Source organism: Streptomyces sp. SLBN-118, assembly GCF_006715635.1.
GTDB lineage: Bacteria > Actinomycetota > Actinomycetes > Streptomycetales > Streptomycetaceae > Streptomyces.
The window spans coordinates 2,980,792-3,094,575 of record NZ_VFNP01000001.1 but is presented as its reverse complement, the minus strand read 5'-3'; the positions used below and the strand labels follow the sequence as shown (position 1 = coordinate 3,094,575).

102 protein-coding genes and 1 pseudogene (2 of these 103 cut by a window edge) are annotated in these 113,784 nt (G+C 69.8%); 60 read left to right on the top strand and 43 right to left on the bottom strand.

From position 1 onward, the window contains the following. Both sucC and sucD read left to right on the top strand, forming a co-directional pair. Window positions 1–487, top strand: partial view of an ADP-forming succinate--CoA ligase subunit beta gene (gene sucC, locus FBY35_RS13910; RefSeq protein ID WP_142214112.1) — the 3' portion only. Its footprint begins 692 nt before the window's first position; only the last 487 of its 1,179 coding nucleotides appear in the window; its start codon lies off the left edge, out of view; it ends in the stop codon at window positions 485–487. 21 nt (window positions 488–508) lie between these two features. Then, complete coding sequence (gene sucD / locus FBY35_RS13905) at window positions 509–1,393, top strand: succinate--CoA ligase subunit alpha (RefSeq protein WP_142214111.1); 885 nt, start codon at window positions 509–511, stop codon at window positions 1,391–1,393. Window positions 1,394–1,502: 109 nt separating this feature from the next. Here the strand turns inward: sucD and FBY35_RS13900 are convergent, their stop codons facing one another. Beyond that, entirely contained in the window at window positions 1,503–2,726 is a 1,224-nt protein-coding gene (locus FBY35_RS13900; protein WP_142214110.1) for a helix-turn-helix domain-containing protein, read from the bottom strand. Between the two features lie 125 nt (window positions 2,727–2,851). Between FBY35_RS13900 and FBY35_RS13895 the strand changes: the two genes are divergently transcribed. Beyond that, on the top strand, window positions 2,852–4,498 hold the full coding sequence (locus tag FBY35_RS13895) for a DUF6350 family protein (RefSeq protein ID WP_142215061.1): 1,647 nt from the start codon (window positions 2,852–2,854) through the stop codon (window positions 4,496–4,498). A gap of 95 nt (window positions 4,499–4,593) precedes the next feature. Here the strand turns inward: FBY35_RS13895 and FBY35_RS13890 are convergent, their stop codons facing one another. Then, window positions 4,594–5,370, bottom strand: a complete 777-nt coding sequence (locus tag FBY35_RS13890; protein ID WP_142214109.1) for a hypothetical protein — start codon at window positions 5,368–5,370, stop codon at window positions 4,594–4,596. Between the two features lie 256 nt (window positions 5,371–5,626). On the opposite strand from FBY35_RS13890, the gene purN reads away from it, so the two are divergent. Together purN and purH are read left to right on the top strand one after the other, a co-directional pair. Beyond that, entirely contained in the window at window positions 5,627–6,265 is a 639-nt protein-coding gene (gene purN, locus FBY35_RS13885; protein WP_142214108.1) for a phosphoribosylglycinamide formyltransferase, read from the top strand. After that, window positions 6,252–7,805: a bifunctional phosphoribosylaminoimidazolecarboxamide formyltransferase/IMP cyclohydrolase gene (purH, locus tag FBY35_RS13880; protein ID WP_142214107.1), complete on the top strand. Its 1,554-nt coding sequence runs from the start codon at window positions 6,252–6,254 to the stop codon at window positions 7,803–7,805. Before purN ends, purH begins: the two co-directional genes overlap by 14 nt. A 78-nt stretch (window positions 7,806–7,883) precedes the next feature. On the opposite strand, the gene FBY35_RS13875 is transcribed toward purH, so the two are convergent. Next, window positions 7,884–8,507: a hypothetical protein gene (locus FBY35_RS13875; RefSeq protein WP_142214106.1), complete on the bottom strand. Its 624-nt coding sequence runs from the start codon at window positions 8,505–8,507 to the stop codon at window positions 7,884–7,886. A 261-nt stretch (window positions 8,508–8,768) separates the two neighbouring features. On the opposite strand from FBY35_RS13875, the gene FBY35_RS13870 reads away from it, so the two are divergent. The 10 genes from FBY35_RS13870 to FBY35_RS13825 all read left to right on the top strand — a co-directional run bounded on the left by FBY35_RS13870 (window position 8,769) and on the right by FBY35_RS13825 (window position 20,808). Next, on the top strand, window positions 8,769–9,635 hold the full coding sequence (locus FBY35_RS13870) for a bifunctional methylenetetrahydrofolate dehydrogenase/methenyltetrahydrofolate cyclohydrolase (RefSeq protein ID WP_142214105.1): 867 nt from the start codon (window positions 8,769–8,771) through the stop codon (window positions 9,633–9,635). A 23-nt stretch (window positions 9,636–9,658) separates the two neighbouring features. After that, window positions 9,659–10,354 (top strand): DUF3017 domain-containing protein, encoded by a 696-nt coding sequence (locus FBY35_RS13865; RefSeq protein WP_260848610.1) that lies wholly within the window; start codon window positions 9,659–9,661, stop codon window positions 10,352–10,354. A 391-nt stretch (window positions 10,355–10,745) separates the two neighbouring features. Then, entirely contained in the window at window positions 10,746–11,843 is a 1,098-nt protein-coding gene (locus FBY35_RS13860) for an XRE family transcriptional regulator (protein ID WP_142214104.1), read from the top strand. 152 nt (window positions 11,844–11,995) lie between these two features. Further along, window positions 11,996–12,985: a malate dehydrogenase gene (locus FBY35_RS13855; RefSeq protein ID WP_142214103.1), complete on the top strand. Its 990-nt coding sequence runs from the start codon at window positions 11,996–11,998 to the stop codon at window positions 12,983–12,985. A gap of 239 nt (window positions 12,986–13,224) precedes the next feature. Beyond that, on the top strand, window positions 13,225–14,763 hold the full coding sequence (locus tag FBY35_RS13850) for an aldehyde dehydrogenase family protein (protein WP_142214102.1): 1,539 nt from the start codon (window positions 13,225–13,227) through the stop codon (window positions 14,761–14,763). A gap of 16 nt (window positions 14,764–14,779) precedes the next feature. Then, window positions 14,780–16,315, top strand: coding sequence for a GMC family oxidoreductase (locus FBY35_RS13845; RefSeq protein WP_142214101.1), 1,536 nt, complete (start codon window positions 14,780–14,782; stop codon window positions 16,313–16,315). After that, on the top strand, window positions 16,312–17,493 hold the full coding sequence (locus FBY35_RS13840) for a glycine betaine/L-proline ABC transporter ATP-binding protein (protein ID WP_142214100.1): 1,182 nt from the start codon (window positions 16,312–16,314) through the stop codon (window positions 17,491–17,493). The genes FBY35_RS13845 and FBY35_RS13840 overlap by 4 nt, the downstream gene beginning before the upstream one ends. Next, window positions 17,490–19,439, top strand: coding sequence for an ABC transporter permease subunit (locus tag FBY35_RS13835; protein WP_142214099.1), 1,950 nt, complete (start codon window positions 17,490–17,492; stop codon window positions 19,437–19,439). Before FBY35_RS13840 ends, FBY35_RS13835 begins: the two co-directional genes overlap by 4 nt. Window positions 19,440–19,467: 28 nt before the next feature. Further along, window positions 19,468–20,421: an ABC transporter substrate-binding protein gene (locus FBY35_RS13830; protein ID WP_142214098.1), complete on the top strand. Its 954-nt coding sequence runs from the start codon at window positions 19,468–19,470 to the stop codon at window positions 20,419–20,421. Window positions 20,422–20,484: 63 nt separating this feature from the next. Then, window positions 20,485–20,808: a hypothetical protein gene (locus FBY35_RS13825; protein WP_142214097.1), complete on the top strand. Its 324-nt coding sequence runs from the start codon at window positions 20,485–20,487 to the stop codon at window positions 20,806–20,808. 75 nt (window positions 20,809–20,883) lie between these two features. On the opposite strand, the gene FBY35_RS13820 is transcribed toward FBY35_RS13825, so the two are convergent. Together FBY35_RS13820 and FBY35_RS13815 are read right to left on the bottom strand one after the other, a co-directional pair. Continuing rightward, complete coding sequence (locus FBY35_RS13820; RefSeq protein WP_142214096.1) at window positions 20,884–21,615, bottom strand: isocitrate lyase/phosphoenolpyruvate mutase family protein; 732 nt, start codon at window positions 21,613–21,615, stop codon at window positions 20,884–20,886. Window positions 21,616–21,650: 35 nt separating this feature from the next. Next, on the bottom strand, window positions 21,651–22,151 hold the full coding sequence (locus tag FBY35_RS13815; protein WP_142214095.1) for a carboxymuconolactone decarboxylase family protein: 501 nt from the start codon (window positions 22,149–22,151) through the stop codon (window positions 21,651–21,653). Window positions 22,152–22,198: 47 nt separating this feature from the next. On the opposite strand from FBY35_RS13815, the gene FBY35_RS13810 reads away from it, so the two are divergent. Continuing rightward, entirely contained in the window at window positions 22,199–23,599 is a 1,401-nt protein-coding gene (locus tag FBY35_RS13810; protein ID WP_142214094.1) for a PLP-dependent aminotransferase family protein, read from the top strand. A 50-nt stretch (window positions 23,600–23,649) separates the two neighbouring features. Here the strand turns inward: FBY35_RS13810 and FBY35_RS13805 are convergent, their stop codons facing one another. Continuing rightward, entirely contained in the window at window positions 23,650–24,507 is an 858-nt protein-coding gene (locus FBY35_RS13805; RefSeq protein ID WP_142215059.1) for a hypothetical protein, read from the bottom strand. Window positions 24,508–24,579: 72 nt separating this feature from the next. Here FBY35_RS13805 and FBY35_RS13800 point away from each other — a divergent pair. Next, window positions 24,580–24,863, top strand: a pseudogene (locus tag FBY35_RS13800) (glutathionylspermidine synthase family protein); the annotation flags it as partial. Between the two features lie 27 nt (window positions 24,864–24,890). Here FBY35_RS13800 and rocD read toward each other — a convergent pair. Continuing rightward, complete coding sequence (gene rocD / locus FBY35_RS13795; RefSeq protein WP_399208256.1) at window positions 24,891–26,126, bottom strand: ornithine--oxo-acid transaminase; 1,236 nt, start codon at window positions 26,124–26,126, stop codon at window positions 24,891–24,893. 296 nt (window positions 26,127–26,422) lie between these two features. Here rocD and glyA point away from each other — a divergent pair, with 296 nt between their 5' ends. The 3 genes from glyA to FBY35_RS13780 all read left to right on the top strand — a co-directional run bounded on the left by glyA (window position 26,423) and on the right by FBY35_RS13780 (window position 29,563). After that, entirely contained in the window at window positions 26,423–27,694 is a 1,272-nt protein-coding gene (glyA, locus tag FBY35_RS13790) for a serine hydroxymethyltransferase (protein WP_142214092.1), read from the top strand. 147 nt (window positions 27,695–27,841) lie between these two features. After that, on the top strand, window positions 27,842–28,855 hold the full coding sequence (gene trpS / locus FBY35_RS13785) for a tryptophan--tRNA ligase (protein WP_142214091.1): 1,014 nt from the start codon (window positions 27,842–27,844) through the stop codon (window positions 28,853–28,855). 126 nt (window positions 28,856–28,981) lie between these two features. Then, window positions 28,982–29,563: a 2'-5' RNA ligase family protein gene (locus tag FBY35_RS13780; protein WP_142214090.1), complete on the top strand. Its 582-nt coding sequence runs from the start codon at window positions 28,982–28,984 to the stop codon at window positions 29,561–29,563. Between the two features lie 13 nt (window positions 29,564–29,576). On the opposite strand, the gene FBY35_RS13775 is transcribed toward FBY35_RS13780, so the two are convergent. Beyond that, window positions 29,577–30,332: a decaprenylphospho-beta-D-erythro-pentofuranosid-2-ulose 2-reductase gene (locus FBY35_RS13775; protein WP_142214089.1), complete on the bottom strand. Its 756-nt coding sequence runs from the start codon at window positions 30,330–30,332 to the stop codon at window positions 29,577–29,579. A gap of 226 nt (window positions 30,333–30,558) precedes the next feature. Between FBY35_RS13775 and FBY35_RS13770 the strand changes: the two genes are divergently transcribed. Then, entirely contained in the window at window positions 30,559–31,128 is a 570-nt protein-coding gene (locus FBY35_RS13770; RefSeq protein WP_142214088.1) for a phosphatase PAP2 family protein, read from the top strand. A 104-nt stretch (window positions 31,129–31,232) separates the two neighbouring features. Further along, window positions 31,233–32,153 carry a YihY/virulence factor BrkB family protein gene (locus FBY35_RS13765; protein WP_142214087.1) on the top strand — a complete coding sequence of 307 codons (921 nt, stop codon included), beginning with the start codon at window positions 31,233–31,235 and terminating at the stop codon, window positions 32,151–32,153. Here the strand turns inward: FBY35_RS13765 and FBY35_RS13760 are convergent. Beyond that, window positions 32,122–33,513 carry a D-alanyl-D-alanine carboxypeptidase gene (locus FBY35_RS13760; protein ID WP_260848609.1) on the bottom strand — a complete coding sequence of 464 codons (1,392 nt, stop codon included), beginning with the start codon at window positions 33,511–33,513 and terminating at the stop codon, window positions 32,122–32,124. The genes FBY35_RS13765 and FBY35_RS13760 overlap by 32 nt on opposite strands. On the opposite strand from FBY35_RS13760, the gene FBY35_RS37085 reads away from it, so the two are divergent. The 3 genes from FBY35_RS37085 (at window position 33,452) to FBY35_RS13750 (ending at window position 36,959) form a co-directional block, all read left to right on the top strand. Further along, window positions 33,452–33,712, top strand: coding sequence for an SCO4848 family membrane protein (locus tag FBY35_RS37085; protein ID WP_260848608.1), 261 nt, complete (start codon window positions 33,452–33,454; stop codon window positions 33,710–33,712). The genes FBY35_RS13760 and FBY35_RS37085 overlap by 62 nt on opposite strands. Window positions 33,713–33,723: 11 nt before the next feature. Then, the gene (locus FBY35_RS13755) at window positions 33,724–35,226 is read left to right on the top strand and encodes a metallophosphoesterase (protein WP_142214085.1); all 1,503 of its coding nucleotides are present in this window, start codon (window positions 33,724–33,726) and stop codon (window positions 35,224–35,226) included. Window positions 35,227–35,405: 179 nt separating this feature from the next. Next, a complete protein-coding gene (locus FBY35_RS13750; RefSeq protein ID WP_142214084.1) occupies window positions 35,406–36,959 on the top strand; it encodes an ABC transporter substrate-binding protein in 1,554 nt (517 codons plus the stop codon). A 76-nt stretch (window positions 36,960–37,035) separates the two neighbouring features. Here FBY35_RS13750 and FBY35_RS13745 read toward each other — a convergent pair whose 3' ends face one another. The 10 genes from FBY35_RS13745 to FBY35_RS13700 form a co-directional block, all read right to left on the bottom strand. Then, window positions 37,036–37,737, bottom strand: a complete 702-nt coding sequence (locus FBY35_RS13745; RefSeq protein ID WP_260848607.1) for a TetR/AcrR family transcriptional regulator — start codon at window positions 37,735–37,737, stop codon at window positions 37,036–37,038. Between the two features lie 11 nt (window positions 37,738–37,748). Then, a complete protein-coding gene (locus FBY35_RS13740; RefSeq protein ID WP_142214083.1) occupies window positions 37,749–38,156 on the bottom strand; it encodes a thiol-disulfide oxidoreductase DCC family protein in 408 nt (135 codons plus the stop codon). 5 nt (window positions 38,157–38,161) lie between these two features. Beyond that, on the bottom strand, window positions 38,162–38,605 hold the full coding sequence (locus FBY35_RS13735) for a hypothetical protein (protein ID WP_142214082.1): 444 nt from the start codon (window positions 38,603–38,605) through the stop codon (window positions 38,162–38,164). Window positions 38,606–38,789: 184 nt separating this feature from the next. Further along, the gene (locus FBY35_RS13730) at window positions 38,790–40,904 is read right to left on the bottom strand and encodes a DUF4132 domain-containing protein (protein ID WP_142214081.1); all 2,115 of its coding nucleotides are present in this window, start codon (window positions 40,902–40,904) and stop codon (window positions 38,790–38,792) included. 241 nt (window positions 40,905–41,145) lie between these two features. Next, window positions 41,146–41,682: a hypothetical protein gene (locus FBY35_RS13725; protein WP_142214080.1), complete on the bottom strand. Its 537-nt coding sequence runs from the start codon at window positions 41,680–41,682 to the stop codon at window positions 41,146–41,148. 134 nt (window positions 41,683–41,816) lie between these two features. Continuing rightward, window positions 41,817–42,575 (bottom strand): succinate dehydrogenase iron-sulfur subunit, encoded by a 759-nt coding sequence (locus tag FBY35_RS13720; RefSeq protein ID WP_142214079.1) that lies wholly within the window; start codon window positions 42,573–42,575, stop codon window positions 41,817–41,819. Then, window positions 42,575–44,329: a succinate dehydrogenase flavoprotein subunit gene (gene sdhA, locus FBY35_RS13715; protein ID WP_142214078.1), complete on the bottom strand. Its 1,755-nt coding sequence runs from the start codon at window positions 44,327–44,329 to the stop codon at window positions 42,575–42,577. The genes FBY35_RS13720 and sdhA overlap by 1 nt, the downstream gene beginning before the upstream one ends. A gap of 20 nt (window positions 44,330–44,349) precedes the next feature. Beyond that, window positions 44,350–44,826 carry a succinate dehydrogenase hydrophobic membrane anchor subunit gene (locus FBY35_RS13710; RefSeq protein WP_142214077.1) on the bottom strand — a complete coding sequence of 159 codons (477 nt, stop codon included), beginning with the start codon at window positions 44,824–44,826 and terminating at the stop codon, window positions 44,350–44,352. 8 nt (window positions 44,827–44,834) lie between these two features. Then, window positions 44,835–45,215 carry a succinate dehydrogenase, cytochrome b556 subunit gene (sdhC, locus tag FBY35_RS13705; RefSeq protein ID WP_142214076.1) on the bottom strand — a complete coding sequence of 127 codons (381 nt, stop codon included), beginning with the start codon at window positions 45,213–45,215 and terminating at the stop codon, window positions 44,835–44,837. A gap of 167 nt (window positions 45,216–45,382) precedes the next feature. After that, complete coding sequence (locus FBY35_RS13700; protein ID WP_399208255.1) at window positions 45,383–45,937, bottom strand: 2-oxo-4-hydroxy-4-carboxy-5-ureidoimidazoline decarboxylase; 555 nt, start codon at window positions 45,935–45,937, stop codon at window positions 45,383–45,385. 239 nt (window positions 45,938–46,176) lie between these two features. Here FBY35_RS13700 and FBY35_RS13695 point away from each other — a divergent pair, with 239 nt between their 5' ends. Continuing rightward, window positions 46,177–47,811 carry a glycoside hydrolase family 20 protein gene (locus FBY35_RS13695; RefSeq protein ID WP_142214074.1) on the top strand — a complete coding sequence of 545 codons (1,635 nt, stop codon included), beginning with the start codon at window positions 46,177–46,179 and terminating at the stop codon, window positions 47,809–47,811. A gap of 265 nt (window positions 47,812–48,076) precedes the next feature. Here FBY35_RS13695 and FBY35_RS13690 read toward each other — a convergent pair whose 3' ends face one another. After that, entirely contained in the window at window positions 48,077–50,794 is a 2,718-nt protein-coding gene (locus FBY35_RS13690) for an FG-GAP-like repeat-containing protein (RefSeq protein ID WP_142214073.1), read from the bottom strand. A gap of 804 nt (window positions 50,795–51,598) precedes the next feature. On the opposite strand from FBY35_RS13690, the gene FBY35_RS13685 reads away from it, so the two are divergent. Continuing rightward, window positions 51,599–52,183 (top strand): hypothetical protein, encoded by a 585-nt coding sequence (locus FBY35_RS13685; RefSeq protein ID WP_142214072.1) that lies wholly within the window; start codon window positions 51,599–51,601, stop codon window positions 52,181–52,183. A gap of 31 nt (window positions 52,184–52,214) precedes the next feature. Here the strand turns inward: FBY35_RS13685 and FBY35_RS13680 are convergent, their stop codons facing one another. Beyond that, window positions 52,215–52,721 (bottom strand): hypothetical protein, encoded by a 507-nt coding sequence (locus FBY35_RS13680; protein ID WP_260848606.1) that lies wholly within the window; start codon window positions 52,719–52,721, stop codon window positions 52,215–52,217. A 299-nt stretch (window positions 52,722–53,020) separates the two neighbouring features. Between FBY35_RS13680 and FBY35_RS13675 the strand changes: the two genes are divergently transcribed. The 3 genes from FBY35_RS13675 (at window position 53,021) to FBY35_RS13665 (ending at window position 63,064) form a co-directional block, all read left to right on the top strand. Beyond that, window positions 53,021–61,636: a DNRLRE domain-containing protein gene (locus FBY35_RS13675; protein ID WP_142214071.1), complete on the top strand. Its 8,616-nt coding sequence runs from the start codon at window positions 53,021–53,023 to the stop codon at window positions 61,634–61,636. 81 nt (window positions 61,637–61,717) lie between these two features. Next, window positions 61,718–62,188 carry a hypothetical protein gene (locus FBY35_RS13670; protein WP_142214070.1) on the top strand — a complete coding sequence of 157 codons (471 nt, stop codon included), beginning with the start codon at window positions 61,718–61,720 and terminating at the stop codon, window positions 62,186–62,188. Between the two features lie 339 nt (window positions 62,189–62,527). Further along, window positions 62,528–63,064, top strand: coding sequence for a hypothetical protein (locus FBY35_RS13665; protein WP_142214069.1), 537 nt, complete (start codon window positions 62,528–62,530; stop codon window positions 63,062–63,064). Between the two features lie 158 nt (window positions 63,065–63,222). Here FBY35_RS13665 and FBY35_RS13660 read toward each other — a convergent pair whose 3' ends face one another. Together FBY35_RS13660 and FBY35_RS13655 are read right to left on the bottom strand one after the other, a co-directional pair. Continuing rightward, the gene (locus tag FBY35_RS13660; protein ID WP_142214068.1) at window positions 63,223–63,522 is read right to left on the bottom strand and encodes a DUF397 domain-containing protein; all 300 of its coding nucleotides are present in this window, start codon (window positions 63,520–63,522) and stop codon (window positions 63,223–63,225) included. Further along, window positions 63,503–64,357 carry a helix-turn-helix transcriptional regulator gene (locus FBY35_RS13655; RefSeq protein WP_142214067.1) on the bottom strand — a complete coding sequence of 285 codons (855 nt, stop codon included), beginning with the start codon at window positions 64,355–64,357 and terminating at the stop codon, window positions 63,503–63,505. Before FBY35_RS13655 ends, FBY35_RS13660 begins: the two co-directional genes overlap by 20 nt. 195 nt (window positions 64,358–64,552) lie before the next feature. Here FBY35_RS13655 and FBY35_RS13650 point away from each other — a divergent pair, with 195 nt between their 5' ends. The 9 genes from FBY35_RS13650 (at window position 64,553) to FBY35_RS13610 (ending at window position 70,630) form a co-directional block, all read left to right on the top strand. After that, the gene (locus FBY35_RS13650) at window positions 64,553–64,756 is read left to right on the top strand and encodes a hypothetical protein (RefSeq protein ID WP_142214066.1); all 204 of its coding nucleotides are present in this window, start codon (window positions 64,553–64,555) and stop codon (window positions 64,754–64,756) included. After that, window positions 64,756–65,166 (top strand): ATP-binding protein, encoded by a 411-nt coding sequence (locus FBY35_RS13645; protein WP_142214065.1) that lies wholly within the window; start codon window positions 64,756–64,758, stop codon window positions 65,164–65,166. The genes FBY35_RS13650 and FBY35_RS13645 overlap by 1 nt, the downstream gene beginning before the upstream one ends. A gap of 45 nt (window positions 65,167–65,211) precedes the next feature. Then, entirely contained in the window at window positions 65,212–65,544 is a 333-nt protein-coding gene (locus FBY35_RS13640; protein WP_142214064.1) for a hypothetical protein, read from the top strand. Window positions 65,545–65,694: 150 nt separating this feature from the next. Continuing rightward, window positions 65,695–66,645 carry a L,D-transpeptidase gene (locus FBY35_RS13635; protein WP_260848605.1) on the top strand — a complete coding sequence of 317 codons (951 nt, stop codon included), beginning with the start codon at window positions 65,695–65,697 and terminating at the stop codon, window positions 66,643–66,645. Between the two features lie 95 nt (window positions 66,646–66,740). After that, a complete protein-coding gene (locus tag FBY35_RS13630) occupies window positions 66,741–67,193 on the top strand; it encodes a hypothetical protein (RefSeq protein ID WP_142214063.1) in 453 nt (150 codons plus the stop codon). A gap of 70 nt (window positions 67,194–67,263) precedes the next feature. Further along, entirely contained in the window at window positions 67,264–67,824 is a 561-nt protein-coding gene (locus tag FBY35_RS13625) for an RNA polymerase sigma factor (protein WP_142214062.1), read from the top strand. 3 nt (window positions 67,825–67,827) lie between these two features. Then, on the top strand, window positions 67,828–68,577 hold the full coding sequence (locus tag FBY35_RS13620) for a hypothetical protein (RefSeq protein WP_142214061.1): 750 nt from the start codon (window positions 67,828–67,830) through the stop codon (window positions 68,575–68,577). A gap of 314 nt (window positions 68,578–68,891) precedes the next feature. After that, window positions 68,892–69,656 (top strand): RNA polymerase sigma factor, encoded by a 765-nt coding sequence (locus tag FBY35_RS13615; protein WP_142214060.1) that lies wholly within the window; start codon window positions 68,892–68,894, stop codon window positions 69,654–69,656. Next, a complete protein-coding gene (locus FBY35_RS13610) occupies window positions 69,656–70,630 on the top strand; it encodes a hypothetical protein (RefSeq protein ID WP_142214059.1) in 975 nt (324 codons plus the stop codon). The genes FBY35_RS13615 and FBY35_RS13610 overlap by 1 nt, the downstream gene beginning before the upstream one ends. Before the next feature lie 199 nt (window positions 70,631–70,829). Here FBY35_RS13610 and FBY35_RS13605 read toward each other — a convergent pair whose 3' ends face one another. Next, on the bottom strand, window positions 70,830–71,681 hold the full coding sequence (locus FBY35_RS13605) for a L,D-transpeptidase family protein (protein ID WP_142214058.1): 852 nt from the start codon (window positions 71,679–71,681) through the stop codon (window positions 70,830–70,832). Between the two features lie 201 nt (window positions 71,682–71,882). Here FBY35_RS13605 and FBY35_RS13600 point away from each other — a divergent pair, with 201 nt between their 5' ends. Then, a complete protein-coding gene (locus tag FBY35_RS13600; RefSeq protein WP_142214057.1) occupies window positions 71,883–73,463 on the top strand; it encodes a methylmalonyl-CoA mutase in 1,581 nt (526 codons plus the stop codon). Between the two features lie 61 nt (window positions 73,464–73,524). Further along, complete coding sequence (leuE, locus tag FBY35_RS13595; RefSeq protein WP_142214056.1) at window positions 73,525–74,178, top strand: leucine efflux protein LeuE; 654 nt, start codon at window positions 73,525–73,527, stop codon at window positions 74,176–74,178. Here leuE and FBY35_RS13590 read toward each other — a convergent pair. Then, window positions 74,165–75,574: an FAD-dependent oxidoreductase gene (locus FBY35_RS13590; RefSeq protein ID WP_142214055.1), complete on the bottom strand. Its 1,410-nt coding sequence runs from the start codon at window positions 75,572–75,574 to the stop codon at window positions 74,165–74,167. The two genes, leuE and FBY35_RS13590, sit on opposite strands and share 14 nt — an antisense overlap. A 37-nt stretch (window positions 75,575–75,611) precedes the next feature. Between FBY35_RS13590 and FBY35_RS13585 the strand changes: the two genes are divergently transcribed. After that, a complete protein-coding gene (locus FBY35_RS13585; protein ID WP_160159264.1) occupies window positions 75,612–76,259 on the top strand; it encodes a TetR/AcrR family transcriptional regulator C-terminal domain-containing protein in 648 nt (215 codons plus the stop codon). Between the two features lie 448 nt (window positions 76,260–76,707). Here FBY35_RS13585 and FBY35_RS13580 read toward each other — a convergent pair whose 3' ends face one another. Both FBY35_RS13580 and FBY35_RS13575 read right to left on the bottom strand, forming a co-directional pair. Then, window positions 76,708–78,027 (bottom strand): polysialyltransferase family glycosyltransferase, encoded by a 1,320-nt coding sequence (locus FBY35_RS13580; RefSeq protein ID WP_142214054.1) that lies wholly within the window; start codon window positions 78,025–78,027, stop codon window positions 76,708–76,710. Further along, a complete protein-coding gene (locus FBY35_RS13575) occupies window positions 78,027–79,007 on the bottom strand; it encodes a glycosyltransferase family 2 protein (RefSeq protein WP_142214053.1) in 981 nt (326 codons plus the stop codon). The genes FBY35_RS13580 and FBY35_RS13575 overlap by 1 nt, the downstream gene beginning before the upstream one ends. A 187-nt stretch (window positions 79,008–79,194) precedes the next feature. Between FBY35_RS13575 and FBY35_RS13570 the strand changes: the two genes are divergently transcribed. The 12 genes from FBY35_RS13570 (at window position 79,195) to FBY35_RS13515 (ending at window position 93,313) form a co-directional block, all read left to right on the top strand. Further along, window positions 79,195–80,520 (top strand): DUF6716 putative glycosyltransferase, encoded by a 1,326-nt coding sequence (locus tag FBY35_RS13570; protein ID WP_186356930.1) that lies wholly within the window; start codon window positions 79,195–79,197, stop codon window positions 80,518–80,520. A gap of 50 nt (window positions 80,521–80,570) precedes the next feature. After that, a complete protein-coding gene (locus FBY35_RS13565; RefSeq protein WP_142214052.1) occupies window positions 80,571–81,839 on the top strand; it encodes an acylneuraminate cytidylyltransferase in 1,269 nt (422 codons plus the stop codon). 13 nt (window positions 81,840–81,852) lie between these two features. Then, window positions 81,853–82,776, top strand: a complete 924-nt coding sequence (locus FBY35_RS13560; protein WP_142214051.1) for an N-acetylneuraminate synthase family protein — start codon at window positions 81,853–81,855, stop codon at window positions 82,774–82,776. A gap of 102 nt (window positions 82,777–82,878) precedes the next feature. Beyond that, window positions 82,879–83,976 (top strand): hypothetical protein, encoded by a 1,098-nt coding sequence (locus tag FBY35_RS13555; RefSeq protein WP_142214050.1) that lies wholly within the window; start codon window positions 82,879–82,881, stop codon window positions 83,974–83,976. Between the two features lie 173 nt (window positions 83,977–84,149). Further along, window positions 84,150–85,373, top strand: a complete 1,224-nt coding sequence (locus FBY35_RS13550; RefSeq protein WP_142215053.1) for an amidohydrolase — start codon at window positions 84,150–84,152, stop codon at window positions 85,371–85,373. A 473-nt stretch (window positions 85,374–85,846) separates the two neighbouring features. Then, window positions 85,847–86,893, top strand: a complete 1,047-nt coding sequence (locus FBY35_RS13545; RefSeq protein WP_142214049.1) for a BMP family protein — start codon at window positions 85,847–85,849, stop codon at window positions 86,891–86,893. Between the two features lie 254 nt (window positions 86,894–87,147). Next, a complete protein-coding gene (locus tag FBY35_RS13540) occupies window positions 87,148–88,686 on the top strand; it encodes an ABC transporter ATP-binding protein (RefSeq protein WP_186356991.1) in 1,539 nt (512 codons plus the stop codon). Then, window positions 88,683–89,789 (top strand): ABC transporter permease, encoded by a 1,107-nt coding sequence (locus tag FBY35_RS13535; RefSeq protein ID WP_142214047.1) that lies wholly within the window; start codon window positions 88,683–88,685, stop codon window positions 89,787–89,789. Before FBY35_RS13540 ends, FBY35_RS13535 begins: the two co-directional genes overlap by 4 nt. Further along, window positions 89,786–91,057, top strand: a complete 1,272-nt coding sequence (locus FBY35_RS13530) for an ABC transporter permease (protein WP_142214046.1) — start codon at window positions 89,786–89,788, stop codon at window positions 91,055–91,057. Before FBY35_RS13535 ends, FBY35_RS13530 begins: the two co-directional genes overlap by 4 nt. Beyond that, a complete protein-coding gene (locus FBY35_RS13525; protein ID WP_142214045.1) occupies window positions 91,054–91,455 on the top strand; it encodes a cytidine deaminase in 402 nt (133 codons plus the stop codon). Before FBY35_RS13530 ends, FBY35_RS13525 begins: the two co-directional genes overlap by 4 nt. A 93-nt stretch (window positions 91,456–91,548) precedes the next feature. After that, complete coding sequence (locus tag FBY35_RS13520; protein WP_142214044.1) at window positions 91,549–92,826, top strand: thymidine phosphorylase; 1,278 nt, start codon at window positions 91,549–91,551, stop codon at window positions 92,824–92,826. A 145-nt stretch (window positions 92,827–92,971) separates the two neighbouring features. Then, window positions 92,972–93,313, top strand: coding sequence for an STAS domain-containing protein (locus tag FBY35_RS13515; RefSeq protein ID WP_260848604.1), 342 nt, complete (start codon window positions 92,972–92,974; stop codon window positions 93,311–93,313). 7 nt (window positions 93,314–93,320) lie between these two features. Here the strand turns inward: FBY35_RS13515 and FBY35_RS13510 are convergent, their stop codons facing one another. The 5 genes from FBY35_RS13510 to FBY35_RS13495 form a co-directional block, all read right to left on the bottom strand. Next, a complete protein-coding gene (locus FBY35_RS13510; protein WP_142214043.1) occupies window positions 93,321–94,319 on the bottom strand; it encodes a sigma-70 family RNA polymerase sigma factor in 999 nt (332 codons plus the stop codon). A gap of 18 nt (window positions 94,320–94,337) precedes the next feature. Continuing rightward, window positions 94,338–95,351 carry a hypothetical protein gene (locus tag FBY35_RS13505; RefSeq protein ID WP_399208254.1) on the bottom strand — a complete coding sequence of 338 codons (1,014 nt, stop codon included), beginning with the start codon at window positions 95,349–95,351 and terminating at the stop codon, window positions 94,338–94,340. A gap of 49 nt (window positions 95,352–95,400) precedes the next feature. After that, window positions 95,401–95,652, bottom strand: a complete 252-nt coding sequence (locus tag FBY35_RS38015) for a hypothetical protein (RefSeq protein WP_399208253.1) — start codon at window positions 95,650–95,652, stop codon at window positions 95,401–95,403. A gap of 328 nt (window positions 95,653–95,980) precedes the next feature. Beyond that, entirely contained in the window at window positions 95,981–96,610 is a 630-nt protein-coding gene (locus FBY35_RS13500) for a L,D-transpeptidase (protein ID WP_186356990.1), read from the bottom strand. A gap of 175 nt (window positions 96,611–96,785) precedes the next feature. After that, window positions 96,786–98,057, bottom strand: a complete 1,272-nt coding sequence (locus tag FBY35_RS13495) for an MFS transporter (protein WP_142214042.1) — start codon at window positions 98,055–98,057, stop codon at window positions 96,786–96,788. Between the two features lie 62 nt (window positions 98,058–98,119). Here FBY35_RS13495 and FBY35_RS13490 point away from each other — a divergent pair, with 62 nt between their 5' ends. Further along, window positions 98,120–99,073: a LysR family transcriptional regulator gene (locus FBY35_RS13490; protein ID WP_142214041.1), complete on the top strand. Its 954-nt coding sequence runs from the start codon at window positions 98,120–98,122 to the stop codon at window positions 99,071–99,073. A gap of 34 nt (window positions 99,074–99,107) precedes the next feature. Here FBY35_RS13490 and FBY35_RS13485 read toward each other — a convergent pair whose 3' ends face one another. Further along, a complete protein-coding gene (locus tag FBY35_RS13485) occupies window positions 99,108–99,788 on the bottom strand; it encodes an alpha/beta hydrolase (RefSeq protein ID WP_222123144.1) in 681 nt (226 codons plus the stop codon). Between the two features lie 262 nt (window positions 99,789–100,050). Here FBY35_RS13485 and FBY35_RS13480 point away from each other — a divergent pair, with 262 nt between their 5' ends. After that, window positions 100,051–101,205 carry an adenosine deaminase gene (locus tag FBY35_RS13480; RefSeq protein ID WP_142214039.1) on the top strand — a complete coding sequence of 385 codons (1,155 nt, stop codon included), beginning with the start codon at window positions 100,051–100,053 and terminating at the stop codon, window positions 101,203–101,205. A gap of 125 nt (window positions 101,206–101,330) precedes the next feature. Next, window positions 101,331–101,711 (top strand): ATP-binding protein, encoded by a 381-nt coding sequence (locus tag FBY35_RS13475; protein WP_142214038.1) that lies wholly within the window; start codon window positions 101,331–101,333, stop codon window positions 101,709–101,711. Between the two features lie 119 nt (window positions 101,712–101,830). Here FBY35_RS13475 and FBY35_RS13470 read toward each other — a convergent pair whose 3' ends face one another. The 5 genes from FBY35_RS13470 to afsQ1 all read right to left on the bottom strand — a co-directional run bounded on the left by FBY35_RS13470 (window position 101,831) and on the right by afsQ1 (window position 105,679). Continuing rightward, window positions 101,831–102,031 (bottom strand): PspC domain-containing protein, encoded by a 201-nt coding sequence (locus tag FBY35_RS13470; RefSeq protein ID WP_142214037.1) that lies wholly within the window; start codon window positions 102,029–102,031, stop codon window positions 101,831–101,833. Window positions 102,032–102,124: 93 nt separating this feature from the next. Then, window positions 102,125–102,697, bottom strand: a complete 573-nt coding sequence (locus FBY35_RS13465) for a VanZ family protein (RefSeq protein ID WP_142214036.1) — start codon at window positions 102,695–102,697, stop codon at window positions 102,125–102,127. Window positions 102,698–102,778: 81 nt separating this feature from the next. Continuing rightward, entirely contained in the window at window positions 102,779–103,408 is a 630-nt protein-coding gene (locus FBY35_RS13460) for a hypothetical protein (protein ID WP_399208252.1), read from the bottom strand. After that, complete coding sequence (locus FBY35_RS13455) at window positions 103,405–104,961, bottom strand: HAMP domain-containing sensor histidine kinase (RefSeq protein ID WP_142214035.1); 1,557 nt, start codon at window positions 104,959–104,961, stop codon at window positions 103,405–103,407. Before FBY35_RS13455 ends, FBY35_RS13460 begins: the two co-directional genes overlap by 4 nt. 40 nt (window positions 104,962–105,001) lie before the next feature. Continuing rightward, a complete protein-coding gene (gene afsQ1, locus FBY35_RS13450; RefSeq protein ID WP_175257369.1) occupies window positions 105,002–105,679 on the bottom strand; it encodes a two-component system response regulator AfsQ1 in 678 nt (225 codons plus the stop codon). A gap of 259 nt (window positions 105,680–105,938) precedes the next feature. On the opposite strand from afsQ1, the gene FBY35_RS13445 reads away from it, so the two are divergent. Continuing rightward, on the top strand, window positions 105,939–106,670 hold the full coding sequence (locus FBY35_RS13445) for a SigE family RNA polymerase sigma factor (protein ID WP_142214034.1): 732 nt from the start codon (window positions 105,939–105,941) through the stop codon (window positions 106,668–106,670). Window positions 106,671–106,939: 269 nt separating this feature from the next. On the opposite strand, the gene FBY35_RS13435 is transcribed toward FBY35_RS13445, so the two are convergent. Further along, on the bottom strand, window positions 106,940–107,644 hold the full coding sequence (locus FBY35_RS13435; RefSeq protein ID WP_142214032.1) for a uridine kinase: 705 nt from the start codon (window positions 107,642–107,644) through the stop codon (window positions 106,940–106,942). A gap of 51 nt (window positions 107,645–107,695) precedes the next feature. Here FBY35_RS13435 and FBY35_RS13430 point away from each other — a divergent pair, with 51 nt between their 5' ends. Further along, entirely contained in the window at window positions 107,696–108,088 is a 393-nt protein-coding gene (locus FBY35_RS13430) for a hypothetical protein (protein ID WP_142214031.1), read from the top strand. A 107-nt stretch (window positions 108,089–108,195) separates the two neighbouring features. On the opposite strand, the gene FBY35_RS13425 is transcribed toward FBY35_RS13430, so the two are convergent. From FBY35_RS13425 to deoC, 3 genes are read right to left on the bottom strand one after another with little or no spacing between them, the layout of a single operon-like run. Further along, the gene (locus FBY35_RS13425) at window positions 108,196–109,110 is read right to left on the bottom strand and encodes an aldehyde dehydrogenase family protein (protein ID WP_142214030.1); all 915 of its coding nucleotides are present in this window, start codon (window positions 109,108–109,110) and stop codon (window positions 108,196–108,198) included. Further along, on the bottom strand, window positions 109,103–110,545 hold the full coding sequence (locus tag FBY35_RS13420; protein ID WP_142214029.1) for an aldehyde dehydrogenase family protein: 1,443 nt from the start codon (window positions 110,543–110,545) through the stop codon (window positions 109,103–109,105). Before FBY35_RS13420 ends, FBY35_RS13425 begins: the two co-directional genes overlap by 8 nt. A gap of 5 nt (window positions 110,546–110,550) precedes the next feature. Next, complete coding sequence (gene deoC, locus FBY35_RS13415) at window positions 110,551–111,498, bottom strand: deoxyribose-phosphate aldolase (RefSeq protein WP_142215049.1); 948 nt, start codon at window positions 111,496–111,498, stop codon at window positions 110,551–110,553. Between the two features lie 160 nt (window positions 111,499–111,658). Here deoC and FBY35_RS13410 point away from each other — a divergent pair, with 160 nt between their 5' ends. Then, window positions 111,659–112,303, top strand: a complete 645-nt coding sequence (locus tag FBY35_RS13410; RefSeq protein WP_142214028.1) for a PH domain-containing protein — start codon at window positions 111,659–111,661, stop codon at window positions 112,301–112,303. 144 nt (window positions 112,304–112,447) lie between these two features. Here FBY35_RS13410 and FBY35_RS13405 read toward each other — a convergent pair whose 3' ends face one another. Beyond that, a protein-coding gene (locus FBY35_RS13405; protein WP_186356929.1) for a phospho-sugar mutase crosses the window boundary here: on the bottom strand, window positions 112,448–113,784 show its 3' portion. It continues 304 nt past the right edge of the window; the window shows 1,337 of its 1,641 coding nt (coding positions 305–1,641); its start codon lies off the right edge, out of view; it ends in the stop codon at window positions 112,448–112,450.

The following is a 113,784-nucleotide window of genomic DNA, read 5'->3' as shown; positions in this document are numbered from 1 at the left end:
CAACCCGCTCGAGGCTGCTGCCAAGGCCAAGAACCTCAACTACGTCAAGCTCGACGGCGAGGTCGGCATCATCGGCAACGGCGCCGGTCTGGTCATGTCGACCCTCGACGTCGTCGCGTACGCCGGTGAGAACCACGGCGGCGTGAAGCCCGCCAACTTCCTCGACATCGGCGGCGGCGCCTCGGCCGAGGTCATGGCGAACGGCCTCGAGATCATCCTCGGCGACCCGGACGTCCGGTCCGTGTTCGTCAACGTCTTCGGCGGCATCACCGCCTGCGACGAGGTCGCCAAGGGCATCGTCCAGGCCCTGGAGCTGCTCAAGACCAAGGGCGAGGACGTCTCCAAGCCGCTGGTCGTGCGCCTCGACGGCAACAACGCGGAGCTGGGTCGCCAGATCCTGTCCGACGCCAACCACCCGCTCGTGCAGCGCGTGGACACCATGGACGGCGCGGCCGACAAGGCCGCCGAGCTCGCGGCTGCGAAGTAAGGGACGAGGGACACCACAGTCATGGCTATCTTCCTCACCAAGGACAGCAAGGTCATCGTCCAGGGGATGACCGGCTCCACAGGCATGAAGCACACCAGGCTCATGCTGGCCGACGGCACCAACGTCGTGGGTGGCGTGAACCCCCGCAAGGCGGGCACGAGCGTCGACTTCGACGGCACCGAGGTGCCGGTCTTCGGCTCCGTCGCCGAGGCGATGGAGAAGACCGGGGCCGACGTCTCCGTCCTCTTCGTGCCGCCGGCCTTCGCCAAGGCCGCCGTGGTCGAGGCGATCGACGCCGAGATCCCGCTGGCCGTCGTCATCACCGAGGGCATCGCGGTGCACGACTCCGCCGCCTTCTGGGCGTACGCGGTCAGCAAGGGCAACAAGACCCGGATCATCGGCCCGAACTGCCCCGGCCTGATCACCCCCGGCCAGTCCAACGCCGGCATCATCCCCGGCGACATCACCAAGCCCGGCCGCATCGGTCTCGTGTCCAAGTCCGGCACGCTGACCTACCAGATGATGTACGAGCTCCGTGACATCGGCTTCTCCTCCGCCGTCGGCATCGGTGGCGACCCGGTCATCGGTACGACGCACATCGACGCCCTCGCGGCGTTCGAGGCCGACCCCGAGACCGAGCTCATCGTCATGATCGGCGAGATCGGCGGCGACGCCGAGGAGCGTGCGGCGGACTTCATCGCGAAGAACGTCACCAAGCCGGTCGTCGGCTACGTCGCGGGCTTCACCGCGCCCGAGGGCAAGACCATGGGCCACGCCGGCGCCATCGTCTCCGGCTCCTCCGGCACGGCCGCGGCGAAGAAGGAGGCCCTTGAGGCCGCGGGCGTCAAGGTCGGCAAGACGCCGACCGAGACGGCCAAGCTGGCGCGCGCCATTCTGGCCGGCTGACCTTCGCAGGACGCAGTACCGCAGTACCGCAGGACGCACGTGTGGGCCCGCACCTCGGTCGAGGTGCGGGCCCACACACGTACGCGGCGCTTCTGCCCGGCGCCCTTGCTCAGTGATCCTGCGGTACGAGCCGTCCCGGGCCGTGCACGGGCTCGGAGAGCAGCCTCGCGCGCAGCTCAATGTCCTTCCGGGTCAGCTTCTGCGGTCCGTTGTGCGGCGGTACGCCCTCGACCTCCCGGCCGGGCGAGACCGGCGGCTCGTACCGGGTCGGCGCGTTGAGCAGTGTGACGGCGGTGGCGCCGATGATCAGGGTGGTGACGGCGACGGCGACCCGTGTCCAGAACCGGGCCCGGCGCTCGCTGCCCGTCCGTACATCCTGGGAGGGCATCAGCTGGGGCGCCGGAGTGGAGTTCGCGAGTGCGGTGAGCCGGTCGTGGAGGGTCTCCGGCGCTTCGAGTTCGGGCATACGCTCGGCCAGGGCGGCGCGCGCATGCAGCACCCGGCTCGCGGCGGCCGGGGTGCTCGCCTCCGTCTCGGCGGCCGTATCGGGCAGATCGAGGCCCACGCCGTCGTAGAGCAGCAGGGTCCGGCGGTGGTGCGGGGGCAGTTCGAGCAGTGCGTCGAGGAGTAACCGGCGCTCGTCCTCGGCGAGTGGGGCGTCGGGGTGGCGGTGGACGCGCCGCATCCGCTGCCACGGGGACATGGCGTGCTCGTATGCCGCGGCCCGTACCCAGCCCGCCGGGTCACGGTCGACGGCGACCTCGGGCCAGCGCTGCCAGGCGAGGTGGAAGGCGCGCTCGACGGACTCGTGGGAGAGCCTGCGGCGGCCGGTGAGCAGGTAGGTCTGGCGTACGAGGGCAGGGGCGGCGTACGCGTAGAGGGCGTCGAAGGCCTCGGCCGGGGTGAGGGCCGGAGGTTCGGGCGGTGCCGGGAGCGAATCGGAGCGAGGTGGGCCGGAGGGCGGCGGGGCCGGACAGGCCGGGACCGTGGGCGGCTCGGCCGCGCGCCCGGCGGCGGGCCTGGGCCCGGTGGTGGCGGGGGGCTGCTTGGGCTTCGGTGCCGGGTGGGTGCGGGAGTTCAGCTCCGGGGTCGGCTCCGGGTCCGGAGTACAGGACGACTCCTCCGGTCCCGTACCCGCGAGGAGATTCGCGTACAGCCTGAGCTTGCGTCCCCGGGGGCTGCTCCGCCCGGTCTCCCAGTTCTTGACCGTCGCCCGTGTGACGCCGACCGCGGCCGCCACCTGTTCCTCGCTCAGAGACTTCGCCTCGCGCAGCCTGCGCCGTTCCTTGGGGGAGGGAAGGGCGCCGGAGGCAGGGTTGGTGCCCTGAGTCATGAGAGGCTCCCCGCGGTGCTGCACTCGGCGAAAAAGTACATAAATGTATATTGAGCGACACAGCGTGCATTCGCCCGTTACATGGATAAAGCGCGTGTCGTTGGCAGCATGGCCGCGTGACGCAGATGACTGAGCCCAGCCCGTTGCTGTCGCAGGCCCCGGCTGTGGTCCAGGGGGGTCGTGCGCCCGCGCTGGCCGGGGCCTTCGTACGCGGGGTGATCGCCGCGGGGCTCGGGCTCGGCGCGCTCGCCGCCCTCGTGATGATGCTGTGGATCAGCTCCCCCTACCCGGACAGAGGTCCTGGCGGGGCGCTGCATGTCGCCGCCGGGATGTGGCTGCTCGCGCACGGCACGGAACTCGTACGCACCGACACGCTCTCCGGGAACCCGGCGCCGATCGGCCTCGTACCGCTGCTGCTTGCGGCCTTGCCCGCGCTGCTGACACACCGGGCGGCGCGAGAGGCGCTCGAACCGGACGAGGGACGGCCGCGGGCGTCGGCGCGGGGGGTGCTGTGCGCGGTGACCGCGGGGTACTTGCTGGTCGGCTCGGCCGTCGTCGCCTATGCGGCACGCGGTCCGCTGGCCGCCGACCTGCTGAGCGCGCTCCTGCATCTGCCGGTGGTGGCCGTGGCCTCCGCGGCGGCCGGGGTGTGGACCGCGAGCGGACGGCCGCTCGGGCCGCTGCCCGCGTGGCTGCCCGAGCGGGTACGGGCCGAGCTCGCCCGTACCCGGATCCGTGTCGCCGCGCGGTCCGCGGTGGCGGGGGCGCTCGCCCTGTCGGCGGGTGGGGCATTGCTGGTCGCGGTGTCGCTGGTGTGGCACGCGGAGGCGACGCAGGACTCGTTCCTGCACCTCGCGGACGAGTGGTCGGGGCGGCTCGCGGTGCTGCTGCTGGGGCTCGTGCTGGCGCCGAACGCGGCGGTGTGGGGTGCGGCGTACGGTCTCGGCCCCGGTTTCGCGCTCGGTACGGGTGCCACGGCGACGCCGCTCGCACTCACCGGCGACGCGGCACTGCCGCCGTTCCCGCTGCTGGCCGCGGTGCCGGCGGAGGGCCCCGGGGCCGCGCTGAACTGGGCGGTGGTGGCCGTGCCGGTGGCGGCGGGGGTGGTGATCGCCTGGTTCACCGTACGGAGAGACGCGCTGTCGGGCGTCCGCGAGACCGCGCTCGCGGCGCTGCTGGGCGCGGTGGGCTGCGGGCTCCTCACCGCGCCGCTCGCGGCGGCGGCGGGCGGCCCGATGGGGACGGGCAGGCTGGCGCAGTTCGGCCCGGTGTGGTGGCTGACCGGCGGCGCGGCGGCGGTCTGGACGGCGGGGGTGGGGGTGCCGGTGGCGCTGGGGGTACGCGCGTGGCGGAGGAGGCGGGGAGCGGGTGTCCCTGCCGAGCCGGACGTCTCAGGCGTCTCGGACGTCTCGGTCTCGGAGGTCTCGGTCTCGGACGTCTTCGACGACTCGGAGGAGGCGGAGGGGTACGACTTCTTGCCGGTGGCCGCGCTGGAGGCGAGGGAGCCGCAGGAGGCGCGGTGGGCGGCGCCGAAGGAGGCGTCGGGGGGCCTGATGGCGGAGTTCGCGCCGGCGCCGTCGGCTGTAACCGAGCCGGAGGGGGAGCCACCGGCTCCGGAGGAGCCCGGGCCGTCGGCGCCGCCCTGTGTAACCGAGCCGAAGGACGATCCCCCGGCTTCGAAAGAACCCGGGCCGTCGGTGCCGCCCTGGGTGGCGAAGCCGGAGGGGGAATCACCCGCTTCGGAAGAGCCAGGGCAATCGGCGGCACCGTAGGAGGGTCTTTCCCGAGCCCCGCCCAACCCCTACGGCTTCCCGCAGGCGGATATGGGATCGCCCCGCCCGGGCCCGGGCGGGGTGGAGTGGACGGGCTACTCCTTGACGCCGATCACTCCGCGCAGCGGATCCGGCAGCAAGTCGTTGCAGGCCAGCTGGCCCGACTTCGTCAGGGCGTCGTTCACGCACGTGTAGTAGTCGCGGTACACCAGCTGCGCCGTGAACGACGCCGCGACGATCACCAGCGCGATGCTCGCCATCACCAGGCCGCTCACCGCCGCCGTCAGCTGGGGCTTGTTCGGGGGCGTCGGTGACGCGGCCGGCGGGGGAGGGGACAGCGGGTCCGCCGGGCGGCGCAGGGGCTTGGCGCGCAGGGAGCTGATGCTCCAGTACAGCGCCAGCGCACCCAGCAGCAGTGCGATCTCCGGAAGGTCGAACAGCGCGAAGAAGAACGCCCACATGCCCGACAGCAGCGCATACCGCGCCCGCCGCTGAGCCGGATCCGTCGGGTCCCACTTCAGGCCGCCGGGGGAGCCGCCCCCGTCCTGGCCCTTGCGGCCGCCGCCGTCCTGGCCGCCCTCGTCGTTCTGGCCGCCGGGGCGGCCGCCGAAGCCGCCGCCCGACGAGCGGCCCGGCTGGCGGCTGCTCCACTGACTGCCCCAGGCCGGGCGCTCGCCCTGGTCGCCCGAGGGATTCGAGGGGTCCGACGAGCCGGACGAGGGGTCGTCGGAGTTGCCGTCGTTCCCCGGGTGGCGCGGCTGCCAGGGCTGGTCCGGCCGGCCCTCCGGCGGCGGCGCGAAGGGATTGTTGTCATCCGTGGACTGGCGCTCCCGCGGCAACAGGAGGTCCGTACGGCGGCGTCGGTCCGGCATGTGGTGAACGTCTTCCCCTCAGACCCAGCGCGCATGGGGTCTTGTGTCGTCGTGCCCGTCGGGGGACGGGCCTGTCCCCAGACGCTACCTCCCGGCCACGCCCCCGTCCCGTGGGGGCCGTTCTGTGTGCCGGTATCGTTGCTGACGGTCGGCCCCTTCGTAGAGTTCCCCGTATCGCGGGGCGCGATTCGTTCGTAGGACCGCACAAACGCCGAACAGCAAGCGAAACAGCACACACGCGAGAAAGAGACCCGCCGTGGCCTCCCCGCCCCCCTCCGCCCGACCGGCCCGCCTCGTGGTTCTGGTCTCCGGATCCGGTACGAATCTGCAGGCCCTCCTCGACGCCATCGCCGAGGATCCGCGGGGCTTCGGCGCCCGCGTCGTCGCCGTCGGGGCCGACCGGGAGAAGATCGCCGGTCTTGAGCGCGCCGAGCGTGCCGGACTGCCCACGTTCGTGTGCAAGGTGAAGGACTACGAGACCCGTGAGGCGTGGGATCTCGCGCTGGCGGAGGCCACTGCCGCCTACGAACCGGACCTGGTCGTCTCGGCCGGATTCATGAAGATCGTGGGCAAGGAGTTCCTCGCCCGCTTCGGCGGACGGTTCGTCAACACGCATCCCGCCCTGCTGCCCAGCTTCCCCGGAGCCCACGGCGTGCGCGAAGCGCTCGCGTACGGCGCGAAGGTCACCGGGTGCACCGTCCACTTCGTCGACGACGGCGTCGACACGGGACCGATCATCGCGCAGGGCGTGGTGGAGGTCCGGGACGAGGACGACGAAGCCGCTCTTCACGAGCGCATCAAGGAAGTCGAGCGTCAGCTGCTCGTCGAGGTCGTGGGGCGTCTGGCCCGTAACGGCTACCGCATTGAGGGACGAAAGGTTCATGTCGGTGAATAAGCCCATCCGTCGCGCGCTGGTCAGTGTCTACGACAAAACAGGGCTGGAGGAGCTCGCCCGCGGGCTCCACGAGGCCGGCGTCGAGCTGGTCTCGACCGGCTCCACCGCCGCGAAGATCGCCGCGGCCGCCGTGCCGGTCACCAAGGTCGAGGAGCTCACCGGCTTCCCCGAGTGCCTGGACGGCCGGGTCAAGACGCTGCACCCGCGCGTGCACGCCGGCATCCTCGCCGATCTGCGCCTCGAGTCGCACCGCGAGCAGCTCGCCGAGCTGGGCGTCGAGCCCTTCGACCTCGTGGTGGTGAACCTGTACCCCTTCCGGGAGACCGTCGCTTCGGGAGCCACCCCCGACGAGTGCGTCGAGCAGATCGACATCGGCGGCCCGTCGATGGTCCGCGCCTCCGCCAAGAACCACCCGTCCGTAGCGGTCGTCACCAGCCCCGCGCGGTACAAGGACGTTCTCGCCGCGGTGCAGGAGGGCGGCTTCGACCTGGCCGCCCGCAAGCGCCTGGCCGCCGAGGCCTTCCAGCACACCGCCGCGTACGACGTGGCCGTCGCCTCCTGGTTCGCGAGCTCCTACGCGCCGGCCGACGAGTCCGGCTTCCCCGACTTCCTCGGTGCCACCTGGGAGCGCGAGAACGTCCTGCGCTACGGCGAGAACCCGCACCAGGGCGCCGCGCTCTACGTCAGCGGCAACGGCGGCCTCGCCGAGGCCGAGCAGCTGCACGGCAAGGAGATGTCGTACAACAACTACACGGACACGGACGCCGCCCGCCGTGCCGCGTACGACCACGCCGAGCCCTGCGTCGCGATCATCAAGCACGCCAACCCGTGCGGTATCGCGGTCGGCGCGGACGTCGCCGAGGCGCACCGCAAGGCGCACGCCTGCGACCCGCTGTCCGCGTTCGGCGGAGTGATCGCGGTCAACCGTCCGGTCTCCAAGGAGATGGCGGAGCAGGTCGCGGAGATCTTCACCGAGGTCATCGTCGCCCCCGGCTACGAGGACGGCGCGGTCGAGATCCTCGCCCGCAAGAAGAACATCCGGGTGCTGCGCGCCCAGGGCGCCCCGGCGAACCCGGTCGAGCTCAAGCCGATCGACGGCGGCGCGCTGCTCCAGGTCACCGATCGCCTCCAGGCCGAGGGCGACGACCCGGCCAACTGGACGCTCGCGACCGGCGAGGCGCTGACCGCCGGCGAGCTGGCCGAGCTCGCCTTCGCGTGGAGGGCCTGCCGCGCGGTGAAGTCCAATGCGATCCTGCTCGCGAAGGGCCGTGCGTCGGTCGGCGTCGGCATGGGCCAGGTCAACCGCGTCGACTCGGCGAAGCTCGCGGTCGAACGCGCCGGCGAGGAGCGGGCCCGGGGCTCGTACGCGGCCTCGGACGCGTTCTTCCCGTTCCCGGACGGCCTGGAGATCCTGACCGCGGCGGGCGTCAAGGCCGTGGTGCAGCCCGGCGGTTCGGTACGGGACGAGCTGGTGATCGAGGCGGCGAAGAAGGCGGGCGTGACGATGTACTTCACGGGGACGCGGCACTTCTTCCACTGACTCGACCCGACCTGAACGGCAGAAGGCCGTAAACCCCGCCCGTCGGCGGGGTTTACGGCCTTCTCGCTGTCAAAGGGCTCAGCGCTGTGCGCGGTTGAACCACTCGCCGCCGTCGGACTTGCCGACGAACACGGTGATGAGGATCGCGAGAGTGGTGTGCACCAGGCCCACGACGACGAACGGGTAGAGGCCCAGGACCGCCGTGATGATGCCGAAGACCATCGTGGTGACGCGGATGCCGTTGCCGCCGCTGCTGAACTTGGCGCCGAGCACAATGGCGAGGACGCCCCAGGCCAGGATCAGGAAGGCGATGGCCCACACCGCGCCGACAGACAAGTCGGCGACCTGCTGGAACTGCACGTCGTCCTTGAGGGCCGGGTCGTCCTTGGCCTTGGCGACGCCCACGGCGGCCAGCGCGCCGAAGATCGCGCCGAGCACCTGGAGGCCCGCGATGACGAAGAGCATCACGCGGGCTGCCTTCACACCGCCCGGCATCTCGGTGGGGCCGGTCGCGTAACCGCCGCCGTACGGCTGGACGGGCGGGGCCTGCGGGTAGCCGTAACCGGGCTGGCCCTGCGGCTGGCCGTAGCCCGGCTGACCACCCTGGGGCTGACCGTAAGGCTGGCCGCCCTGAGGCTGGCCGTAGCCCGGCTGGCCGCCCTGGGGCTGGCCGTAGGGGTTGTTCGGGTCGCCGAAGCTCATGGCGGGTTTCCTCCGTTGAAAGTGCGGGGACGACGCGGTCCGAGCGGAGGAACGTCACAAGTTCAGCGGTTTGCCCCCCAACACTGCCGCGGCACTGCGCGGATCATCGTGGTATTCACGTCGACATTTTGTCCAGTCGACAGCCCAAGGTGTTGTGCAAGTGCAACCTCTCCTCTGTTTGCCGGGCAGGAGGGGCGCGTGCGGCCACCGGAACGAGGGCCGAATTGGAACCGGGGCGGGTCCATCCGCGAGGATGGGTCCATGACTGCCCAGATTCTCGATGGCAAGGCCACCGCAGCCGCGATCAAGTCCGACCTGACCGCCCGCGTGGCGGCCCTCAAGGAGCGGGGCATCACGCCCGGCCTCGGGACGCTGCTGGTCGGGGACGACCCCGGCAGCCGCTGGTACGTCAACGGCAAGCACCGCGACTGCGCGCAGGTAGGCATCGCCTCCATCCAGCGCGAACTGCCGGACACCGCCTCGCAGGAGGAGATCGAGGCGGTCGTCCGTGAGCTCAACGACAACCCCGAGTGCACCGGCTACATCGTCCAGCTCCCGCTGCCCAAGCACATCGACACCAACAAGGTGCTCGAGCTGATGGACCCGGCCAAGGACGCGGACGGGCTGCACCCGATGAGCCTCGGGCGCCTCGTGCTGGGCATCGAGGGGCCGCTGCCGTGCACGCCGAACGGCATCATCCAGCTGCTCCGTCACCACGGCGTCGAGATCAAGGGCGCGCACATCGTGGTCCTGGGCCGCGGCATCACCGTGGGCCGCTCCCTGCCGCTGCTGCTGACCCGGAAGTCCGAGAACGCGACGGTGACGCAGTGCCACACCGGCACGCGCGATCTGCCCATGCATCTGCGGCAGGCCGACATCATCGTGTCGGCGGCCGGTGTGCAGCACATCATCAAGCCCGAGGACGTCAAGCCGGGGGCCGCGGTCCTCGACGTCGGCGTCAGCCGTGACGCGGAAGGCAAGATCGCCGGAGACGTGCACCCGGGCGTCGCGGAGGTCGCGGGCTGGATCTCGCCGAACCCGGGCGGAGTGGGCCCGATGACCCGCGCGCAGCTGCTGGTCAATGTCGTCGAGGCGGCCGAGCGCGCGGCTGTCGCCGTCGAGGGCTGAGCAGGATCGGGAGGGCTGGGCCCATGGGCGTACTCACGAACGACGAATCCGAGCCGGTGGGCGGGGCGGCGGGCGCGGCCCCCGGGACCGGGCGCCCCGGCGAGGGCGAGCCTGCCCCGGACCTGGCTGCCGCGGCCGTCCTGGCGGACGCGGTCCACCCGCGGCCCGCGGCTGAGGACGCCGACTCGGACGACTCCGCCGGTAGGCGCCCGGGCAGCGGCACCGGCCCCGGCGACTCCGACAGGAGGGCAGAGGCCCGGGCCACCGATGCGCCGGACGCCGAGACCCGTACGGAACCCCAGGCCGAGCCCGCCGTCAGAGCCCCCTCCCGGCGGCCGCCGGCCCTCACCCAGGACACCGCCCGGCCCGAGGGCGGCGGGCGCGCCGCGCCCGGGGACGCTTCCGCTCCCGCGCGGCAGTGGCCCCTGCTCACCGTGCTCGCCCTGGCCGGGCTGGGGCTCGTCGTCGTCGGCACCGACGCCTTCGCCGACGCCTTCCGTGTCGGCACGATCCTCATCGGTGCCGCGCTCATCACGGGCGCCGTCATGCGCCGGGTCCTGCCCTCGGTCGGGATGCTCGCCGTGCGCTCCCGCTTCACCGACATGGTCACGTACGGACTGCTCGGCACGGGGATCGTGCTGATCGCGCTCGTCACCCAGCCGAAGCCCTGGCTGGACATCCCGTTCCTGGAGGACGCGGTCCACTTCACGGTGCGTTAGGACGCCCCCTGGCAGCTCGCGTTCGGCGCACGCAAACATCGACGGCGCCCGTCCTCTCCCCCGAGGGAGGACGGGCGCCGTCGTGTTCAAGAGTCATGGACGCGCCAATCATGGACAAGGGACGCCAGTGGCCTGTGGCACGGAAGTGACCGTTCCGCCACGGTGTGATCGTTCCGCAACGGATGGGAGACTGTGTCCTGCAGCCGGGGCGAGCGCACAACGGGGCGCGCCGACCGTCCCCGATGCCCCCGTGCACGCCGATAACAGGAACTGACATCCTGGCCCTGCGCATCCCAGTGGGCAGTCCGGTACACGGACTCCCGAGGGACACCGCGGGGGGTCGGGAGCGCGGGGCACATCAAGCACGTTCGGGGGACAAGGGGGGAAGTACATGCCTCGTTGGAAGGCACTGCCGGAGGAGCTGGACCCGCAGGTCAAGGAGTTCACCAGTCAGCTGCGCCGACTGGTGGACCGCAGCGGGCTGGGCATCGCCGCGGTGGCGGACCGCACCGGGTACAGCAAGACGTCCTGGGAGCGGTACCTCAACGGGCGGCTGCTCGCGCCCAAGGGCGCGATCGTCGCGCTCGCCGAGGTGACCGGTACGAACCAGATGCATCTGACCACCATGTGGGAGCTCGCCGAGCGCGCCTGGAGCCGGGCCGAGATGCGTCACGACATGACGATGGAAGCGATACGGATCTCCCAGGCGCGGGCCGCGCTCGGGGAGTTCGGCCCTGCGCCGGCGGGCGCCGCGAGCGGCCGCGCGGGCGGCCGCACGGCCGCACCCGCGGACCCGGGAAGCGGCAATGAACCGGACGGCGTGCGCCGGGATCCGGGCGGCGTGCATTCCGGCCGTCCCGCGGCGGGCAGCCGGGACAAGGCGCCGCAGAGTCCGTCGTACGTACCGACGCAGAACGGACCGGGCTCGCCCGGCGGACCGGGCTCCCCGTCCGCGGCGGGATCCATTCCCACCGCCCCCGGCCAGCGGGGCGGCAGGCGCAAGGTGGTCATGATCCTGGCCGGTCTCGTCGGCGCGCTGCTGGTGATCGCCGCGGCCGTGCTCCTGACCGACCTGGGCGGGGACGGCGACAAGAAGCCCGTGGCCTCGCCCCCCACTGTCGCCCCGACGACGAGCAGCCCGCCGCTGCCCGCCGGAGTGAAGTGCACCGGCAAGGACTGCACCGGGCAGGACCCCGAGGCGATGGGCTGCGGTGGCCAATTGGCCAAAACCGTCTCCTCCGCGACCGTCGGCAAGGCCCTCGTCGAGGTGCGCTACAGCAAGACCTGCCAGGCGGCCTGGGCCCGTATCACCAAGGCGGCTCCCGGCGACACGGTGCAGATCAGTGCGGGCGGCGAGGGAGCGCAGAACGGCCTGGTGAACGCCGACAACGACGCGTACACCCCGATGACCGCTGTGACCGCGCCGGCCGACGCGAAGGCCTGCGCGACGCTCAAGACGGGCGTCAACGGCTGCACCAGGCCACAGTGATCCGTGCCACAAGGGGGCGTAGGTTGGCGGTGTCCGGGGTCGGATAGCCTGACCGCTGGATATCTCTTCATGTCGAGACACTGATCGATCAGGGGAGATGTCCAGCAACAGGGGCAAAGACCCCTACCGCCAGCTGTCTTACGGAGATCGCCATGACCCGCACTCCCGTCAACGTCACCGTGACCGGCGCGGCCGGCCAGATCGGCTACGCGCTGCTCTTCCGCATCGCCTCCGGCCACCTGCTCGGCGCGGATGTGCCGGTCAAGCTGCGTCTGCTCGAAATCCCGCAGGGCCTCAAGGCCGCCGAGGGCACCGCGATGGAGCTTGACGACTGCGCCTTCCCGCTGCTGCGCGGGATCGAGATCACCGACGACCCGAACGTCGCCTTCGACGGCGCCAACGTCGCGCTGCTCGTCGGCGCCCGCCCGCGCACCAAGGGCATGGAGCGCGGCGACCTTCTCTCCGCCAACGGCGGCATCTTCAAGCCGCAGGGCAAGGCCATCAACGACAACGCGGCCGACGACATCAAGGTCCTCGTCGTCGGCAACCCGGCCAACACCAACGCGCTCATCGCTCAGGCCGCGGCTCCGGACGTACCGGCCGAGCGCTTCACCGCGATGACCCGCCTGGACCACAACCGCGCCATCTCGCAGCTCGCGAAGAAGACCGGCGCCGCCGTCACCGACATCAACCGCCTCACCATCTGGGGCAACCACTCGGCGACGCAGTACCCCGACATCTTCCACGCCACGGTCGGCGGCAAGAACGCCGCCGAGGTCGTGGGTGACGAGAAGTGGCTGGCCGAGGAGTTCATCCCGACCGTCGCCAAGCGCGGCGCCGCGATCATCGAGGCCCGCGGAGCGTCCTCCGCCGCCTCGGCCGCGAACGCCGCGATCGACCACGTCCACACCTGGGTCAACGGCACCGCGGACGGCGAGTGGACCTCGATGGGCATCCCGTCGGACGGCTCGTACGGCGTCCCGGAGGGCCTGATCTCCTCGTTCCCGGTCACCACGAAGGGCGGCACGTACGAGATCGTCCAGGGCCTGGACATCAACGACTTCTCGCGTGCGCGCATCGACGCGTCGGTGAAGGAGCTCGAGGAGGAGCGCGCGGCGGTCCGCGAACTCGGCCTGATCTGATCCGTCTCCGTACGGGCTCGAACGCCCCCGGCAGCCAATCGGCTGCCGGGGGCGTTCTGCCTGCACCACCTCGCCGCCGGGCGGTGCGTGCGCACCGATGCCAAGGGCCCCGGCACGGCGCGCGCCGGCTCGTGGCGTAGGTGCTGAATAAGTGACACCCGCCACTTTCGGTTACCCGTTGCGCATGCTTCCCCCGCCCAGGGGCAGGCGCCCCGTCCGCTGGTCCACACCGGCGAGGAATGAATCGGAACGGGAAGGCAAAACGCGACGTGTCGGCACAACAGACCATCCACGTGGGCGGAGAGTGGCGTGCGGCCGCTTCCGGCGCCGCGCGCGAGATACTCGACCCCGCTGACGCGACCGTGTTCGCCTCCGTCGCGGAAGGCGGGGCGAAGGACGCTGACGCCGCGGTCGCCGCCGCGCGTACCGCGTTCGACCAGGGCGAATGGCCCCGGACGCCGGTGGCCGAACGGGCCGCCGTGCTCAGGCGCGTCGCGGATCTGCTGCAACGGAACCGGGAAGCCCTCGGGCAGCTGGAGAGCCGGGACGCCGGGAAGACCGTCGAGGAAGGCCGCATCGACGTCGACTGCGTCAGCGACGCCTTCCGCTACTTCGCCGACCTCGTCATGAATGAGAGTGGCGGCAGGGTGGTGGATGCCGGTTCGACGGACGTTCACAGCACCGTGGTGCATGAACCCGTCGGGGTCTGTGCCCTCATCACGCCGTGGAACTACCCACTCCTTCAAGCGAGTTGGAAGATTGCCCCGGCGCTGGCCGCGGGCAACACTTTTGTGATCAAGCCGAGCGAGATCACTCCGCTGACGACCGTCGAGCTGATCCAGCTGCTTGAGGAGGCGGGGCTGCCCGCCGGTGTGGCGAACATCGTGACCGGCCCGGGCGACACCGTCGGGGCCCGGCTCGCCGAGCATCCCGATGTGGATCTGGTGTCCTTCACCGGCGGGCTCACCAGCGGTACGAAGGTCATGCGCGCCGCCGCCGACAGCGTCAAGAAGGTCGCCCTCGAACTCGGCGGGAAGAACCCGAACGTCGTCTTCGCGGATGCCTGCGACAGCGACGACGGCTTCGACACCGCCGTCGACCAGGCGCTGAACGCCGCATTCATCCACAGCGGGCAGGTCTGCTCAGCCGGCTCCCGGCTCATCATCGAGGAGTCCCTGCGCGAGCGCTTCGTCGGTGAGCTCGCCCGCCGGGCCGAGGGGATCCGTCTCGGACGCGGCACCGACGAGGGTGTCGAGTGCGGTCCTCTCGTATCCGCGCGGCAGCTCGCCAGGACCGAGGACTACGTGGCCTCCGCCCTCGCCGATGGCGCGGTGCTGCGGTCCGGCGGGCTGCGGCCCGACGGGGACGAGTACGCCGGGGGGTACTTCTACCGGCCCACCGTCCTCGACCAGTGCCACCGCGGCATGCGCGTCGTCCGCGAAGAGATCTTCGGGCCCGTCCTGACTGTGGAGACCTTCCGCACCGAGGACGAGGCCGTCGCCCTCGCCAACGACACCGAGTACGGGCTGGCGGGCGCGGTGTGGACCTCCGACCCGGGGCGGGCGCGGCGCGTCGCCGGGCGGCTGCGGCACGGGACCGTCTGGATCAACGACTTTCACCCCTACCTCCCGCAGGCGGAGTGGGGCGGCTTCGGGAAGAGCGGCATCGGGCGCGAGCTGGGTCCCGCCGGTCTCGCCGAGTACCGCGAGGCCAAGCACATCTACCAGAACCTCGCCCCGCGCCCCGTGCGCTGGTTCAAGGGCATGAGCCAGGGCTGAGTTGGAGAACGAACACATGACCACGTACGACTATGTCGTCGTCGGAGGTGGCACCGCCGGTTCGGTGATCGCATCCCGGCTCACCGAGAACCCCGACGTCACCGTCGCCGTCATCGAGGGCGGGCCGAGCGACGTCGGCCGGGACGACGTGCTGACCCTGCGGCGCTGGATGGGCCTGCTCGGCGGCGAACTCGACTACGACTACCCCACCACCGAGCAGCCGCGCGGCAACTCCCACATCCGGCACAGCCGCGCCCGTGTCCTCGGCGGCTGCTCCTCCCACAACACCCTCATCGCCTTCAGGCCACTGCCGTCCGACTGGGACGAGTGGGCCGCCGCCGGGGCCGAGGGCTGGGACGCGGCCGCCATGGACCCGTACTTCGACCGGTTGCGGAACAACATCGTCACGGTCGACGAGGCGGACCGTAACGCCATCGCCCGCGACTTCGTCGACGCCGCCCACAGCGCCCTCTCCGTCCCGCGCGTCGAGGGCTTCAACAACAAGCCCTTCCACGAAGGCGTGGGTTTCTTCGACCTCGCGTACCACCCGGAGAACAACAAGCGGTCCTCCGCCTCGGTCGCGTATCTCCACCCCTTCCTCGACCGCCCGAACCTCCATATCGCCCTGGAGACCTGGGCGTACCGGCTGGAGCTCGAGGGCACCCGGGCGACCGGCGTGCATGTGCGGACCAAGGACGGCGAGGAGCGGGTCGTCCGTGCGCGGCGCGAAGTCCTCGTCTGCGCGGGCGCGGTGGACACCCCGCGGCTGCTGCTGCACTCCGGTATCGGACCGCGCGGCGACCTGGAGGCTCTCGGCATCCCGGTCGTGCACGATCTGCCCGGCGTCGGCGAGAACCTGCTCGACCATCCGGAGTCGGTGATCGTCTGGGAGACGCACGGACCGATCCCCGAGAACTCGGCGATGGACAGCGACGCCGGTCTGTTCCTGCGGCGCGATCCGGACGCTGAGGGGCCGGACCTGATGTTCCACTTCTACCAAATCCCGTTCACCGACAACCCGGAGCGGCTCGGCTACGAGCGGCCGGCGCACGGGGTGTCGATGACGCCGAACATCCCCAAGCCGCGCAGCCGCGGCCGGCTGTATCTGACCAGCGCGGATCCGGAGGTCAAGCCCGCGCTGGACTTCCGGTACTTCACGGACGAGGACGACTACGACGGCCGGACGCTGGTTGACGGGATCAAGACCGCCCGCGAGATCGCCAAGGCCCAACCGCTCGCCGGCTGGCTCAAGCGGGAGGTCTGCCCGGGGCCCGAGGTCACCTCCGACGAGGCGATCAGCGCGTACGCGCGCAAGGTCGCGCACACCGTGTACCACCCCGCCGGCACCTGCCGGATGGGGGCTCGCGGCGATGAACTCGCCGTGGTGGAGCCGGACCTGAGGATCCGGGGGCTCTACGGCATCCGCATCGCCGATGCGTCCGTCTTCCCGACCATGCCCGCCGTGAACCCGATGATCGGGGTCCTGATGGTGGGAGAGAAATGCGCCGAGCTGCTTGCGGCGGCGTCCGACGAGAGGGGTGAACTCCGATGAAGTCCGAAGCAGTGGACAAGACCGCGAACGTGACCGTGAACGAGACGGCGAACGAGACGGCGAACGAGACGGCGAACGACGACGTGGCCGCGGCCGTGACCAAGAAGGCCGCCGCCGACAGTGCGCCGCCCGTCTTCTCCGTACGTGACCTGTGGAAGGTCTTCGGCCCGAAGGCGGGGCGCATCCCCGGCGACGCCGAACTCGGCGCGCTCGGCCCGGCCGAACTGCGCGCCCGTACCGGCTGCACCGCCGCCGTGCGCGATGTCTCCTTCGATGTGCACAAGGGCGAGGTCTTCGTCGTCATGGGCCTCTCCGGCTCCGGCAAGTCGACCCTCGTACGCTGTCTGACCCGGCTCATCGAGCCGACGTCCGGGGCGATCGCCATCGACGGCGAGGACGTCCTGTCCATGGACACGGCGCGGCTGCGTGAACTGCGCCGCCGCAGGGCGTCCATGGTTTTCCAGCACTTCGGCCTGCTGCCGCACCGTTCGGTGCTCGACAACGTCGCGTACGGCCTGGAGATCCAGGGCCTCGGCAGGGCCGCGCGCCGGGCCAAGGCGGCCGAAGTCGTCGCCAAGGTCGGGCTCGAAGGACTCGAACACCGCCGGCCGGGCCAGCTGTCCGGCGGTCAGCAGCAGCGTGTCGGGCTCGCCCGCGCGCTCGCCGTCGACCCCGAAGTGCTGCTCTTCGACGAGCCGTTCAGCGCGCTCGACCCGCTGATCCGGCGCGACATGCAGGAGGAGGTCATCCGGCTGCACCGCGAGGAGGGCCGGACGATGGTCTTCATCACGCACGATCTGAGCGAGGCGCTGAAGCTGGGCGACCGTATCGCGCTGATGCGGGACGGGCGGATCGTGCAGCTGGGCACGCCGGAGGAGATCGTCGCCTCGCCCGCCGACGACTATGTACGGGACTTCGTCCGCGATGTGCCCCGCGAGCAGGTCATGACCGTGCGCACCGCGATGCGCCCGGCCGAAGGCGGCGAGGCGGACTCGGGACCGGCGATCGCTCCCGACGCGACGGTCTTCGAGGCGATCGAGGCGGTGGCCCGCACGGGTTCCCCGGCCCGGGTCATGGAGGCCGGCCGCTGCGTGGGCGTCGTGGACCACGCGGGTCTGCTGAACGTGGTCGCCGGCCTGGACCGCGGCGCGCATACCGACGCGGCGGTGGTCGCATGACGGCCGTCGCCACCGCCCCCACCAAGGAAACGCCTGCACTGCGCGCTCTCCTGAAGAACCGCGTCCAGCGCAAGCTGCTGGCGCTGTCCGTCGCCGCGCTGGTGCTCGTACCGCTCGGTATCGCCCTGTGGGGCAGCGGCAGTTGGCCCACCGGGCTGACCGTCGACGTCTCGGGTCCCCTCGATGACGCCAACCAGTGGGTCATCGACAACCGCGACACCCACCCCCTGTTCCTCTACTTCCTGCTTCACCTCTCCAACACCGCCACCGACGCGGTCGACGCCGTCTACGGCTTCCTGGACTCGATGGGCTGGCTGGGCGTCCTGGCCGCCGGGGTGCTGTTCGCCTGGCGGGCCGCCGGGCTCGGGCGGCGCGGGATCAAGGTGGCGGCGACCGCGTTCGGGGCGTTCGCCGTCTGCGGGCTGCTCGGGATGTGGGACGCCACGCTCATCACCATCGCGCTGATGGTGGTCTCCGTCGCGGTCGCCGCCCTGCTGGGCGTGCTGATCGGGCTCGCGGCCGGGCTCTTTGGGCGCGTCGACCGGGCGCTGCGGCCCGTGCTCGACACCATGCAGGTCCTGCCCGCGTTCGCGTATCTGCTGCCGTTCGTGCTGGTCTTCGGCACCGGCACGCCTGCCGCGCTGTTCTGCACCGTCATCTATGCCGCCCCGCCCATGGCCCGCCTCACCGCGCTCGGGCTGCGCGGCGCCGATCCGGCCGTGCTGGAGGCCTCCGCGTCGCTCGGTGCGAGCGGCTGGCAGCGTCTGCGGACCGCGCGGCTCCCGCTCGCCCGCAAACAGATGCTGCTGGGCCTCAACCAGACGATCATGATGGCGCTCTCGATGGTCGTCATCGCGGCTCTCGTCGGGGCCGGCGGTCTGGGCGAAGCGGTGTACTCGGCGCTGTCCACGGTCGACGTCGGCAAGGCGCTCGCCGCGGGTGTCCCGATCGTGCTGATCGCGGTCTGGCTGGACCGTACGACGGCGGCCGCGGGCGACCGTATCGGCGAAAGCACGCCCGGTGGCGGGCTGCTGCACGGCCGCTCGGCCTGGGCCCTGGTGCTCGGGGGTGTCGTGGCCGCCGCGGCCGCCGGTCTCGCCCTCGGCAGGACATGGCCTCAGGGCTGGACGTACGACATCTCCTCGCCCGTCAACAAGGCGCAGGAGTGGATCACCGAGAACCTCACCTTCACCGAGATCCTGTCCCGCGAGTTCACCCTCTGGATCCTCAACCCCCTGCGCGACGCCCTGGTCTGGCTCCCCTGGTGGTCGCTCCTGCTGCTCGTCGCGGCCGTCGCCTGGCTGGTCGGCACCTGGGCCACCGCGCTCACCGCCACTCTGTCGATGGGTGCGATCGGTGTCCTCGGGGTGTGGGGGAAGTCCCTCGACACGCTCTCGCAGGTGCTCGCGGCGCTCGTGCTCACGCTGGCGCTCGGTGTGCTGGCCGGCATCTTCTGCGCGCGGGCCGGGAGGCTCGAACGCTGGCTGCGGCCGGTACTCGACGCGATGCAGACGATGCCGCAGTTCGTGTATCTCATCCCGGTGGTGGCGCTGTTCGGTGTCACCCGCGCCTCGGCGATCATCGCGGCCGTCGTGTACGCGCTGCCCGCCGTCGTGCGCATCACGACCCAGGGCCTGCGCGAGGTCGACCCGGCCGCACTGGAGGCCTCCCGCTCGCTGGGCGCTTCGACCCGCCAGCAACTCCTCCAGGTCCAGCTGCCCCTGGCCCGCCCCGCCCTGCAACTGGCCGTCAACCAGGGCGTCGTGCTGGTGCTGGCCGTGGTCGTCGTCGGCGGCCTGGTCGGCGGCGGTGCCCTCGGCTACGACGTCGTCAAGGGCCTGTCCCGGGGCGAGATGGGCCTCGGCATGACCGCCGGAGTCGCGATCGTCTGCCTGGGACTCGTACTGGACCGGATCACGCAGCCCGCCACCCGCAAGACCGGCTGAACCTCTTTCCCTCAGTAACAGGAGCACCATGCGCATCGTTCGTACCACCACCGCTGTCATCGGCGCCCTTGGCGTCCTCACCCTCAGCGCCTGCGGCGCCGCGGAGACCGGTAAGAAGGACGCGGTCGGCGGCGACAAGACCGTGAAGCTGACCGTCCCCTCCTGGGTCGGCGCCCAGGCCAACACCGCCGTCGCCGCGCACATCCTGAAGAACGAGCTGGGCTACACCGTCAAGACCCAGCAGATGGGCGAGGTCCTCGCGTGGGACGCCCTCTCCAAGGGCGACATAGACGCGATCATGGAGGACTGGGGTCACCCGAAGGAGGAGAAGCAGTACGTCACGACGAAGAAGACCGTCGTCAAGGGCGGCGACCTCGGCGTGACCGGGCACATCGGCTGGTTCGTGCCGAAGTACTTCGCGGACAAGCACCCCGACGTCACGGACTACAAGAACCTCAACAAGTACGCCAAGGACTTCAAGACCGGCGAGAGCGGCGACAAGGGCGAGATCCTGGAGGGCTCCCCGGACTACGTCACCAATGACGACGCGCTCATCAATAATCTCAAGCTGAATCTGAAGACCAACTACTCGGGTTCCGAGGCCGCGCAGATCACCGCGATCAAGAAGTACGCGAAGGAGCAGAAGCCCTTCCTGACGTACTGGTGGACCCCGCAGTGGCTGAACGAGCAGGTCGACATGGTCGAGGTCAAGCTGCCGGAGTACAAGACGGGCTGTGACGCGGACCCGAAGAAGATCGCGTGCGCGTACCCGAACACGCCGCTGCAGAAGTACTTCAACGCGGACTTCGCCAAGAACGGCGGGAAGGCGGCGGAGTTCCTGAAGAACTTCAAGTGGACGACCGAGCAGCAGAACCAGGTCGCCCTGATGATCGCGGGCGAGAAGATGTCGCCGGAGGCGGCGGCCGAGAAGTGGGTCAAGGAGAACGAGGCGACGTGGAAGGCGTGGCTCCCGAAGAAGTGACGTGAGCTCTGTTTTCGCTCAACTCGCTTGAGTGAGCGGGGGTTCGGGACAGAGGATCCGTACATGCTCTTCGGATCCGGTAAACGCGAACTCTCCGTACTCGTTCTGCGTGACGCGGACGGCATTGCCGATGCCGTCCGCGCCGCGCTGTCCACGGCCGGCCCGGAGGAACGCCCCGGCCTGGAGCGTGCCGCGGCCATCATCGCCGAGGCCGCGGACGCCTCCGCCGCCGAACTGCGCGGCCGGTGGGTGCGTCAGCGGCTCGATGCGGCGGGCATCAAGGGCCCGGCGGACTCGGTCACCGCGATCAAGGCCCTGCGCCAGGCGGAGCCGACGCTGAGCCTGTGGGCGGCGGTGAGCCTCGCGAGGGACGCGGAGGCGGGGTAAGGGGGGCTTCGCCTCCAAGCCGTAGGGGAGGGCGGGCAGGGGAAAGGCCCGCAGCAGGCGCCCCGGGGCCTGCCACTAGCTCGCGCGACCCCCGCGCAGCTCGTCCGCGAGTTTCCGGACCGCCGCCATCGCCTGCCTCTGCAGATACGGCCCGAACGTGATCCGCGTCGCCCCCAACCGCCCAAGTTCCCCGATCCCCGGGCTGCCCGGCAGCGGCGCGACGTTGATCGGGACGTCGATCTCCTTGCGCAGCAGGGGAAGTTGCTCCGGCGGCGCCGCGAAGGGATAGACGCAGTCCGCCCCGGCCGCCGCATACAGCCGCGCCCGAGTGATCGCCTCCGCCGGGTCGCTCACTTGGCGCAGGAAAGAGTCGACCCGGGCATTGAGGAACACGCGGTCGCCCGCCTCCGCGCGGACCTCGGCGAGCCAGTCGGCGTGGCGCCGGGGGTCCTTGAGCGTCCTGGTCCGGGAGTCGGAGTCCTCCAGGTTGCAGCCGACGGCACCGGAGTCGAGGAGCCGGGCGACCAGTTCCTTCGGGGGAAGGCCGTAGCCGTCCTCGATGTCCGCGGAGACGGGGATGTTCACCACGCGGGTGATCCGGGCGACGGCCGCGAACATCTCGTCGGCCGGGGTGTGCCCGTCCTCGTAGCCGAGGGATGCCGCTACTGCGGCGCTCGGTGTCGCGAGCGCAGGGAAGCCCGCCTCCGCGAAGACCAGAGCGCCGGCCGCGTCCCACGGTCCCGGCAGGACGAGGGGATCGCCGGGCGCGCGGTCGTGGTGGAGGGAACGGAAGGTGTCAACCGTCATTTCGATACCCCGGTCTGGTCGGTTTTCGTACGCGGTCAGTGCTTGTACTGGCCGGGCGTGTAGTGCCCGGGGACCATGCGCGCGCTCACGCCGAAGCGGTTCCATGCGTTGATGACGGTGATCGCCGAGATCAGCTGCGCGAGTTCCGTCTCCTCGAAGTGCTCGGCGGCCTTCTCGTACACCTCGTCCGGCACGAAGCCGTCCGTCAGCACGGTGACGGCCTCCGTCAGCTCGATCGCCGCGATCTCCTTGGGGGTGTAGAAGTGCCGGGACTCCTCCCACGCGCCGAGCTGGATGATCCGCTCCACCGACTCGCCCGCCGCGAGCGCGTCCTTGGTGTGCATGTCCAGGCAGAACGCGCAGTGGTTGATCTGCGAGGCGCGGATCCTGACCAGTTCGAGGAGGACCGGGTCGAGGCCCTGCCGGGCGGCCGCGTCCAGCGCGACCATAGCCTTGTAGACCTCGGGGGAGAGCTTCGCCCAGGGCAGGCGGGGGGTGTGCTCGGGGGCGCGGGACGTGTTCTCGTTCGGCGTCATACGTACGACGCTAGTGCTTGTGTGGCGCAGGCGTATGGTCCATCTTCATGATGGATTCCTGGGCCACTTTCGGCGCCGACCTGCATCTCGAACTGCGGGGGTCCGGGCTGCGCGCGGGACTCATGGATGCCCTGCGGGAGGCCGTGCGCACGGGAAGGCTGGCCCCTGGGACGCGGCTGCCGTCCTCCCGTTCGCTCGCCGCCGACCTCGGGATCGCCCGTAATACGGTGGCCGACGCGTACGCCGAGCTCGTCGCCGAGGGATGGCTCACCGCGCAGCAGGGCTCGGGCACACGCGTCGCCCGGCGGGCCGCGCCGAGGAAGTCGGCGGCGGGGACGGTACGGGCCGGGCCGGCCCGAGGCGGACCGCAGTACAGCCTGATGGCCGGCAGCCCCGACCTCGCCTCCTTCCCCCGCGCCGAATGGCTGAAGGCGGCCCGCCGCGCGCTGACCGCGGCGCCGCGCGACGCCTTCGGATACGGGGAGGTCCGCGGGCGCATCGAGCTGCGGACCGTGCTGGCCGACTATCTGGCGCGGGCGCGCGGCGTGTACGCGGATCCCGAGCGGATCGTGATCTGCTCCGGCTTCGTCCACGGGCTGATGCTGATGGGAAAGGTGCTCAGACGGCGACGGGTGCGAGAGGTGGCCGTCGAGTCGTACGGGCTGGACATGCACTGGAATCTGCTGACCGAGGCGGGACTGCGCATGCCCGCGCTCCCGTACGACGAACTGGGCACCTGCACCCACGAGTTGGGTGCCCTGCGCGGAGCGGGTGCGGTGCTGCTGACACCGGCGCACCAGTTCCCGATGGGCGTCGCGCTGCACCCCGACCGGCGGGCGGCCGCCGTCGACTGGGCGCGGGGGAGCGGCGGGGTGATCCTGGAGGACGACTACGACGGGGAGTTCCGCTACGACCGCCAGCCGGTGGGCGCACTCCAGGGACTCGACCCGGACCGGGTGGTCTACCTGGGCACGACGAGCAAATCGCTCGCCCCGGGGCTGCGGCTCGCCTGGATGGTGCTGCCCGAGGCACTGGTGGGCGAGGTACTGGAGGCGAAGGGCTTTGCCGACTGGGTCTGCAGTACGCCGGACCAGCTGACGCTCGCGGAGTTCATCGCGTCCGGCGCGTACGACCGTCATGTGCGGGGGATGCGGCTGCGCTACCGCAGAAGGCGCGACCAGCTCGTCGCCGCGCTGGCCGAGCGGGCGCCGGACATCCGGGTCAGCGGGATCGCGGCGGGGCTCCACGCGGTTCTCGAACTCCCGCCGGGTACAGAACAGCCGGTGATCCGGGCGGCGGCGTGGCAGAACCTTGCGGTGGCGGGGGTCTCCCGCTTTCGCCACCAGGACGCGCCGCGGGGGAGGGATGCGCTGGTGGTGGGCTACGGCACGCCGCCGGACAGCGCCTGGACGGGCGCGCTGGACGCGCTCTGCCGCGCTCTGCCGTGACGCGCCCGCCGGGGCTCGGCCCCGGACAGCCCGGCGCGGGCGAGCCCGGCTCAGGCCTCCCGAGCCGCCGTCTCCTCCTCCGTCCGCTCCGGCGCCGGCGGCTCACCGAACCGTGCCAGTGCCAGCGCACCCACCACCGCCACCGCGAACCCCGTGATCCCCAGCCACGCCAGCCCCTCCCGGGTCCGGTCGCCCAGCCACACCACCCCCACCAGCGCCGGGCCGATCGTCTCGCCGAGCACCATGCCCGCCGTGGCGGTCGTCACGGAACCGCGCTGCAGCGCAGAGGTGAGCAGCAGAAACGCCGCACCGCCGCCCACCAGCAGCGCGTACAGCGCCGGATTGGCCAGTACGCCCGGCAGCGCGAGCGAGTCGATCAGGCGGACCGAGACCTCGACCACGCCGAAGCCGAAGCCCGCGCCGAGGCCGAGTACCAGGGCCCGGGACTTGTCGGGGAGGCGGCCCGCCGCCGCGCCGACGAGGAGCACGGCGATCGCGACGCCGAGCATCGACCAGCGCAGCGCGTCCGTCCCGGCGCGGTCGCCCTCTTCGCCTGAGGCCAGGCCCAGCATCGCCAGACCGGCGCAGACCGCCGCCACCGCCGCCCATTCGATCCCGCTGAGGCGGACGTGGAGCAGCCGGGAGGCGACGACGGCGGTGACCGCCAGGCTGGCCGCGAGCGCCGCGCCGACCGCGTAGATGGGGATGGAGAGCAGGGCGACGATCTGGAGAACGAAACCCAGACCGTCCAGGCCGAGTCCGGCGATGTACCGCCACTGGCGCAGCGAGCGCAGCAGCAGCCCCGGGTCGACCCCCGAGCCGGTGCCCGGCTCGGCGGCGCGGGCGGCCATCGCCTGGAGAACCGAGGCCGTGCCGTAGCAGACCGCTGAACCGAGCGCGCAGATCATCCCCAAGAGCACAAAAGCGACTGTAGGGGAGGACGGTCGGCGGACCGGGTTCCCGCAGGCGCGAGGCGGCCACTCGACGGGCCGCGCGAACTCGCGGCCGAGCGGGGCTGTGTGGCCGAACCGCTGCTCGGCCGCGAGGGCGCGGGGGTCACGAATCCACGAACCGGGCGCCGGTCCCGTACGGCGCGACGACCGTGCTGCTACCAGGAACTGGCCCCGCTGCCGGACTTCGACGGCAACCGCGTGGTGCTCGGCGCATGGGTCGTCGAGGACGAGGCCGCGGGGCTCGGGATCAGGGAATCGGCGGGGCCGGTCACGACGAGCGCGCCCACTTCCTGCCCCACGTCATCCTCTGACCCCGGCGGGCCCCTACGACGTACCGCCTACGCGCTCAGAACGGCCCTGAGCTGGTCCAGGCCCCAGTCCAGGTCCTCCTTGCTGATCACCAGAGGCGGCGCGATCCGGATCGTCGAGCCGTGGGTGTCCTTGACCAGGACCCCGCGGTCCATCAGCTTCTCGGAGATCTCCCGGCCGGTGCCATGACTCGGCACGATGTCGACGCCCGCCCAGAGCCCGCGGCCGCGTACGGCCTCCACCGCGCCGCCGCCCGTCAACAGGCCCAGCTCGTGGTGGAGATGCTCGCCGAGCTCGGTGGCGCGCTCCTGGAACTCGCCGGTGCGCAGCATCGCGATCACCTCGAGCGCCACCGCACAGGCCAGCGGATTGCCGCCGAACGTCGAGCCGTGCTCGCCGGGACGGTAGACGCCGAGCACCTCGCTGGAGGAGACGACCGCCGACACGGGCACGACACCCCCGCCGAGCGCCTTGCCCAGCACATACATGTCGGGCACGACGTCCTCGTGCTCGCAGGCGAAGGTCTTGCCGGTACGCCCGAGGCCCGACTGGATCTCGTCCGCGATGAAGAGCACGTTCCGCTCGCGGGTCAGCTCCCGGACCCGCGGCAGGTACCCGGCCGGCGGCACCAGCACGCCGGCCTCGCCCTGGATCGGCTCCAGCAGTACAGCCACGGTGTTCGCGCTCATCGCCCTCTCGAGCGCGGTCAGGTCCCCGTACGGAACGATCTCGAAGCCCGGCGTGTAGGGACCGAAGTCCGCGCGCGCCTCATGGTCCGTGGAGAAGCTGATGATGGTGGTCGTCCGGCCGTGGAAGTTGTTGGCGGCGACGACGATCTTCGCCTGGTTCTGCGGGACACCCTTGACCTTGTAACCCCACTTCCGGGCGGTCTTCACAGCGGTCTCCACCGCCTCCGCCCCGGTGTTCATCGGCAGCACCATCTCCATGCCGCACAACTCGGCGAGCTGCGTACAGAAGTCGGCGAACCGGTCGTGGTAGAACGCGCGGGAGGTGAGCGTGACTCGCTCCAGCTGCGCCTTGGCGGCGTCGATGAGTCGGCGGTTTCCGTGGCCGAAGTTGAGCGCCGAGTACCCGGCAAGCATGTCGAGGTAGCGGCGCCCCTCGACATCTGTCATCCACGCGCCGTCCGCCGAGGCGACGACCACGGGGAGCGGGTGGTAGTTGTGCGCGCTGTGAGCCTCCGCAGAGGCGATGGCGCTCTCCGATGCAGACACGGGATCTCCGTTCACGTTGTGACAAGGCATCCGGCGTGGGGCGGGGTGTGCCCCTGTTTCTATCGTCACTCGCATGGTGGACGAAGAAACCTTCCTGTGGGGCTCGGCCGCTAGGCTGGAGAGTACGCACGGCGACTGGCGTACGGGGAAGTGACCCCGAGGGAACCGCGCGCGGAAGATCACACGAGGTGCCGCCCGCCTGGGTGCCCCGGGACACGTTCCCGTGTGGTGCCGCACGCCCCTTGCCATGGGTGACCCGCCTCTGGCCAGGGACCCCGAGCGCACCCCGGGACCCCGACCGAAGACGGATCGCCCCGGAGGACAGCATGACTCTTCCCCTGCCGCACCCCGCACTCTCCGCCACGGACCCCGAACTGGCCGCACTCGTCGGAGCCGAGGAACAACTTCAGGCCGACACTCTCCGCCTCATTCCCAGCGAGAACTATGTGTCCCGCGCCGTCCTGGAAGCCTCCGGCACTGTCCTGCAGAACAAGTACAGCGAGGGCTACCCGGGCCGTCGCTACTACGAGGGCCAGCAGAACATCGACAAGATCGAACGGCTCGCCATCGACCGCGCCAAGGCCCTCTTCGGTGTCGAGCACGCCAACGTCCAGCCCTACTCCGGCTCCCCGGCCAACCTCGCCGTCTATCTCGCCTTCGCCGAGCCCGGTGACACCGTGATGGGCATGGCCCTGCCCATGGGCGGCCACCTCACCCACGGCTGGGGCGTCTCTGCCACCGGCCGCTGGTTCCAGGGCGTCCAGTACGGCGTACGCCAGGACACGGGCCTCATCGACTTCGACGAGGTGCGCGAACTCGCCCTCAAGGAACGCCCGAAGATCATTTTCTGTGGCGGTACCGCGCTGCCCCGCACCATCGACTTCCCGGCCTTCGCCGAGATCGCCCGGGAGTCCGGCGCCGTCCTGGTCGCCGATGTCGCCCATATCGCCGGACTGATCGCGGGCGGCGCGCACCCCTCACCCGTCCCGCACGCGGACGTGATCTCCACGACCACCCACAAGACCCTGCGCGGGCCCCGCGGCGCCATGCTGATGTCCCGCGAGGAGCACGCGAAGGCTCTCGACAAGGCGGTCTTCCCCGGCCTCCAGGGCGGCCCGCACAACCAGACCACCGCCGCCATCGCGGTCGCCCTCCACGAGGCGGCCCAGCCGTCCTTCCGCGACTACGCCCGCGCGGTCGTCGCCAACGCCAGGGCCCTCGCCGACGAACTGCTCGCCCGCGGCTTCGACCTGGTCTCCGGCGGCACCGACAACCACCTGATCCTGATGGACCTCACCCCCAAGGACGTCCCCGGCAAGGTGGCGGCCAAGGCGCTCGACCGGGCCGGGATCGTCGTCAACTACAACACCGTCCCGTACGACCCGAGGAAGCCCTTCGACCCTTCCGGCGTCCGCATCGGCACCCCCTCGCTCACCTCCCGCGGTCTCGGTACGCAGCACATGGCCGCCGTCGCCGAGTGGATCGACCGGGGTGTGACGGCGGCCGGTGCGGGGGACGAGGACGCACTGGCGGTGATCCGCGCGGAGGTGGCCGAGCTGATGGCGGCGTTCCCGGCGCCGGGGCTGATCGCCCAGTAGGTCCTTGCGTGTGCGGCCGCCCCCGACCGAACGGCGGGCGGCCGCACACCGGCGCGCTGTGTTCCTCGTCTCATCGACCGCGATCCGCAGCAGCCAGGGATACACCGGCGACCGGAGACCGGGTCCACACCTGAGAGAATGATGAGCATGGCCTCAGACCGACCCCGCGCGCTCTCCGGTATCCAGCCCACCGCAGGCTCGTTCCACCTCGGGAACTACCTCGGTGCCATCCGCCAGTACGTGGCGCTGCAAGAGACCCACGACGCGTTCTACATGGTCGTGGACCTGCACGCGATCACCGTGCCGCAGGACCCGGCCGAGCTGCGCGCCAACACCCGGCTCGCCGCCGCCCAGCTGCTGGCCGCCGGTCTCGACCCCGAGCGCTGCACGCTCTTCATCCAGAGCCATGTCCCCGAGCACGCGCAGCTCGGCTGGATCATGAACTGCCTCACCGGCTTCGGCGAGGCCTCCCGGATGACGCAGTTCAAGGACAAGTCCGCCAAGCAGGGCACCGACCGCGCCACCGTCGGCCTGTTCACGTACCCGATCCTGCAGGTTGCGGACATCCTCCTCTACCAGGCCAACGCCGTCCCGGTCGGTGAGGATCAGCGCCAGCACATCGAGCTCACCCGTGACCTCGCCGAGCGCTTCAACGCCCGCTTCGGTGAGACCTTCACCATCCCGGCGCCGCACATCGTCAAGGAGGTCGCGAAGATCTACGACCTCCAGGACCCGTCGATCAAGATGAGCAAGTCGGCCTCCACGCCCAAGGGCCTGATCAACCTGCTCGACGAGCCGAAGGCAACCGCCAAGAAGGTCAAGAGCGCGGTCACGGACACCGACACCGTCATTCGCTTCGACCCCGTCGGGAAGCCGGGCGTCTCCAACCTGCTGACCATTCACTCCACCCTCACCGGCAAGACCATCGCCGAGCTGGAGGCGGAGTACGAGGGCAAGATGTACGGGGCGCTGAAGACGGACCTCGCCGAGATCATGGTGGATTTCGTCACTCCGTTCCGTACCCGTACGCAGGAATATCTGGACGACCCCGAGACGCTGGACTCGATCCTGGCCAAGGGCGCGGAGAAGGCCCGCGCGGTGGCCGCCGAGACCCTGGCCTCGGCATTCGACAAGGTGGGGTTCCTGCCGGCGAAGCACTGAGTACGCACAGTTGCGTACCGGTTCATCACCGAATCAGCACTGTGTCCTGGGCCTCTGGCCACACCGAGGGTGCAGCCGCCACACTGGCGGCTGCACACCCAACAACCGACGACTGAGGAGAACGACGTGGGGACCGTAACGCTCGGCGTTTCGATCGCGGTCCCGGAGCCCTATGGCAGCCTGCTCCAGGAGCAGCGCGCGGGCTTCGGGGATCCCGCCGCGCACGGCATCCCCACGCACGTCACCCTCCTCCCGCCCACCGAGGTCGACGCCGAGGCGCTGCCCGCCATCGAGGCGCATCTCGCCGCGGTCGCGACGACCGGGCGCCCGTTCCCGATGCGGCTGTCCGGCACCGGAACATTCCGTCCGCTCTCGCCGGTCGTCTTCGTCCAGGTCGTCGAGGGCGCGGCCGCCTGCTCGTGGCTGCAGAAGCGGGTGCGGGACGCCTCCGGGCCGCTGGTGCGTGAGCTGCACTTTCCGTACCACCCGCATGTGACCGTGGCGCACGGCATCGCCGAGGAGGCGATGGACCGGGCCTACGAGGAGCTGTCGGAGTACGAGGCGGCGTGGACCTGCGGCTCCTTCGCGCTCTACGAGCAGGGCGCGGACGGCGTATGGCGCAAGCTGCACGAGTACGCCTTCGGGGGCGGCATCGCGGCTGTCCCTTCCCAGGGCGCCCCGGTGGACGAACCCGCCGCCACCTCCTGAGCCCTGCCGCCCCTCAGAGCGGCAGTCTGCGGAACAGCGGACGCGGCAGATGTCGCAGCCCCGACATCACCAGGCGCAGCGCTCCCGGCACCCACACCGTCTCCGACCTGCGCCGCAGACCGAGCTCAATGGCCGCGGCGACCGCCCCGGGGGTGGTGGCGAGCGGCGTTGCGGGCAGCCCGGCCGTCATTTTCGTCCGCACGAATCCGGGGCGTACGACCATCACGTGCACACCCGTCCCGTGCATCGCGTCGCCCAGGCCCTGCGCGAAGGCGTCCAGGCCGGCCTTGCTCGATCCGTAGATGAAGTCCGCGCGGCGGGCGCGTTCGCCCGCGACGGAGGAGAGCACCACCAGCGAGCCGTGCCCCTGCTGCTGCAGTGCCGCCGCGCACACCAGACCGGCCGAGAGGGCCCCGGTGTAGTTGGTCTGGGCGACGCGCACGGCTGCCGGGGGATCGGACTCGTCGTTCGCCTGGTCTCCGAGTACGCCGAAGGCGAGCAGCACCATGTCGATGTCGCCCTCCGCGAAGACCTTGCCCAGCACCTCCTCGTGGGAGCGGGGGTCCAGGGCGTCGAAGGTGACGGTACGGACGTCGGGCCCGAGCGCACGGAGCCCGGCTGCCGCGTCGTCGATGGACGGCTCGTCGCGGCCCGCAAGCCAGACCGTGCGGGTGCGGCGGGCGATGAGCCGCCGGGCGGTCGCCAGCCCGATCTCCGACGTGCCGCCGAGGACGAGCAGGGACTGCGGGGAGCCGAAGGCGTCTTTCATGGACCGGTGCTCCTAGAGGGAGAGGCGACGGAAGAGGCCGTGGCGTCGGTGCTGCGGCTGGTGTCGGCGGCCATGAGGCCGACCGTATCGCCGCGTATGCCCCAATTTGGTGCTGCCTCACTGGACTCGCCGAATGGGTGATTGAATGAGTGTCATCTAAGAATGTCGCGAAAGTCGGCCGGTCCGCCGACCAGAGTCGCCCCTGGCTCATGAGAAGGGGTGGCAGATGAGATACGTCAACTGCGCGGCCGCCGACCGGCTGCTGCTGGCGGCGTTGCGCGACTGCGGCCGGCAACCCCACATCGCCGCGGCCGCCCGAGCGCTCTCCCACGCCGGCGAGCACGGCGTGTTCTGGGTCGCCGCCGGGCTCGCGGGCGCGGCGTCCGACCACCAGCGCCGCGGGGCCTGGCTGCGCGCCATGGCCCTGGTCGCCGCGGCGCATCTGGCCAGCATGGGGCTCAAACGGGCCGTGCGCCGTCCCCGCCCCCAACTGCCCTGCGGCGAGCCCCTCGTCCGCACCCCGGCCGGCCACTCCTTCCCCAGCTCGCACGCCGCGGCGGCGGCCGCGGCAGCGGTGGCCTACGGCGCGCTGGGCCCGGCCGGACGCCGCATCGCACCGCCCATCGCCGCGGCGATGTGCGTGTCGCGGCTGGTCGTGGGCGTCCACTACCCGACGGATGTCGCGGCGGGCGCGGCACTCGGGGGGCTGGCTGCGCGGCTGGGGGCGCGGTGGTCCCTTGCCGGGAGCGGGCCGGAGCCCGTACGGCGGGTGAGGACACGGGGGCGGCATGACTGAACGCAGCACCGCGCCCCACGATGGAGTACCCGGCCGGTCACCACCCGCCTGCGATTCTGCGTGACCAGGACGCTGGTGTTCCGCGCGGAGGGTAGGCGTACGACATGGACTGGCTGACCAAGCTCCCCGTCATCGGACCGCTCGCCGTCCGGCTGATGCGCACCCATGTCTGGCGTTCCTACGAGACGCTCGACCGGGTGCACTGGACGCGGCTCGCCGCCGCGATCACCTTCATCAGTTTTCTCGCGCTCTTCCCGCTGATCACCGTGGCCGCGGCGGGCGGTGCGGCGCTGCTCGACGAGCAGCAGCTGACCAAGCTCGAGAACAGGATCACCGAGCAGGTGCCTGGCATCTCCGACCAGCTCGACATCAACTCGCTGGTCGACAACGCGGGCACGATCGGCGTGGCCGCCGGATTGGTGCTGCTCGCCATGGGCATCGGCTGGGTCGGCTCGCTGAGGGAGTGCCTGCGGGTCGTCTGGGAGGTGGACGACGAGGAGGAGGGCAATCCCGTACTGCGCAAGGTCAAGGACGGGATCGTGCTGCTCGGTCTCGGTGCGACCGCTCTCGCCTCGATCGCCGCGTCGGGCCTCGGCTCGACCGCCGTCGGCTGGACCGCCGACCGGCTCGGCATCGACAAGGGCGGAGCCGGTGGCGTACTGCTCCAGGTCGCCGGCATCGGGATCGCCGTCGTCGCCGACTTCCTCATGCTGCTGTATCTGCTGACGCTGCTGCCGGGTGTGCAGCCGCCGCGCCGCCGCCTGATGGTGGCGGCGCTGCTCGGCGCGGTCGGCTTCGAGCTGCTCAAGCTGCTGCTCGGCGGCTATATGCGGGGCGTCGCTTCCAGGAGCATGTACGGCGCCTTCGGCGTCCCCGTCGCCCTGCTGCTGTGGATCAACTTCTCGGCGAAGCTGCTGTTGTTCTGCGCCGCGTGGACGGCGACGCCCGGCAAGGAAGCCGCCGACGATATGACCGAAGAAGCGGGCGGCGACGCTACCGACGGCGCAGCGGCCACCGGCGGTTGACGAGGAAGACCCCGGCCGCGAGCACCACCAGCACCCCGCCCGTGACGGCGAGCGCGACGCCGATGCCGCCCGAACTGTCCTTCGCGGCGACCGTCTTGGCCGGTGCGCCGTTGTTGGCCGGTTCGTTGCCGTTGTTGGCCGGGGTCGTCGCGGACCTCGGTGCGACCAGCTCGCCGACCGGCTTGACCTTCCCGGCCGCCGCGAAGCCCCAGTCGAGCAGCCGTCCCGCCTCCTTGTAGACCGCATGGCTCTCGCCCGAGTCCGGGTTCATGACGGTGACGAGCAGCACCTTGCCGTTGCGTTCGGCGACGCCGGTGAAGGTCGCGCCCGCGTTGGTGGTGTTGCCGTTCTTGACGCCCGCGATGCCCTTGTACGGGGACATGCCGTAGTCGCCGGTGAGCAGGCGGTTGGTGTTCTGGATCTCGAAGGTCGCGCGCGCCTTGCCCGGCTTCAGCTCGCCCGGGAACTTGGCGGTCGCCGTCGAGCAGTACTCCCGGAAGTCCTTCTTCTGCATGCCGCTGCGGGCGATGAGGGTCAGGTCGTACGCGGACGAGACCTGGCCGGGGGCGTCGTAGCCGTCGGGCGAGACGACATGCGTGTCGAGCGCCTGGAGCTCGTCGGCGTGCGCCTGCATGTCCTGGACGGTCTTGGGAACGCCGCCGTTCATCTCGGACAGCACATGCACGGCGTCGTTGCCGGAACGCAGGAAGACGCCGAGCCACAGATCGTGGACGGAGTACGTCTGGTTCTCCTTGACCCCGACCAGGCTGCTGCCCTCACCGACGCTCGCGAGCTCCTTCGGGTTCACCTTGTGGATCTCGGTCTTGGGCAGCCGGGGCAGCACGGTGTCCGCGAACAGCATCTTGAGCGTGGACGCGGGGGGCAGCCGCCAGTGCGCGTTGTACGAGGCCAGCACCTCGCCGCTCTCCGCGTCCGCGACGATCCAGGACCGGCCGCTCAGTGCCTTCGGCAGCACGGGCGCGCCGGGGCCGAGGCTGACCTGGGCGCCCGCCTTGCCCAGTTGGGACCCGCCGACGGTGGACATGGAGGCCGGTGGGTTGGGGTGTTTTCTGCCTGCCTTGTTGTCATGGCCGTCGGCCGACGCGGGTGCGACGGCGAGTACGGGCAGCAACGTGGCGGCGGTGACCGTCAGCGCGGTCTTCTTCAGAGCAGGCACGGACCAGAACGTACAGGGCCATGAAGAAAATATGCTCATCAGCCTGGTGACCCGCCGGGAGGACCGCCGGGACAGCCCACCCCGGAGGACCCGGTCGCAGGACGGACGCGATACTGAGTTCATGAAGCTCAGCCGTCCCGCCTCCTGGTTCCTGCTCGCCTTCGGGGTGTGGAGCTGGTTCATCTGGATCACTTTCGTCAAGAACCTGTGGAAGGACGGCAGCGGGCTCGCCTTCGACGACGCGGGTGACCCGACCGGGTACTTCTGGGTCCATCTGCTGCTCGCCATTACGTCCTTTCTCCTGGGGACGGTCGTCGGCCTTATTGGGTTGCGTGGCATTCGGACGTTGCGGCGCGAAGTTCGCGACGCTCATAACGAATAGGGGAGCGGTCCGTGCTGGTGGTCGTCCTGCTTGTGGTGGTCGCGGTCGTCGCCCTGCTGGCGGGCGTGCACTGGTACGTCTGGCGACGGCTGGTCCGCGACACCACGACGCGCGGCGGCGTGGCGCGCCGGGTGGGCACGGCTGCGATGTGGGCGCTGCCACTGCTGTCGCTGGCGGCGCTGGTCTCGGGGCGGGCTGGGGAGCCGTTCTGGCTGCAGCGGGTGGTGGCGTGGCCGGGGTATCTGTGGCTGGCGGTGCTGCTGTACCTGGTGCTCGGGCTGGTGGTGGGCGAGGTTGCGCGGCCGCTGCTGCTGCGCCTGGGCGGAGCCGGGGGCCGGAGCCCCCGGTCCCCCGAGCCGTCGCCGCCGGCGGGCTCCGCCGCGAGTAGGGCTCATGGGGTCGGCGGTACGCCGGTAGGCGAGTCCGCTCCGGACGCGCCCGCGGCCACTGCCCGTGCGGACGCGGCGGAGGCGTCCGCGCAGACGGCACCCGCCGGGGCGCGTGCGGGGGCGACCGCAACGGCTGCCACCGGGGAGTTCGCGGGGGCGACCCGTACGGACGCGGCCGAGGCGCACCCTGAAACGGCCCGTACCGAACCGCTCGTGGCGCCCGTCGATGCGGCAGCCAGTGCGGACAGTACCGACGCGGGCGACGGGGCCGTCGGGACCGGTCCCAGTGGGCGACACAGCCTCTCGCGGCGGCTGTTCGTATCGCGGGTCGTCGGCGGCGCCGCCGCCTCCGTCGCCCTGGGGACCGTCGCGTACGGGACCTACGGCGTCCTCCGTGGGCCCCGCGTGAAGCGCGTCACCGTTCCGCTCGCCCGGCTTCCGCGTGCCGCCCACGGGTTCCGGATCGCCGTCGTCAGCGATATTCACCTCGGGCCGATCCTCGGGCGCGGCCACACCCAGCGGATCGTCGACACCATCAATGCCACCTCCCCCGACCTCGTCGCCGTCGTCGGGGACCTCGTCGACGGCAGCGTGGCCGACCTCGGGCCCGCCGCCGAGCCGCTCTCGCGGCTCGCCTCGCGTTACGGATCCTTCTTCGTGACCGGAAATCACGAGTACTTCTCCGGCGCCGCTCAGTGGGTCGACCACGTCCGTGAGCTGGGGCTCAGACCGCTCCAGAACGAGCGCGTCGAGATCGGCGGCTTCGATCTCGCCGGTGTCAACGACGTGGCCGGCGAGAGTGAGGGCGAGGGCCCCGACTTCGGAAAGGCGCTCGGCGACCGGGACCCCTCCCGCGCGTCCGTGCTGCTCGCGCACCAGCCGGTCGTCATCCATGACGCCGTCGAGCACGGCGTCGACCTGCAGTTGTCGGGCCACACCCACGGCGGCCAGCTCTGGCCGGGCAACTACCTGGCGGCCCTTGCCAATCCGACCGTCGCCGGGCTCGAACGCTACGGGGACACCCAGCTGTATGTGACGAGGGGAGCGGGCGCATGGGGTCCGCCCGTGCGCGTCGGGGCGCCCACGGACATCACCGTCGTACAGCTCGCCTCACGCCGCGCATAGGTCCTGTCCGCCCGCCGCATGTCCTTTACATGGCGCAGGAATGGCTTTGGCATAGCGCAGGCATAGCTGTTGTCACAGTTGTCTGTGCGCCACAAAGCGCCCCCTTCTTCCGCGGAGTCTCCTGTGGTTGGCTGGACGCCTTATCACGAACAGGGGTGGGCGTGAAGGGGAGCTTGGCGATGCAGTCGATCCGTCCGCGGATACTCGTCACTTGTGCGGTGGTCCTGGCCGCGGCCGTCGGAGGCTGGCAGTTATTACCGTCCGACGAGGAAAGCAGGGCAACCATCACGGTCGGCACCACCGATGTGGTCACATCGCTCGACCCCGCGGGTGCGTACGACGCGGGCTCGTGGGCCATGTACAGCAACGTCTACCAGTCGCTGCTGACCTTCAAGCCGAACGGCGTCACTCCGGTCCCCGACGCCGCCCGCGGCTGCGACTTCGTCGGCGTGACGCTCCAGACGTACCAGTGCGAGCTGCGCGACGACCTCACCTTCGCCAACGGCCGCAAGATCACCGGCGAGGACGTCAAGTACTCCTTCGAGCGGATGCTGCGCATCACGACGGACGTCGGCCCGCAGCCTCTCTTCTCCACGCTCAAGAGCGTCACGGCCAGGGGCCAGACGGTCACCTTCCACCTCCGTACGCGCGACGCGACCTTCCCCCAGAAGGTGGCCACCGGCGCGGGCTCGATCATCGACCGCAGCCAGTACCCGGACCGGAGCCTGCGCGAGGGCGCGAGCGTGGACGGTTCGGGACCGTACGTACTGAAGGAGTACGAGCCGGGGGTCAGGGCGCGGCTCGTGCCGAACCCGAAGTACAGGGGCGCGCTGACGAAAACCGGGGGACCGGTGCTGATCCGCTACTGCGAGGGATCCGACCGGCTGGCGGAGGCATGGAAGGCGGGACAGGTCGATGTGACCCACCGTCAGCTCCCGGCGAAGCTGATCGCCGCTCTCGATCCGGGCGATTCGGGCCTGCGCGTCAGCGTGGCGGACACCGCCGAGATCCGCAATCTCGTCTTCAACGTACGGCCCGGCTCTCCCATGGCGAAAAAGGCCGTGCGACAGGCGGTCGCCTGGGTCATCGACCGCCCCAAGGTGGTCACTTCGGTCTACCACTCCACCGTGCAGCCGCTGTACTCCCTGATCCCGCAGGGGACCCTGGGACACACCAACCCCTTCTTCGACGCGTATCCGCAGCCCAGCGTGAAGGAGGCCCGCGACCTGCTCGACGACGCCGGGATCGAGACACCGGTGAACTTCACTCTCGTGCACCGCGCCGACAGCGGCCCGGCGCAGGAGGCGGCCGAACTGCGCCGCCAGCTGGAGTCGACCAAGCTGTTCAAGGTGAAGGTAGTCGCCGAGGACTGGAAGGTCTTCCAGAAGGGGTACGGAGCCGGAAAGTACGACGCGTACACGATCGGCTGGATCCCGGACTTCCCGGACCCCGACAACTTCACCCAGCCGCTCGTCGGCAAGGACTCCACGCTCCACAGCGGCTACCAGAGCGAGACCGTCGACAAACTGATCACCTCCACCCAGCAGTACGGCGAGCGCCCTCGCGCCACGGACAACTTCAAGGCGATCCAGCGGGAGATCGCCAAGGACGTGCCGCTGGTGCCGCTGTGGCAGAAGAAGGACTATGTGCTGAGCAGCGAGGACATCAGCGGCGCGCAGTACCTGTCGGACGGCACCGGCGTCTGGCGGCTGTGGGAACTCGGCTGGATCTGAGCGGCCCCAAAGCTGCTGAGTACGTCGGCCCCCGGCGCCAGCTCACCGGCAGCGCCGCGAATTCTGTCCCGGCCCGCTACTTCTTGCGGGCGGCGACGGTCTCCGCCATCCCCGGCAGGAAGTCCGTGAAGAGTTCGTGCAGTTCGCGTACCAGCGGCCGCAGCACCCGGAAGCGGGAGAGCGCGACACCGCGGGTGGTCAGCCGGGCGCCGCGCTCCGCCAGCCGCCTGCTGCGCTCGCGGCCGTCGGAGCGGTCGAAGACCCAGTACAGGACGAGTCCCATCTGGGACAGCCACATCAACTCGGGCAGGACGTCCACGAGTTCGTCGGCGACCTTGGCCTTGGAGCCCGCCAGCACCTCGCGGTGGATGGACAGGGCCGCCTCGCGGGCGTGCTCCGACTCGGGGGAGAAGGGGCTGAGCGGGCTCTCCGGGTCGGCGGCGTTCTTGAAGAACTGGGCCGCGAACTCGTGATACGGCTCGGCGATCTCCAGCCAGGACATCAGCACCCCGGCCAGCCGGGTCTCCAGGTCCGTCTCCTGGTCCAGGACGGGCCGGACCACAGCCTGGTGCTCGGCACCGATCCGGTCGTAGAAGCCCTGGACGAGGTGCTCCTTGGAGGCGAAGTAGTAGTACGCGTTCCCCACCGAGACGCCGGCCTCTTTGGCGATGGCCCGCATCGTCGTCTTGTCGTAACCGCGCTCCTGGAAGAGACGGAGCGCGGTCTCGAGGATGAGCGTGCGGGTCTGCTCGCTCTTGGGGGCCTTCACTTCTGTCACGGTGTCCGAGCCTAACCGGGAACGGAGCACCGGTCGTCGCAGGGCGTACTGCCGGCCCCTCCCGCCCCGGTCGCCTCGCGGTACTTGGACGCCGCGAGCATCGTCACCCGGACGAACGGCAGTCCGGCCGGGGTGGCGAGCCAGTGCGCCCTTTGCCGGTACTCGGCGAGCGCCCAGAGGCAGACGATCCAGGCGGCGGGGCCGGTGTAGATCTGGCCCCGGTCGCCGATGACGGTGATCTCCCGCTGGGTGGCGGCGTGGTCGAGGCGCGGGTACCTGCGCCGCGCCTCGGCCGACCCCGCGGGCACCAGGTCCAGCGGCACGAGCTGCCTCTGCCGCAGCAGCCAGCTGCGCAGGTGGACGCAGAGGGAGCACTGGGCGTCGTACAGGACGGTCAGTCCCCGGACCGGGGTGCCCATCGCGCTCACGCCCCGCCGGGACCGGTGGCGGGCGCGGCCCACGGACCGGGACCTGCCTGCGTCGTCCAGCCCTGCGGCCCGACCGGCGGCGTCTGCTCGCGCTCCATCACTCCGCGCCGGCGGATCTTGTTGAGGACCCAGACGTTGCCGAGGTGCATGACGCCGAGGACGAGCAGGACGACACCCAGCTTGACCGAGAGCGCCTCGAAGAGCCCGCGGGCGTCCTCGACGGCATCGGCCGCCTTGAGGTACAGGGCGACGAAGCCGAGGTTCACGAGGTAGAAGCCGACCACCAGGAGGTGGTTGACGGCGTCGGCCAGCTTCTCGTCCCCCTTCAGGACGCTGGCGATGAAGATGCGTCCGTTACGGCTCAGGGTGCGCGCGACCCAGATGGTGAGCGCGATGCTGATCAGCAGGTAGACGACATACGCAACAACAGTGAGGTCCATCCCCCACCCTCCCTTGAACGTGTTCAAAAGCTGGCGGTCATGACTGTAGACCTCCTTTTGAACATGTTCAAGCGAAGGGGTGGTGGAAGGCGGAGGTGACCGGCCCGGACGGCATCAATCGGGCTCCATCAGGACGTTGCCCGAGCCTAAGTGGATCTTGTATTGCGCAGCCCGCCGCGCACTCTCAGGCGCGAGGCTGCCCATCCGTCGCGATCGACGCGACGCCCACGAACAGGTCGGCGTCCCGCATCGCCTCGCTCAGCACCAGTGGCGGTACGGTGGCCAGCTCGGTGGGCTCCCACGGTCCGCGCGCCCCACGGCGCCGCTCGAAGCGCAGCTGGTCCGTGGAGCACAGCGATGCCGTCCCGCCGTCCCGCTCCTGCTCGACCGGGCGGAGGGAGAACCGGGTCCGCCAGAACTCGCCCATTCCCAAGGTCAGTTCACCGGCGCGCGGCAGCTCCCGCACCATGTCGGCCGCCCGTCCGTCGCTGAAGTACCCCGGCTGGGTTCCGGTCCAGCCGCGTTCCACCAGCAGCGCCTTCGCCTGGTTCAAGCGCAGGATGTGGCCGGCGAAGCGATTGGAGCAGGTGCGGGTCTCCTTCTCGGCGGGGGTGAGCGAATAGACCTCCCGGAAGCCCTGCTTGAAGGGCTGGCGCAGCTCGAGGCCGGTGAGCTCCTCGCGCCAGGTCCGTATCTCCTCGGCGTCCGCCCGCACCGGATGCCAGAGGCGCAGCACGATCCCCTCCGTCACGGGGACGGCCGTACCGCCCGCCCCGGCCAGTGCCCAGCCGCCGGCCGTCCGCTCCGGCAGTCCGGCCACCCACCGCTCGCCTTCGTCGGCGCTCGCCTCCCAGATCAGGGTGCGGGCCGGCGTGCCGGTCACCGGATGGTCGATGTAGTAGCGCTCCCAGTCGGCGGCCGCCCATCGGGTGCCCGCCATCAGATGCTCCTCCAGGCGCGCCCGCTCGACCGGCATGAGCGTGCGCAGTTGCTTCAACGCAGCCCGGATGTCGGTCAGTTGCTTGCCGTACTCCTCGCGGACCGCTTTCGGCGCGGACTTCAGCACCTGCCCCTGCGATCCCCGGTAGGACAGCGCGGGTGTCCCCGACGCGGTGACCGACAGGACCGCGGTGTAGTCGCCGAGCGCCTGCTCGCGGATACCACGCGCGTCGAGGCCCACGGACGGCACGGCCCGCTCCCTGAGCATCGAAGGGGTCACTCCGCCACGCTCGGCCACGGCCCGCAGCGCGGCTGTGATGCCATTGAGAACCGTGCGGTTGCGGATCGTGCGCTGCAGGCGGCCGAGCAGGTCGACTGCCTGTTCGGCCTGCGTACCGCCGAAGTCGCCGAGGACCGCGACCGCGGTCGTGGCCATCTTGCCGTTGCGGCAGTATCCGCCGGAACCGCCCGTCCCCGTACCGGAGTTGATCGCGACCGCAGCGATCGCGGGCACCACCCAGTCCTCCGCGATGTCCGCCGCCGCCCACAGCAGACCGCGTACCAGCCGGGTGTTGCCCTCCGAGGCGATCCCCGGCCAGGTGCTGCCACCACCCCAGGCGGGCGCCGCCACCCGGTGCTCCCCCTGGAAGCCCATCCCCTCCAGCAGGGCCCGCACCGTCTCCCCGCCCCGCTCCATGCCTGCCAGGAGGACCGCGGCCTGCTTGCGCCAGCGCTTGGTGGCGCGCACCTGGCCCTGCGCCGCACAGTGCTCCAGGAACGCGGCGACCCCGGGCCCGGCGAGCAGCGTCGCATGTTCCGTGCGCATCCGGGGCCCGAACTCGTCCTCGTCGTCAAGCAGGACCAGCGGCAGCCCGGTGTCGTCGGAGGCCTCAGGCCCTATGAGGGCGTCGAGCCGCGCCCGCATCGCGACGTTCTCCGACCCCGCGTCGTGTCTTCCCCCGGCCGACAGGGACACCTGGCGCGCGGCCCGCAGCAGCCGCCGGTCGTAGTCGCCCGCCTCCTGTGCCGCGGCCAGCGGCAGTCGGGCGAGCGCTGCGAACTGCCGCAGCAACTGCCCCGGATCGACCAGCGCGTCCGCCCCCACCAGCCGCCGCAGCAGTGTGTCGGCCTCCACGGCGGTCCAGCCGAGGGCCTGCTCCGAGAGCCAGGGCACCGCCCACTCGTCGGCGCGGTCTGCACCGCCGTGGCACAGGTTGCGGTGTATCCACAGCGCGGCCCGGCGCCGCTGGTCGAGGGTCAGGGACTCCAGCAACTCCCGTACCGGCGTGCCCCCTTGGGTGCGCTGGCGCACCCCCGCCTCGTACAGTCTGGTCTCCAGGCCGTCCGTCGTCACCGTCATCGTGCCGGTCCCCTCCCCCGAGCTCAACTCCCCCTGACGGTACGGGCCGCCACTGACAGTCGGCACGGCGGATCGGAACCGCCGCACTCCCGGCACCGCCGCCGTGCCCGGGCGGGCCGGTCAGCGGGGCGGGAGCTGAGAGTACAAGGATGCGCGGGGCGGCGCCGAAGCTCAGGGCGGCGGATCCGGGGAGCTCCGTCACCGCCGTCACCGGCGAGTACGGACTCGCCATCGCGGCCGGCTACATGCTGGCAAGCGAGCGCGCGTAGTTGATCTGCCCCATGACCTGCTGGAACGTCTCCGGGCCACGGGCCGGGATCATCGTCGAGTGGTGCTTGCCACCGCTTGTCACCGTGACCTGGATGAAGCCCGTGGTCTTCTTCTCCTTCATCAGCAGGAACAGCAGCCCCAGCAGACAGAAGATGAAGAAGACGATCGCGAGCACGATGGCGTGGGTCGGCATCTTCTCCTCGGTGCGCGACATGTCGGTGGCGTTCCACACCGAGCCCCGCAGCGGCAGCGTGCCCGCGGGAGTCACGATCGACTCGCCCATGACGCTGATGTCACCGATCGACACCAGCGGGGCCCCGCCCATCGCGGCCGGAGCCCCGGCCGGTACAGGGAGAGCTGGCTGCGTCTGGCTGTACTCGGGAGCCTGGTTCGGATAGCCGTACCCCGGCGCCTGGTTCGGGTAGCCGTAGGCCGGCGTCCCCGGAGGCTGCGTCGGCCCCCACTTGTACTCGGGCTCTCCGTCCGCGTACGGATTCGGCTCGCTCATGGTCTCGTCCCCGCTCTCCTGCTGCTCATGTCAGACGCCCCCGATCCTGCCAGGTATCGCCTCGCGCGGTGAACCCCGGGCACCAAAGGGCCCCGCCTCACAGGAAAGTGAGACGGGGTCCTGGTAGCGCTCGGTCAGAAGCGACGCGTGATCAGCGCGCGCTTGACTTCCTGGATCGCCTTGGTGACCTCGATACCGCGCGGGCAGGCGTCCGTGCAGTTGAACGTCGTGCGGCAACGCCACACGCCGTCCTTGTCGTTGAGGATCTCCAGCCGCTGCTCCCCGGCCTCGTCACGCGAGTCGAAGATGAACCGGTGCGCGTTCACGATCGCCGCCGGGCCGAAGTACTGCCCGTCGTTCCAGAACACGGGGCACGAGGACGTGCACGCGGCGCACAGGATGCACTTGGTGGTGTCGTCGAAGCGCTCGCGGTCCTCGGCGGACTGCAGACGCTCACGCGTCGGCTCGTTGCCGGACGTGATCAGGAAGGGCATCACATCGCGGTACGCCTGGAAGAACGGCTCCATGTCCACGACCAGGTCCTTGAGGACCGTCAGGCCCTTTATGGCCTCGACCGTGATCGGCTTCTCCGGATTGATGTCCTTGATCAGCGTCTTGCAGGCGAGCCTGTTCTTGCCGTTGATCCGCATCGCGTCGGAGCCGCAGATGCCGTGCGCGCAGGAGCGACGGAAGGTCAGCGAGCCGTCGACATCCCACTTGATCTTGTGGAGGCCGTCGAGCACGCGCTCCTTCGGGTCGATCCCGATCTGGAAGTCCTGCCACTGGGCCTCGTCGGAGACCTCGGGGTTGAAGCGGCGGATCCGGAAGGTGACCGTGATGTACGGGGAGTCGGCGAAGCCCGCTTGCGCCTTGTCCAGAGTCGGGGTAGCCATCAGTACTTACGCTCCATCGGCTGGTAGCGGGTCTGGACGACCGGCTTGTAGTCGAGACGGATCGACTCGACGCCGTCGTCGCCCACCTCGCGGTACGCCATGGTGTGGCGCATGAAGTTGACGTCGTCGCGGTTGGGGAAGTCCTCGCGGTAGTGACCGCCGCGGGACTCCTTGCGGGCCAGCGCGGAGACGGCCATGACCTCGGCCAGGTCGAGCAGGTTGCCCAGCTCGACGGCCTCCAGCAGGTCGGTGTTGAACCGCTTGCCCTTGTCCTGGATGGCCACGTTCAGGTAGCGCTCGCGCAGCTCGCCGATCTTCTCGACCGCGGTCTTGATCGTCTGCTCGGTGCGGAACACCATCACGTTGGCGTCCATCGTCTCCTGGAGCTCACGGCGGATGTCCGCGACCCGCTCCTTGCCCGTGGAGTTGCGCAGCCGCTCGACCTGCTCCTCGACGAGGGAGGCCGGGTTCTCCGGCAGCTCGACGTAGTCGGCCTTCGCCGAGTACTCGGCTGCGGCGATACCGGCCCGCTTGCCGAACACGTTGATGTCGAGCAGCGAGTTGGTGCCCAGGCGGTTGGCGCCGTGCACCGACACGCAGGCGACCTCACCGGCGGCGTACAGACCCGGCACGACGGTGGTGTTGTCGAGCAGGACCTCACCCTCGACGTTGGTCGGGATGCCGCCCATGGCGTAGTGCGCGGTCGGCTGGATCGGGATCGGGTCCGTGTACGGCTCGATACCGAGGTACGTGCGCGCGAACTCGGTGATGTCCGGGAGCTTCGCGTCCAGCTGCTCCGGCGGCAGGTGGGTGAGGTCGAGGTAGACGTGGTCACCCTCGGGACCGCAGCCGCGGCCCTCGCGGATCTCCGTGTAGATGGAGCGCGAGACGACGTCACGCGAGGCGAGGTCCTTCATGACGGGCGCGTACTTCTCCATGAAGCGCTCACCGTCCTTGTTGCGCAGGATGCCGCCCTCGCCGCGGGCGCCCTCGGTGAGCAGGATGCCCATGCGCCAGATGCCCGTCGGGTGGAACTGGAAGAACTCCATGTCCTCGAGCGGCAGTCCGCGCCGGTAGCAGGCGGCCTGCCCGTCACCGGTCAGCGTGTGCGCGTTGGAAGTCACCTTGAAGAACTTGCCGGTGCCGCCCGAGGCGTAGATGACGGCCTTAGCCTGGAAGATGTGGATCTCGCCGGTGGCCAGCTCGAACGCGACCACACCCGCCGACTTCTTGACGCCGTCGACCTCGGTGATCAGCTGGTCCAGGACGTAGAACTCGTTGAAGAACTCCACGCCCTCCTTGACGCAGTTCTGGTACAGCGTCTGGAGGATCATGTGGCCGGTGCGGTCCGCGGCGTAGCAGGACCGGCGGACCGGGGCCTCGCCGTGGTTGCGCGAGTGGCCGCCGAAGCGGCGCTGGTCGATGGTGCCGTTCGGGGTGCGGTTGAACGGCAGGCCCATCTTCTCGAGGTCCAGGACCGCGTCGATGGCCTCCTTCGCCAGGATCTCGGCGGCATCCTGGTCGACCAGGTAGTCACCGCCCTTGACCGTGTCGAAGGTGTGCCACTCCCAGTTGTCCTCTTCCACGTTCGCCAGCGCGGCGGCCATGCCGCCCTGCGCGGCGCCCGTGTGGGAGCGGGTCGGGTAGAGCTTCGTCAGCACGGCGGTACGGCTGCGCTTGGTGGCCTCGATGGCCGCGCGCATGCCCGCGCCGCCGGCGCCGACGATGACGGTGTCGTACTTGTGGATCTTCATTGGTCTCGTCAGCCCCGGCTTTAGCGGATGTTCGGGTCGAAGGTGAAGATCACCAGCGTGCCCAGAAGGATGGTGAACACCGTGGCGGTGTACAGCAGGCCCTTGAGCCACAGGCGCGTGTTGGCGCGCTCGGCGTAGTCATTGATGACAGTACGCAGGCCATTGGCGCCGTGCAGCATCGCGAGCCACAGCATCAGCAGATCCCAGACCTGCCAGAACGGAGACGCCCAGCGGCCGGCCACGAAGGCGAAGCCGATCTTGGAGACGCCGCCGTCCAGCACCAGCTGGATCAGCAGGTGGCCGATGACCAGGACGACCAGGACGACGCCGGACAGGCGCATGAAGAGCCACGCGGCCATCTCGAAGTTGCCGCGGGTCGCCTTCGGGGTCTTGCCGGTGCGCTTGCGCGGGGCCTCGATGTACGGGGCCGGGTGGTCCACGTCGTAAGGGCTCGTGCCCTCGACGGGGCCGACAGCGGGGGTGGTGTCAGCGGACATTTCTGGCGTCAGCTCCCGAACAGTTCACGAGCGGCGTGGCCGAGCACCGGGTACAGGGCGCCCACCATCAGTACGAACCAGATGGCCATCACGGTCCAGAGCATCTGCTTCTGGTAGCGCGGGCCCTTGGACCAGAAGTCCACGGCGATGACACGCAGGCCGTTGAGCGCGTGGAAGAGAATCGCGGCCACGAGGCCGTATTCGAGCAGCGCGACGATCGGCGTCTTGTACGTGGCCACGACATCGTCATACGCCTCGGGCGAGACGCGGACGAGAGCGGTGTCCAGCACATGTACGAACAGGAAGAAGAAGATGAGGACGCCGGTGACTCGATGAGCCACCCAGGACCACATTCCTTCCCGGCCGCGGTACAGCGTTCCAGCCGGCACGGAAGAACCCTCCGAAAGCGGGGATTGGGGCCATGCCGGCTTCTCTGTCGGTCTGGCCCGGCCGGGTACGGTCCACCGGCCGCGGCCATCGTAGCGACGAGTCGTCGGTTCGCTCGCCCGGGGTCCATAGGTGTGATCAAACAGGCAATCAAACAGCCTCGGACGGGCTATCGGGAAGCCCCTGTTACGTCTGATTCCGGATGGTTGGCCACTACATGCGCCAGTCGGGACCGCGCGAGGCCGCGCAGCTGCTCGGCGGAGACGGCGCGCTCCTCGTCCGGTTCGTGGCCGAGCCGGGCGCGGATTCCGGCGAGCACCTGGTCCAGATACTCCTCGGGGCGGTATCCGTCGAGACAGATCACGAAGGCGTGGCCGAAGCGGCTCTCGTACGCGGCGTGGGCGGCGGCCAGCGCCGTGTGCGCCGCCTGGGGCGCGCCCGGGTGGAGAGCGGCCGAGGACTCGTCGGCGAGGGCCTCGTAGAGGTCGGCCTGCGAGAGGTCGTAGCCGGCCTCGTCGGCGGCGGCGAGGAGGGCGTCGAGATCGGGGTAGGGGCGGTGGGCGACCAGTCGCTGGGCCCAGCGACGGCTGCCGCAGCAGGCGAGAAGGGTGGTTTCGGCCACGTCGGCGGCCGCGGCGTTGAAACGCTGGAGACCGGGTTCGCCGCCGCGCTGGCCGGGAAGCTGGGGCGAGAGCGTGGCCGGTATGGCCGAAGGAGCGAACACGCGCTGAGTGTGGTGGAGTGTCGGCGGTCGCTTCGGGAGGCCGGCGTGGGGTTCGCTGGTCAGCGTGGGCTCCTCGAAAGGGACAGCGGGACGGCAGGGGAGAGTGGGGTGGATGAGTTCCAACGCTATCCGCGGCTGCCAGAAGCTGTCCGACGGATGCGCGATTTTCACCCGGACGGGAGAGTTTCGCCTCGCGTGATGGACGATGGTGGGGGTGCTTCGGCGTAGTTGCGCCATCTATGGGAGGTATCTGCGTGGTACGGCACTTTGGGTGCACCAGGGTCAGCGGCGCGTTCCTCGCGGCGGCAGCGGCCCTGTCGATGACGCTGACCGCCTGTTCGAGCGACGAGCCGTCCACTGCGGGCGGCCAGGCGCGGAGCGCAACCAAGGCCCCCGCCGCCGTGAGCCCGTCACCGAAACCGCCCCCGAAACCGACGCCGTCCAAGACGTACCCCCTCTCCCGGGCGCCCGCCACCATCCCCTCCGTACGCACGCACGAGCCCGCGCGCGGGCCTGGCTGGCGGCCGCGGCCCGGCGGCGGGGTCGTCGTCGCCAAGGGCAGCGAGGCGCTCGCCGACGAGGCGCGGCTGCTCGCCGACGAGCTGAAACTCGGCTACCGGGGCGCGGTCGCCGCCCGCGCCGGGGACGTCCAGCTGGCGCTCGGGGCCGGGGGCGGGCGCGAGTCGTACACCGCCCTCACCAGCGGCGGCCGGGTCAGAATCACCGGCCCCGACCAGGCGGGAGTCTTCTACGGGACCCGGACCCTCAAGCAGGCGGTGAAATCCGGAGGCGCGATGCCGGAGGGCATCGTGCGCGACCGTCCCGACCGGCCCCAGCGCGGCCTGATGGTCGACATCGCGCGCAAGCACTTCTCCGCCGCCTGGATCGAGGCCCGGCTGCGCGAGATGGCCGACATCAAGCTCAACCAGCTCGGCCTGCACTTCTCCGACGACCAGGGCTTTCGCATTCAGTCGGACTCGCACCCCGAGATCGTCTCGCGCGAGCACCTGACCAAGGCCGAGGTCCGCCGGATCATCGCCCTGGCCGCGCGGCTGCACATCACTGTCATCCCGGAGATCGACTCGCCGGGACACCTCGGCGCGGTGCTCGCCGCCCACCCCCAGCTCCAGCTGCGGGACGCCGGGGGCAGCCCGGTGCGCGGGGCGATCGACATCGGACAGCCGGCGTCGGGGGAGATCGTGGACGAGCTGCTCAAGGAGTACGCGGAGCTGTTCCCCGGCGCGTACTGGCATCTCGGCGGCGACGAGTACCAGGCGCTGGTCCGGCGGAACCCCGAGGCGTCCTTCCCGCAGCTGGCGGCCGTCGCCCGCCAGAGGTACGGCCCGCAGGGCCGGGTCCAGGACCTGGCGACGGCCTGGGTGAACGACCGCGCGGCGGTGGTGCGCCCCCTGGGCAAGAAGCCCAAGGCATGGAACGACGGCTTCTTCCGCGGCGGTGTGGTCACCGCGGACAAGGACCTCGAGGTCGAGTACTGGACGGGCAAGGAGATCGGGGCACGACCGCCGGTGGAGTACCTGCGCGAGGGCCGGCGGCTGATCAACGTCAACGACGAGTACCTGTACTACGTGCTGGGCCAGCCGCAGACCTTCGTCTATCCGACGGGCCGCCGGATCTACGAGCAGTGGACCCCGTTCGTGATCCGCGGCACCCAACCGGTGCCCCGCACGTACTCGTCCCAGATCCTGGGCGGCCGCTTCGCCGTCTGGTGCGACCTCGCCAACTCCCAGACGCAGGCGCAGGTGGCCCGCGGCATCGCGATGCCGCTGCGGGCGACCTCCCAGAAACTGTGGGACCCGCGGACACCGGGTCGCAGCTGGCAGGCGTTCGTGGAGCTGGCCGGGAAGCTCGGCTGAGTTGTGGATTGTTGAGGTTCCACCGGGTGCGGGTTCAACACCGGTGTCTTCGCGCCGGATCCGCAGGCGTGGGAAGGGCTGGGCGATCGGTGGCTGGTTCACCCCGATCGGCAATCTCCCCATCCCGTGCGGGACCGGCGTCGACAACGTGTTGAAGTCGCCGGTGACGGCGGAGCCGAGCTTCCGCTGACCAGGCGGTAGGCACGAAGGCGGCCGGGGTCCCATTTTCCCGGGACCCCGGCCGCTGGGGGAAGGCGGTCGGCCGCTACGGGGTGAGCAGCCGGCCGATCCCGACGCCATTGGGTGCGTCGAGCGTCGTGGTGCCGTAGTAGACGCCCGAGGAGGGGACGATGCCGGAGGTGCTGCTGTTGTCGACCTGGAGGATCGTGCCGTTGTTGGCGTCCTCGCCGTCCGCGCCGAGGGCGAATTCGGCCCTGCTGTAGCCGGACAGGTCGGCCAGCGTGACGGCCGAGCCGAGCCGGTCGTTGGGCTCGGTGGTACCCGGCATGCCTGTGGTGTCCTGGTGGTACGCGACCGAACCGGTGGCAGTCATGCCCGTGGCGGAGCCGGGGATCAGGATGACCATGCCGGCGTTGGACTGGTTGACGCCACCGCGGGTCAGGTCCTCGCCGGGCAGGCCGGTGAGGATGTCGGCGTAGCCGTCGAGGTCGACGTCGCCGACGGAGACCGAGGCGCCCATCGTGTCACCGGTCTCGTCGGAGTCGGGGATGCCGGTGGTGGCCTGACTGAAGGTCTTCCGGCCGTCCTTGGTCAGCCCGGTGGGCGAGCCGAGCACCGTGGCGACCGCGCCGCCCTTGGCGAGATGGCCGGACTCGGTGGCGTTGGGCTGGCCGATCGCGAGGTCGTCGTACCCGTCCCCGTTGATGTCACCCACGGCGAGCGAACGGCCGCCGCGCGGGTAGAGGAGGCCGACCCGCTCCAGACCGTTGGGCGAGCCCTTGAGCGCGAGGATCCGGCCGACACCCGACGAGTCGCGGTAGGTGATCGCCGCATCCGCGTAGCCGTCGCCGTTGAAGTCGCCGCTTCCGGCGGAGGCGAAGGAGACCACCGAGGTGTTCGCGGTGTCGCTCAGCCAGCCCGCCTTCGTCGCATAGGTGGGGTTCTTGGACTCGAACATCCACCAGCGGCCCGGCACTCCGGGAGCGACGGAGAGGACATCGGCGGTGCCGTCGGCGTTGAAGTCGCCCACGGCGACGGCGGTGCCGAGCTTGTCACCGCTCACGCGGTAGGCGGGGGACGTCATATAACTGACGCCGGAATCGAGCCCGGGGCCGTTCAGGACGGTCACCGAACCGGTGTCGGTGTGGCCGGACTCGTCGTCCTCGCCGGGTGTACCCACGACCAGATCGGCGTAACCGTCGCCGTTGTAGTCGCCCCAGGCGGAGGTGGTGCCGAACTGGTCACCGCTCTCGTTCGTACCCGGCACGCCCGTGCCGTTCTGGTCGATGGACTTCCGGACGGTGGTGCTCGGTCCGTCGGTGGTGCCCGGCAGAACGGTGACCCCGCCCGCGCTGCTCGCGACCTTGGGCAGGCCCGCGACCAGGTCGGTGATGCCGTCGCGGTTGAAGTCGGCGGTCGGGATCGCGGAGTTGCGGCCCGGACCGGCGGCGAAGTCGCGGATGGAGGGGAGCTTGGCGTACAGGTTCTTGCCGGGGCAGGCGGTCGCGTAGGCGTCGCGGTGTCCGGAGATCACCTTCATGGTGGCCTGCTGGCCCTCGGTGTACTTGCCGGTGTTGCCCTGGGCGGTCAGCGTGACCGTGCCCTGCGGGTCGCCGCCGTACTGGCCGAGCTTCCAGGCGGCCACCCGGGCCGCCGCCTGCAGCGCGGCCTTCGTCGGCTTTCCGGCCGGCTTTCCGGTCGCGGGGTCGCCCTCGAAGTCACCGAGGAAGGAGATGGCGGTGGAGTAGCTGTTGAAGCCGTAGGTGTGGGCGCCCTTGACGGGCAGGTCGATGCCGCCGCCGCGGCCCTCGAAGATCTGGCCGCACTTGTCGACCAGGAAGTTGTAGCCCAGGTCGTTCCAGCCCTCGGACTGGATGTGGTACGTCATGATGCCGCGGACCAGGGCGGCCGACTCGGCGCAGCTGTAGTTGTTCGAGCCGACGGTGTGGTGGATGAAGACCGCCTGGATCTTCTCGATGTACTCGGCCGGGTCGTCGACCATCGACTCGTCGGCACCCCACTGGGCGCGGCTGATGATGGGCGGCTGCCTGACCGTCGACGGCAGCGGAACCGGCTTGGTGGCGGTGGGCGTCGGCGTGACGCTGTCCGTCGGGGTCGGCGACGCGGTGTCGGTGGGCGTGGCCGTGTCCGCCGGCGTCGCGGTCTCGGTGGCCGTGGCGGTGTCCGTCGGGGACGCCGACACCATGGGGATGCCGGTGTCCGACGCGGTGGCGGAGGGGGACCCCTCCACCGCGAACGCCGCGTTGTCCATGGCGGGGGCGGGCGTGCTCAGCATCGCCGCCGGCGCGGCGGGGTTCTTCGCCTCGGCCTTGCTCACTCCGGGGTCGACCATGTGCAGCTTCAGACCCTTGGGCAGGGTCTTGTTCCCGTCCACCCGTACCTGCACGGCAGTGGACGGACCCACCCACAGTGGCTCGGAGGCGCCACGCCCCCCAGCGGCCTCGGAACCGTCAGGGGCATCCTCCGAGTTCAGCTCCAGCGTCTGCCAGCCGCTCCACTTGCCGGTCTCCACGCTGCGCGTACGCACCTGCGCGAGGCCCTCGGGCTTGACGGAGGCGTTGTCCCAGCCGATACCGATCAGCGAGAACGGCTCGGTGGTGGTCGACGGCAGCTCCCGGTCGGTGGCCGTGCCCTTGGCGAGCGCGATCGAGCGCAGCTTGGCGGCTCGCTCATTCTGCCGCGGCGGCTCCGGTGTATGGGACGGATTGGCCGTGGCCACCGTGACCACACCCGCACCACCCAGGACGACGGCACCGAGCGTCAGCCATGCTCTTCGTTTCATGCTCAACGGTCGGTAGGCATGCGACTTGCGCGGGCTCAAATGCCCCACCCCTCAGGAGAGTTCAATTCACTTACGGCTCACTTGTCACATCGGCGGCCTGCTTCACCCAGCGCCCGCGGGTGCCGAAACGTCACACGGGCCAGCGTTTGTGATCGAGGTCACGGTGGGGGTCGCGGCGTGGCGGGCACTTCCCCCGTACACGTGGCGCGGCCGAACGCACCCGAGACTGTAGCGCTTTGTGCGTGTTTGCCACGGATGGCGAGTGTGCAGTCGGTCGCGGGCAGCCAGTACGACTCGGCTGGACACTCCGGACGCCTGCAAAGCGGGCGCGGACGCCTTCGTCCTCGCGGGAATCCTCGACATCGTGGCCGTGCTGCTGGCGATACTCGTCGTCCGCAGGCTGACGCGCATGCGGAACGTCAAGGCGGTGCACAGGGAGGAGCAGGCGGCCTTGAAGGACGCCGCGGTGTGGGCCCGCCCGGGGGTGCGCGGGCCCACACCAGTCTTGGGTCGCGGCGGTCCCAACAGGGCGCTCTGCAGGCCGAGTTCCAGGTGGCCAGAATGTAACAGAGTTGTGGCGCATATGTGCGTGATCGGCTTGCGAATGTGTTTCGGATCAGATCGCCAAGACTGTGGCGGCCGGGGTGCCGGAAGGAGTACTTTTTCGCCAAGCGGCCCGCGGCTGTACCGGGGGACCTTTCTTCCGATTCCTGGAAAGAATGGGGATTCCCGGCCGGCGGAGTGACGCATTCGAGCCACGGGGCGCAGTAAGAGGAAGTACTGCGTCCGCGATGGGAGGCGTCCGTGGCGTCGAAGAGCCTGAGGCAACTGATCGCACAGGCGGATGAGCGAGGCCTGGCCGCGAGCGGGCTCGCCTGCCTGGACCGCTGCCTGCCCCTGCTCGCGTCCGAGGCCGATGCGCTGCGTCCGCTGTGGGCGGGCCTGGTGGAAGGCGAGGAGGACTGGTCGGAACGGCTCGCCGAGGCCAGAGCCACCATGGAGGACGCCGCCGTCGAGGACGAAACCGCGGCCCTCGTACGTCAGATGCTCGGCGCCGCGCCTTCGGAGTGGGAAGTGGACCCGCTGCGGGAATGGGCGGACGACTGCTCCGTCGCCGCGCTCGAACTCCACAACCGCTTCGACGTGGGCTCGGGCGCCGACGAGCCCGCGGCGGCCGATGTCGTCGACGTGCTCAAGCGCTGCCGTGAGGGAGAGCCGGACGGGGCGGGCCCGCTCGTCGCCGGTGAGCTGCGCCGCCAGATCCAGATCCTGGAAATCCTGGCCGACGCACAGGGCGGCGTCGGGCTGCGCCAGGCGCTGGATGTGTCGATCGAGGGGCAGCGCGTGCTGCGCGCGGTCGTCTCGCGACGGGCGCGCGTCAAGCGCTGAGCGCACGGGGGTTGGAGGGCGAGCCCCGGGTTCAGTGCCGGCCGGCGGGCAGTTCTCCGGTGCAGGTGGCTCGCCCGTAGCTGCCGAACGCGGTGGCGAGCTGTACGTGCTTGCCGCGGATGGCGAGTGAGCAACTGGCCTGGCCGCCCTTCTCGTCCAGGACAAGACCGATGGTCGGCGCCTTGCCGAGCGGTACCTGGACCGTCTTCTTCCAGGGCAGCACAACGCGCTTCTCCACGGTCGCCTTGCCCGACTCGCTGCGCGCGAGGTACGAGAGTTCGGCCGTGCCCTTTCCGGTCACCTCGTAGGTCACCTCGGCGGTCGGGACGGCGCGCGGCTTGGGCTTCTCGTCGGTGTTGAGGAAGCCGTACCCGATGAGCCCGCCACAGGCGAGCAGCGCCACGGCGGCGATGGCCAGGCCGCGCCGGTCGGGGCGCCCGCCCTTGTCGGCGTCTGCCGGGCTCGCCGGTTCAGTTGATTCAGCGGACGCAGTGGATACGGCGGATTCAGCGGGTTCGACGGATTCAGGTGATTCCATGGACGGCATGAGGGACCGGCTTTCGGTGAATTGACTGACTCGGAACCGGGCGTTTATACACGACGCGGCCCGTCGGGCGCGAGTGAGTGGAAGAAACGGGCGAATCGACCCTCTTTTCAGGGGTCAACTGTCCTGAATGTCCCGGGGGTTGACTGGGCGTCACCCAAGCGATTAGAAACACGCCGCCACAGCCGTGAACTGCCAGTTCTCGGCTGTGGAGCCATGAGTCACGCCGACCGGAAACCTCCGGGTCGGCTCATTCGGCGTGCCTGTTTCGCATGCGGCGAATTGGCCCGCCGATGCGAAAGGGCATTGAGGTGAAAGTTCCGTACAGGAGATATATCTCCTGTCTGGTGGTCTCGGCGGTGGCGGGAACGCTGCTGCCGCAGGTCGCTTATGCGGCCCCGGCGTCGTCGTCGAATGACGACGGCAAGGGGATCGTCGATACCGTCAAGGGCTGGTTCTCGGACGACGACGAAGAGGCCGGCAAGCCGCCCGTCGGCGGGAAGCTCGAGATACCGAGCCGCGAGAAGCTGCCGAAGGGCAAGAAGCTTCCGAAGGCGAAGCGGGTCAAGGAGCTGACCGAACGGCGCACGCCGCAGGCGCGGTTCTGGCAGATGTCGGACGGCCGGGTGGAGGCGGAGCTGTCGGCTGTTCCGGTCTCGTACAAGTCCGGGAAGTCCTGGAAGCCCATTGACACGGAGCTCAGGCCGACGATGGCGAAGGGTTTCGACTTCGCCAACACGGCGAACACGGGCGAGAGCTGGTTCGGCTCCGACGCCGAGAAGCTGCTGCGTTTCGGGGCGCCGAACGGCCGCTCGGTCACGATGGGTCTGAAGGGTGCCGGCAAGTCGCTGAAGCCGCAGGCCAAGGGCGAGACCGTCACGTACAAGGACGCTGTTTCCGGCGCGGATCTGCAGTACGTGGTGGGCCGGGGACAGGTCAAGGAGAACATCGTTCTGGAGGCGGCTCCGGCCGGCCCGGTTTCGTACACCTTCACGCTGAACACCGACGGCCTGACGCCGAAGGCTCGCAAGGACGGTTCCGTCGCGCTGTTCGGTGAGCTCCCGAACACTCCGGTGATGGTGATCCCGGCGCCGTACATGACGGACGCCAAGAAGACGCCCCTTTCACCCACCGGTGGTACGTACTCCACCAAGGTTTCTCAGAAGCTCACCCGGGACGGGAAGAACTGGAAGCTGACGCTCACGCCGGACGCCAAGTGGCTCGCGGCGAAGGAGCGTCAGTACCCGGTCGTCATCGACCCGACCATCACCATCGCGCCGTCGCCGACGACCTCGCAGGACACGATGGTCCTGTCCGACCAGCCGTCGGTGAACTTCAACACCACGTGGAAGCTGTCGGCCGGCAAGACGGACACGGGCATCGCCCGCTCACTGATCCAGTTCCCGCTGAGTGAGATCCCGGCGGGCGTCAAGGTCGATGCCGCGCGGCTGTCGATGTACTACGACCAGTCGCACACCACCAACGGCAACGCGGTGACCATCGAGGCGCACCGGGCGACTGGTGCGTGGACCGAGTCGGGCGCGACTTGGTCCAACACCAGTGCGCTGGTGGGTGAGCTGTCCGGCACCACCGTCCAGCAGGACGACGGGGACACCGGCACGGCGGCGGTCGGCGAGTGGCCGGGAGGCACCACCACCGGTGGGGCTGCGACCAATGACGATTTCGCCTACAACAAGAACGCGCTGACGGGCGAGAAGTACACCTGGCAGCCGCAGGTCCCGGAGACCGACTCCTACCGGGTGGATGTGCACTACCCGGCGGCCTCCGACGCGGCCACGGCAGCCCCGTACACCGTCACGTACAACGGTGGCACCAAGAACTACACGGTCAACCAGACCGGGACCGGCGGGGTCTGGAAGACCCTGGACGCCGCCGAGTACAGCTTCGCCAAGGGCAACGCGGGCAAGATCGTGCTGGGTGACACCGGCAGTTCGACCACGCGCACCCTGGCGGACTCGGTCCGGCTGGTGAACCCGGCCCAGATCGTGAAGCCCATCGGCAAGTACAACCTGTGGCACGACTTCCCGGTCGCCGACACCGTCCAGAAGTGGGTGTCCGGCACCGCCCCGAACTACGGGTTCGTGCTGAAGGCCATCGATGAGTCAGGCACTGCGCCGACCGGTGGCCCGCGCTACGAGGCGGGCGACGGCAACACCTACGGCGGCGAGACCTCGACCATTCCGCGCCTGACGGTCACCTACGGCAAGGTCGGCACAGCGCTGGACTCCCCGACCGTAGTGCACGGCACGGGCCCGGAGCTGTCCTGGCCGGCATACGTCAACACGGGTGGCGCGGCGAACGACGACATCGTCGAGTACCAGCTGCACCGCTCCACGCAGCAGGTCTTCACGCCGTCGGCGGCGACGCTGATCGCGCCGATCCCCGCGACCGCGACCACGTACACGGACACCACCGCGGTGCCGACCCCGGACTCCAGCTCCTCGGAGATCGGCAAGTCGTACTTCTACCAGCTGGCGGTCAAGACCAAGGGCGGTGAGCTGCTCGGGTCGCCGACCCGGGTGGTGGGCATCCCGAAGGCCGGCCGGACGATGAAGATCATCCAGGCGGGTCAGACGGACACCACGCTGTCCTCGCAGCAGCCGACGACGAACCAGGACGCGATCCAGTCCTTCGGCGTGGGTCAGACGTGGCTGAGCGTCGGCAACAACTCCACCACGTACGGCAAGACGCGTGCGGTGCTGAAGTTCCCCACTACCGGCATTCCGTCCACTGCGACGGTGCTGGAGAACAAGATGTACATGTGGGGGGCGGAGACGACCAGCACCACCAATGGTGCGATCTACGAACTCCACGCGCTGACGCGGGACTTCACCGAAACCCAGGCCACCTGGAACAACGCCACTTCCACCACCGCGTGGACGACGGCGGGCGGCGACATGTCCGCCACCGTCTCGGACACCGTCCCGCAGATCACGGACGAGGTCGGCCGCCACTGGTGGGACGCCACCGGCCTGATGCAGTCCTGGGTGACCACGCCCGCCAACAACAAGGGCGTGGCCGTCAAGCTGAAGGACGAGACGACCACCGGTCCGCAGGAGCGCACTCTGTTCCTGTCGTCGGAGGCCTCCGACCCGCAGCTGCGCCCGTACATGCAGGTCATCTACGTCGACTCGACGACCGAGGACACGTACTACGCGCCGCAGACGCCGGCCCGGATGACCCCGAACTCCCAGTACACGGTGGACTTCACGGTCACCAACACCACCGCGACCGCGTGGGCCGCGGGTGAGCGGCAGCTGTCGTACACCTGGAAGCTGCCCGACGGCACGGACATGACCAACGGCGGCAACCAGCTGTCGACGGCCATCCCGGCGCTGCTGCCGGGCAAGTCCGCGACCATCCAGGCGCAGGTCAAGACCCCCATCAACTCGGACAACGGCTCCAAGCGCACCGAGTACGTACTGGGTTGGGACGTCCGCAAGATCTCGGACGGCAGCTGGCTGTCGGCCGGCACGGGCGCCATTCCGTCGCTGAAGCAGAACGTCGCGGTGGAGGACCCGACCTCCAACACGCTCGGCCTGGAGAAGTTCTACACGTACACCGGCCAGAACACGGGCGCCGGTTCGACGATGATGAACAACCTGGCGTCCGGCAACAGCGTCTGGTCGTACAACGCGTTCAACAACCCGGGTCGAGGGGTGAACACCTTCGCGAGGTTCGCGTACAACTCGCTGGACACGAGCGACACCGTGCTGGGTGCGGGCTGGTCCGGTCAGGGCTCCGGTCCGATCCGGCTGGGCGCGCCCCTGGACTTCCACCCGAACCCGAACCCGACCGAGGTCAAGCTCCCGGACGGCGACGGCACCACCCACATCTTCCGCTGGGACAGCGCCAACTCGGTGTGGAAGGCGCCGGCCGGTGTGCACTACAAGCTGGCCGCCAAGGCGGGTCTGGACTGCAAGCCCTCGAAGGACCCGGTCCCGGACGCCTGGACCATGACCCGTCCGGACGGGACGCGCTTCCTGTACGGATGCGACGGCTACCTCACGTCGATCATCGACCAGAACGGCAACACCCAGTCGTTCACCTATGAGGAACGCAAGTCCAACAACAAGCCGACCAAGTTCCTCAAGTACATCACCGACCCGGCCGGGCGTCAGTCGCTTACCGTGACCTACTTCAACAAGGGTGACGCGTCCTACGACTACATCGACGCCACCGGCGCCAAAGTCTCCGGCACCAACCTGACCAACTCGAAGATCTACGACCACGTGAAGTCCATGACGGACATCTCGGGCCGGAAGATCTCCTTCTACTACACGGACAAGGGCCTGCTGGGGCAGTTCACCGACGGTGACGGCTCCGCTCAGCCCAAGGTGTTCAAGTTCACCTACGACGCCACGCAAGGGAACAAGAACGTCAAGCTGGTCAAGATCACCGACCCGCGCGGCAACGCCACCAACATGGCGTACTACGCTCCGCAGACAGGTGACGACCCGAAGTACCACTGGTGGACGAAGACGATCACCGATCGCCTTCAGGGCACCACGGGCTTCGCCTACGCCGCCGACGCGGGCAACGCTGAGTTCACCGACACCACGGTCACCGACGCCGAGAACCACGCGTCGACCTACGTGACGGACGACTTCGCCCGCCCGGTCCAGGTCACCAATGCCAGGTCCCAGAAGACCAAGCTGTCGTGGGACGCGGACAACAACGTCACCTACCTCGAAGAGGCCAACGGTGCCAAGACCGCGTACTGCTACGACCAGAAGACCGGCTACCCGCTCTGGCAGCGCGACGCGGAGAACAACAAGGCCGGCGTCCCGCCGTCCTCGGACTGCGCCCCGGGCACGTACCCGGCCAACGCGCAGAAGTACGAGTACCAGACCCGTCTGGACGGATACTCCGCCGACCTCTTCAAGAAGACGTCACCCGAGGGCCGTACCTGGCAGTTCGGATATGACAGCTTCGGCAACCTGAAGACGGTCACCGACCCCAAGGGTGTCGCAACCCCGACGGCCGGGGACTACACCACCGCTTATGAGTACGACGCTTACGGTGAGCTGACCAAGGCGACCGACGCCAACGGCAATCCGACGACCAACAGCAACTTCGGTCCCACCGGCTACCCCTCGACGATCACCGATGCGCTGAACAAGGCAACCGCGTACGTCTATGACGAGCGCGGACAGGTCACTCAGGTCACCGACGCGCTGAGCAAGAAGACCACGCAGACGTACGACACGTTCGGACGTCCGTTGGTCAAGACGGTGCCCAAGGACCAGAACGCCGGCGTGCTCATCACCACCCCGGCCCCGGTCTACGACGCCAATGACAATGTCACCCAGTCCAGTGCGACCAACAGCGCCGTGTACACGGCGGAGTACGACGCGGCCGACCGGGTCACGGCCACGATCGACCCGAAGGACACCACGTCGTCCGAGGAGCGGAAGACGCTCTACACGTACGACAAGGTCGGCAACGTCAAGTCCACAACGGAGCCGAAGGGCACACTGACCACAGCGAACGCCAACGACTTCAAGACCAGCAACTACTACGACGAGATCTACCAGCTGACGTCGGTCGTCGACGCCGCCGGTGACACGCTCTCGTACGCCTACGACAACGTGGGCAATGTCACGACGGTCGCCGACCCGAAGAAGAACGCGAGCGCCGACCCGAACGACTTCACCACCAAAACCGACTACGACCTGAACCACCGGCCGACAGTCGTCACCGACGCCGCGGGCAAGACCACCAAGAAGTCCTACGACAAGGACTCTCTGGTCGTCTCCACCACGGACCCGGAGAACAACACCACGTTCCACACCTATGACGAGCGTGGCAAGAAGATCGAGTCCAGGGTCCCGCACGACGGAACCTCGACCATCACGTACCGGACGAAGAAGTACGAGTACGACCAGGTCGGCAACACGACCAAGGTCATCACTCCTCGAGGAGTGAACACGGCCGCGGCCGACGACTTCACCTCGGAGACGACGTACGACGCGCTGAACCGTCCGTCGAAGGAGTACCTGCCGTACGACCCGGCGGACGCCCGCTACAACAAGCGGGTCTACAGCGAGACCATGTACGACGCGGTCGGCCGCGTCGCCAAGTCCTCGCTGCCGCCGTCGGAGGGCCAGACGGTCCGCAACGACACCACGTACTCGTACTTCGACAACGGCTGGACCAAGTCGTCGACGGACCCGTGGGACATTGTCACGGCATACGATTACGACGCGCTGGGCAAGCAGACCGCTCGGACGCTCACGTCGGCGGGTGGCTCGTCCAGCCGCACCATGAGCTGGACATACTTCCCGGACGGAAAGCTGAAGTCCAAGTCGGACGATGGGGTTCCGGTCGGCAGCGCGGTCGCGCTGGTCGACAACTCGGATAGCCAGAACACGTCCGCCACGGGCACCTGGACCAAGGGAAGCGTCACCGGGCAACAGGGCTACGACCACCAGGTCCACGCCGCCGGCACCGGCACCGATGCATTCACATGGACCCTGAACATCCCCAAGGACGGCACCTACACCGCGTATGTGAAGTTCCCGCAGGTGACGGGCGCGGCCACGGCGGCAAAGTACACCGTCACCGACTCCGTCGGGGCGACGACCGACAAGACGCTCGACCAGAACGCCAATACGGGTAACTGGATCTCGCTCGGTTCGTACAGCCTCAAGCAGGGCAATGCGGCCAAGCTCCAACTGTTCCAGAACAGCGGGGGTGCGGTAGTCGCCGACGGTGTGAAGCTGGTCCGGGACAACTCCGGCGACAGCGATACGGAGAAGCACAACTTCTCCTACGTCTACGACGCCAACGGCAACTTGACCTCGATCGGCGACACGTCGGCCGGAGCCAAGATCGACGCCTACACGGTCGCCTACACCGGTCTCAACGAGGTCGCCAAGGTCACCGAGGCACTGGCGGGTCAGGACAAGGAGACCACTTCCTACACCTACGATGCCAACAGCCAGCCGGACACCGTCACCCACCCTGATCAGTACTCCAAGTACACCTACGACATCAGGGAGTTGACAAAGTCCGTCTCGGTCGGCAAGTCGGCCACCGACGCCTCGCCCAAGGTCACCAGCTTCACCTATACCGACCGCAGCCAGAAGCTCAAGGAGACCAAGGGCAACGGCAACACGGTCGACTACACCTACTTCCTCGACGGTGCGCTGAAGAGCACCACCGAGAAGAAGGCAACCGGCACGCTCGTCGCGTCGCACACCTACGCCTATGACGCCAACGGCAACAAGGCGCAGGACGTCGCGAAGAAGATGAACGCCGACAACCACGCGGCGTACCTCGATTCCACGACGGACTACACCTACGACCCGGTCGACCGGATCTCCCAGGCGGTCAAGACGGGCAACGGCGCTGGCACGGAAACGTACGTCCACGACGACAACGCCAACGTCATCAGCCAGACGGTCAGGGGCACGCCGACGGCGTTCACCTACGACCGCAACCGTCTGCAGAGCGCGTCCATATCGGGCGCTTCCATCAGTTACAACTACGACCCGTTCGGGCGGCTGGACACGGCCACCTCCGGGACCTCGGTGGTCGAGCGCAATGTCTACGACGGCTTCGACCACGTCGTGGAGCACACCGCCCTCAACAGCACAACGAAGTACACCTTCGACCCGTTGGACCGCACCCAGTCGATGACCGTTGGTGGCAAGACCACCGACTACACCTACCTGGGGTTGGGCAATGAGGTGCTGGCCGAGGAGGTCGCAGGCCAGCTGACCAAGTCGTACCAGTACAGCCCGTGGGGTCAGCGTCTCTCCCAGATCACGCACAAGAGTGACGGGACGGAGGAGGACGGCTACTACGGCTACGACAGCCACAGTGATGTCGACACGGTGACCACCAAGGACGGTGACACCAAGGCCACATACGGCTACACCGCCTACGGCAGCGACGACGACTCCGAGTTCACGGGTGTCGACAAGCCCGACCCCGCTGACCCGACAAAGGAGGCGTACAACCCCTACCGCTTCAACGCCAAGCGCTGGGACGCCAACTCCGGCACGTACGACATGGGCTTCCGGGACTACGACCCGGGACTCAACCGCTTCACCACCAGGGACATGTACAACGGCGCCCTCGCCGACATGAACCTCAGCAGTGACGCGCTCACCGGCAACCGGTACGCCTTCGCAGGCGGCAACCCCATCAGTCGGATTGAGCTCGACGGGCACGGCTGGTGCGACTGGTGCTCCGACGCGGCGGACGCCACGGGCGACTGGCTGTCGGAGAACGCGGACACCATCGGTGACATCGGCGGTGACCTCGGGTCGATGCTGCTCGGAGCCGGCGGCATGATCGGTGGCGGGGCCGCGATGATCCTGGGCGGTGCCGAGTGCATCGCGCTGGGCATCGAGACCCTCGGCCTCGGATGCGTGCTCGGCGGTGCCACGGCGGTCGCGGGCTTCGGCCTGATGGCCGAGTCGGCCATGGCCTTCGCGAACAGCGCGGGTGACTTGGGCAAGGACCTCGGGAACCTGCGCAGCACCGAGGAGGGGTCGAGTTCCGGCTCGGCGAAGGACCCCGGGGCGCAGAATCCCGATGTCACCTGGAAGACCGAAGAATACGACGGATGGCAGCACACCATGGACCGCCACCGCATTGGCGGTAAGGAATACGACGCAGAAGAAAAGGGTGCATTCATCGGCAAGGAAAGGAAGATCAAGCAGTGGATTCAGGACGTCGTCAAGAATAACCCGGCGAAGAACAATACGGATGGCAGGGACGGATACGTCTATGAGGGCCGGGTGAATGCCGGAGTCGACGGCGTAGGAATTCTCAGCAACAAGCAGAGTCAGGGTCTGGGGACCAACAGGGCCTACGGAATCAGGGTTATTCTTAACCCTGATGGAAGCCTGAGGACTGCTCACCCGATTCCGTGATAGCGTAGCGTCCGCCCACGCCGGACGGAATATATTTTCCGTCCGGCGTGGGCGGCGATTTCTTTGACCAATTGGAGAGAAATGTTTCTGGTTGAGTTCGACCGGGGTTCCATGCGGGAGCTGTCCGAGGGGCAGGTTGCCAAGGTGGGGACCACCAGCGAGATGAACCTGCGTTACGGCTATTTCGAGACGGACATCAACTTCGCCGTCCAGGGCAGGGATCCCGAAGTGTTCCGAGGGATCCCCTTGGTCGACTTCATGTTCTGCCTGCTGCTCTCAGCTCGCGAAATCCGCCAGGGCGAATCCGGCAGGATCAGCTTCACCGAAAATGACCGAGTGCTCGGATTCACGCCGACCGCTCCCGGTTCGATCGAATTGGTTGTCACCAATTCTTGGGACTCCCAGGTGGGCAACTGCGAGGTGAGCGAATTTCTGGCGGCCGTTTCCCGTTTCGTCGATGAGGGACTTGAATTCATCGTGGAGCGGTATTCGCTGTTCGCGAACAACCCAACTTACCGAAAGCTGACGGGCCTCCGGGCCGAATTGATCTGACATGCGGAGTCTCAAGGCAGAAAGCTCCGGCGAGCGCCTTTCTGACTCGGGGATTCGTGAACGAACTTGAGGATGACCTTCATTCATTCGGAATCCATATGATCTCCTGAGAGCAGCTCGGCGCTGAGCAGCGCCGGTCCGGATGGGGCGTGGGGCTCCTGGGCCTGACAGCGGCGATCGTGGTTTTAAGGGGCGTGTCTTAAGGCTGGGAACCCCTGAATTGGGATCTGCCATGGGGGTCTGTCAAACGAACGGCCCTGTCTGGGTGTGTCCCGCGGACAGATAGAGCCGGAGTTCGTCCCATTGGAATCAGTGGCCTGAGCGCGTGGAGGGGTGCACATGGAGTGGGTTGATCGCCTGGTGGCGGCGACGTGTTGGAGCACGGAACCCGGCAAACTCGACTGGTCCAGCACCGAAAGGGTGCTCGGCACCCCTCTGCCGGCTGATTTCAAGGAACTGCGTCGGCGCTTCCCGGAGTGGGGCGCCTTCAGCGACCACGTTCTGGTGCTGGAGGCGCAAGGGGATACGGAGTCGGTGCTCGCCAATCACGAGTCCTTGCTCAGGTCCGTGCGGGGAAACCCCGACAATCGGCGGATGTTCGAACCGTTCGGGATCCTCGGGGCGAGCGACGAGAGCGACGGCAAGGGCCTTGTCCAGTGGGGGTATTCACTCATCGAGGAGGAGTACTACTGGCTGGTCGACACCTCGGTGGATTCGTCGACGTGGCCCGTGGTGGCGCGAGTGGACCCGCTGGAGCCTTTCCAGCGTCTCGACATGACCGCCTCGGAATTTGTCTACCGTGTGCTCACGGAATCGGAGTTCTCCCCCTTCGGTGTCGCGGCGACGATTGAGACGCCCTATTACCGGGCCTTCTGAGCCGACGGGCTCGTCTGAACCGGGGTGAATGTCATGACGGACGAGGTGCAGTCTGCACTGGTCACAGGCGTGCGAGAGCTCGTCGGATGCGAAGCCTCGGTCCTGGCTGTCGAGCTGAGGCAGGGGAAGGCGCTGCTTCGGTTGACGAGCCGCCGGGCTCATGGAGTCGACGACGCCCGGACCTCCTTGAGGGACGTGACGAAGGACGTCCAGGCGGGGGCCGTGAGGGTGAGGATCGGGCCGTGGGGGCGCTTGGAGTCGCGGACGGGGACGATGCCCGTGTGGGCGTCGCAGACCTCGACGCAGTCGCCGCCGTCGCCGTTGCTGTAGGTGCTCTTGCGCCAGCTGGCCGCGCCTGGGAACGCCTCGGCGACCTCGACACAGTTGCCGCCGGTGCCGTTGCTGTAACTGCTCTTGCGCCAGACGGCGGTGCTCAAGTCAGTCGCGATGCTTGCCATATCGGTCATCCTCAGCCGCTTGGTCGATCAGGGCGAGGGACGCCTCCGGAGGCAGCGCGGCGGCCCTGAGCAGATCGTACGATCTGCGGTACTCCTCAACGAGGGCCGGATCGTCGACGGTGTCCCCGCTGTGCTGCGACTCCAAGTAGACCAGCGGCGGGGCGTCGGGGAAAGCCATAATTGTGGCTGCGCCCATCATCAGCGGGTGTGCCCCGCAGTTCCACGGAAGAATCTGTGGAACGATCCGTCGCCGCCGCGCCAACGCCGCTATGCGCTCGAGTTGTTCGGCCGACTCCTTCGGAGGCAGGATCGGCTGCCGCAGCAACACTTCGGGCAGGATCGCCCAGTACACGGGCGTCTTGTGGTTGTCCTCGAAAAGGTGGGCTCGTGCCATCCGCGCGCTGACCTTCTCCTCCACCTCTTCGTCCAGCGCGAGGGGCATCGCTGCCCGGACCAGTGCCCGCGCGTACGCGTCCGTCTGCAACAGCCCCGGAATCAGGGTCGGACACCACTCCTCGATGGACTTCGCGTGCTTCTCCGCCTCCAGTACGCGCTCGAAGTAGCTCGCGTGACCTCGCCTCTTCGCCTTCCGCACGTCCTCGCAGCGCCGCTTGAAGAAGCCGTCCGTCCCCAGCACCTTGTCCACGTGCTCGGCCAGTTCCGCCGGCATGCGGCGCGCGCCGCGTTCGATCTCGCTGAGGTGGCTGGGGCCGTAGAAGCTGCCTTCGACCAGTTCCTGGAGAGTGAGTCCGGCCTCCTCACGTTTCCAGCGCAACTCCTTGCCGTAGAAGGTGGGGACGCTTGCCGACCCGTCGATGTCCTTGCGCTGTCCCATCGTTCACCGCCCTTGGTGCCGTTACCGCCCGTTTCCCGGCGTGTCCGCCCGAGTCCCCGCAATTCCCGCGTCGTACCAACTTCATGCCGCATACGTGCAGTTCAGGGCCGGGAGCCCGAACCTCTTTCACGGTACGGGGCGCCACGTCAGGGTGTGAGCAGTTCGTCACAGAGCGCACTGGAAGGTGTGACCCCCATGCACGACCACCCCGACGTACAGGACTGCTCCGAGGAGCTGCGGGCGGCCCTCGCAGCCCACGGCATCACGCTGCCCTCCCTCGGCATCGATCTTCCGACCTTCGCCGCCCGCTACCGCACCCCGCCCCTCATCGCGCTGGGCAACTGCAACCTGGCCACCGCCCGCGCCTTGGTCGACGCCCTGCGCAAGGGAGTTGCGTGATGCGTCCACCGCTCACCCTGGAACTGCTCGCCACGCCGAAGGAGGTGTCCGAGGTCCGCCGGGCGCTGCGCGCGTACATGGGCGGGCCCTGCGACGACCTCCAGCTGTGCGCCAGCGAGCTCATCACGAACGTGGTCCGCCATCTCGGGGAGGGCGTCCCCGTGAGGGTCCGTGTGGTCTGTGAGCAGGGTCGTACGCGACTGGAAGTCACCGACCCCGATCCCCGGGCCCTGCCCGTCCTGTGCAAGGCCGCAGACGATGACGAGACGGGCCGCGGCCTCGCCCTGCTCGACGCCCTGACTCTGCGGTGGGGTGTGGAGCAGGGCCCAAACAGAAAGACCGTGTGGTGCGAGATGCGCGGCATGCATGACGGTTCGCGAGGAATGGTCGCAGGTGTGATCGGAAGCTGATCACGGTCAGTGCGCACGGATGTGCAGGCGCAATACTGTCGCCGTATGGCGAAGACCCGGATTTTGATCAGCCTCGACCTCGAGGATGCCGAGCGCATCAGGGCGGTCGCCGCCGAGAATGGCCTCGGCATCTCCGCGTTTCTGGTCATGGCGGGACGCAAGGAGGCTGCCCGGCGGGCGCGGATAGCGGAGTCCTTCGCCGACATCGATGCCGCGATCGCCGAGGTGGAGGCGGAGGCGGACACGCTTCCCTGGCCGCCCGACGGCGACGTCGAGACGGAGGATATGTTGCGCATCGAGGCGGAGATCGCTGCGGCCCGTGCCGCGTACGCCGCGCGCCGACGCGGGGCCGCCGACCGTCGAGTCGAGTCGGCCTGAGGTGGGCGACGGCGCATGTCGAGTGCCGGAAGAATTCGGCTACTTGGCTATGAAAATGTATTTGCCCGAAACATCCGTCGGGTTCGTATTCAGGCGTCGACCTGATATAAACCGGCCATACTTCGCCGTGCCGATCCCGGCCGTCGCGTCTTGCCCATCACCCTGAAGGGTTACTTCGTGCTGCCCTCGTCCCGTACCTTCTCCGCCGCACTGGCTGCCACCGGCGCGATATTCCTGGCCACGGCCTGCGGGCACCAGGGCAAGGACGCCCCGGCCGCCGACGCTGCCGCGGCCTCCGCTTCCAGCGTGACGTCGGACGCGTCCGCCTCCTCCGACTCTCCGGGCGCTTCCGCCTCCGCGGCCGCCTCGGTGTCCGCTTCCCCGTCCACCTCCGCCTCGGCCTCCGCTTCCGCGAAGCCGTCCGGCAGTGCCAAGCCTGCCCCCAGTGGCTCCCGCAGCGCGGCGGGCAGCGGTACGGGGACGGCTCAGGCCGCCCCGACGGCACACGCCCCCAACTTCCCCGTGCGCGTCGACGTGGCCAATGCCACGCAGGTCATCACCGTGAAGGCCAGCGGCTCGTACGCGACGGTCACGGCTTGGGCCAAGGGTTCGTCCGGGTGGAAGTCCGTCATCTCCGCCAGCGGCCGGGTCGGATCGAACGGCATTGTCGACGGGTCCACCCGCCGGCAGGGCACCTACACCACGCCGGCGGGCACGTACACCATCACCGAGGGCTTCGGAGTCGAGTCCGGCGGCACGAGCATGCCGTACACGCGGGTCAACAGCAGCCACTGGTGGGTGGAGGACCCGCAGTCGAAGTTCTACAACCAGATGCACACCGCGGCGGGGGCCGACTTCCCGCTCACCGAGACCGGTGACCGCGGCAGTGAGCACCTCATCAACTACCCGACCCAGTACGCCAAGGCCCTGGTCATCAACTTCAACCGCTGGCCCGCCACGCCCGGCCGCGGCGCCGGGATCTTCCTGCATGTCAACGGCAAGGGCGCGACCGCGGGTTGCGTGTCGGTGCCGCGCTCGACCATGGACCGGATCATGGCCTGGATCCAGCCCGGCGCCCACCCGCGCATCGCCATCGGCTGACGCACCGGTCAGCGCTGCACTGCCCGAACTCCTATGTGAGAAGCGTCACTTCCGGGCACCGTGATGTTCTGCGTCCGCATGTCGCTTGGTCATACATGGATACGGACTTTGGAGTGCTGCCCAGCGCTGCCGACATGCGCGCGTACGTCGCCGGGGTCGTCGACCGCCTCACGCAGCGCGGCAGGCTGCCGCTCGACTACTCCGTCACCAGCCTGCGGCTCGTCGACTTCATGGTGGACGGGGTACGGCGCGGCCGTCCGGACATCGGGCACGTCGCTGGGCTGCTCCAGGGACTCGGGGCGTACACGGGAGAGGTGATCGTCCGGCGGGCCGGCGCGCACTGGGTGGACTTCGGAGCGGAGCAGCGGGAGTTGTTCGGGCAGCCGCTGGGCGTCCGGATGCCCGACGGGCGCGTGTGGAATCCGCTCGGCAAGGTCGTCAACCGTTTCGAGCTGGGCGGTCCCGAGGAGTCGGTGCAGCGCCTCTATCTGCTGTTGCACGGGCGGGCCCGCAGGGCCGCCAACTCGGGGGCCGCCTGCGGAAGGTGACGTTTTTCGGTCTCCGTACGCAGAGTTGTTGGAACACGTGCCAGAGGGGCGCAGGTACGGAGAGGGAAATGTGGGGGCGCACGACACGGAACTCGGGGCTGCCGTCGAGCGGGCGCAGCAGGGTGACGAGGATGCCTTCGCCGTCGCGTACCGGCTGGTGCAGCCCGGACTGATCGGGTACGTCCGAGGGCTCGTCGGTGACGAAGCCGAGGACGTGGCCGCCGATGCGTGGCTGGAGATCGCCCGTGACCTCGGCCGTTTCCGGGGGGACGGTGCGGGGTTCCGGGGCTGGACCGCGACGATTGCCCGGCACCGCGCCCTGGATCATCTGCGCAGGCAGAAGCGTCGTCCGCGTACCTCCTTGCTGGAGCAGGACGTGCTGGACCTTCCGGGCGGGCAGGACACGGCCGCCGCGGCGCTCGAAACGCTCTCCACCGAGCGGGCTCTCGCGTTGATCGGCCGACTGCCCCGCGAGCAGGCGGAGGCCGTACTGCTGCGTGTGGTCGTCGGGCTCGACGGGCCGGCGTCGGCACGGGTCCTGGGCAAGCGCCCCGGCGCCGTACGCACCGCGGCGCACCGCGGACTGAAAGGACTGGCGGAGCTACTGGCCAGGGCATACGCCGAAGGATGAGGGATGAAACCCGAACGACAGGACCCGCGCACACCCGAGCTCGAAGGGTTGCTCGGGTCGGCGCGCCGGCCCGGTACGCCCGATGCCGGAGCCGAGGAGAGGGCGCTCCAGGCGTTCCGGGAGGCGCGCGACGAGGGCCTGTTGACGAGACGGGTGCGGTGGCGGCGGAGCCGGGACGACTGGCGGCCGGCCGGTGTGCGGCACCGGGCACGGGCGTTCAGGGCGCTGGTGGCGGGTGTTGCCGCGGCCGTTGCTTTCGGCGGGGTTGCGGTCGCGGCCGGGAAGGGTGCGATCACTTCGCCGTTCGGGGGCGGCGCGGGGCCGGAGCCGGTACGAAGCGCGCCCTCGGAACCGGGTTCCGACGAGGAACGGTCCCGCGAACGGCGCGAGGCAGGAACCCCCGAGAGCCCGGTGCGTCCGACGACGCCGTCCGCGGACGCGGCTCCCCATGGACGTCCCGCCACCGCGAAGGACACGGTCGCGCACTGCCGCGTCCATCTGGCGGCCGATGCGCGACGGGGTACACCGCCCCGGGGTGCGGCCCTGGCCCGACTGGAAGAAGTCGCGGGCGGCCCGGAGTTCGTTCGGGCCTACTGCGAGCGGCTGTTGGAGGGTGAGATGTCCGACACCCGGCCGAACCCTGCGGACGGGAAGCGGGACGGGAAGCCGGACGGGAAGCCGGACGTGAGTCCGGACATCGAGCCCGCGAAGGGGCAGCCCTCGCAGAAGCAGGGGAAGCCGGGCACCGGGTGAGCGGCCGGTGCGGACGGCCGCGACATACCCGGAGGCCCGCCGCCGCTGACCGGCTGGTCCTGGATGTGAAAGGACGACCGGGGCCGCCACCCCCCACAGGAGAGGCCCCGGTCGTCGCTGGCCGGGGCCGCAGAGCGGCCCCGTACTTCTCTCAGCGCCGTGCGTGCGTTTTCTGTCACACCCCGCTGTGGCAGCATGCTGTTGCGGGTTGGACAAAATGTGGACGCGGCCGGGTGCAAGCACGTAGCGTGCTGATTCGCGCAGGGTGGCGCGGCAGTGGTGACCAGCTGCGATTCGGGACAGGGTATGGGGTAGTGCTGGGGGACGACGCGGAGTTGACCACCGCGGTGCTCGCGGCTCAGGACGGGGACGAAAACGCCTTCCGGACTGTGTACCGCGCTGTGCACCCGCGGCTGCTCGGATATGTACGCACCTTGGTCGGCGACCCGGATGCCGAGGACGTCGCCTCCGAGGCCTGGCTCCAGATAGCCCGGGACCTCGATCGGTTCAGCGGCGACGCCGACCGTTTTCGAGGCTGGGCCGCACGGATCGCCCGTAACCGCGCCCTCGACCACATCCGCATGCGCGGCCGCCGCCCCGCCGTGGGCGGCGACGAGACCGAACTGACGGGCAAGCCCGCCGAGTCGGACACCGCGGACGAGGCCATGGAGGCGCTCGCCACCGGCAGCACCATGGCGCTGATCGCCCAGCTGCCGCAGGACCAGGCCGAGGCCGTCGTCCTGCGCGTCGTCGTCGGTCTCGACGCGAAGAGCGCGGCCAGGACGCTGGGCAAGCGGCCCGGAGCCGTACGGACGGCAGCGCACCGCGGGCTGAAGCGTCTCGCTGAACTGCTGGGCGCGGACGGCGAGGACTATGCGGACTTCATGGACAGTCAGGACGATGCAGACAGTCGGGACTCTCCGAATGATTCGAACGGCTCGAACGGTTCGAACGGTTCGGCCCCCGATGAGCGTGGCCCGGATCTGAACGGTGTACCGCCGCAGCGCGGCCGTCGGCCGGGCGCGTCGGCGCCCGCCGGTGTGACGCAATCACGTCTGCGGACGCAGAAGGACATGTGATGGCCGACGAGCAGTACGAGTGGCTTGACAGGGAAGCGGCGGAGCGGATTCTGCGCGGCGAACCGGTCGAGGCCTCGGACGAGCACGCCCGGATTCAGGCCGCACGACTCGCCCGCGCGCTGTACGAGGCGGGCCGGACCGAGTCTCCCCACTCTGCCGCCGACGGCGAAATGCCCGGTGAGGCAGCCGCCCTGGCCGCGTTCCGCAAGGCCAGGGCAGACGCCGCGAAGCCCGCCGCGGACGGGTTCGGGACGGTACAGCTTGCTCCTTCGCACCGGCGCCCCTCGCGCGCCAAGCGGTGGAGCCGTCCTGTGCGCTTCGGACTGGTCGCCGCGGTGGCCGGTTGCGCGCTCGGCGGCGCCGCCGTCGCCGCGACGGCCGGCTTGCTGCCCAGTCCCTTCAGCGGCGATCCGCTGCCCGCGTCCTCCGTCACGGCGGCCGCGACCCCCGAGCCGCTGGAGTCCGACTCGCCCGCCGGCGGGGGAGCGGTGGCTCCTCCGTACACCCCGGGATCACCGAGCAGCCCGCAGGACTCGCCCTCGCCGAGCGACGGGGCCGGGGCGCCGGACCCCACTGCCGGAGGCGCTGACGGCGACTCGGGCCTCCAGGGCGACGGGGACAAGTCCCGTCAGCAACACGAAGAGTGGTACCGCAAGACGGTGGAAGCCTGCCGTGACTACCGCAGCGGCCACATCGACCCGGAGCGCAAGCGGCGGCTTGAGGCCGCGGCCAAGGGCGTGGCCCGTGTGGACCGCTTCTGCGACCGCCTGCTGGGCGGAGACGTCCAGGGGAGCGGGGACGGCAGCGGCGCAAGCGGCAGTGACAGCGGCAGCGACGACAGCGGCGGTGGCGACGGGAAGCCTTCCGGCGGCAGCCAGTCCGGCAGCGGATCCCTGCCACCCGTCACCTGGACGCCCCAGCCGTCCGAAAGTGTTCCCTCGCTCTCGGGCGCCGCGAGCTTGAGTGCCATCTGACCTGCGCTTCATCGCCCGGGTCGAGTTTCGGACTCGCCAGGTGTGACGTTTTTTGGGCCTGTGACGCAGTAGAAAGTGAGCCGACTGGTCATCGGCTGCGCCAGAGTCGGGGTTCCCCCCGTACCTACGACTCGGCGCACATGGCGCGGGCGGGACACGTTCCCCCGGTCCCGCCCGCGCCCCTTGATCACTGAACTTCTCACCAGTAGATGACGACCTTGTCGCCGTTGTGGACCTGCGCGAACAGCGCGGAGATCGCTCCCTTGTCCCGGACATTGACGCAGCCGTGCGACGCGCCGTTGTAGCCACGCGCAGCGAAGTCCGCGGAGTAGTGCACCGCTTGACCGCCACTGAAGAACATCGCGTACGGCATGGACGTGTGGTAGAGCGTCGAGACGTGGTCCCGGGACTTCTGGAACACACTGAACGAGCCCTCGCGGGTCGGCGTGTACTGCGAGCCGAAGCGCACGTCCATCGTCGACCGCACCTTGCCGTCGATCACCCAGGAGAGAGTGCGGGTGGTCTTGCTGACGCACATCACCCGGCCCGTCATACAGCGCGGATCCAGCTTCGCCGCCGGCTTGTTGACCGTCTTGCCCGCCAGTTCGTCGCGCGTCGGCTTCTTCGTCATACCGAGCAGCCGCTGCCAGGTCACGGTGTCCGTGTCGCCGGTCGTCGGCAGCCCCCGCTTGCCCTGGAAACCCTTGACCGAGGCGACCGTCACCGGACCGTAGGTGCCGGTCGGGGTGTCGTCGAACCAGCCGATCTGGGCCAGCCTGGCCTGCAGTTCACGCACCTGCTCACTCTTGGTCCCGCTCGCCATCAGTACCTCGGGCTTCGAGGTCGCGGACTCACTCGGCGTGCCACTGGGCTTCGCCGACGGCGTGGCCTGGTCCGGCGCGGACGGTGTGCCGGTGCCCGGCGCGGTCGCCGTGCTCCCCGCCTTCGAGTCGGCCGGGCGGCCGGTCGCGGCCTGTGCGGTGCAGCCCGCGGTCACGGCGAGCACCGCGGCCGCGGCGAGTGATCTGCGAATGACGATGTTCCGAAGCATGTCGCCCCCCTGTATCTCATGTGCCTCATGAGACAGATTCCCGCCCTGCTCGGTTGCGCTTTCCCGCGCATTATGGGGAGGAAGCTGTGCGGAGATTTGTGAGCAAGGTCCCAGCGCGGGGCACTCCACCCGTCCCGGGGCCGCCGCTACAGTCCGTCGCGAGGGTCGGTTACCAGTGAGTAGCTTCAGTGGAGGACAGACATGACGCGCGAGTCCGAGTCGGGACTGCCCATCGAACCGGTCTACGGACCGCAGGCTCTTCAGGGGTGGGACCCGGCCGAGAAGCTGGGCGAGCCCGGCTCGTATCCCTTCACCCGCGGTGTGTATCCGTCGATGTACACCGGCCGTCCCTGGACCATGCGCCAGTACGCGGGCTTCGGCACCGCCGTCGAGTCCAACGCCCGCTACAAGGAGCTCATCGCCCACGGCACCATGGGCCTCTCGGTCGCCTTCGACCTGCCGACCCAGATGGGACACGACAGCGACGCGCCGCTGGCCCACGGCGAGGTCGGCAAGGTCGGCGTCGCCATCGACTCGATCGACGACATGCGCGTCCTGTTCGGCGGGATCCCCCTCGACAAGGTCTCGACGTCGATGACGATCAACGCACCCGCCGCGCTGCTCCTGCTGCTCTACCAGCTCGTCGGCGAGGAGCAGGGCGTGCCCGCGGACAAGCTCACCGGGACGATCCAGAACGATGTGCTCAAGGAGTACATCGCCCGCGGCACCTACATTTTCCCGCCCAAGCCCTCGCTGCGGCTGATCGCGGACATCTTCAAGTACTGCAAGGCCGAGATCCCGAAGTGGAACACCATCTCGATCTCCGGCTACCACATGGCGGAGGCCGGGGCCTCGCCCGCGCAGGAGATCGCCTTCACGCTCGCGGACGGTATCGAGTACGTGCGTACGGCGGTCGCCGCAGGCATGGACGTCGACGACTTCGCGCCACGGCTGTCCTTCTTCTTCGTCGCCCGTACGACGATCCTGGAGGAGGTCGCCAAGTTCCGTGCCGCGCGCCGCATTTGGGCGCGGGTGATGCGGGAGGAGTTCGGCGCGAAGAACCCCAAGTCGCTGATGCTGCGCTTCCACACCCAGACGGCCGGGGTGCAGCTGACCGCGCAGCAGCCCGAGGTGAACCTGGTACGGGTCGCCGTCCAGGGCCTCGCGGCGGTTCTCGGCGGCACCCAGTCGCTGCACACCAACTCCTTCGACGAGGCGATCGCCCTGCCGACGGACAAGTCGGCCAGGCTCGCCCTGCGGACGCAGCAGGTCCTCGCGTACGAGACCGATGTGACCACGACCGTGGACCCCTTCGCGGGTTCGTACGTCGTCGAGCAAATGACGGACGATGTCGAGGAGGCGGCGCTGGCGCTGATGCGGCGGGTCGAGGACCTGGGCGGCGCGGTCAGTGCCATCGAGCACGGCTTCCAGAAGAACGAGATCGAGCGCAGCGCGTACCGCATCGCGCAGCAGACCGACAGCGGCGAGCGGGTCGTGGTCGGTGTCAACCGCTACACGCTGGACGCGGAGGAGCCCTACGAGCCGCTGCGGGTCGACCCGGCGATCGAGGCACAGCAGGCGGAGCGGCTGGCGAAGCTGCGGGCCCAGCGTGACCAGGCGGCCGTCGACGCGGCGCTCGCGGAGCTGAGCAGGGCCGCCGAAGGCACGGACAACGTGCTGTATCCGATGAAGGACGCCCTGAAGGCACGGGCGACGGTCGGCGAGGTCTGCGACGCGCTGCGCGCGGTGTGGGGGACGTACGTCCCGACCGACGCCTTCTGACCCCTTCCGCGATACGAAACACAAAGGCGGAGTGTCGTACCCATGTGCGACACTCCGCCTCATGCTGGGTGTTACCGATCTGCCGACCTATCTCGCGGGCCTTGTCCTGATCGTTCTGCTGCCGGGGCCGAACTCGCTGTACGTGCTCTCGGTCGCCGCGCGCCGTGGTGTGCGTACGGGCTACAAGGCCGCCGCCGGCGTGTGGTGCGGCGACACCGTGCTGATGGTGCTGTCGGCGGCGGGCGTCGCCTCCCTGCTTCAGGGCAATGCCCTGCTCTTCGGGATCGTGAAGTTCGCGGGCGCCGGTTATCTGACCTGGCTGGCGATCGGGATGCTGCGCGCGGCGTGGTCCATGTGGCGCTCCCGTCGGGAGCTGACGGCCGAGCAGTCGGCACCGGGCGACGCGCCCGCCGCCGAGAAGCCGTTCCGCAAGGCGCTGGTGATCAGCCTGTTCAACCCCAAGGCGATTCTCTTCTTCATCGCCTTCTTCGTGCAGTTCGTCGATCCCGGCTACGCCTACCCGGCGCTGTCCTTCGTCGTGCTCGGCGCGTTCGCGCAGCTGGCCAGCTTCCTCTATCTGACCCTGCTGATCTTCACCGGCACCCACCTGGCGGCCGCGTTCCGCCGCCGCAGGCGTCTGGCCGCAGGGGCGACGTCCGCCGCCGGTGCGCTCTTCCTCGGCTTCGCGGTGAAGCTCTCGCTCAGCAGCGCGTGACCTTCGCGAGGTAGTCGCTCAGGCCGGTGGTGTCCTCGCCCGCCCAGCCGACATGGCCGTCCGGGCGTACGAGGAAGAGGCCCTTGCCGTACGGCTCATACGCCTCGATGCGATGTACGTGCACCAACTCACCCTCCAGCGGCGGCAGTTCGGCATCCGTGCCGACCGCGATCAGGGTGAAGTGCGGGCCGCGGAAGAGATCGAAGAGCCGCCGTCCGCCGGGCAGCGGGCCGTCGGGGGCGCGGTCCCCCGCCTTGAGCGCCCCGGCCGATCCGGAGGCGAGCGGGCCGCCGCGGTAGCCGAGGCCCAGCTGCATGGTGGCCGCGCCGCGCTGCTCCTCGCCCCGGTGAATACGCGTCGACAGGCCGAGCATCTGCGCGGCGACGGGCAGCCGTTCCTGCTCGTAGGTGTCGAGCAGCGACGCGGGCGCGCCGTGGCGCAGGACCTGGCCGAGCTTCCAGCCGAGGTTGTACGCGTCCTGGACGCTGGTGTTGAGGCCCTGTCCGCCGGCGGGGGAGTGGACATGGGCCGCGTCGCCCGCCAGGAACACCCGCCCTTCGCGAAAGCGCTCGGCCATCGCCGCCCGCGGCCGGAAGTCCGACGCCCACAGGACCTCGGTGACCTCGTCGGCGGCCAGATGGGTGCGGGCGGCGACCAGGGCCCGTACGCCCGCGAGCGAGAGGTCCGGCTCCCGGTCGGTGAACTGGCCGACGAGCTGGAAGTCGTCCGTACCGGGCAGCGGGCAGAGCGCGAGATAGCCCGCGCTGTCGCCCGGGAAGACGTGCCAGTTGAGCCGGTCCAGTGAGGGGATGCGGACATCGGCGACCAGTATCGGCGCCGGGTCGACGTCTTCGCCGGTCATCGCGATGCCCAGCGCCCGGCGCACCGTGCTGCGGCCGCCGTCGGCCGCGACCGCGTAGGCGGCGCGTACCGTCCCGGTCGACAGCTCGGCGCTCACGCCGTGCTCGTCCTGGGTGATCCCCGTCAGAGTGGTGCCGAAGGCGACGCTGCCGCCGAACTCCGTCAGGCGGGCATGCAGGATCTGCTGGGTGCGCCACTGCGGGAGCAGCCACGGCTCGCCGTACGGCGCGGAGTCCGTGGGCCCGGGGCGCTCGAACATGTCGTGCTCGCCCTGCCGGACGCCGTCCTGCCAGACCATCCCTACTGGGGCGCTCCCGCCCGAGGCGAGCACCGCGTCCACCACGCCGAGATCGTCGAGGACCTCCATGGTGCGGGGCTGGATGCCCTTGCCGCGGGAGCCGGGGAAGAGGGTGTCCGACTGCTCCACGACGAGGGCACGCACACCGCGGCGGGCCAGGTCGCACGCGAGGGCGAGTCCGGTGGGCCCGGCTCCGACGATCAGTACGTCAGTTTCCTTAACGCTGTTAAGTTCCATGGTTGGAGGATGTGCTTAACACTGTTAAGTTGTCAAGGTGGCTGCTGAACGACTCGACCGGACCCGGGTGGCGCGAGCCGCCCTGCGCCTGCTCAACGACGTGGGCCTCGAAGGGCTGACGCTGCGCGCGATCGCCAAGGAACTCGACGTCAAGGCGCCCGCGCTGTACTGGCACTTCAAGGACAAACAGGCGCTGCTCGACGAGATGGCCACGGAGATGGTGCGGCGGATGGCGGCCGACGTGGCGCCGTCGGAACCGCACGGCGACTGGCCCCAGGTCCTCGCCGCGGCGATGCGGGCTCTGCGGGAGCATCTGCTGCGCTACCGGGACGGCGCGAAGGTCTACAGCGGTACGCACTTCACCGACACGAGCTACGCCGCGCCGATGGAGGCGCACCTGCGCCTGCTCACGGAGGCGGGCTTCACGCGGGGCGCGGCGGCGCGGGCCTGGCTCACCGTGTACAGCTACACGATCGGGTACGTGATCGAGGAACAGTCGATGGGGCCGGACCCGGCGACCGGCGCGGAGGGGTACGACCTGGCGGCTCGCGCCGAGCGGCTGGCGGAGTATCCGCTCGCGGCGGCGGCGGGGGAGGAGATCTTCCGCGGCCACGAGGAGGGGTTCGAGGCGGGGCTCGCGGTGGTGGTGGCGGGGGTGGGGGCGGTGCTGCGGGGCGGCGCGTAGCGCCTGCGGCGGGCTTTTCCCCGCCCCGGCCTCCCCTAACCGGCCTGGCGGCCGTGGGAGGTACCTCCAGCCCGACTGGGGCTTCGCCCCGGATCCTTGTGCCGGGCCCGTGGCGCGGACTGGGGCTTTGCCCCTGGATCCTGCGCCCGGTTCGGGGCACGAACCGGGGCTTTGCCCTCGGATCCTTGCGCCTCGTTCGCGGCGGGAGCTGGGGCTCGGCCCCGGGTCCTTGCGCCGGCTTGGCGGCGCGGAGCGGGGCTTCGCCCCGGATCTCTGGGCCGGGTTAGCGGCGTGAGCCGGGGCTTCGCCCCGGAACCCGTGCGCGGCCTGCGGCGCATGTCCTCCAGCGCCGGACGGGCCAGGTATGCGGCCGAGCCGTACATTCAGCCCCTTGGACCCCCGGACGGGGAGTTGGCCTGGGGGCGGAGCCCCAGGGAGGGCCGCCCTGTCAGCCCAGCGCCAGGCGCTTCAGGCGGCGCGCCCTGCGGACCACCCGGCGCACCGCCGCGTGCCGCGGCACCGGGATTCCTCCCGGCAGGCCCAGCACCGTCAGCCTCCGGCGCTTGAAGAAGCGCATCGTGCGCTTGTCCGTGTGGCGGCCCAGATGCGCCATCGCCGCCTCCCGCAGATCCGGCCGCAGCTGCGGCTGCATCGCGTAGCCGACCGAGGTGACCAGGCCCTTCAGCGTCTCGTCCGCCTCCTTGGCCGCGCCCGACTCGCCCTGCGCCAGATCCGGGACCAGCGCGTCGACGAGCGTCACCGGGATCCGGTTGCTGTTCTGGTACGGCGTGAGCCGGTCGAGCAGCGGCTCCGTGCCGATCCGGGCGACGGGGATGCCGTAGAAGGTGCTTGCGGTGAAGAGCGCGGTCGAGAAGCAGCCTGCCACCAGGGCGGGCCGCAGCTGACGGTAGAGCGCTTCCGCGATGATCGGCCGGTCCAGGACGGTCAGTTCCGCCTCCAGCGCCTCCGCCTCGCGCTCCAGCGTGCGCGTCCAGGACGCCGGTGCGGTGGGGTGCGGTTTGAAGACGATCCGCCGGTGGCCGAGCTCGACCGCGCCCCGCACCATCTGCACATGGAGGGCCGCTTCCTCCTCGTGCGTGATGATGCCGAGCGCGGCGAGGTACTGGCCGAGCAGCAGTGCAGGACCGTCGCCCTCGACAGGTGCCAGGTCCGTCACGGTGTCGGCGAGTTCGGCGACGACCTTGACGAAGGCCTCGGTCGGCACGACCTTCGGCTCGGCACCGAACTCCGCCAGCAGCAGTGGCTTCAGGCCCGGTACGAGGTCCAGGTGGAAGAGCGTGCGCACCCGCTCGCCGACCAGCGGGTCGATCTTGTTGCGGGTGGGGCCGTAGCTCATGAGCCCGTCCGCGTACACGTCCAGCCTGGCCTCCGGGAACAGCTGCGCGACGGCGAGCGCCGGGGTGACCTGGATGGACTCGACCGCCAGCTCGATGCTGTCGTCGCCGAGGTCCCACAGCATCCGCAGATACCGCTCCCACATCGGGATGTCGTCCGAGCGCGGGGACCAGCCTCCCGGATGGAAGGGGGCGACGGCCTCGTTCCAGGACAGCACGCCGTCGAAGCGGTCGCGCAGCTGCTCGAAGCCGGGCATCGCGTCGAGCGGGGGTGATGTCTCGGGCGTGGTGGCGTTGTTGGCGACCAGGAGCAGGCGCCGGTCGGCAGTGGCGAAGCAGCCGCTGTCGATCGCCGCGGCGAGCGTTGCGGCCCCGTACAGGGACGACGCGTAGAAGATCTGGGTCGTAGGCATCAGGCCGCGGCCTCCACCGAGAACGAGGGGCGGCGGCGCAGCCTGCGCAGCTTCGACGCGCGCTCGGAGTCCATCGAGTCCAGCGCTTCCTTCAAAATGTCCTGCGGCATCCTTTTCAGCGCCGCCGCGCTCATAGCACGCAATTTCCGCGCCACTGCGGGTTCGAACTTCTCTGCTGATCCCAGGTGGTGGGAAATGACGGCACAGTACGTTCGCACGGCTTTTGGAAGAAGCCGAGCGGAATCGGGATCCTTCGCCGTTTCTTCGAGTACCTGGTCGAATGCGCGGATGAAATCGAGCTGTCGAATGTCACCGATTTGTGTCAGGGATGATGCAACTCCGCGCCGGTAGAAGATCCCCAAGTGACTGATCGCGGCGAAGGTTTGCGCCTCGCGGTGCAGCCGCCAGATCCACGGCCGGTCCTCGGCCGTGCGCAGTCCGTCGGTGAAGTGCAGCAGCCCGCGCTCCGCGAGCCGCCGGTGGTACATCCCCGCCCATGCCATCGGGTAGTCGACACCGGTGGAGCGGTCGGCGGGCAGGATGGCGTCACGGGGCCGCAGCACCTCGCCGCGCCGGCCGACCGGGACACGGTGGACCGTGCGGGCTCTTGCCGTGCACTGGACGTGGTCGGTGCGTACGAAGTCGCAGCCCAGCTCCTCCATCGCGCTGAGCAGCGTCTCGTAGTGGCCGGGCGCCAGCCAGTCGTCGCCGTCCAGGAAGGTGATGTACTCCCCGCTCGCGGCGTCGAGGCCGGTGTTGCGCGCGGTGGCGAGCCCGCCGTTCCGCTCATGTCTGATGAGCCGAGCTCCCGGAACCTCACGCTCCGCGCGCTCGAGGATCTCCGGTGTCCCGTCCGTCGAACAGTCGTCGACCAGCAGGAATTCGAAGTCCCGGCGGGCGTTCGCCTGGAGACTCCTGAGTGTGTCGGGCGCGTATGTCTGCACGTTGTAGAACGGCACGATGACGGAGAGCTTAACCACCTGCGTGAGGTTAGGCCGCCACCCGGCATGTGCCCTGTCCCTGGGAGAGATGATGGGTGAACGAAGAATGGCGGAATGGTTAACCGGCCTGATTCCCTGGCTTTTTCGCCAACCGTCGACACGCTGTTAACCATCTGTTGCGGTCGAGTTGGGCCGTCAAACGGAATGGCTTTCTAACGTCCTCGACGTGCCATCAAGTACCAGCCAGGCCGTACGGGTCGCCGTGCTCGCCGACTCCGACACCCGGTGGAAATGGGGCGCGCTCACCGCGCGCCGTATCGCCCCGGACGACGCGGCGAATCCTGTCGAGCTGACCGGCTTTCTGCTGCGCGGCCGGGCGACTCCCACGGCCCGCCAGCTCGCCGAGGTCGGCGTGAGCGCCGACGAGCTGCGCGAGGTCACCGGGATGGAGTTTCTGCGGGCGATACGTGACGAACGGTACGACGTGGTCGTGCTCGCCCTCGTCGGCGGCGCCGTCCAGGCGATGCTGCACGGACTGGCCGCGCTGCGCATGGACGAGCGGCCCGTGGTCGTCACCGGCTACGTCGGAGTCGTATACGAAAAGCTCGCCGACGGCCTGCTGCTTCGGCACGGCGCGGATGTCGTCCTCGCCAACTCCCGGCACGACGCGGACCGCTTCCGGGCGGTGTACGAGGGCGTGGCCGCCGATGCCTCGTCCGTCACGGAGGCCGCGCTGCCCTTCCTCGGCGGTGCGCCCTACGAACGCGAGGAGGGCCGTGACACCGTCGTCTTCGCCGCCCAGCCCTCCGTGCCCGAGTCCCGCGCCGACCGCACCTATCTGCTGCGCCGGCTCGTCGAGCACGCCCGGCTCCACCCGCACCGCGAGGTGCTGCTGAAGCTGCGCTCGAAGCCGGGCGAGCACACCACACACCTCGAAGAGCTTCCGTACCAGAAGCTCGCCGACCGGCTGCCCGGCGGACTGCCGCCCAACTTCAGCCTGGTGTACGGGCACATGGGCGAGGTGCTCGACCGCACCGACCTCCTGGTGACGGTCTCCTCGACGGCCGCGCTGGAGTCCCTGCACCGGGGCGTGCCCACCGCGGTCCTCAGCGACCTGGGCGTGCGCGAGGCACTCGGCAACCATCACTTCCTCGGCTCCGGGCTGCTGGCCTCCTGGGACCAGCTCGACGGCGGCCACCGTCCGGTTCCCGACCAGGACTGGCTGGCACGGCAGGGTGTCGCCGCCGACGGCGCGTACGACACGGCCTTCGACGCGGCCCGCAAGCGCGTGGCCGGACTGCTCGGGCAGCCCGGACTCCCGCCGATCGAGCCGTACTACACCCCCGCCACCGCACCCGGCTATCTGCCCGGCATCCTCGCCCGCCACCACCTGGCTCCCGACGGCACGCCGCTGCCGGGCGCGGCGCCGAAGGCGGAGGTCGGCGGCCTCAGGCGCGTGGTGCGCGACGCCGTACGGAACGCGGCGCGCGGCGCGTACCGCCACGGCGTGCAGCGCGTCGCCCCCGTCATCCGCCGACTGGGCGAACTGTGACGCCCGCGCGCACCGGCGCCGCCTCTCAACACCCGTACTCAGGAGCATCGATGACCGTTCTCGCCGTGATTCCCGCCCGGGGCGGCTCCAAGGGCGTACCGGCCAAGAACCTGGCCCCCGTGGCCGGTGTGCCGCTCGTCGCACGAGCCGTGCGCGAGAGCCTCGCCGCCCGTCTGGTCACCGATGTCGTGGTCTCCACGGACGACGCCGACATCGCGGCCACGGCCCGCAGCGCGGGCGCCGAAGTCGTGCTGCGTCCCGCCGAGATCGCCGGGGACACCGCTACCAGCGAGTCCGCGGTGCTGCACGCGATGGACGCCCACGAGGCGATGCACGGCGAGCCCGTGGACGTGGTCCTGCTCGTCCAGTGCACCAGCCCCTTCCTCACCCGCGAGGACGTCGAAGGCGTCGCGTCCGCGGTCATTGAGGGCGGCGCGGACAGCGCGGTCACCGTGGCCCCCTTCCACGGCTTCGTCTGGCGCGAGGAGGAAAGCCACGCCGGCCCCGCGGCCCAGGGCGTCGACGGCCCCACCGCAGCCGGGGTCCGCGGATACGGCGTCAACCACGACGCGTCCTTCCGGCCCCGCCGTCAGGACCGGCCGCAGGACTTCCTGGAGACCGGGGCCGCGTATGCGATGTCCGCCACCGGCTTCCGGGAGGCAGGGCACCGATTCTTCGGCCGCACCGCGCTCGTGCGCACCGACCCCGCGCGCGTCCTCGAAGTCGACGACCCGCACGACCTGGCCCGGGCCCGCGCCCTCGCGCCGCTCCTCGACACTCCCGCGCAGCCCACGCGCGAGGACGTCGACGCCGTCGTCCTGGACTTCGACGGCACCCAGACCGACGACCGCGTCTGGATCGACGCGGACGGCCACGAGACGGTCGCCGTGCACCGCGGCGACGGCCTCGGCATCGCGCATCTGCGCAGGGCGGGCCTGGAACTGCTGATCCTTTCGACCGAGCAGAACCCGGTCGTCGCCGCACGCGGCCGCAAGCTCGACGTCCCCGTCCTGCACGGCATCGACCGCAAGGACCTCGCACTGAAGCAGTGGTGCGAGGAGCGGGGGATCGCCCCGGACCGGGTGCTCTACGTCGGCAACGACGTCAACGATCTTCCGTGCTTCAACCTCGTCGGCTGGCCCGTGGCCGTCGCGAGTGCGCACGGCTCCGTACGTGCCTCGGCGCGCGCCGTCACATCCACGCGTGGCGGCGAGGGAGCGATCCGCGAGATCGCCTCCTGGCTCCTCGGCCCGGCGCTCAACACCCCCGAGAGCACCCCCGAATCCCCTGCCACGTGCCCCAACTCCCCCGAGAAGTAAGGAACGTCCCCTCATGAGCCCGTCGCGCCTGCGCACACTCGGCACCAAGACCGCCGGACCCGGCCACCCCGTCTATGTCACCGGTGAGATCGGCATCAACCACAACGGCGACCTGAACAACGCCTTTGCGCTCATCGATGCCGCCGCCGACGCCGGCTGTGACGCGGTCAAGTTCCAGAAGCGCACCCCGGAGATCTGTACCCCGCGCGACCAGTGGGACATCGAGCGCGACACCCCCTGGGGCCGGATGACGTACATCGACTACCGCCACCGCGTCGAGTTCGGCGAGGACGAGTACCGCCAGATCGACGCGCACTGCAAGAAGCGCGGCATCGACTGGTTCGCCTCCCCGTGGGACACCGAGGCCGTCGCCTTCCTGGAGAAGTTCAACATGCCCGCCCACAAGGTGGCCTCCGCCGCGCTCACCGACGACGAGCTGCTGCGCGCCCTGCGTGCCACGGGCAAGACGGTCATCCTCTCCACCGGCATGTCGACGCCGAGGCAGATCCGTCACGCCGTGGAGGTGCTCGGCAGCGACAACATCCTGCTCTGCCACGCCACTTCGACGTACCCGGCCAAGGCGGAGGAGCTCAACCTCCGCGTCATCAACACCCTCCAGGGCGAGTACCCGAACGTCCCGATCGGCTACTCCGGCCACGAAACCGGCCTGCAGACCACGCTCGCCGCGGTCGCACTCGGCGCCGCGTTCGTCGAGCGTCACATCACCCTCGACCGCGCCATGTGGGGCTCCGACCAGGCGGCCTCCGTCGAGCCGGGCGGCCTGCAGCGCCTGGTCCGCGACATCCGCATCATCGAGACCGCGCTCGGCGACGGCGTCAAGAAGGTCTACGAGTCCGAGCTCGCCCCGATGAAGAAGCTGCGCCGGGTCGCGGGCGTCGTCGCCGAGGCCGGCGACCGCGAGCCGGCCGCGGTCTGACGGGCAGGCCGTCGTGGTGTCTCACCCCGGGAAGCCCTTCCCGGACCCCCCGCCGCAAGGGCAGGCCGGGCCGGCTCATCCGGCATCACGAGGTGAACTTCAGTGAATCTCGCTTTCGTCGAGAGTCCGGTCCAGCTCCTGAACGTCCTCGAGTGGGCCCACTCCAGGCCCGGTGCGACGCTGGGCGGGGCGACGCTGAGCGGGGTCCCGACACAGCCGACCGGCCCGACTGCGACCGCACGTCTGCCGGTCGCCGAGCTCACGGTGGTCGTCCTGTCGCCCACCGACCCCATGTCGCGCGGCCAGCTGCGCCGGATGGCGGAGCTGGCCCGCGACGAGGGGTTCACCGTGCGCTGGCAGGAGGCGCGCGGCGGGACGAAGGCCCCGCTGAAGACGGTGCGGGAGCTGGCCCCGATGCTCCACCGGGCCGAGCGCATCGTCATAGGTGACCCGTTCTCGCGCTACGTACAGCTGCTGCTGACCATGACCGGCAGCAGGGATCTGACCGTCGTCGACGACGGCACGGCCACGATGGAGTTCGTCGCCCAGCTCGCGCGCGGCGAGAAGCTGGTGCGCTGGCACCGGCGCGGCAGGCTGGGCCTGCGCGAACTCGTGCTCGCGCCCGTCACCCTTCTGGCCCGCCGCAGGCTCACGCCCTCCCGCAGCCGGCAGGTCGAGGTCTTCACCTCGATGCCGGTCGAGCCGCCGCCCGGGATCACCGTCACACCCAACCGCTTCGCCTGGACCCGTTCCCGCTTCGGCCCGCCCAAGATCACCCGGGGCGCGGACCTGGTGGGCACGTCCCTGGTGGAGACCGGCGTCGTGGATCCGGACCAGTACGTGGAAGCGGTTGCCGCCCTGGCCCGTACGCACGGCGCCACCCGCTATTTCGCGCACCGCCGGGAGAGCTCGGAAAAGCTCCACCGCCTCGCCGTCGAGACCGGCCTGGAGATCGTCCGCCCCGACCTGCCGCTGGAGCTGATCGCCCGCCGTGGCCCGATCGGCCGTACGGTCCTCAGCTTTCCGTCCACCGTCGTGCACACCCTGCCGCTCGCCCTGGTGGGCACGGGCGTCCGGGTGGCCGTCTGCGACATCGCCCCGGAGTGGCTCAGAGACAGCGCCTCCCCGCGGGCCCAGGGATTTCTGGCGGGAGTGACGGGGACGGCACGCGACGTCCAGCGGCTGCCGGCCCCGGCATAAGAGGCGCGTTCGCCGGCTCGGGTTACGGTAGAGAAGAGGAGTGAGCTTACCCACACGAGTGTGCAACTATGCACCTCGCGGCCATCTTTCCTTACCCTATCGGGCTGAACTTTTGTTGATCAGTGGTCAGTTGACCCCTGTCTGGGCCTACTCTTCAACAGGTGAACCAACTGATGTCCCCCGAGTCCGAGGCCGACCTGCCCGGGGAAGCCGCACTGCCAGGCACGCTCTCCGAGCCGCTTCGTGACGAGCTCATCGCCTTCCGCCGCGACCTTCACATGCACCCGGAGCTCGGCAACCAGGAGTTCCGTACGACCGCGGCGCTCAAGGCGCGCCTGGAGCAGGCCGGCCTGATGCCGCGCGTACTCTCCATCGGCACCGGGCTCATGTGTGACATCGGCAGCCGGGACGGCAGCCGTCCCCTCTTCGCGCTCCGTGCGGACATCGACGCGCTTCCCATCCCCGACACCAAGACCGAGGTGTCCTACCGCTCCGCCGTCCCCGGCCGGGCGCACGCCTGCGGGCACGACGTGCACACCACCGTGGTCCTCGGGGCGGGGCTCGTCCTGGCCGAGCTCGACCGGCTGGGGCTGCTGCCCCAGCCCGTGCGGCTGATCTTCCAGCCCGCCGAGGAGGTCCTGCCGGGCGGTGCGCCCGACGCCATGGAGTCCGGCGTGCTGGACGGCGTCGGCAAGATCATCGCGGTGCACTGCGACCCCCGGGTCGACGCGGGCGTCATCGGACTGCGGCCCGGACCCATCACCTCCGCCTGCGACCGTCTGGAGGTCACACTCGACGGCCCCGGCGGCCACACCGCCCGCCCGCATCTGACCACGGACATGGTCACGGCCGCGGCCAGGATCGTCACCGACGTCCCGGCCCTGCTCGCCCGCCGCGTCGACGCCCGCTCCGGGCTCGCCCTCACCTGGGGCCGTATCGATTCGGGCCACGCCTGCAACGTCATCCCGCAGCACGCCGAACTGTCCGGAACCGTGCGCTGCCTGGACCTCCCGGGCTGGCGCGCGGCCCCCGACCTGGTGCACGCGGCCATCGACGAGATCGCCACGCTGCACCGGGCCAAGTCGCAGATCAACTACATCCGCGGAGTCCCGCCGGTGGTCAACGACCCGGTCGTGACCGAGCTGCTGCGCGACGCGCAGACGGCACGGCGTGGACCGTACGCAATCGAGGACACCGAACAGAGCCTCGGTGGCGAGGACTTCTCCTGGTACCTGGAGCACGTCCCGGGCGCGATGGCACGCCTGGGGGTGCGCACGCCCGGCGACACGACACGACGTGATCTGCACCGGGGTGACTTCGACGCCGACGAGCGCGCGATCCAGGTCGGCGTGGAGCTGTTCACGGCCGCCGCGCTGCTCGACGCCGAACGCGGCTAGGCCGCGGCGAGGCCGTCTCGTCACAGTAGCGGCGCCCGCTCGGCCCGGCCCCCCGTGCCCGGCAGGCGGGAACCTCTCAGGTGCGCGTCCCGGCCTTGTCGACGACCTTCGTCGTGACCCGCGTGGCGGTGGCGAGCACCGTGCCCTTGGCCCTTCTGTTCCCCGCAGGCCCCGGCCGGGTTCACGCGAGCAGTCGCCCCAGCATCTCGCGTGCGTACTCTTCGGGGCAGACCGCCCACTCGGGTGGCTTTCGAGAAATCCGCCGTCTTGCCGCGTCAACGGGGGCCGGACGTCCGCCCGATGGGTGTACCTTGCGTTCTCGAGCCGCTACTGCGCGCGAAGCTCGTGGCCTGTTCGCGACGATCCGATAACGACTCATGAACAGGGCTTTAACTGACATCTACGCGCGTTACGATCGCCGCGAAACCAGCGCCGGAACTGGCGCTTTCGGTCAGGTTTTAAGGAGCCCCTCAGTGCGCCGGATCACCAGGATCGCCACCGTGGGCATCGCGTCCGCGGCTCTCGCGCTGTCCGCCACCGCGTGTGGCGGCAAATCGTCTTCCGACTCCAGCTCGGACAACGGCGGCAAGGTCGCCATCGCATACGACATCGGCGGCCGTGGCGACCAGTCGTTCAACGACGCCGCCTACGCCGGCCTGGCGAAGGCCGAGAAGGACCTCAAGGTCAAGGGCACCGAGGCGGAGCCCACCGAGGGTGAGGGTGACCCGGACAAGGTCCAGCGCCTGACCTCGCTGGCCCGCGCCGGCAACAACCCGGTGATCGGTGTCGGCTTCGCCTACGCCCCCGCCATCGCCCAGGTCGCGCCGAAGTTCCCGGACACCACCTTCGGCCTCATCGACGACACCTCCAAGACCGGCAAGAACATCGCCAACCTGGTCTTCAACGAGGAGCAGGGGTCCTACCTGGCCGGCGTCGCCGCCGCCAAGGTGACCAAGTCGAACATCGTCGGCTTCATCGGTGGCGTCGAGACCCCGCTGATCAAGAAGTTCGAGGCGGGCTACGTCCAGGGCGTCAAGGACACCAAGAAGAACGTCACCGTCAAGGTCCAGTACCTGACGCAGCCGCCGGACTTCGGTGGCTTCTCCAAGCCCGACCTGGGCAAGGCCGCCGCGCAGGGGCAGCTCGACGCGGGCGCCGACGTGATCTACGCCGCCGCCGGTCTGGCGGGCTCGGGCTCGATCGAGGCCGTGTCCAAGGCCGGCAAGTGGGCCATCGGTGTCGACTCCGACCAGTACAACCAGAAGGGCCTCGCGGCCTACAAGGCGTCCATCCTCACCTCGGTGACCAAGGACGTCGAGGACGCCGTGTTCAACGTGATCAAGTCGGTCAAGGACGGCAAGCCGCAGTCCGGTGAGGTCCGCTACGGCCTCGACAAGGGCGGCGTGGGCCTGGCCGCCTCGAACCCGGCCTACACCAAGATGACTGATGTGACCGCAGCGGTGGAGAAGGCCAAGGCCGCCATCATCGCCGGCACCATCAAGGTCAAGACCGCTCCGTAACCGGGAGCGCCAGGACCATAGGCACACGGGTCCGGAGACGGCGGCACGCTGCCGCCTCTCCGGGCCCCGGCCCGGGTTTTGGCCACGGGTTTTTGTCATTCGGCTGTGCTACGCGCGTAGAGAATGCTGGGACACGATAACTTCGCCCCGCCCCCTGCCCGTATCTCCGCAGCCTGTCCCGCCTGCCCTCCAGGCTCCTTTCCCGCCAAGGAGAGTGCGTCATCAACGCGTCCAGCCCTCCTGCCGCCGTAGAACTGCGCGGCATCACCAAGCGCTTCCCCGGCGTCGTCGCCAACCACGACATCGACATCACCGTCCGCAAGGGCACCGTGCACGCCCTCGTCGGTGAGAACGGTGCCGGCAAGTCAACCCTGATGAAGATCCTCTACGGCATGCAGAAGCCGGACGAGGGCACCATCACCGTCGACGGCGACCAGGTCTCCTTCTCCAGCCCGGCCGACGCCATCGCGCGCGGCATCGGCATGGTCCACCAGCACTTCATGCTGGCCGACAACCTCACCGTGCTGGAGAACGTGGTTCTCGGCGGCGAGAAGCTGTACGGCATCGGTGCCCGGGCGCGTAAGAAGATCAAGGAGATCTCGGACGCGTACGGCCTGAACGTGCGTCCCGACGCCCTGGTCGAGAACCTCGGTGTCGCCGACCGCCAGCGGGTGGAGATCCTCAAGGTCCTCTACCGCGGCGTCCACACCCTGATCCTCGACGAGCCGACCGCCGTGCTCGTCCCGCAGGAGGTCGACGCGCTCTTCGACAATCTGCGCGACCTCAAGGCCGAGGGCCTCACTGTCATCTTCATCTCGCACAAGCTGGGCGAGGTCCTGAGGGTCGCCGACGAGATCACGGTCATCCGCCGCGGTACGACGGTCGGCACCGCCGACCCGCACAGCACCACCACGAAGCAGCTCGCCGAGCTGATGGTCGGCAGCGAGCTGCCCTCGCCGGAGACCCGTGAGTCGACGGTGACGGACGTACCGATGCTGCAGGTCTCCGACCTGAAGCTGACCGTGACCGACCCCGACGGCGTCGTCCGCGAGGTCCTCGCGGGCATCAACTTCACCATTCACAAGGGCGAGGTGCTGGGTGTCGCCGGTGTCGAGGGTAACGGCCAGACCGAGCTCATCGAGGCCCTGATCGGGATGCGCATCCCCGACGGCGGTGTCATCACGCTCGACACCGACGACATCTCGCACGCGCCGACCCGCAAGCGCCGCGAGGGCGGCATCGGCTACATCCCCGAGGACCGCCACCGGCACGGTCTGCTCCTGGAGTCCTCGCTCTGGGAGAACCGCATCCTCGGCCATGTCACCGAGGAGCCCAACAGCAAGCGGGGCCTGCTGGACCTCAAGGGAGCCCGCAAGGACACCGAGCGGATCGTGCGCGAGTACGACGTGCGCACCCCCGGCATTGAGGTGACCGCGGCCTCCCTCTCCGGCGGCAACCAGCAGAAGCTGATCGTCGGCCGCGAGATGAGCCACAACCCCAAGCTGCTGATCGCCGCGCACCCCACCCGTGGCGTGGACGTCGGCGCGCAGGCGGCGATCTGGGACCAGATCCGCGAGGCGCGCCGCGAGGGCCTCGCGGTGCTGCTGATCTCCGCCGACCTGGACGAGCTCATCGGGCTCTCCGACACCCTGCGGGTGATGTACCGGGGCCGGCTGGTCGCGGATGCCGACCCCGCCACGATCACCCCGGAGGAGCTGGGCTCGGCCATGACCGGAGCTGCCACCGGCCACCTCGAAGTACCCGAGCAGCCTGAGAACGGTGAGGGCCGATGAAGAAGTTCGACAAGGACCGGCTGCTGCTGGGCATCGCCGGCCCGGCGCTCGCGCTGGTCGTGGCCTTCGCGCTCACCTCGGTGGTGCTGCTCGTCTCGGACCGTGATCCGATCGAGCCGTACCAAATCATGTACGACACGGCCCAGTTCACCGACGTACAGGTCAATATCGTCAATACGACCGGTACGTACTACCTGGCCGCACTCGCCGTCGCCATCGGCTTCCGGATGAACCTTTTCAACATCGGTGTGGACGGCCAGTACCGCCTCGCGGTGATGCTCGCCGCCGTCGTCGGTGCCAACGTCGATCTGCCGGGCCCGATCCACATCCTGCTGATCGTGCTCGTCGCCATGGGCGTCGGAGCCATCTGGGCCGGTATCGCGGGTGTCCTGAAGACCACCCGCGGGGTCAGCGAGGTCGTCTCCACGATCATGCTGAACGCGATCGCCACCAGCCTGATCGCCTGGATGATCCTGCCCGCCAACCTCGGTGTGCAGCTGCCCGGTTCCAACGACCTGACCACGGGCGAGATCCCCGAGTCCGGCTGGTTCCCGGGTGTGGACGTCGACGGTGGAACCATCTACGGCTTCACCTTCGTCGCCTTCGCGCTGGGCATCGTCTACTGGTTCGCGCTCAACCGCACCCGCTTCGGCTTCGACCTGCGCGCCACCGGTGCCAGCGAGTCCGCCGCCCAGGCGAGCGGCGTCGATGCCAAGAAGATGATCCTCACCGCCATGCTGATCTCCGGCGCGGTCGCCGGACTGGCCGGTCTGCCGCTGCTGCTGGGCGACACCCACACCTACAGCCTGAGCTTCCCGGTCGGTGTCGGCTTCACGGGCATCACCATCGCCCTGCTCGGGCGCAACAACCCGATCGGCATCTTCTTCGCCGCACTGCTCCTCTCGTTCCTGGACAAGGCCTCGGCCGAGCTGGACCAGCACGGTTTCGAGAAGGAGATCGCCACGATCATGCAGGGCCTGATCGTGATCGCGGTCGTCGTGTCCTACGAGCTCGTGCGCCAGTACGGACTTCGCCGACAGCAGCAGAAGGTCGGCGAGGAGCTTGCCGCGCAGGCCAAGAAGAGTGAGGAGGTCGCGGCATGAGCGAGTCCACGAGCACCGTCTCGATGGTGTCCACCGCGCCCAAGAAGGGCGGCGGACGCCGCAAGCTGTCCCTGCCCGTGATCCTTCTGATCATCGCGGGCGGCCTCGCGCTGTTCTCGTTGGTCCGCGAGATCAGCGGCGCCAACGACCTCACCTCCGTCGGCCAGTTCGCCGGCGCCCTCCAGCTGGCCGTGCCGATCGGACTCGCCGGACTCGGCGGCCTGTGGGCCGAACGGGCCGGTGTGGTCAACATCGGTCTCGAAGGCATGATGATCCTCGGCACCTGGTTCGGTGCCTGGGCGGGCTACCAGTGGGGCCCGTGGACCGGCGTCCTGCTGGGCATCGTCGGCGGTGCGCTCGGCGGTCTGCTGCACGCGGTCATGACGGTCACGTTCAACGTCAACCACATCGTCTCCGGTGTGGCCGTGAACATCCTGGCCGTCGGCGCCACCCGCTATCTCTCGAACTTCACCTTCGCCGAGGCCGAGGGCGGCTCCTCCAAGCAGTCCCCGCGCATCGACCAGATCTACGACATCACCATTCCGGGACTGTCGGACTGGCTGGCGGACCTGCAGGCCAGGCACTGGTTCTTCATCTCCGACCTGGCCGGTGCGCTCGGCGGTCTGGTGACCAACCTGTCGCTGCTGACCGTCGTTGCGGTGCTGCTGGTCCCGGGGACCTGGTGGGTGCTGTGGCGTACGGCCTTCGGGCTGCGACTGCGGTCCTGCGGTGAGAACCCCGTCGCCGCCGAATCCCTCGGTGTCAACGTCTACAAGTACAAGTACATCGCCGTTCTCGTCTCCGGCGGCCTTGCCGGACTCGGCGGTGCCTTCCTCGCCATCGTCTCCACCGGCATCTACCAGGAGGGCCAGACCGGCGGCCGCGGTTACATCGGTCTCGCCGCGATGATCTTTGGTAACTGGATGCCCGGTGGCATGGCCCTGGGCGCCGGACTCTTCGGTTTCACCGACAGCCTCAAGCTGCGCGGCGGCGCCGAGAACGTCCACGCCATGCTGCTCCTGCTGGCGATCCTGCTGGTGCTGGCCTTCGCCTGGCAGCTGTACAAGAGCAAGCACTGGCAGGCCGCGATCTGCCTCTTCGTCGCCGCGGGCCTGTACGCCTGGTACGCGCTGACCAGCGCGCTGCCCAGCCAGTTCGTGGACGCCGCACCGTATGTCACCACCCTGCTGGTCCTGGCGCTGTCCGCGCAGCGGCTGCGGATGCCCAAGGCCGACGGCCTGCCGTACAAGAGAGGCCAGGGCAAGTGACCGCCGCCGACCGGGACTTCGACTGGGACGCGCTGCGCGAGGTGGCGCGCGAGGCGATGTCGCATGCGTACGCGCCCTACTCGAAGTTCCCGGTCGGCGTGGCCGCGGTCGTCGACGACGGCCGCACGGTGACCGGCTGCAACGTCGAGAACGCGTCGTACGGGCTCAGCCTGTGCGCGGAGTGCGGCCTGGTCTCCCAGCTCCAGGCCACCGGCGGCGGCCGGCTGACCCACTTCACCTGTGTGGACGGCCAGGGCGAGATCCTGGTGCCGTGCGGCCGGTGCCGTCAGCTGTTGCTGGAATTCGGCGGCCCCGAGCTGCTGGTGGAGACCCCCGCGGGGGTGCTCCCGCTCTCCGAGATGCTCCCGCAGGCCTTCGGCCCCGGGAATCTCGGCTAGCCCACGACGGCCCTTCCGTTCCTGCGGAAGGGCCGTACCCCTACGCTTTCTCTATGCGCGTAGAGCGACTCTGAGCCACTCAGGAGGAATTCCATGGACGTCATCTCCGTCATCCGCACCAAGCGGGACCGGGGCGAGCTGAGCCCCGAGCAGATCGACTGGGTCATCGACGCCTACACCCGCGGTGAGGTCGCCGACGAGCAGATGTCTGCGCTGGCGATGGCGATCCTCCTGAACGGCATGAACCGTACGGAGATCGCCCGCTGGACCGCCGCGATGATCGCCTCCGGCGAGCGCATGAACTTCGACGCGCTCTCCCGCCCCACCGCCGACAAGCACTCCACCGGCGGCGTCGGCGACAAGATCACGCTGCCCCTCGCACCCCTCGTCGCCGCGTGCGGTGCCGCCGTACCGCAGCTGTCCGGCCGCGGCCTCGGCCACACCGGCGGCACCCTCGACAAGCTGGAGTCCATCCCCGGCTGGCGCGCACTGCTCTCCAACGAGGAGATGCTGCACGTCCTGGACACCACCGGCGCGGTGATCTGCGCGGCGGGCGACGGCCTGGCCCCCGCGGACAAGAAGCTCTACGCACTGCGCGATGTCACCGGCACCGTCGAAGCCATCCCGCTGATCGCCTCCTCGATCATGTCCAAGAAGATCGCCGAGGGCACCGGCTCCCTGGTCCTGGACGTCAAGGTCGGCACCGGCGCCTTTATGAAGACCATCGAGGACGCCCGCGAACTGGCCTCCACCATGGTCGCGCTGGGCACCGACAGCGGAGTGAAGACCGTCGCGCTGCTCACCGACATGTCCACCCCGCTCGGCCTCACCGCCGGCAACGCCCTGGAGGTCCGCGAGTCCGTGGAGGTCCTGGCCGGCGGCGGTCCCGCCGATGTCGTCGAGCTGACCCTGGCGCTGGCCCGGGAGATGCTGGACGCGGCCGGCATCAAGGACGCGGACCCCGCCAAGGCCCTGGCCGACGGCTCGGCGATGGACGTGTGGCGGCGCATGATCGCGGCCCAGGGCGGTGACCCCGACGCCACGCTCCCGGTCGCCCGTGAGCAGCATGTCGTGACGGCCCCCGCCTCCGGTGTGCTCACCCGTCTCGACGCGTACGACGTCGGCATCGCCGCCTGGCGCCTGGGCGCGGGCCGCGCGCGCAAGGAGGACCCGGTGCAGGCGGGCGCGGGCGTCGAGCTGCATGCCAAGCCGGGCGAGCAGGTGACGGCGGGGCAGCCGCTGATGACCCTGCACACGGACACCCCCTCGAAGTTCGACTACGCGCTGGACTCGCTGAAGTCGGCGTACGACATCGCCCCGGCGGGCACGGAGTTCACCGCGAACCCGATCGTGCTGGACCGTATCGCCTGACGCTTGGTCAGTACGGGAACGGGGCCGGAGGCGCAGCCACCGGTCCCGTTTTCGGGCACGAAGGCGTCGAGCCGATGAGATTCGTCCCGGCCGGCGGTCCACAGAACAGGCATATCCGCCCCTGCAACGGACGGGACGGTGGGCCATGGGCCGCAGACCGGACATCGCGATGAGTTCCGGCCGCAGGGGCAGTCACTTCGGTGTGGACGCAACGAAGCCTGTCGTTGTGCGCATCGCCGGGAGAGTGTCACCGGCCGATGTGCCGTGCCTGTGCCAGGAGTTGGCCGCGCGGCTCGTCCACAGCGATGCCGCCGAGGTGATCTGTGACGTCGGCGAACTGACCCACCCCGGACTGGCCGCCGTGAACGCCCTGGCCCGGCTGGAACTCACCGCCCGGCGACGGGGGTGCCGGATCCGGCTGCGCGATGCCCGGCCCGAGTTGCGGTCGCTCCTCGATCTGGTGGGCTTCGGCGAGGTCGTCCTCTGACCGCGGGTTAACCCGCGGGCGCGCCCTTCTTGTCCAGCAGGGGCGGCAGCTCGAACAGCGGGAACCAGCGCTTGGTGTCCAGGAAGAAGTCCATCCCGCCGATCATGCCGTTCCTGATCTCCAGGACGATGAGCGCCCAGGGCTCGTACCCCTCGCCGTTCTGGCTCGGGTGGTAGTGCGCGAAGGCCGGGGAGCCGTTGGCCACGGTCGGGACCAGCTTCGAGCCCCGGCAGACCTCGCCGACACCGAGCATCCAGCCCACGATGTCGTCGTGGCCGCGCAGCCACAGGTCGTAGGGCGGCATGGACATGGTCGCGTCTTCGTGGAGCAGCGCCGTCAGCGCCTTCATGTCGTACCCCTCGAAGGCTGCGACATAGCGGTCGAGAAGCTTCTGCTGCTCCTCGTCGAGCGGGTCGGCCGCGTCCGTCGTGGCCGGCTCCGACTCGGCGAGCGTCGCCCGCGCCCGCTGCAGCGCGCTGTTGACGGAGGCGACCGAGGTGGACAGCAGCTCCGCCACCTCGCTCGCCTTCCAGGCCAGCACCTCGCGCAGGATCAGCACCGCCCGCTGCTTGGGCGGCAGATGCTGCAGCGCCGCGACGAACGCCAGCCGGATCGTCTCCCGCTCCACCGCCGTCTCGGCCGGGTCGGCGACCGACGGCAGCACCCGCCCGTCGGGCACCGGCTCCAGCCAGGTGATCTCCGGGCGGGAGGTGAGCTGTGCCTGGGCCACCGGTGTGGGGGCCGTGAGATCCATAGGGCGGGCCCGGCGATTGCCGGCGTTCAGCATGTCCAGGCAGACGTTCGTCGCGATGCGGTAGAGCCAGGAGCGCAGGGACGAGCGCCCCTCGAACTTCTCGAAATTGCGCCAGGCACGGACCATCGTGTCCTGGACGGCGTCCTCCGCCTCGAACGCGGAGCCCAGCATGCGATAGCAGTAACCCGTCAGCTCGCGCCGGTACTGCTCCAGCCGGGAATCGAGATCCTTCGTCGCTGCCAGGTCACTCATCGGGTCCACCGTTCCTTATCAGTGAGCAGGAGTGAGTCCGGGGTCACTGCGCGCGTCCCGAACGGTGTTGGATGCGCTGGGTCGCCGCTTTCTCGTCCCGCTCGGCGACGGCCCTCTGGGGGCGCGGTCCGTGGCGGGTGGGCGGTTTCCCTCACGCCTTAGGCTATCCGGTGCGGTCTGGGCGATCCGATGCCCCGCAGTATCGCTCTGGTGCTGCGGGGGCGGTGCCGTCCGTCGCCGGATCGGATATCCAAGGGCGCGTCGTCCGATCGCGATGCCTGCGGCATCGTGCCGGGACGGCTTGCGGCACGGTGTGGCCAGCGTCTTCTGCCAGTGCTGGGCACCCCACCGGGAGGTGTAGGCCGGATCGACCGCGACGATAGCCACACCCTGCTCGGCGGCCATCGACACCAGCCGGGCACGGAGTTTCGCGGTCGGGAAACGGGAGACCAGGCGGCGGAACCTCTTGTTCCGGCCGTGTTTCTCCCGGGTCTTGCTGTCGGCTAAGTCGAGGTCCTCGATGCCGATCGCTGCCGCGCCGCACCGCTTGGTGAAGTGCAGCAGCCGGGTCAGCGCGTGCCGGATCTGGGCGTCCCGGTGCGTGGCATTGCCCGACAGGTCATAGAAGATGCGCTGCGGGTCGCCGGTGGGGTTGCCGTTGGGGTCGAGCTGCCAGGCAGCGAGGTGATCGTCGTTCATGTCCACCCCTACCATCCCCGTCGCGAGCGCCGCTTCCAAGGGCGGAGTGGGGGCGGGAGTGCGCTGCCAGGACGCGGTCACATACCAGCGTCCCCGGTCGACGTCGTGATGGAGGCGGTACGCGACCGCCCGGTTCGCGGTGATCCGGTCGAGCCATTCCGCGCCCCGGTGTGTGAAGGACACCGCGGCCTCCAGCACGTACCGGCCGTGCGGCGCATTCGCCAAATGGGTCAGTTCGGCAGGGAGTTTGATGGAGACCTGCCCCGTGTCGTTGATCCGGATCGTCTCGTTGCCGAAACGTTTTCCGGACTCGCCGTCCGCCGACAGGAACATGCGTGCCGCCACCCGCCGGGCCCGCCACTGCTCCAGGCCAAGCCCGGCTTCAGAGAGGGGCCAGCCGTGCGTCGATCGCGGCGATGGCGGCCCGCAAAGTGGCGATATGGGCCGTCTGGCCCTGCCTGGCCAGCGCCCATTGGTCATGGGTGGCCTTGGTGATGCTCCCCGCCCAGCGGGACAACGAACGGCGGGTCAGCTCCCGCTTCCGCGATGCCCACGACGCCGCGTCGTGCTCCAAGCCCTGACGGACACGGGCCGCGAGATCACCAGAAGCCAGCGAGCCGAGGAATATCCCCACCTCACAAAGCACAGTCGCATCCGACTCCGACAAGCGGAGGCGGTCCCGGACCGCCACACCCGCAGGGCCCGGTACAACGAACGCAGCCGCCAACTCCCGCAACTCGCCCATCACCCCGCCACTTCCGGTCCCCCTGACGCCTTCACCCCACCAACGAGCCGCCCGCCACAAGGTCACCCATTCGACCCAAGAACGCCAGTTCCCCACGTCGCGTCGGCGCCAGCGATTTGAAACCTATAGCAGCCCACTGACAATCAGGCCCGAGGAGCGGAATCCGGGAACGGTTCCTGCCGTCCCCTGGCGCCGTGAGGATGTGTGGTGTGGGGGGTCAGGTTCCGGGCTTGCGCCCGTATACGTAGACGTCGTCGCCGTTTCTCAGCAGACTCCAGTATGCCTTCGCGTCCGCGGGCCGCATGTTCACACAACCGCCCGAGCCCGGCGGGTTGTACATGGACTTCGTGGTGGAGTGGAAGGCCTGTCCGCCGTCGAAGAACTGCGAATACGGCATCCGTACGTTGTAGAGCGTCGACCAGTGGTCGATGCTCCGCCAGTAGATCTTCTTGGCGCCGGTCCGCGTCTCGGTTCCGTCCTTGCCCGTACGCACGGGCACCGGACCGTACTTCAGCTTCGCGCCGTCCTGGACCCAGGTCAGCTGGCGCGTGAGGTCCACGCACGCGATACGGCCCTTGTTGACCGGGCACCTGCCCGCCTTGTTGGGCGTCTTTCCGGCCGCCCGCTGCTGGAGGATCGTGTTCATGGTGCGCCAGGTGATCACGCCCGCGTAACCGATGGCCGGTTTGATGCCGTGCCAGCCCTGGAAGGTCTGGATCGCCCTGCAGTCGGCCGGTGACTGCTTTCCGTCCACCGGGCGGCCCAGGAACTTCTCCACCTGCCTCTGGTACGGGCCCGTGGATGTCGTGCACGAGGCAGCCTGCGCGGGCGCGCTGCCGAGTGCCATGGTCAGCGGAACCACGAGCCCGGTCAGCCCGAGCGCCACGCCCGCACGTTTGCCGATTGTGTTCGTCACAGCCACCAACTCCCCTTCGCCGTCTGCCGGTTTGACACGCGTCGGGGAGTTGGAGTTGTGCGGATTCTCTACGGAATCTCAGCGCATGTCGGCGCCGGGCGCCGGCTCAGCGGCGGGCACCGGCGAGAACCAGCCGGTGCTCGGCACGGGCCACCCGGGTCCCGTACAACGTGATCGATACGACTCCGAGCACGGCGAGCAGACCGAGCAGGACCGTGCCGGCCCAGCCGCCGGAGTGGAAGGCGATCGCGCCGAGCGTGCCGCCCGCGCTGCTGCCCAGGTAGTACGCGGACTGGTAGAGCGCCGAGGCCTGGGCGCGGCCCGTCTTTGCCGTGCGGCTCACCGAGGACGAGGCGACCGCGTGGCCCGCGAAGAAGCCCGCGGTGATCAGGACCAGGCCCAGCAGTACGGCGGGCAGCGAGTCCGCCAGGGACAGCAGCAGGCCCGCGGCGGTGGTGGTGACGGCGAGATACAGCGCACCGCGGCGGCCGATACGGCCCACCAGCCCGCCCGCGGCGGCGGACGACACCGTGCCGACGAGGTAGACCAGGAAGATCGAGCCGATCACGCCCTGGGGGAGACCGAACGGTGCCTCGACCAGCCGGTAGCCGATCACCGTGTAGACCGCGCCGAAGACGGTCATGAACAGGGCGCCGATCGCGTACAGGCGCAGCAGCAGAGGGTCGGCGAGATGGCCGCGGACGGTCTTCGCGAGCACCTTCGGGCTGAGTGAACCGGGAGTGAAATGACGGGCCCTCGGGAGCAGCGCGCGGAAGACCAGCGCGCACACCAGCGCCATCAGGCCGACCGCGGCGAGCGCCGCCCGCCAGCCCCAGAGCTGGGCCACCCAGCCGGTGACGATGCGGCCGCTCATGCCGCCGATGCTGTTGCCCGCGACGAACAGGCCGATCGCGGCGACCAGTGCCCTGGGGCGTACCTCCTCCGCCAGATACGCCATCGCCGATGCCGGCAGACCGGCGAGCGCGGCACCCTGGACGGCGCGCAGCGCCACCAGCCACTCCAGGTTCGGCGCGAACGGCACGAGCAGCCCGACGACGACGGCGACCGCGAGCGAGGCGGTCATCACGGAGCACCGTCCGAAGCGCTCGGAGAGTGCGCTCATCGGCAGGACGCACAGGGCCAGTGCGCCGGTCGCGGCGGAGACGGTCCAGCTGGCGGCGCTCGCGCTCACGCCGAAGGAGGCGGAGACGGCGGGCAGCAGCGCCTGCGTCGAGTAGAGAAGGGCGAAGGTGGCCACTCCGGCGGCGAAGAGCGCGAAGCTCATGCGGCGGTAGCTGGGGGAGGAGGGCGTCAGGCGGTCGTCGGTGCGGGTGGCGTCCACGGTGGTGGTGGACGCCTTGGTACTTGCGGGAGACATGCATCGAACGTAGGCCGCGATATGTCATGCGTCCAATGCACGGAATGGCGATAATCGTTCCCATGGTGCATCAACAGAGCTCACAGGCGCGGCTGTCACTGAGTAGTTACGAAGAAGACATCGCGCTGCTGCTCGCTCCACGGCTCGCGTACTTCGCCGGGGTGGCCCGGCACGAGCATGTGACGCGTGCCGCTCAGGAGATGGGCGTGCCGCAGTCGACGCTCTCGCGGGCGATCGTGCGCCTCGAACGGGACCTGGGGGTGGTGCTGTTCGCCCGCAAGGGCCGTACGGTCTCGCTGACGCCGGCCGGCCGGACCTTCCTCACATCCGTCGAGCGGGCGCTCGCCGAGGTGGAGCGGGCGGCGGAGTCGGTCCAGGCGGACGCGGATCCGGCGTCCGGCAAGGTGGCCTTCGGCTTCCTGCACACCATGGGCTCCGAGACCGTGCCGGGCCTGATCCGGGCCTTCCGCGCCGACCACCCGCGTATCCGCTTCACTCTCGTCCAGAACTACGGCGAGGCGATGATCGAGCGACTTCGGGCCGGGGAACTCGACCTGTGCCTGACCTCACCGGTCCCGGACGCACCGGATCTGGTTGCCCGCCGCCTCGACGAGCAGCGCCTGCGTCTGGTGGTCCCGGACGACCACCGCCTGGCCTCCCGCAAGCGGATCCGCCTGGCCGAAGCGGCCGACGAAACGTTCGTCACCCTCGAACCCGGGTACGGCCTGCGGCGCATCACCGACGACCTCTGCGCGGAGGCGGGCTTCACGCCGCGTGTCGCCTTCGAGGGCGAAGAGGCGGAAACCCTGCGCGGCCTGGTCGCGGCGGGCCTGGGCGTGGCGCTGCTCCCGCCCCCGGCGGTGGCCCGCCCGGGAGTGGTCGAACTGACGGTGACGTCCCCGCGCGCGGCCCGCGAAATCGGCGTCGCCTGGCTGGACGGCCACGCGGACACGGCGCCGGTGGCGGCGTTCAAGAGGTTCCTGCTGTCGCGCCGGGGCCATCTGCTGCCTGACTGACACCCGCGGCCGCCGCAGCCGCGCAGGGCCGGGCTCAGTGGCGGAGGGAGCGGCCGAAGCCGGCCGCAAGCGGCATCCTCAAGCCCAGGGGCGGCGGGGCGGCGAGGGCATCGGCCACCGGGCGGGCGTACGTGCGCGTGAACAGGGCGCCCAGGACGAAGTCCGACGCCAGCGCCAGGACTTCCTCATGGTGCTGGCGCAGCGCATGGCCGTCCGAGTGGACCTCGAAGCGGCATGTGTCGCGGTTCGTCTTCTTCGCGCGTTCCGCCAGGCGGTAGGAGAGTTCGGGGTCCGTGCGCGCGTCGTTCGTGCCGTGCACTATCAGCACCTGGCGCCCCACCAGCTGTTTCACCGGCTCCGGCGTGGCCGCCATGTCGTCCTCCGGCAGCCAGGGTGCCATCGCCAGCACCGAGTTGACCGCCGGGTGGCCTGCCGCCCGCAGGGCAGCCCGGCCGCCCATTCCGTGGCCCGTGAGGCAGACCGGGACGTCGCCGTAGCGCCGTACCACCTCGTCCACCGCCCATGTCGCGTCCGCCGCCAGTGGCGCGTCCGGGCCGTTCCAGCCGCGGCAGCGGTAGCGGACCGCGTGCACCGCCAGGCCGTCCGTGCGGCCCGCGCGAGCCAGCGTGCGGCCCAGTGGCAGCGCCGCCGCGTACGACAGCGGTGAGGGCCTGCGTACCGACTCCGCCTGGCCGTCCGGCAGGAGCACCACCACCCCGCCCACCGCCGAGTCCGTGCCGACGCCGCGTCCGCCCGCCGCCCTGCCCAGCCGCGCACTCGGCGGTGTCCGGCTCCCCCGCGCTCCCCTTGCCACCGTCGCTGCCGCCGCGCCTTCCGGACGCCCCCACCACAGGGGCAGTGCGTGGTCTGCCATGACAGAACAGTCTCAGAAGGACAGGTGTACTCCACCCGTACGCACGGTCACTGTTACGTATCGACAGGGCTCCCTCTACGCGCGTAGGGGCTACAGTGCGCAGATGACGAGCCAGTCCCTCAATACGCCCACCGCGGACCAGATCCGCCGCGCTCCGAAGGTGCTCCTCCACGATCACCTCGATGGCGGGCTGCGTCCGGGCACGATCATCGAACTCGCCCGCGAGACGGGCTATGAAGCGCTTCCCGAGGCCGAGCCCGACAAACTCGGCATCTGGTTCCGCGAGGCGGCCGACTCCGGCTCCCTGGAGCGCTATCTGGAGACGTTCGCACACACCTGCGCCGTCATGCAGACCCGCGACGCCCTGTTCCGTGTGGCGGCCGAATGCGCGGAGGATCTCGCCGAGGACGGGGTCGTCTATGCCGAGGTCCGCTATGCCCCCGAGCAGCACCTGGAAGGCGGGCTGTCCCTCGAAGAGGTCGTCGAGGCCGTCAACGAGGGCTTCCGCGAGGGTGAGCGGCGTGCCCGCGAGAGCGGTCACCGTATCCGCGTCGGCGCTCTGCTCACCGCGATGCGGCACGCGGCCCGCGCTCTGGAGATCGCCGAACTCGCGAACAGATACCGCGACACGGGCGTCGTCGGCTTCGACATCGCGGGCGCCGAGGCGGGCTTCCCGCCCACCCGTCACCTCGACGCATTCGAGTATCTGAAGCGGGAGAACAACCACTTCACGATCCACGCCGGCGAGGCCTTCGGACTGCCGTCCATCTGGCAGGCGCTCCAGTGGTGCGGCGCGGACCGGCTCGGGCACGGTGTGCGGATCATCGACGACATCGAGGTGTCCGACGACGGCGCCGTGAAGCTGGGACGGCTCGCGGCGTACGTACGGGACAAGCGCATCCCGCTGGAGCTCTGCCCGACCTCCAATCTGCAGACCGGCGCGGCCGCTTCCTATGCCGAGCACCCCATCGGACTGTTGCGCAGACTGCACTTCAGGGCCACGGTCAACACCGACAACCGGCTGATGAGCGGCACCAGCATGAGCCGGGAATTCGAGCTGCTGACCGACACTTTCGGATACTCGCTCGACGACATGCAGTGGTTCACCGTCAATGCGATGAAGTCGGCGTTCATTCCTTTCGATGAACGCTTGGCGATGATCAACGACGTCATCAAGCCCGGTTACGCCGAGTTGAAATCCGAATGGCTGTTCCGGCAAACGGCCACGACCAGCGACTCTTCTCCCGCCGAGGGCTGAGCGCGAGGACACCGAAGCGGCCGGGACCGTCAACGCCCGGCCGCTTCGAGGTGTTTGCAGCCGCAGAGTACGGCTGGCTAGCTTGCAGAGCCGCTCGATATCCCCGTCCCAAGGACTCGTCTCTGATGAAGCAGTCTGCTGCCAAGACTCTCGGTGTCGCCGCCCTCGGCGCCGCCTTCGCCGCTGCCGCCGCGGGCACCGCGACCGCCGCGCCCGTCGCTCTCCCCGGATCCGCCCCCTCGCTGGACACCGTCACCAGCGTCGCGCCCGTCCAGGAGGCTCTGACGACGCTTCCGGCCGGTGCTCCCCAGGCGCTGCCCGGCACCCTCCAGGGGACGGCGGCCAAGGTGCTGCCCACCTCCGACGCGGCCGACCCCGTCGGCGGCCTGCTCGGCGGCCTGCCGGTCGGCAAGGCCACCGGCGGCCTGCCCACCAGCGGTGTGCCCGGCGGCGGCCTGCCCGGCGTTCCTCTGCCCGGCGTCGGTCTGCCCGGTCTCGGCGGCTGACGAACCCCCGCAGGTTCCGTACACCCGTACATGAAAGCGGGGCGCACACCCGAACCAGGTGTGCGCCCCACTTCCGTGCGCCGGGATCCCCGCCGTGCGGGTGAAGACCGACAGGACTGCTACCAGGCCGTACTGGCGTTCTTCTCCGAGGGCAGGAACACCCAGAGCGCCAGGTAGACCAGGAACTGCGGTCCGGGCAGCAGACACGAGAGAACAAAGATCACACGCATCGTCGTCGCCGAGGTGCCGAAGCGCCGTGCCAGCGCTGCGCACACTCCGCCGATCATGCGTCCGTCGCGGGGGCGGACAAGTGCGGACATGGTGGGCTCCTTCGCGAGAACCTTGCGGGGGAGCCTCTCTGTCGTGCTCCCGATGCATCCATAATCGCTTCGCGAGGGGGGCAAAGCGTCGCTCTACGGGGCGATCCCGACCCTGGGAATCGTCGGGGTCGGCCCCTGAGAAGCGTCCTCCCGGAGCATGGCCCCGCGCCGCCGCCGGGAAGAGCCCGCCGGGGACGTCCGCGCCTGCTTGCGGCGGAGCCGCGCCCGGCCCGCGGGCACGACGGCCAGATGGGCCAGGGCCACCCCGGCCGTGTTCAGCAGCAGCGAGTCCACGTCGAGAACCCGCCCGGGGACCGCGGTCTGCAGCAGCTCTATGCCGAGCGACAGCAGGGCCCCCGCCGCGACCGTACGGGTCAGCGAGACCAGCGGAGAGACGGTGAGCTTGCCGCCCGCCATGGGCAGCAGTATGCCGAGGGGGGCGAGCAGTACCAGGCCTTCGCCGATCCGGCGCGCGGCTTCCACCGGCCCCAGCGCGAGATCCGCCTTGATACCGGCGAGCGGCTCGAGATTCGCGGGCGTCACCCACACCACATCGAGTGGGCGCAGCGTCAGCCAGGAAACGAGCAGCAGATGCGCGAGGAGGAGGATGACCCCCGCCGCGCGGAAGCGGATGGCGGCACTGCCTGCCGGACCTTGACGCTGCACGCCCCCCAAGACGCACGCTTCGCTCGAATCGGTTCCGCCCGCCTCGAAGAGGAAGCTCCGCGGGGTGCTCCGTCGGACGCGCTACGACGCCGAGGGCAGCGCGCCGAGCGTCGGCACGGCCTCCTCGGGCCGCTCCTTCGTCGCCGCCGAGCACTCGTACCCACGGGGTGCGTAGTCCCCGGGGCCGCCCAGCAGCACGGAGCCGTCCGTCGCTGCCGCCCGGCCCTCGGCGAAGGTGCACACGATCTGGGCGAGCGCTGCCGTCGGCAGATCCTCCGGCTGGCGGCTCAGCCGAAGCGTCCCCGCCGGATCTCCCTTGCGCGCGCCTCGCAGCACAAGGGGCCCTCGTACGTACGTGGCGAAGCCCGCTTCGTGCTCCGGCGCCGTGGGCTCCCTCTCGAGCTCGTCGAGGAGTGCCTGGGCGAGCCGGAGACGGCTGTCGGGGGCCGTCCCGCCTGACACCGCAGCGGTACGGTCCACGGACTCCAGTTGGGAGGCGCAGACCAGGTAGACGCGGACCGGGACGCCCTGCGGCTGCGCCTGGGGCGTGAAGTCCTGTCCGGTCACCTCGCAGGGCACCCGCGAAGGCGCGGGACCGGCGTCGACCGGAACCTGAGTGGGCCGGATCCCGCAGCCGCCGAGGACGGCCACGCCCATGAGCACGGCGAGTGCCGCTGCCGTACGCCGGGTACGGCCCTTCGCGGGTGTCACTGCGCGCCTTCCTCTCCCCGGTCGTCCGCGGGGTCCTGGTCTGCGTCCCTGTCGCCGTGCCCGTCGCCGTCCTTCAGCGACGAGGCGTCCCGCGGCAGCCGCAGCACGAACACCGCGCCGTCGCCGTCCGCCGAGTTGGCCGCGGTGATGTCGCCTCCGTGGATGTGGGCGTTCTCCATCGCGATCGACAGCCCGAGCCCACTGCCCTCGGAGCGCGGCCGCGAGGCGCTCGCCTTGTAGAAACGGTCGAAGACATGCGGCAGTACGTCCGGGGGAATCCCCGGCCCGTGGTCCCGTACCTCGATCAGCAGCTCGTCGTCGACCGGCCGCACCGACACCCGCACCGGCGAGCCGCCGTGCTTGAGGGCGTTGCCGATCAGATTCGCCAGGATCACATCGAGCCGGCGCGGATCGAGCCCCGCCATGATCCCGCGCTCCGCGTCCAGGTCCACCGCGTCCAGCCAGGCGCGCGCGTCGATGCAGGCGGTCACCTGGTCGGCGACGTCGACCGTGTCGAGGACGAGCCTGGCCGTTCCCGCGTCGAAGCGGGTGACCTCCATCAGGTTCTCGACGAGGTCGCCGAGCCGGCGGGTCTCGCTCACCACCAGGTTCACGGCGGGCGCGATCATCGGGTCGAGGCTGTCGGCCTCGTCCTCGAGAACTTCGGTGACGGCGGTCAGCGCGGTCAGCGGGGTGCGCAGCTCGTGCGACATGTCGGCGACGAAGCGGCGGCTGGACTCCTCCCGCGCGCTCATGTCCGCGACCTTCTTCTCCAGCGACTCGGCCGTCTTGTTGAACGTCCTCGCCAGCTCGGCGAGTTCGTCCGTGCCCGAGACCCGCAGCCGGGTGTCGAGCTTGCCCTCGCCGAGCCGCCGGGCCGCCTCGCCCAGCCGGTGCACGGGCTTGAGGACGGTGGTGGCGGCGGCCTGCGCGAGCAGTGCCGAGCCGACCAGGGCCAGCGCGGTGGCGATCCCCAGCGACCAGGCGAGGGAGTTGAGGTCCTGGCGCTCCTGGTCCAGCGACTTGAACACATAGCCGGTCGGGCCGCCGCCGATGATCCGCGTACCGCCGACCAGGTAGGGCTTGCCGCGGCGCTGGGTGCGCTGCCAGTAGAGGTGGTACGGGACGGAGTTGCCGGCGCCGACGCCCTGCCGCTCGTTCACCGCCTCCTGCAGCTTGGCCGGGACGTCGTCGAGCGTGAAGGTGTCCGGATCGGAAACGCCGACGATCGGCTTGCCCTTGTCGCGCTCGCCGATGAGCAGCACGCTGAAACCGGCGCTGCCTCCGGCCATCTGCTCGGCGGTTTTCTGCAGTTCGCTCTGGGTGGGCCGCAGCGGCAGCGCGGCGGCACGGTTCTGCATCCCCTGGCGGAAGTCGCCGAGCGCCGAGTCCTGCGTACGGGTCAGCACGGCTTCCCGGTTGAGCCAGTAGGCGATGCCCGAGGCGGACACGGCAGCGGTCAGCGCGACCAGGGCGAAGACGACGACAAGACGGAGCCGAAGACTCGTCCAGCGGAGCCCGGCGAGTATCGCGCGCTTTGCGGCACCGCTCACCGAGTGGTTCCGTTCACGGGGGTCATGGCGTGCGCATCTCTCACTGGGGGACGTCCAGCCGGTAACCCACGCCGCGCACGGTACGGATCAGGGTCGGCGAGGACGGTACGTCCTCCACCTTCGCCCGCAGCCGCTGCACACACGCGTCCACAAGTCGTGAGTCGCCGAGGTAGTCGTGCTCCCACACCAGCCGCAGTAGCTGCTGCCGCGACAGAGCCTGCCCGGGCCTGCGGCTCAGCTCAAGGAGAAGCCGCAGCTCGGTCGGGGTGAGCTGCAGGTCCTCGCCGTTCTTGGTGACCGTCATCGCGGAGCGGTCGATCACCAGCGAACCGAAGGTCGCCGAATCGGTGGACTCCCGCTCACCGCGCCGCAGTACGGCACGGATCCGGGCGTCCAGCACACGGCCCTGCACGGGCTTGACGACATAGTCGTCCGCGCCGGACTCGAGACCCACGACCACATCGATGTCGTCACTGCGTGCGGTCAGCAGAATGATCGGCAGCTGGTCGGTGCGCCTGATGCGCCGGCACACCTCGAAACCGTCGATCCCGGGCAGCATCACGTCGAGCACGATCAGGTCCGGCCGCTGCTCGCGCAGCAGTTTCAGGCCGTCCTCGCCCGTCGCCGCGGTGGCCACTCGGTGGCCCTGGCGTGACAGGGAGAGCTCGAGGGCCGTGCGGATGGCGTCGTCGTCCTCGATCAGCAACAGGAAAGGCACGGAGGTCATTCTGTCCCATGGGGGAGCCGTAGTTCGACTGCTGGACGGTCTCACTACGACTCCTCCCCTTGTGAGAGGCGTTTCGAGCACTTTGTTCCGGGGTTCGCGAGGGAGTCCCGACCCGGTCCGGATCGCTGAGCACGCGGCCCCCGGTGGGCCCTGTGACAGGCCTGTGACAGTCGACGGACAACGCCATGAAACTGCCGGGGCAAGCTTTTTGGCACACGGACGGAAACAGCCACTCGACGGGGGGCGCGAGATGAACGCACTGCACAGCACCAACTCAAGCGCAGTTGTCACGCGTCTCCACGACGTCGTGAGGAGCACGGAGAAGTCCGGCGCGGTGAACGGGCGGGGGTGCGTTCGCGGCGCCGGGCGTCAGCACAAGCCGTCGTACATGACGGTCGTTGACGCGAACGCGGGGGCGAGCGCGGCGTACGGTAAGGCCGCGGGGGAGCGGCCGAGCCTGTCGGAGGCGGAGTTCACCGCCTACGTGCAAGAACGCCGCGCCTCTCTGTACGCGACCGCGTACCACCTGACCGGGGACCGGTACGAGGCGGAGGATCTGCTGCAGAGCGCCCTCTTCTCGACGTACCGGGCCTGGGAAAGGATCACCGACAAGGCGGCGGTCGGGGGATATCTGCGCCGCACGATGACCAACCTGCACATCAGCGCGTGGCGCCGGCGCAAGCTCAACGAGTACCCGACGGAGGAGCTGCCGGAGACGGCGGGCGACACCGACGCGATGCGGGGTACGGAACTGCGCGCGGTGCTCTGGCAGGCGCTGGCCAGGCTGCCCGAGCTCCAGCGGACGATGCTGGTCCTTCGCTACTACGAGGGCCGCACCGACCCGGAGATCGCGGAAATCCTGGACATCAGTGTCGGCACGGTGAAGTCGAGCATCTGGCGGTCGCTCCGCCGGCTGCGTGAGGACGAGGTCCTCAGCTTCGGCCGTGACGAGGAAGAGTCCTTCGGCGAGCTGGTGGCTTGAGGGCAACGGGGGGAACGGGGGAAACGGGGCCGTCGTTTCGGGGGAGACGGCGGGATCGGGGGACCACGGGGGTCACGGGGGATACACAGCGGGACCGGACAGGCCGGGGGGTCTTGTCCGGCCCCGCTCTGTGCTTTGCGCCTGAACCGGCGCCGCTTTCGCGGAGGTTGTCGCTCGCGGTGGGGGCTGCTCAATGGCCGCTTGCGGTACATGCAGGCATGGGGACGCCTGCCGTACCGGTCCCGTATGGGCAGCGCGGGGTAAACCCGTCAGGCCATCGTGCGCGCCGCGGGCGTCCGGCGGCCCGCCGCCGCGGCCGCGAGGCGGCCGAGGGCCTCGGCCTTGTCACAGGGGTACGCGCCCAGGCCCGTCTGGCGGGCCACGATGCCCCGTTCCGCGCGCATCAGGCGCCAGCCCCGCCGCAGCAGGAACCCCGCCGACTTGCGGCCCTCGCGCAGATCTCGTGCCAGCCGCCGGCGGAACGTCGTCGACGGGCGGCCACGCAGGCACAGCGCGTCCGCCAGTACGCCCAGTTCCCGGCAGCGCCCGACGATGTCCGCCGCGAAGATCCCCTCTGCCACGAACAGTGGCGTCCGGCCTGTGGCGAACGCCTCCACACCGACGCGCGAACTCGTGGCGATGTCGTACACGGGCACGGTCGTACGTCCCGTGCGGCACAGCTCGGCGACCGCCGCCACCGCCGCGTCCGCGTCCCACGACTCCGGGGAGTCCCAGTCGATGTCCGAACTGCCCGCGACCAGCGGGAGCGTCGGGTCGTCGCCCTCCTTGTAGAAGTCGTCCAGGCGCAGCACCGGGAGGCCGGTACGGGCGGCGAGGGAGGACTTTCCTGACCCGGAGGGACCCGAGAGCAGCACGACGCGAGTGGGGATGGCGGAAGAGGTCACGGGACACCAGTGTGAGGCATTGCCCCGTGAAGGGGACCCCTCGGGGCGGAGGTTGGTATTGAGCGTCACACCTCAACTACGCTGCGTGCTCGTCCGATTACCTCCGCAGTCAGGAATCCCATGGCACGTCACACAGCTCCCCAGTCCCGGCGGCTCACACTGCTGCGTGCGGGTCTGACCGTAGCGGCGGTGGCCGCGGCACTCGGCGCGGGCGAGGCCGCCGCCCATGCCGCACCCACGGCACCCGCGGGCCTCGACGTGCTCGACGCCGGCCAGACCCAGGGCCTGACGGGCGCGGTCACCAACTCGGTGGCCGGTGCCGGGCAGCTCAAGCGACTCCCGCTCGACCCGCTGGCCAAGACCGGCGTCGACCCGCTGGACAACGGTGTCGCCACCCAGGTCGCCGACTTCAAGCCGGTCGGCACGACGACGGCGACGGGCCACGTGACTCGGGGCCAGGCCATCGAGGACCTGCCGGTGGTGGGCGGTGCGTCGGGTCTGCTGCCGTTCTGAGCCCGGGCCGGGAGTCCGGGCATGAGCCTGTGCGTGAGCCCCGGCATGAAAGAGCCCCCTGCCGCCGGACGGGACGGCAGGGGGCTCGGTCCTGGGGCCGCGACCGCTCAGTACGCCGAGCCGGACGCGCCGAGGGAACCCGTCGGGTGCCAGACCGTCTTCGTCTCCAGGAAGGCGGTCAGGCGGTGCGTGCCGGGATCGGCCGAGAAATCCACAGGCTGTGGACGAAGGACGCGCTTGAGGTTGTCCGCAGCCGCGACTTCGAGCTCCTTCGCCAGTACGTCATCGGCACCGGTGAGGTCGATGGCGTTGACGTCCTGGTGCGAGGCCAGCGGCGTGGCGATCTCCGCGGTCCGGCCCGAGAGGATGTTGACCACGCCTCCTGGGAGGTCGGACGTGGCCAGCACCTCGCCGAGCGAGAGCGCCGGGAGCGGGGACTTCTCCGAAGCGATCACGATCGCGGTGTTGCCCGTCGCGATCACCGGGGCGAGCACCGAGACCAGCCCCAGGAATGACGACTCCTGCGGCGCGAGGATCGTCACGACGCCGGTCGGCTCGGGGGTGGAGAGGTTGAAGAACGGGCCCGCGACCGGGTTCGCCCCGCCCACGATCTGGCCGATCTTGTCGGTCCAGCCCGCGTACCAGACCCACCGGTCGACCGCCGCGTCCACGACGGCCGCGGCCTTCGACTTGGACAGGCCCTCCGCGTCCGCCACTTCGCGTACGAACTGGTCCCGGCGGCCCTCCAGCATCTCGGCGATGCGGTAGAGGATCTGGCCGCGGTTGTACGCGGTCGCGCCGGACCAGCCGCCGAAGGCCTTGCGGGCCGCCACGACCGCGTCACGCGCGTCCTTGCGGGAGGAGAGAGGGGCGTTGGCCAGCCACTTGCCTTTGCCCGCCGCGCCAGCGGCTGATGTTTTCGCCGTCACCTCGTACACCCGGCCGCTCTCGGAGCGGGGGAACTTGCCCCCGACGTACAGCTTGTAGGTCTTGAAGACGCCAAGACGTGTCGCTTCAGACATCGAGGTAGGCCTCCAGACCGTGACGGCCGCCCTCGCGGCCGAAGCCCGACTCCTTGTAGCCGCCGAAGGGCGAGGTCGGGTCGAACTTGTTGAACGTGTTGGCCCACACCACACCCGCGCGCAGCTTGTTCGCGACCGCGAGGATCCGCGAGCCCTTCTCCGTCCAGATGCCCGCCGACAGGCCGTACTGGCTGTTGTTGGCCTTGGCGACCGCCTCGTCGGGCGTACGGAAGGTCAGCACGGACAGGACCGGGCCGAAGATCTCGTCCCGCGCGATCGTGTGCGACTGGGTGACCTTCGTGAAGAGGGTCGGCGCGAACCAGTAGCCGGAGCCCGGCAGCTCGCACGGGGCGGACCAGCGCTCGGCGCCCTCCGACTCGCCCGTCTCGGTCAGGGCCTTGATACGGGCCAGCTGCTCCGCGGAGTTGATCGCACCGATGTCGGTGTTCTTGTCCAGCGGGTCGCCCAGGCGCAGCGTGGAGAGCCGGCGCTTGAGGGAGTCGAGCAGCTCCTCCTCGATCGATTCCTGGACCAGCAGGCGGGAGCCCGCGCAGCAGACCTGGCCCTGGTTGAAGAAGATGCCGGAGACGATGCCCTCGACGGCCTGGTCGATGGGGGCGTCGTCGAAGACGATGTTCGCGCCCTTGCCGCCCAGCTCCAGCGTGACCTTCTTGTCCGTACCGGCGATGGAACGGGCGATCGCCTTGCCCACGGCGGTCGAGCCGGTGAAGGCGACCTTGTTCACGTCGGGGTGCTCGACGAGCGCGGCGCCCGTCTCGCCGTATCCCGGCAGGATGTTGACAACGCCCTTGGGCAGGCCCGCCTGGCGGCAGATGTCCGCGAAGAAGAGGGCGGACAGGGGAGTCGTCTCGGCGGGCTTCAGCACCACGGTGTTGCCCGTGGCGAGCGCCGGGGCGATCTTCCAGGCGAGCATCAGCAGCGGGAAGTTCCAGGGGATGACCTGGCCCGCGACGCCGAGCGGCCTCGGCTGGGCGCCGTAGCCGGCGTGGTCGAGCTTGTCGGCCCAGCCCGCGTAGTAGAAGAAGTGCGCCGCGACCAGCGGGAGGTCCGCGTCGCGGGTCTCCTTGATCGGCTTGCCGTTGTCGAGGGTCTCCAGGACGGCGAGTTCGCGCGAGCGCTCCTGGATGATCCGGGCGATACGGAAGAGGTACTTGGCACGCTCCTGGCCCGGCAGCGCCGACCACTTCTCGAACGCCTTGCGGGCCGCCTTCACGGCGCGGTCCACGTCCTCGGCGCCGGCCTGGGCGACCTCGGCGAGGACCTCCTCGCTGGCGGGGGAGACGGTCTTGAAGACCTTGCCGTCGGCGGCGTCGGTGAATTCGCCGTCGATGAAGAGGCCGTACGACGGTGCGATGTCGACGATCGACCGCGATTCGGGTGCGGGTGCGTATTCGAATGCAGATGCAGAGGCCATGGTGATCAGTCCACCGTCACGTAGTCGGGTCCGGAGTAACGGCCGGTGGCGAGCTTCTGACGCTGCATGAGCAGGTCGTTGAGCAGGCTCGACGCGCCGAAGCGGAACCAGTGGTTATCCAGCCAGTCTGCACCCACGGTCTCGTTGACCAGGACCAGGAACTTGATCGCATCCTTGCTGGTGCGGATGCCGCCCGCGGGCTTCACGCCGACCTGGATGCCGGTCTGCGCGCGGTAGTCGCGCACCGCCTCCAGCATGAGCAGCGTGTTGGCGGGGGTGGCGTTGACCGCGACCTTGCCGGTCGAGGTCTTGATGAAGTCCGCGCCGGCGATCATGCCGAGCCAGGAGGCGCGGCGGATGTTGTCGTACGTGGAGAGCTCGCCGGTCTCGAAGATGACCTTGAGCCGGGCCGGGCCCACGGCCTCCTTCACGGCGCGGATCTCCTCGAAGACCTTGAGGTAGCGGCCCGAGAGGAAGGCGCCGCGGTCGATCACCATGTCGACCTCGTCGGCCCCGGCGGCGACGGCGTCGCGGGTGTCCGCGAGCTTCACGTCGAGCGCGGCGCGGCCGGCCGGGAAGGCGGTGGCGACGGAGGCGACCTTGACGCCGGAGCCCTTGAGGGCCTCGGCGGCGATCGCGGCCATGTCGGGATAGACACAGACCGCCGCGGTCGAGGGGGTGGTGCGGTCGGTCGGATCGGGACGGACGGCCTTGGCGGCGAGCGCCCGGACCTTGCCCGGGGTGTCCGCGCCTTCGAGCGTCGTCAGGTCGATCATCGAGATGGCCAGATCGATGGCGTACGCCTTGGCCGTTGTCTTGATCGAACGCGTACCGAGCCCTGCGGCGCGGGCCTCCAGGCCGACGGCGTCGACGCCGGGCAGGCCGTGGAGGAAGCGCCGCAGTGTGCTGTCGGACGCGGTCACGTCAGCGAATGCGGTGGGGATGGTGGGCATGGTCACCAGATGAGCATATCTACGCGCGTAGCGGCCTGTACAGGGGGCGGGGGCGAGGGCTTGTCCCGCGGGTGGGCTCACCGGCGTGCCTACCGGCGTGCACACCGGCGTGGGACGGACCGGAACGGCCGGTCCGGAGACGTACGGCAGAATCGGAGTCATGACGAGTCCCCAGCAGCCCACCGAGCCCACCTACGCCGACCGGGTCTTCCGGTCGCCCGCCGGGATGGCCGGGGGAGTGGTGCTGCTCGCGCTCATCGCCTGGCTCGCGGGGGACGCGGTCGTCCGCGGCGAGGGGCGTACGCCGTGGGTGGCCCTGGCCGTGGCGCTGCTCGCCGTCCCGCTGATCATCGCCTTCACCCTGCGGCCCGCGGTGTTCGCCAACGACGAACGGATGCGGGTCAGGAACCCCTTCCGGACGATCGCCCTTCCGTGGTCGGCGGTCACGGACATACGGGCCGGGTACTCCAGCGAGGTCCTCACGGAGGACGCGAAGTATCAGCTGTGGGCGATCCCGGTTTCGCTGCGGGCGCGCAAGAAGGCGGTGCGGCGTCCGCTGCGGACCGCGAACGGCCCGTTCGCGCGCGGCGGCCACGCGGCCACGCCGGCCGGCCCGGAGGTCCAGGGCCACGAGCCGCGGAAACCCACCGCGGACCAGGCGATCGAGCAACTGCGGGAGCTGGCGGAGCGCAATGCGGATCGGCCCGGCGCGAAGGGGGAGCCGCTGGTTCGCTGGGCGTACGAGATCGCGGCGCCGGCGGCAGCGGGTGCGGTGCTGCTGGTCATCCTGCTGGCGACCGGCTGAGCGTCCGGCCGTGCGGGGTGCGGGGCGCGGGTCCGTCCACCCGGGCCCGCCACACAAGGCGCCTGCCGGAGCCCCCTGCGGCGGGCGCTTCCACACCAGCAGCATGTACGCCCCCAGCCACGCCGACGTCGGTCGGATGCCGCGTCAGATCCCCGCGGCCTCTGCCAGATCCCGCTTGATCCCGTCCAGGATCTCGGCGGCCCGCCGGCGCGCGCTCAAGAGTTCGCTCGCGTCCGCGACCGGGACCACGACCTCCAGGTAGCACTTGAGCTTGGGCTCGGTGCCGCTCGGGCGCACGATGACACGCGCCGTGAACTCGCCGTCGAGGTAGTACCGCAGGCCGTCCGTCGGCGGGAGCTTCTCGGTGCCCCGGTTCAAGTCCTCGGCCGAGACGATCCGCAGCCCGGCGAGCACGGTCGGCGGCTGCTCGCGCAGCCTGCGCATGGCGTTCGCGATGATGCTCAGGTCCTCGACCCGCACGGACAGCTGGTCGGTGCCGTGCAGCCCGTGCGCGACGGCGAGGTCGTCGAGCAGATCGGTCAGGGTGCGGCCCTGCTCCTTCAGTTCGGAGGCCAGCTCGGCGACGAGCAGGGCGGCCGTGATGCCGTCCTTGTCGCGCACGCCCTCGGGGTCGACGCAGTAGCCGAGCGCCTCCTCGTAGCCGTACCGCAGGCCCTCGACGCGGGCGATCCACTTGAAGCCGGTCAGTGTCTCCTCGTACGGCAGCCCCGCGGCGTCGGCGATCCGCCCGAGCAGCGACGAGGACACGATCGACTCGGCGAAGGTGCCGCGCGCGCCCTTGTGGACGAGGTGCTCGGCCAGCAGCGCGCCGACCTCGTCGCCGCGGAGCATCTTCCAGTCCTCGCCGTCGGCGACGGCGACCGCGCACCGGTCCGCGTCGGGGTCGTTGGCGATGACGATGTCCGGCTGGACCCGGCGGGCGGTCTCGAATGCGAGATCCATCGCCCCCGGCTCCTCCGGGTTGGGGAACGAGACCGTCGGGAACGCCGGGTCGGGCTCGGCCTGCTCCTGTACGAGGACGGGCGCGGGGAATCCGGCACGGGCGAAAGCGGCGGTCAGTACGTCCTTGCCGACGCCGTGCATGGCCGTGTAGACGACGCGGGCGGTGCGGGGCGAGCCAGAGGTCAGGACCGCGTCCGTACGCGCCAGATAGGCCTCCAGGACCTCGTCACCGAGCGTGTCCCAGCCGCTCTTGGCCCGCAGCACGTCGTCGAGGCTCGCCACGGCGGCGATCTCCGCGGCGATCTCGGCGTCGGCGGGCGGCACGATCTGCGATCCGTCGCCGAGGTAGACCTTGTAGCCGTTGTCGCGCGGCGGATTGTGGCTGGCGGTGACCTCGACCCCGGCCACCGCGCCGAGCTTCCTTATGGCGAACGCGAGGACGGGGGTCGGCAGCGGGCGCGGCAGGACGGCGGCGCGGAGCCCGGCGCCGACCATCACAGCGGCGGTGTCGCGCGCGA

What these genes read in the sequence shown, in the direction of transcription:
- sucD (WP_142214111.1), top strand. Translation starts at nt 509, where the DNA reads ATGGCTATCTTCCTCACCAAGGACAGCAAGGTCATCGTCCAGGGGATG.
- FBY35_RS13900 (WP_142214110.1), bottom strand. Translation starts at nt 2,726, where the DNA reads ATGACTCAGGGCACCAACCCTGCCTCCGGCGCCCTTCCCTCCCCCAAG.
- FBY35_RS13895 (WP_142215061.1), top strand. Translation starts at nt 2,852, where the DNA reads ATGACTGAGCCCAGCCCGTTGCTGTCGCAGGCCCCGGCTGTGGTCCAG.
- FBY35_RS13890 (WP_142214109.1), bottom strand. Translation starts at nt 5,370, where the DNA reads ATGCCGGACCGACGCCGCCGTACGGACCTCCTGTTGCCGCGGGAGCGC.
- purH (WP_142214107.1), top strand. Translation starts at nt 6,252, where the DNA reads ATGTCGGTGAATAAGCCCATCCGTCGCGCGCTGGTCAGTGTCTACGAC.
- FBY35_RS13875 (WP_142214106.1), bottom strand. Translation starts at nt 8,507, where the DNA reads ATGAGCTTCGGCGACCCGAACAACCCCTACGGCCAGCCCCAGGGCGGC.
- FBY35_RS13870 (WP_142214105.1), top strand. Translation starts at nt 8,769, where the DNA reads ATGACTGCCCAGATTCTCGATGGCAAGGCCACCGCAGCCGCGATCAAG.
- FBY35_RS13865 (WP_260848610.1), top strand. Translation starts at nt 9,659, where the DNA reads ATGGGCGTACTCACGAACGACGAATCCGAGCCGGTGGGCGGGGCGGCG.
- FBY35_RS13860 (WP_142214104.1), top strand. Translation starts at nt 10,746, where the DNA reads ATGCCTCGTTGGAAGGCACTGCCGGAGGAGCTGGACCCGCAGGTCAAG.
- FBY35_RS13855 (WP_142214103.1), top strand. Translation starts at nt 11,996, where the DNA reads ATGACCCGCACTCCCGTCAACGTCACCGTGACCGGCGCGGCCGGCCAG.
- FBY35_RS13850 (WP_142214102.1), top strand. Translation starts at nt 13,225, where the DNA reads ATGAATCGGAACGGGAAGGCAAAACGCGACGTGTCGGCACAACAGACC.
- FBY35_RS13845 (WP_142214101.1), top strand. Translation starts at nt 14,780, where the DNA reads ATGACCACGTACGACTATGTCGTCGTCGGAGGTGGCACCGCCGGTTCG.
- FBY35_RS13840 (WP_142214100.1), top strand. Translation starts at nt 16,312, where the DNA reads ATGAAGTCCGAAGCAGTGGACAAGACCGCGAACGTGACCGTGAACGAG.
- FBY35_RS13835 (WP_142214099.1), top strand. Translation starts at nt 17,490, where the DNA reads ATGACGGCCGTCGCCACCGCCCCCACCAAGGAAACGCCTGCACTGCGC.
- FBY35_RS13830 (WP_142214098.1), top strand. Translation starts at nt 19,468, where the DNA reads ATGCGCATCGTTCGTACCACCACCGCTGTCATCGGCGCCCTTGGCGTC.
- FBY35_RS13825 (WP_142214097.1), top strand. Translation starts at nt 20,485, where the DNA reads ATGCTCTTCGGATCCGGTAAACGCGAACTCTCCGTACTCGTTCTGCGT.
- FBY35_RS13820 (WP_142214096.1), bottom strand. Translation starts at nt 21,615, where the DNA reads ATGACGGTTGACACCTTCCGTTCCCTCCACCACGACCGCGCGCCCGGC.
- FBY35_RS13815 (WP_142214095.1), bottom strand. Translation starts at nt 22,151, where the DNA reads ATGACGCCGAACGAGAACACGTCCCGCGCCCCCGAGCACACCCCCCGC.
- FBY35_RS13810 (WP_142214094.1), top strand. Translation starts at nt 22,199, where the DNA reads ATGATGGATTCCTGGGCCACTTTCGGCGCCGACCTGCATCTCGAACTG.
- FBY35_RS13805 (WP_142215059.1), bottom strand. Translation starts at nt 24,507, where the DNA reads ATGATCTGCGCGCTCGGTTCAGCGGTCTGCTACGGCACGGCCTCGGTT.
- rocD (WP_399208256.1), bottom strand. Translation starts at nt 26,126, where the DNA reads ATGCCTTGTCACAACGTGAACGGAGATCCCGTGTCTGCATCGGAGAGC.
- glyA (WP_142214092.1), top strand. Translation starts at nt 26,423, where the DNA reads ATGACTCTTCCCCTGCCGCACCCCGCACTCTCCGCCACGGACCCCGAA.
- trpS (WP_142214091.1), top strand. Translation starts at nt 27,842, where the DNA reads ATGGCCTCAGACCGACCCCGCGCGCTCTCCGGTATCCAGCCCACCGCA.
- FBY35_RS13775 (WP_142214089.1), bottom strand. Translation starts at nt 30,332, where the DNA reads ATGAAAGACGCCTTCGGCTCCCCGCAGTCCCTGCTCGTCCTCGGCGGC.
- FBY35_RS13770 (WP_142214088.1), top strand. Translation starts at nt 30,559, where the DNA reads ATGAGATACGTCAACTGCGCGGCCGCCGACCGGCTGCTGCTGGCGGCG.
- FBY35_RS13765 (WP_142214087.1), top strand. Translation starts at nt 31,233, where the DNA reads ATGGACTGGCTGACCAAGCTCCCCGTCATCGGACCGCTCGCCGTCCGG.
- FBY35_RS37085 (WP_260848608.1), top strand. Translation starts at nt 33,452, where the DNA reads ATGAAGCTCAGCCGTCCCGCCTCCTGGTTCCTGCTCGCCTTCGGGGTG.
- FBY35_RS13760 (WP_260848609.1), bottom strand. Translation starts at nt 33,513, where the DNA reads ATGAACCAGCTCCACACCCCGAAGGCGAGCAGGAACCAGGAGGCGGGA.
- FBY35_RS13750 (WP_142214084.1), top strand. Translation starts at nt 35,406, where the DNA reads ATGCAGTCGATCCGTCCGCGGATACTCGTCACTTGTGCGGTGGTCCTG.
- FBY35_RS13740 (WP_142214083.1), bottom strand. Translation starts at nt 38,156, where the DNA reads ATGGGCACCCCGGTCCGGGGACTGACCGTCCTGTACGACGCCCAGTGC.
- FBY35_RS13735 (WP_142214082.1), bottom strand. Translation starts at nt 38,605, where the DNA reads ATGGACCTCACTGTTGTTGCGTATGTCGTCTACCTGCTGATCAGCATC.
- FBY35_RS13730 (WP_142214081.1), bottom strand. Translation starts at nt 40,904, where the DNA reads ATGACGGTGACGACGGACGGCCTGGAGACCAGACTGTACGAGGCGGGG.
- FBY35_RS13725 (WP_142214080.1), bottom strand. Translation starts at nt 41,682, where the DNA reads ATGAGCGAGCCGAATCCGTACGCGGACGGAGAGCCCGAGTACAAGTGG.
- FBY35_RS13720 (WP_142214079.1), bottom strand. Translation starts at nt 42,575, where the DNA reads ATGGCTACCCCGACTCTGGACAAGGCGCAAGCGGGCTTCGCCGACTCC.
- sdhA (WP_142214078.1), bottom strand. Translation starts at nt 44,329, where the DNA reads ATGAAGATCCACAAGTACGACACCGTCATCGTCGGCGCCGGCGGCGCG.
- FBY35_RS13710 (WP_142214077.1), bottom strand. Translation starts at nt 44,826, where the DNA reads ATGTCCGCTGACACCACCCCCGCTGTCGGCCCCGTCGAGGGCACGAGC.
- FBY35_RS13695 (WP_142214074.1), top strand. Translation starts at nt 46,177, where the DNA reads ATGGGAGGTATCTGCGTGGTACGGCACTTTGGGTGCACCAGGGTCAGC.
- FBY35_RS13690 (WP_142214073.1), bottom strand. Translation starts at nt 50,794, where the DNA reads ATGAAACGAAGAGCATGGCTGACGCTCGGTGCCGTCGTCCTGGGTGGT.
- FBY35_RS13680 (WP_260848606.1), bottom strand. Translation starts at nt 52,721, where the DNA reads ATGGAATCACCTGAATCCGTCGAACCCGCTGAATCCGCCGTATCCACT.
- FBY35_RS13675 (WP_142214071.1), top strand. Translation starts at nt 53,021, where the DNA reads ATGCGAAAGGGCATTGAGGTGAAAGTTCCGTACAGGAGATATATCTCC.
- FBY35_RS13670 (WP_142214070.1), top strand. Translation starts at nt 61,718, where the DNA reads ATGTTTCTGGTTGAGTTCGACCGGGGTTCCATGCGGGAGCTGTCCGAG.
- FBY35_RS13665 (WP_142214069.1), top strand. Translation starts at nt 62,528, where the DNA reads ATGGAGTGGGTTGATCGCCTGGTGGCGGCGACGTGTTGGAGCACGGAA.
- FBY35_RS13660 (WP_142214068.1), bottom strand. Translation starts at nt 63,522, where the DNA reads ATGGCAAGCATCGCGACTGACTTGAGCACCGCCGTCTGGCGCAAGAGC.
- FBY35_RS13655 (WP_142214067.1), bottom strand. Translation starts at nt 64,357, where the DNA reads ATGGGACAGCGCAAGGACATCGACGGGTCGGCAAGCGTCCCCACCTTC.
- FBY35_RS13650 (WP_142214066.1), top strand. Translation starts at nt 64,553, where the DNA reads ATGCACGACCACCCCGACGTACAGGACTGCTCCGAGGAGCTGCGGGCG.
- FBY35_RS13645 (WP_142214065.1), top strand. Translation starts at nt 64,756, where the DNA reads ATGCGTCCACCGCTCACCCTGGAACTGCTCGCCACGCCGAAGGAGGTG.
- FBY35_RS13640 (WP_142214064.1), top strand. Translation starts at nt 65,212, where the DNA reads ATGGCGAAGACCCGGATTTTGATCAGCCTCGACCTCGAGGATGCCGAG.
- FBY35_RS13630 (WP_142214063.1), top strand. Translation starts at nt 66,741, where the DNA reads ATGGATACGGACTTTGGAGTGCTGCCCAGCGCTGCCGACATGCGCGCG.
- FBY35_RS13620 (WP_142214061.1), top strand. Translation starts at nt 67,828, where the DNA reads ATGAAACCCGAACGACAGGACCCGCGCACACCCGAGCTCGAAGGGTTG.
- FBY35_RS13610 (WP_142214059.1), top strand. Translation starts at nt 69,656, where the DNA reads ATGGCCGACGAGCAGTACGAGTGGCTTGACAGGGAAGCGGCGGAGCGG.
- FBY35_RS13605 (WP_142214058.1), bottom strand. Translation starts at nt 71,681, where the DNA reads ATGCTTCGGAACATCGTCATTCGCAGATCACTCGCCGCGGCCGCGGTG.
- FBY35_RS13600 (WP_142214057.1), top strand. Translation starts at nt 71,883, where the DNA reads ATGACGCGCGAGTCCGAGTCGGGACTGCCCATCGAACCGGTCTACGGA.
- leuE (WP_142214056.1), top strand. Translation starts at nt 73,525, where the DNA reads ATGCTGGGTGTTACCGATCTGCCGACCTATCTCGCGGGCCTTGTCCTG.
- FBY35_RS13590 (WP_142214055.1), bottom strand. Translation starts at nt 75,574, where the DNA reads ATGGAACTTAACAGCGTTAAGGAAACTGACGTACTGATCGTCGGAGCC.
- FBY35_RS13580 (WP_142214054.1), bottom strand. Translation starts at nt 78,027, where the DNA reads ATGCCTACGACCCAGATCTTCTACGCGTCGTCCCTGTACGGGGCCGCA.
- FBY35_RS13565 (WP_142214052.1), top strand. Translation starts at nt 80,571, where the DNA reads ATGACCGTTCTCGCCGTGATTCCCGCCCGGGGCGGCTCCAAGGGCGTA.
- FBY35_RS13560 (WP_142214051.1), top strand. Translation starts at nt 81,853, where the DNA reads ATGAGCCCGTCGCGCCTGCGCACACTCGGCACCAAGACCGCCGGACCC.
- FBY35_RS13550 (WP_142215053.1), top strand. Translation starts at nt 84,150, where the DNA reads ATGTCCCCCGAGTCCGAGGCCGACCTGCCCGGGGAAGCCGCACTGCCA.
- FBY35_RS13535 (WP_142214047.1), top strand. Translation starts at nt 88,683, where the DNA reads ATGAAGAAGTTCGACAAGGACCGGCTGCTGCTGGGCATCGCCGGCCCG.
- FBY35_RS13530 (WP_142214046.1), top strand. Translation starts at nt 89,786, where the DNA reads ATGAGCGAGTCCACGAGCACCGTCTCGATGGTGTCCACCGCGCCCAAG.
- FBY35_RS13520 (WP_142214044.1), top strand. Translation starts at nt 91,549, where the DNA reads ATGGACGTCATCTCCGTCATCCGCACCAAGCGGGACCGGGGCGAGCTG.
- FBY35_RS13515 (WP_260848604.1), top strand. Translation starts at nt 92,972, where the DNA reads ATGGGCCGCAGACCGGACATCGCGATGAGTTCCGGCCGCAGGGGCAGT.
- FBY35_RS13510 (WP_142214043.1), bottom strand. Translation starts at nt 94,319, where the DNA reads ATGAGTGACCTGGCAGCGACGAAGGATCTCGATTCCCGGCTGGAGCAG.
- FBY35_RS13505 (WP_399208254.1), bottom strand. Translation starts at nt 95,351, where the DNA reads ATGTTCCTGTCGGCGGACGGCGAGTCCGGAAAACGTTTCGGCAACGAG.
- FBY35_RS13500 (WP_186356990.1), bottom strand. Translation starts at nt 96,610, where the DNA reads ATGGCACTCGGCAGCGCGCCCGCGCAGGCTGCCTCGTGCACGACATCC.
- FBY35_RS13495 (WP_142214042.1), bottom strand. Translation starts at nt 98,057, where the DNA reads ATGTCTCCCGCAAGTACCAAGGCGTCCACCACCACCGTGGACGCCACC.
- FBY35_RS13490 (WP_142214041.1), top strand. Translation starts at nt 98,120, where the DNA reads ATGGTGCATCAACAGAGCTCACAGGCGCGGCTGTCACTGAGTAGTTAC.
- FBY35_RS13480 (WP_142214039.1), top strand. Translation starts at nt 100,051, where the DNA reads ATGACGAGCCAGTCCCTCAATACGCCCACCGCGGACCAGATCCGCCGC.
- FBY35_RS13475 (WP_142214038.1), top strand. Translation starts at nt 101,331, where the DNA reads ATGAAGCAGTCTGCTGCCAAGACTCTCGGTGTCGCCGCCCTCGGCGCC.
- FBY35_RS13470 (WP_142214037.1), bottom strand. Translation starts at nt 102,031, where the DNA reads ATGTCCGCACTTGTCCGCCCCCGCGACGGACGCATGATCGGCGGAGTG.
- FBY35_RS13445 (WP_142214034.1), top strand. Translation starts at nt 105,939, where the DNA reads ATGAACGCACTGCACAGCACCAACTCAAGCGCAGTTGTCACGCGTCTC.
- FBY35_RS13430 (WP_142214031.1), top strand. Translation starts at nt 107,696, where the DNA reads ATGGCACGTCACACAGCTCCCCAGTCCCGGCGGCTCACACTGCTGCGT.
- FBY35_RS13425 (WP_142214030.1), bottom strand. Translation starts at nt 109,110, where the DNA reads ATGTCTGAAGCGACACGTCTTGGCGTCTTCAAGACCTACAAGCTGTAC.
- FBY35_RS13420 (WP_142214029.1), bottom strand. Translation starts at nt 110,545, where the DNA reads ATGGCCTCTGCATCTGCATTCGAATACGCACCCGCACCCGAATCGCGG.
- deoC (WP_142215049.1), bottom strand. Translation starts at nt 111,498, where the DNA reads ATGCCCACCATCCCCACCGCATTCGCTGACGTGACCGCGTCCGACAGC.
- FBY35_RS13410 (WP_142214028.1), top strand. Translation starts at nt 111,659, where the DNA reads ATGACGAGTCCCCAGCAGCCCACCGAGCCCACCTACGCCGACCGGGTC.